Source organism: Bacillus sp. FSL W8-1127 (assembly GCF_038006725.1).
Lineage (GTDB): Bacteria > Bacillota > Bacilli > Bacillales > DSM-4216 > Bacillus_O > Bacillus_O smithii.
This window is the reverse complement of record NZ_JBBOVU010000001.1, coordinates 2,941,246-3,056,588: the sequence shown is the minus strand read 5'-3', so window position 1 is coordinate 3,056,588 and position 115,343 is coordinate 2,941,246. Positions and strand designations below refer to the sequence as shown.

The following is a 115,343-nucleotide window of genomic DNA, read 5'->3' as shown; positions in this document are numbered from 1 at the left end:
TTATCCAATGAACCACTTAACTTTAACCAAAGTCATTTTTTTAAATGAATTGTCGATTACATTGTCAATAACGGAGTCATGGATAAAAAAGTGCTGCAGGAATAACATTTTAATGTGTAGGAAAAGCATTGTAGACTCATTTAAAGAAAAACAGAATGACGTAAGGAAAATCATTGGCATTATTGACGAGATTAACAAGAACTCTGGGGATATTGTCAGGGCCTAGCTGAATATTTTACGCTTAACTATTAAAGGCGTCTTAAGGGTTTTTATAGCCACTCTTAGATGCCTTTTTCATTAGTAAAATGGAAGATATATGTTTATAAAATAAAGGATATGGAAATGTTAAAGGAACTGGGTGTTTACGATCAAATTTATAAATTTATAGAGAAAATTGAGCAGATCTACTCACGATTTTTAAAGAAAGACTTTTCACTCATAAATTGAACAATTATAAATAGGTGATCTTTTTATGAATTATTGTATTGCCAAATACGGCTGCATCAATATTCCATTATTTGCTGATCGGCTTTAAAGATAGGCTTATTCCTTGTTTTTAAAAGAAAATATAATTAAAGATAAAACAAAAGGGCTGTCCTTAATGAACTGCTCCCTGTCATGTGGAGTGCTTGGAGAGATTGTATTGAGAGAAAATTAAGCAGAGGGAGCCGGAAATCCGTAAAGATTTTCGGAGCTCCCTCTGCTTTTATTCGATTAGCCGATGAAGAAATTCAGGTATTGCCTCTTTAAAGGACAGGAACTTTTAAAATTGTATTTTGATTATTTGTTGGCTAATCCATTCAACCAAATTTTGGTTAGAGATTGGTGTATGGAAAGAGGTTCCGTTCAAACTATATAGGATATTTCTTGATTGATTACGATTACTTTTTTCAATCAAATCGATCAACTCTTCTTTACTTAAATCAGCTTGATGAAAAAGAGAAAGAATTAAGGATTCATAGGACATGAATTGATACAATTGAATAAAGTCAAAAGTATTATCGATATTAATTAATTCCATTAACCTCTCATTGTTTAAAAATGTCCTAAAGGGTCCATAAATTCCCTTTTCATCTTCACTGACGATATAAACAGGACCGAAATACAAGCTCAATAATGCAAGGGAAAAAATAGTGATAAAACGTTCGCCGGCATTTTTTCCATTGGCAATAATACAACCAATTAATGTTTCTAAAGCAGCTTCAGAATGAGAATCGATTTCTTTAATGGAATCACGTATTGTTTGATTTGTTCTTACAGCTTCTAAAGATATGTTTTTCAATATATTGAATGCGGCTTCTTTTGTGCCAATCATATCCCTTAATAATTCAAATATGATTTGTAAATCTGCTACGTATATTTCATGCTCTGTAGATAGAATTCGAAATAATTCATAATAGTATTTTTCAAATGCCTTTTCATCGGGTAAGTTTTTTGAGGCTTCTTCAAGAATGATGTCTGGAATGAGAATGATTTTAGATAGTTGAAATCCCTTTTGTATAATAAAAGGATTACACACAGCGTCCTTCCTTAGCTTTGACAGCATCATATTATCCATAATATACAGTGCTTGATTGGCGTATAAAGATTTTTTTAGGCTATCCAAATGAAATTGGATAAAAGGTTTTATGGGACGGATCTTAGGATTTTCGATAACCTTCATTTTCACTTTCGCCCGCTAACTCTTTTCGCCAATCTAGCACTAATTGATATAATTTTTTATATTTATTGATGATGGATTGATAGTCTTCTTCATTTAGGTTTTTTTCCGCTTTTGATATCAAGTTTTTATAATCGTCAATTTTAATTTTATTGCTAGCTGCAAATAATGTACGGTCTATTTCATCAGGCAGGTTATTTTTATAATCATAATCAATAATATCTTTAGCTTCATCAATGGTAATGAATTGATTTTGAGCCAGTTTTATTACGATTGCCTTATAAGGAACTTCAAAAACAGGAATTAAATGAACTGCAATGTCGGTTAAACTAAGACTGCTATCCTTTTTTAAAGATAGATATTTCCGATTTAAAATATGATCATTAATTAGAATTTCACCTGCAAAAAGATTTGGCAGTCTCTCCTTTTCATCAAAAATACTGTCTATCTGAACAAAATTTTCTTCTTTTTTCTTCACCTTATCTTTATCAAAATAAAAGTGATAGAACTCATGCGCCCACATAAAGTTCTCATAAATTTTAGGTTGTGCTGTGTTGATTTGTATATAAAAATCCTGATTGTAATAAAAAACTAAACCACCATAATCTGAATTTTTAATGGGAAATTCTAATACACGTGCGTTTTCATATAAATAAGTTTTAATGAATTCTAAAGGCTTAGATGCGATAAGAGGATCACCGGAAGACTTTAACATCTCAATTTTTGATTTCACTTCAGGCAAATAATCTCGGTTAAAATTGACTACTTTTTCTATATTCTCTTTATTGATCACGATGTTCTCCTCCAAACATAACTGGTGAATGAGACAAAGGTTTGAGAACATCAATCAATTCTACAAATTCTCTAAAAACTTTCATCCCTTCTTTAAATGCTTCATTCACTTCCCCATTTAAAGACAGTGCAGCAAAATCCATAAAATTTTGTTCTTCCATTTTTTCATTGACACCTTTAGGCAAATCCATTTCTTTACGATGAAAATAAAACGGATCTTTAATTCTAAACAGCTTTAACATTTTCTCCTCAAATTGATCCACATTTCCTTCACCTTTAAGAAATCTATAAAAAGCACCTTTGCTTATTCCTAATCGATCTATAACCCAGTTATGTTTAATACCTTTCGCATCTAAATATTTCCTTATATTTTCTCCAATTATTTTTTTGGCCTCGCTCATCATCACACCTCCAAGTCTTTTGGTATTCATTTTGTATACTTCTATATATTATTATACGCAATAAACGTAAAAAAGTACATTATGTTAGACGAAATAGTGCACGTTTTAAATACTATTATAAGATGAAGATGGGAACCATAAAAAGTCCGTACTTCAGCTAAAGCTTCTCCATTCTGAAGTTATTATTAACTTCTATCGGTAACAATATGAATTGTCTACACTCTCGGCGACGAAACGATCGTTTTATGGGGACGGGATGTCATTTATGACTCGATCGGCGACGTTCAATTTGCCATTTCGGCCAAGTCGTTTTACCAAGTCAACCCAGAACAAACGAAAGTATTGTATGACAAGGCTTTGGAATATGCCGAATTAAAAGGCGATGAAACGGTCATCGACGCTTATTGCGGCATCGGCACCATTTCGTTGTTTTTAGCGAAAAACGCGAAAAAAGTGTACGGCGTCGAAATCGTGCCGGAAGCGATTGAAAAAAAGAAAAACGCCGAACGAAACGGCATCACCAATGCCGAATTTGAGGCAGGAAAAGCAGAAGAAGTCATTCCAGAATGGTACAAAAGAGGAATCAAAGCCGACGTTCTAGTTGTCGATCCCCCTAGAAAAGGATGCGACCCAGTTCTATTAGAAACCATCCTTCAAATAAAACCAAAAAAAGTCGTCTACGTCTCCTGCAACCCCGCCACACTCGCCCGCGACCTCCGAATCCTCGAAGACGGCGGATACAAAACCCTCAAACTCCAACCCGTCGACAAGTTTCCGCAAACAAGGCATGTGGAGGCCGAGGCGGAGATAGTGTTGAGGGGAAATTAAGTAGAAGGAGCCGAAAATCAGTAAAAGATTTTCGGTGTTCCATCTGCTTTTATTTCGATTCGGTCGATGAACCGCGAGCGATAGCACTTTAAAGGATAAGAACTCTTCGAAGTTTTTCTTCAACTCTCAAAAAAGACAGAAGGCTAAGGCATTTCTCTATCTCTATCCATCTTCGACAAATTTTGAGGCGTGACAGGCACAGATCTCAGGACTAGGTTTGACACATTCGCCTTTACAATAAGGGCATTGTCATTTCACTACACGATCTTCCTCTAAGCTATATATCCCGATTTTTCGAGGGCTGTAAGTCGCATTGTAATGATGTTGGTCTTCCTCTGGTATTGGATCACCTTGAAGACAGGATTCGTAATGTGGACGGGTATTTCAAGTCATCAACCAAATTGACCACTACTTTACTCAAAAGGATTTAACAAAAGAATCAGAGAGTATAGTACATGAATCCATATTGAGAGGGAGATGAGCATATTTCAAAAAATGTCCGATTTTACCGGAAAATCTAATAGAATATACCGGTTATTTAAAACTTCAATGCAAACGAAAACCTTCCAACATTTATAAATATATTGCCGCATTAAAGGTATTCTTTGCATTTTTGCTTTCTAGAGGGATCATTAAAGACAATCTGATGGCACGTATCAAAATCGAAAAATTGGAATATGCTAATGGGGCTAATCAAATAAAATGGCTTACAAAAGAAGAACTAGACCGATTCATTGGTTATGTACAATTGGAGCCAAACGAATTCAAACGGCTGTGCAAATGCCATGATCGACTTAATGCTGGATGCAGGACTTCGGGTAAATGAGGTTGCTCCATTAGAAATAAACGACATCATATCTAAAGATAAAGGTGTTCAAGTGTGATCACTCGGGAAAGCAAGGGGAATAAGTTTGCCACTATATTACTGGTTCAAAAGCACGCCAGAAATTTACGTAAATGGCTGAAGTATCGAAAAAATTTAGAAATGTACATACATAAAGAATCCACACGGTTATTTGTATCCGAGCGTTCCCCATTTTTATCCGAGCTAGGAATTCAAAAAATGCTGACTAAATACGCACGTCTTGCCAATATGGAGAACAATACTCCACACCGCTTTCGACATAGCTTCTGTAAGAACTTGGCCAATGCCGGAACGCCGATTGAAACTATTCGGAAATTTGCACGACATGAAAGATTCAAATAACAGTGATATATGTTGACTCATTATAGGAAGAACAGTTGGAGGCGTTGAGGAGGATATATTAATATTTGGTTTCAGTGAATAAAAATAATATATAATACTAAAGGACATAGCATAATAAGGGAATCAAAACTTTGACCCATTTCATTATGCCATGTCCGATATTTGCAATATTATCTTATTCAACATCTTATAAATTTATTCTTCATTTTAATACTATATTTTTTATCTGTATTTGTCAATGTAATTTTTTGTAGAAATTTATGGTATACTTTAAAAAAATCAATTAGGTTGAGGGGAAAGAAGTGTCAGAAGAAAAGTTGTTAGGTGGTCAACGTTATTTTATTAGTAAGATCATGGAGTATTTTAATTATTCTAAATCCCAACAATCTCAAATGTTTACAAAAGCCTTACAGGAAAAGAGATATGATAGCATAACATTAATGTTTAGCGAATTTTTGGAAATTGAGCAAGATATTAGGGAAGGAACTAGTGATAAAACTAAATTAAAACATAGTTTAATCAGTTCAATGAAAAGTATTTTATTTCATTGTAAACAGAATCCTTTATTAATAAAGGGAGAGTTAGCCAGGGATATAAGTTTTCTAGTTAAGAGAATTCAGGAATTTTTAAATGAAGGAGAAAAAGAAAAAGTAGATCAAGAGAAATTAAATACTATACGTATTTCAATTTCTAGTTTAGTAAAAAGATATGATTCTGAAAGTTTAATTGAAGAATATATTGATTTAATTTTAGAGGTTCCATTATCCTACAAAGAGATCGATTTAATAGTCCAGTATTTTATTAGTGAGTTATTAAATTTAGGATATTCGTTTAAATATCTGAGTGAATGGAAACAAAGTTACAAAGAATTATATCAATACATAAAAGATTTGGATAGAGAAGAATTGAGTAAGGCTCTATTAGCGTTTAAAGATTTGATTAAAGAACCTACTAAGTATTCTATAATTATAAATAGTTGGTTACCGGATGAATTAAAAAATGAGTTGGAAACGGAAGGATGTATTAATTTAAAATATAGGTATTGTAGACTGAATGAAAGTGAAGAGTATATCATTCGTGAAAGAAAAGATAAACTCCATTTTCGACAATCTGATAAATATCATAATTTAAAAGTCGAAGTTGTTGCTTATGATAAATATAAGGCTATAGAAAAAGTAGTTAAAAACTTAGAAAGTTATCTTGGAATGTATAAACATTATTATAATTTTGATAAAGTTGCGGTCAATGTACAATGTCTTTTATCAAATGGTTATAATGAATGGGTACAAATGAGAACTGATAATACTGACGCACAAATTTTTAATAATAGTATAAGTGCCAGAGAAAATGAAGACATTAAAGATTTTTTACTTTTAAGAGATAAAGTGAGAAAAGAAAATGGCCGTATTACAACTAGTATTAAGCAATTGAATAATTCACTTGAAATGCTAAAGAAGTCTATTGAAACATCACCAGAAAATCGATTACTCAATAATTGGTCCAGCCTTGAATATCTTTTAAATTCCTATGAGGGGAAAAGTATAATTAGTAAAATAATAGATATAGTGCCTAAAGTGATTAGTTTATATCTTGTAAAAGAGCGGCTTAATATATTTTGGGAGAGACTTTTAGCAAATAAGAGATTTCATGAAATAAATATAGTAAAAGAATTATTTTTTAAATGTTCTAAAGAAGAAGGAAAATACGATAAAAATAAGTTAGTAGATTTTTTAGGAGAAGAAGATAATATTAAAAGTTTATTTGAAAGTTTAGAAAAGGATGTAGTAATGCATAGAGAGATTGCTTTTATAAGAGAGGTTTTAACAGATTTAAGTAAACTTTTGAGAAATATCGAGAATTTACATGAACTGATTGAACATGATTTAACGCGCATATATAGAGTACGTAACAAATTAGTTCATTCTAATAACAACATCTTATTTAATAATATCGATATATTTACAATCCGTTTAAATAAATATATTAATTCTTTAATTGGAACTATTATACATTATCTAAAAAGACGTCCTGATCTACAAATATCTGAAGTATTAAATTCAATACATGAAACTTATGAATGGTATAAGAATTTTCTGAAAAGTGAGAGTGAAAAAACTAAAGCTATTAAGAAAGCAAAAGAGGAAGGCAAAGAAACGGGTAAGATAAGCATAGATATAAAAACAGCATCGTTTCCACCGTATTTATACATGTAGGTTGCAAATATAAAAACTTCAATTGATGGACAGTTCAATAAATTTTTAAACCAATACTATTTAGCGAGGAAGCAAATTATTTTTATGGAAAATGAAGAGTATGTAGCAAGATAAGTAATATAAATGAAAATTATTTGGAATAATTCGGAAAGCAAAGAGGTGAAGTTAATTGAACATGGTTAGAGTATTTGAAGAACAAGTTATTAAGATAACAGAACAAAAATTGAACGAAACATTAGAGAAGTTGAAGGGAGATAAGTTACTTCAGCGGAAATTCAGGGAATTGACTGATATTTCGGCAACATTAAAAAGGCTTGACGTAATTATAAAAGAAAGTTCAAGTTTGGATAGTAGGGGAAAATGGATAGAAAAAAGAGATAAACTTATGGAGAAACGTGATGAAATATACTTTAAGATAGAAAACGAAGGATTTGAACGTGAGTGGATAATAACAATTGTTAAGTATGAAAGTGAAAACTTAGAAAAAGTTCTAAATGATGCAAGGGAAAGTGCAAGAAAGAAATATTTTTGGGATGCAAGTTTTGATGATATTGATATATTTGATAAACGATGGGAGCTTGTAGAACAACAAATAAAACAAGCCAAAATGAATTATTTAGAAGGTGTATAGTAAGCAAAATGCAAGATTAGTCTTCTTACCTCCTAGTCTCTTTTTTTTCTCCTATGTAACCCCAAAATAAACAATTGCTAGTTAAAATAAACTCTTGCTATTCCGACTCTGATTTCGTTAAAAAAATCATTTGCGATTTCGGTTTTTTTCATGCCAATCCCTTGTCCCATCATTCTTTTCTCAATTTTCTCTTCTCTCCAAATATAAGCAAAACTATTTTTTAATGCGAAAAAAGAGGCGAAAAAACGGTCATTTTTGCATCAAAAATTGTCCGAAATTAGGTTTCTATAGCCAAACTGTATTTTAACTCGAACTTAAGAATGCGGGGTTGGGGCGGGGGACAACAACGATTGAAAATTCCCCAATTTCAACAAAATGAAATTCCCCATTTTGAACGTTTAATTCGATAACTAGGAAGGAAAAAGGCCTGCTTTTTTCTTTTCTCGGAGGCGGTAAGAATCGCCTTTGATGTTAAAGGTAATGGGGTGATGTAATAGACGATCTAAAATGGCTGTTGCTAATGATCGTCGCCGAATACTTTTCCCCATTTGAGATAGGATTTATTCGATGTAAGAATCATCGTTCCTTGTTCATATCATTTCGATTATGATTTAAAAAAACACATTCTCCGTTAGTTCATCAAAAGGGGATATCCTACCTCATCTATAAAGTATGTCTGGGCGACTCCAATGATTGACTAAACGTTCGAGAGTCCCTTTTTCGTTTGCCTTTCGGCGTTCTGCCACTAAATCGTCTAAAGCGGTGTATTCTTGAGTAATGGCTTCAATCGAAAAGGAAATGGCTAAATGTGTTTTTCCAACGCCCGGTGGTCCAAGAAAAATAGATTTTCTCCGTGGGCAAAACCGACATTTTGATAGTGTCATTGTGAAGAACGTTTATTTATTCAATGCGTACTATTCCTTTATATAGTTCATGTACACAGAAAAAATTTTTGGTTGTTGCTGCACATATAAAAGAAAACGATTGACGCGCTAGTCAAAAAGTCATATACTTTATTTAACACTGTTGTTAAATATTGAATTTGACATTTAAAAGGAGGTGCAATATGCAGCTCGGTGATATTGCTGACATAAAGACGGGTCTAGTTTTAAGCAGGAAAAAAGCGGAGATCGAATATACGGCAAAGGCCACATATAAACTGCTGTCTCTTAAAAATATAAGCGAAGATGGATTCATCGAAAATGATTCGTTTGAAGAGTTTGTTAGTAATGATGAGTTAGAAGATCATTACTTTACCAAAGAAGGCGATGTATTGATGCGGTTAAGTCAGCCGTATACAGCAGTCTGTATCGATAAAGAGTACAGCGGCTTATTGATTCCATCCTACTTTGCCATTATCAAAGTGGATCAGTCAAAAGTTATGCCCCGATACATAGCATGGTATCTTAACACGTGGAATGTGAAAAAAGAATTGGAGCGTTCTCAAGCGGGCAGTCGGATACCGAGTACGAATCAGCAAGTTTTAAAAACCATTCCTATTATAGCTGCATCACTTTCCAAACAAAAAGCACTAATAGAACTATATCAGCTTCATCAAAAAGAAAAACGATTGTATAAGAAGCTGATTGAAGAAAAAGAGTTGCTCTTTCAAGGCATTGCTCAACAAATTTTAAGTGGTAAGAATCAGGAGGAGAAATAATGGTTGAACAGACAACACAAGAGAAAATTAACAGCGTTTTATGGCAAGCTGCCGATACGTTTAGAGGAAAAATCGATTCATCAACTTATAAAGATTACATTTTAACCATGTTGTTTATTAAGTATCTGAGTGATACGTATAAAGAGAAATTAGAAGAATATACAAAGCGCTACAATGGAGATGAACAACGCATTCAACGTGCATTATCGAGAGAACGTTTTGTATTGGATGAAACATCCACCTTTGACTATTTATATAGTAAAAGAAATGATCCGGAAATTGGAGAGATTATCAACAAAGCGTTGGAACGAATTGAAAATGAAAACTCGGGGAAACTTCGTGGCGTTTTCCGCAATATTGATTTTAATTCAGAGGCGATTCTAGGAAAAGCAAAAGAACGGAATGCCATGCTCCGTTCATTATTAGAGGATTTTAATCAATTATCTCTAAGACCGTCGCAATTAGGAAATGAAGATATTGTCGGAAATGCTTATCAATATATGATCGGGCTTTTTGCTTCAGATGCAGGGAAAAAAGGCGGAGAATTTTATACGCCAGCAGAAGTTTCAGAACTTTTGGCACGATTAGTAAAACCGCAAGAAAACGATCGCATTTATGACCCGACATGTGGTTCAGGTTCATTACTGATTAAGGTTGCAAAACAAGTGCCAAGCAAAAAAGTGGCGATTTACGGTCAGGAACGGAATGGTGCAACACACTCATTAGCGTTAATGAATATGTATTTGCATGGCATTGATGATGCAAAAATTGAATGGGGAGATACATTAGCGAATCCACTGCACTTGGAAGATGGCAAGTTAATGAAGTTCCAAGTCATTGTTGCGAATCCCCCATTTTCATTAGACAAATGGGCAATGGGATTTGCCGGTGAAGGAAACACAGATAAAAAATTTAAAATGGAAGCAAGCCTTGACCCATATAGAAGATTTGAATGGGGAGTTCCACCAAGCTCAAAAGGGGACTACGCTTTCGTTCAACATATGCTGTATTCATTAGCGGAAAACGGAAGAATGGCGACGATCCTGCCTCATGGTGTTCTTTTCAGAGGATCGAGTGAAGGAAAAATCCGTAAACAAATTATTGAGTTGAATCTGTTGGATGCTGTCATCGGGCTTCCGGAAGGTTTATTCTACGGTACCGGAATCCCAGCTTGTATCATGGTATTTCGAAAAGACCGTACACGAAAAGACGTCCTCTTCATTGATGCTTCTGGTGAAGAACATTATGAAAAAGGCAAAAACCAAAACAAATTAAGAGAACAAGACATAGAAAAAATCGTTGAAACGTATGAGAAAAGAGAAACAATTGATAAATACTCCTATGTTGCTACCATTGATGAAATTCGCGAAAACGACTATAACTTAAACATCCCTCGCTACGTCGATACATTTGAAGAAGAAGAACCTGTGGATATGGAAGCGGTGAAAGAAAATATCGCCAATATTAAGAGGGAGCTACAAGAAGTAGAAAAGCAGATGGCGAAATACTTGGAAGAATTGGGATTGTAGGAGGGATTTTTATGGGAGCTGTGCGAAAAGCGGACTTTTATTATGGTTCTATGTTGTCTTGTTTCGTCAATAATGGTCTTGCTCCAGCCATTATTGAACCCGGGGATTCTCGTAGGATATACAAGATGACAACCGACAACGGGGACTATCAAATTTACGCTAAATATGTGTCTTCCCCTTTAAGAAGACAGAAAAAGGATGCTCAGTTATGGCAATTTATTTTCTCACCTGATGAAGTAGAATATTTCAGGAAATATAAGGAGAATGGAACCAAGCTATACTTTGTTTTGATTTGTGGGCGTGATAAGTTGCAAGATAGCGAGATTGCTATATTATCTCTTGATGAAGTGAAAGACTGTTTGGATATTGATTATGATCGAGAAAGCTATCGAATCACGATCAAATGGGAAAAAGGAATACATGGTTTAAAGGCATACGGTACTGGACGGGCAGATATTCTTGATGGTAAGGACAATACGATTCGTATCTCAAGAGATATGCTGTCCTACTTTTAGGGGGATTGAATATGAAACCTGAGATTAAAGAGAGAATTGATAAGATTAAACGTGGGGAAATGCCAGATGGATATAAAACTTCAAAAATAGGTGTAATTCCTGAAGATTGGGATGTGAAACATTTGGAAGACATCTCAAATATAAATCCAAGAAAAGAAGTTTTAGATGAAAATGATACTGTCTCTTTTATTTCAATGTCCGATGTTTCAGACGACGCTAGATTAATAAGCTATCAACCAAGATTATATAAAGAGGTATTCAAAGGTTTTACTTCTTTTAGGGACGGAGATGTTCTTGTTGCTAAAATAACACCTTGTTTCGAAAATGGGAAGGGTGCTTTGGTTGATAACCTGATAAACAAAACAGGTTTTGGAAGTACAGAATTTCATGTATTAAGGTCAAAGAAAAATGGGGATGAACTTTTTATTTATTATCATACTGTAACTGATAGGTTTAGGAAAATTGGCGAAAAAAATATGACAGGGACGGCAGGCCAAAAAAGAATATCTACTGATTTTGTAAAAGGGTTTCTTATTCCATATCCTCGCAATGATATCGAGCGTAAGAAAATCGCCTCCATCCTTTCCACATGGGACAAGGCAATTGAGCTAAAAGAAAAGCTAATCGAGCAGAAAAAACAGCAGAAAAAAGGATTAATGCAGAAGCTGTTGACGGGTGAAGTGAGATTGCCTGGGTTTGAGGGAGAGTGGGAACAAGTAAGGTTAGGTGAACTTGCTAAATTACAAGGTGGATATGCTTTTAAATCATCAATGTTTAAGGAAAAGGGTATACCCATTGTTCGGATTTCAAATATTCTTCCAGAAATAACTGATTATAATCAAGAGTTCGTATACTATGATGAAATTAAAATCTCGGATAATTTTATGGTTCAATATGGGGATATTCTAATAGCAATGTCTGGGGCAACAACCGGTAAAGTGGGTATATACAAAAAAAATGAAATTGCATATTTGAACCAGCGTGTTGGGAAATTTGTTAACCTTGATAAAAGTAAATTAGATTATGGTTATTTGTATTATTTAGTAACGTCTACTAAGTTTAAAACTCAACTAACTGAAGAATTGGCAACGGGTGCACAACCGAATATTAGTAGTAAGCAAATTGAGAATTTCAAATTTAAAATACCATCAATAAATGAGCAGATTAGTATTTCGAAGATCTTAGCCCAATTTGATAAATTTATATCTTTACAAGAAAAAGAATTAATCTATTTAAAACAACAAAAGAAAGGCCTTATGCAATTACTTCTTACGGGAAAAGTCCGAGTAAAGGTATAACCCCCTTTACTCTTCCCTTATTTTTTCAACAGGAGGCGTGAGGATGTCAAGGGAGAAGAGTTATGATGAACGGTTTATAAGCCAGGTTCCGGCGATTGAGGTGTTGCAAAAGTTAGGGTATCAATACCTATTACCGGAAGAAGCAGAAAGAATGCGGGGAAACCTGCATCATGTATTGTTGACAACCGTTTTAGAGGAAAAGCTAAAAGAATTGAATTCCTATGAGTATCAAGGTCAAATTTATCAATTTAGCGAATCCAATATTCGCCAAGCCATTCGTGATTTAGATGAGCCGCTGACCAATGGATTGGTGAAAACAAATGAAGTGATTTATGAGACCATCATGAACGGGAGAAGCTATACGGAGTTTTTGCCGGATGGATCGAAAAAATCGTTTACCATTCAATATATCGACTGGAACAACATCGAAAATAATGTCTTTCATGTAGTGGAAGAGTTTGAAGTGGAACGAATGGATGGGCGTGGAACTGTAAGGCCGGATATTGTGTTGTTTGTGAACGGGATTCCTTTTGCGGTCATTGAATGTAAAAAAGCGTCGATTTCTATGAATCAAGGAATCAGTCAAATGATTCGCAATCAGGGGAAAGATTACGCCCCACAATTATTTAAGTTTATTCAAATTGTGATGTCCACGAATAAAAATGAAACCAAATACGCAACATGCAATACTCCGAAAAAGTTTTGGTCTGTTTGGAAAGAAGAAAAAGAGGAATGGCTGCAGAACTGGCTGGATAAAACAGTGGAAGGCAGACTGCCAACCATGCAAGATAAGAACATCATTTCACTGTTTCACCCCGAGCGTTTGTTAGAGTTAACCCAGTTCTTTACCTTATTTGATAAAGACGTTAAAAAAGTAGCCCGTTATCAACAATACTTTGCCATTAAAGAAATTATAAAAACGATTGAAGAACGAGATGAAAACGGCAATCGTCAAAGCGGCGTGATTTGGCATACACAAGGTTCAGGTAAATCACTAACGATGGTGATGTTAGCCAAGTATATTTTATCTGAGCTGCGCGGTTTCAATCCTAAAGTCATTGTTGTAACAGATCGGGTTGAATTGGATAAACAAATACATAAAACATTCAGCCATACAAGATTAAAAGCAAGTCGTGCAACTTCAGGAAGCCATTTGGTAGATTTAATAAATGATAACCATTCTGATATTGTCACGACTTTAGTTCATAAGTTTGATACAGCGTCTTCCAAACAAAAGCCAATTGAATCAAGGGATATCTTTGTTTTAGTCGACGAATCACATCGTACACAGTATGGCGAGCTTCATCTAAAAATGAAGAAAGTATTCCCAAATGCCTGTTATCTCGGCTTTACAGGGACACCATTAATGAAAAAAGAAAAAAACACATTGATTAAATTTGGCAAACTTATACATAAGTACACAATTGCGGATGGTGTTCGGGATAAAGCGATTGTTCCCCTTTTATATGAAGGAAAAATGGTCGAACAATCGGTGAATCAAAAGGCGATCGATCATCGTTTGGAAATGATTACACGCAATCTGAATGACAAGCAAAAAGAGGAAGTAAAGCAAAGATGGAGTAAATATGAAAAACTTGCTTCTTCGGAACAGAGAATTTATTTAATTGCGGAAGATATTAACAAACATTTTGTAGAAAACTATAAAACACAAGGAAGCCAATTCAAAGCGATGTTGGCCACCAATAGTAAAATTGAAGCGATACGCTATCTTGAGGCTTTTGAGGAACTGGGTGATTTGAACTGTGCCGTTGTCATATCCCCGCCTGATCAACGGGAAGGACATGAAGTAGTCGATCAGGAATCGAAAGATAAAGTCCAGCAGTTTTGGAAACGAATGATGGATCGCTACGGAACGCCTGAAAAATATGAGGATGCGATCAAAGATGAATTCGTAAACGGCGACGAACTGGATTTGCTGATTGTCGTGGACAAATTGCTGACGGGTTTCGATGCGCCAAGAGCAACGGTACTTTATGTCGATAAGCCTATGAAAGAACATACGCTTCTCCAAGCCATAGCCCGGGTCAATCGTCTTTATGAAGGAAAAGATTATGGTTTAATCATCGATTACCGCGGTTTATTGGATAAACTGGATGAAGCCATGCAGATGTATTCCGGCGCAGGTTTGGAAAACTTTGATCCGGAAGATTTAAAAGGTGCTATTTACGATGTCATAAGCGTAATTGGATCATTACGGCAATATTATTCCGATTTATGGCAAATTTTTGCACCAATCAAGAACAAGAACGATAGAGAAGAGTATGAAGTATGGTTGGAGGACGAGGAGCGCAGAGAAGAGTTTTATGGCGTTTTAAGCAATTTTGGCAGAAACCTTGGGATTGCGTTAGAATCGGAGAAAATCTATAATACTTTACCACCTGAAGAACTTCAAAAGTACAAAAAGGATTTCAAGTTTTTCCAAGATTTGCGGAAAAGTGTGAAGCTGCGTTATTCGGATACCATTGACCATAAAGAGTATGAAGCGAAAATGCAGAAATTAATGGATAACTATATCGCTGCCGAGGAAGTTATCCGCATTACGAATCCTGTAGATATTTTAAACGCAAAAGCTTTTGAAGAGGAGTTGGAGCGTTTACAGTCAAAGAGAGCCAAAGCGGATGCGATTCGTACTCGTTTAACGAAGAGCGTTCATGCAAAGTGGGATGAAAATCCATCCTACTATAAAAAGTTTTCTGAGCGCATACAAGAGGCTATTCAAGAATACAAAGATAAACGCATTTCGGAAGCAGAGTATTTAAACCGAATGAAGGACATCATGAATGATTATCGTCGGGGTGAATCATCAGAAAGATATCCTGAAGTAATAAAAGAAAATTGGAATGCACAAGCCTTTTACGGAGTAACAAAAGATATTTTGAGCGAAACAAAGGAAACGGCTGCAAGTTATGACACGAATACTCTTGGTGATTTAGCATTAAAAATAGATGAAATCATTAAAAAACACCAAAAAGTGGATTGGCATGATAATGTAGAAATCCACAATCGCATTGCTCAGGAATTGGATGATCTTCTTTTTGATTTTAAAGAAAAGCAAAATTTGGAAATCGACTTTGATACGATTGATAAAATTATTGAGCAAATTAAAACGGTTGCTCTAAGACGTTACTAAGGGCGGGAACAGCATGGAAAAGCATCAAATCGAGTACGCCAATAAAATCATTGACTTCGTCGTGAAGCGGAAAAAAGTGAAAAATGTTAATCTTAATATCAAACCGGATATGACAATTGAAGTCACTGCCAATGACAGAGTGCCGCTTGACTTTATTTGTGATTTTGTGAAAACAAAGGGTGCATGGATATTAAAGAATGTCAAGACGTTTCAAGATGTTCAGCCATATAGGCAAAGTGAAAGAGAATATGTAAGCGGCGAAACCTTTAAGTATTTAGGAAAGCAATATCGCTTACGGGTCATACAGGCAGAGAAAGAAAAGGTGAAATACTTTCGGGGGTTTATCTATCTTTACGTTAAAAATACAGAAAATGTTAATCGTAAAGCCAAACTAATGGATGAATGGTATCGTGAAAAAGCTCAAAAAACATTCCATGAATCCCTTGATAAAATGTTTCCATTGGTTCAAAAGTATGGAGTCGAAAAACCAAACATGGATTTGCGGTCAATGAAAGCACGATGGGGCTCAGCTTTGACAGAAAAAAACACAATCTTATTAAACACCGAGTTGATAAAAGCTCCAAAATACTGTATCGATTATGTTGTACTGCATGAGTTGATTCATTTTAAATACAACGACCATAGCGACAATTTTTATAAAATGCTGTATTCTCTAATGCCCGATTGGGAAAAGAGAAAGGCAATATTGGATGAAGAAGTAGTTAAAGACTTATAGAAGTGAACTACTCGGTATAAAACAACTAGATAAAACAACAGAAAGCAGTTCCGACGTATATTAACTAATTATGGAACTGCTTTTTTTCCGTCATTTAATCATGAATTTTTAGATTACATTATGAGGAGAGTGTTCTAATTGAAAAAAGTTGTTTTAACTGGTAATGGCTTATCTGTTGGTTTAAATAGAGCATTTGCATTACAAAATATTACTCAGACTTTTTACAATAAATTAACCCCAGAACATCAAAAGTTTATTCAGCATCACATGGAAAGAATTCAAAAGGATGAGTATATTCAAGTTGATTTTGAAGAGGCTATCGCAAGTATAGAGCAAGTTCATGATGCACTAGATAGCTATGTGAATTTTTTAATAAATGAGGAAGAAGGTAAAAAATATCTAGAATCGGAAGGCCTTGACGTTGAAGAATTACAGAGTCATCTAACTAAAATAAAGGAAATAATCATTTCTTATACTTCTTCAATAGTTGAAATTATAGATGGAAATGTACACTGGGAACAAATAGGTGATAGACTATCAGGATTCATCAATTGGTTACAAGCAGAGCTTCAAGGTAATGATGAAATTGATTTATTTACTTTGAATTTTGACTTATTATTAGAAACTATTTTACTAAGAATTGTTGGAACTGATGAATTTACAGATTTTCATGTTAAACGTGGTAAAACTCCAGATGGCCATGATAAGTTTAACTTTGATCCACAGCAGACTTTAAATGATTTTGGTTATAGAAGAATACGGCTTCACCATTTACATGGTTCTCTTTCATCATTTAAACGGCTTTCTGATGGGAGAATTTTTAAACTAAGAACTGAGGATATAAGATTATCTGATTTGTATAAAAAGTTAGATGTAAACGAGCTCTTCCCTTCCATAATTACGGGAGGATTTAAGAGTAAGAAGATTCAAAGTTTACCATTCAGTTTCTACTATGGGAAGTTTAAAGAAAAGATGGTGGACCCAGAAAATCTTTGCGAAGAATTATACATTATTGGTTACAGTTTTAGAGATGAACATATTAATGAGGCAATTAGTGAGCGTTTGAAAATACACAGAAAAAGAGATGGGATCCTACTTAAAAGGTTTGTAATAGTAGATTATAAATTGACTGAGGAAGAACAAGATAAGTTTATAGAAGATGTAAATAAGGCTTTAGAATTAGGTCGAAAAACAAAACTTAAAAAAGAAGATGGTATTTTTATTTTTAATGGTGCGGATGCAATTGATGGAATTCTTCATGCAAGCAATTAACCCTAATACTTTAATACATTTGAAAACGTTACCTAAGGAGAGTTGAAATGGTTGCAAATTTAATTGAAAATCCAAAGGAAATTAAAAGACATGTAGTTATTTTGGGTGCGGGAGCAAGTCTGGCTACAACAATACCAACAAATGGTGATAGAAATGGTAAAAGGCTCCCAATAATGAATAATCTTATTAAGGTAATAGGTATAGAAGACCTTGTACACCAAATTGATATAGATTTTAAAAGTGATAATTTTGAAGATATATATAGTGAACTGTATTCAAAAAGAGATTATACAGAGGTATTAGAGACCATTGAGAAAAGTGTGTACGATTATTTTAGCTCCTTGGAATTGCCTGACGAACCTACAATTTATGATTATCTTGTTCTCTCGCTGAGGAGGAAGGATGTTATTGCAACATTCAATTGGGATCCTCTATTATGTGATGCTTGGCAAAGATGTCATAAAATTACTACAAACTTACCTCATCTATTATTTTTACATGGAAATGTAAGAGTTGCTACTTGTGAAAGGTGTAAATTGATTGGAAAGATAGGTAATAATTGTTCTTATTGTGGTGAACAATTAGTTCCAACTAAATTACTATATCCCATAAGTGAAAAAAACTATAATAGTAACCCTTTTATCAAAGATCAATGGAATATTTTGGGGCAAGCAATTGATCAAGCATATGCGTTAACTATTTTTGGATATGGTGCACCGAAATCAGATATCGAGGCTGTTAATTTAATGAAAAAAGCATGGGGAAAAATTGAAGATAGAAGTATGGAGCAGATTGAGATTATTGATATTAAAGATGATGAGGAATTAGCAAATACGTGGAGTGAGTTTATCTTTTCCCACCATTATGAAACACATAAATCATTCTTGGACTCGCATCTTTGTAAAGTTCCTCGAAGATCTATTGAGGCTTATTATGAAATGTTTTTCAATGCTAATTTCATTGACTTACATGAATATCCTAAAAATGCTTCATTTGAACAACTTACTACTTTCATTCAGAATTTAACTAAATATGAAAATTAAACTGTAGGGCGCTTTTACAAGGAAGTGAAAAAATGAAAAATAAAAACAAATTCAAATCAAAAAGGAGATTTGATTACGGTTTTAGAGACCAATATACTAAACGAAAAATATCTTATTATCGTCGATTACAAAAGGAAAATGAAAAGCGCAGTAAGAGTATAGATATTGATAAATTACTCTCCATGGAAAATATTTCAGTGGTATATGCTAATTCAGAAGGTGTAGTTGAAGTAGACTTAGAAAATCCTGCACATCGTAGGTGGTTGGAAGATTAATGGTAAATACTAAAAAGCGGGAGTTGTCTTAAACTTTATTAAGGGCATCTTTAAAATTTTGCTCTTTAACAATTTTTTGCCCTTTTCTGTTAAAAAGAAATCTGAATTGAGTGCACTGTTATTCATGAGGTAGGGTATTTCCATTCAGTTTTGTTTTGTTGCAAATTTGAAAATACCCTGCCTTTTTCTTTTTATCTAACAAAAAAATTGCTTACACAATATTTTTACTTCGTCTAATACGTCTTTGAAAATTATTGGCTGTTTTTGTTTGGAAAGGTGTTTTTGACAAGTAAAAAATGCATGAAATGGCAATTAAAAATGAAACTTGCCAAATTCCGTTATTGGTTGAGTGAGATTGAATCTTTATAGCGATGACTATCGCCTTTAAAAATGATTAAATGGGAGTGATGTATCAATCTATTAATTACTGCTTTTGTTAATATTAGATCACCAATATATGGTTCATTGTTCAAATTGTAAATTTGTCGTTACGATGGTACTTTTAGCTTCATACACATTGAAATGATTTAAAATAACATATAAGTCCTGTTGCCACAGAATACCATCTCAACATATACCTGTTACACAAAAGTTTATGCTGACTAATGCAGAATGGGAATTATAGGAAAACGTATCTTCATATTTTGCAAAGGACTTATTCATTGCTCTACCGAATAGACATTTCTAAAACGTTTTCTTATTAAAATTTGTTAGATTTCCTTACAATAATATTGAGAATGCTGCATTTTAGAAAGTAATCTGTTTAAAGACATAATGATCTTTTTTTAAAAGAAATGAAATAAAAAATGGTTTGGAGGCAATCAAAGCTCTTTAACTCTCCATAAATTTTATGCTTGGTTTTCTATGATGCAAAAATAGTAATTGCTGGAGACATCAGCATTGGCATAAACATAAGCGTGCGGTGTGCAACAGGAATTTTAAAAAGGTTTATGTAAAAAAATCTTGCAAAAATAAGCGGCAAAGAATTGATCAACCAAAAAGGAAAGGCACGCCTTATTTATGAAATTAAGATCACGGAATTAGCAAAATACATAAATGAAAAAGAAACTATTACTAACTTAACATTCTTAGAGAATGGACTGTATTTACAGCAGCAAATAATATATTGCCTGATTTTTTCTTGAATCGGTGTTTTGACTTACCGTTCAGGAATTCATTTAAAATTTGCCATATTACTCTTTACGTTCATTTTTGGCGATACAAGCTTCTGTTGAAAAAGATTTTAGTACGAATTTTGTTTATGTTCTTCCAATTGTTCGAAAATTTTCTCATTAAAGATAGATGAAGATCATTCAAATAACGAAATGGCGGATTCTTGTTCATTTTGGTTGATCCTTGCTTTAGGAAGTTTTGGGAGAATGCAAAGGGGGAAGCGTTAATGAAGAATTCACTAGACTATCCAGAATTACTTTCGCAACTACACCAAGACAATTCCAATTCCCTAGATCTTTTGGCAGATCGAATTGGTGAAATGCTTGAATGTCCAATTACAATAGAGGATTCCACTCACCAGATTATTTCCTACAGCAGACATAAAGAAAATGTAGATGAAGCAAGAATAGCCACGATCATAAGTAGAAAAGTGCCAGATAAAATCATTAATAGTCTTTGGAAAAATGGTATTATGGCAAAACTGTTTGAAAGCGATGAACCCGTTATTGTCCCTGCAATCGAAGAAGTTGGACTTGGCAACCGTGTTGCCGTCTCGATCCGAAAACATAATGAGGTCTTAGGTTTTATATGGGCACAAATCAATGATAAAACAATGGGCGACGATCAAATGCGTTTGCTCAAGGAAGCCGCAAAATTTGTGAAAAATCATCTCCTTCTTCAGCGAATGAGAAATCGAAAAGAGGAAGAGAGTCATCAAGAATTTCTATGGCAGCTATTAACAGGCCATCTGAACGATGTGTCTAAAATTAAACGCCAGGCTAAACGGGTCGGAGTCAATCTGGATGGAAGGCTTGCTGTTGCCATCATTGAATTTGATGATGATATATCGCAAGCTATTGAAAAACATGCCTATTATTTAGCTGAGACATTGCAGCATGTCCAAGTCGTCGGCCGGCTATTTGATCAAAATCAATTAATATTGCTCACCCGGCTCAGAACAGAACAAGAGTCGAGAAGCGCCCTTTCCAGCTTTATTAAAGATTTTATCCACAAAATAAGTATGCGTTTACAAATTCGGAAAATAACTGGTTCTTTTGGCTCCGTTTATAATTCTCCGGAGCATGTTCAATACAGCTATAAACAAGCATTGAAGGTATTAAGACTTAAAGAAAAATTCCCCGATGAATTACAGCAAACTTATAGTTTTCAGGAGATCGGCATCTATCAGTTTTTAGATGAACTTTATCAAATCCGAGTACGTGATCACTATCAGAGTGAGGCCATTACAAAATTAAGAGAGTATGACCTCAAGCATCGCACCGATTTGTTGCTTACCCTTAAAACTTATTTGGAATGTGACAGCAATGTTTATCAAGCATCGCAATTATTACATATTCATCCGAATACGTTAAATTACCGTTTGAAAAGAGTAGTAGAATTAACAGAAGTAAACCTGAAAGATCCAAACCAGAAGATAATATTATATCTGGATTTAAAACTTGAGAGCATGAAGGTCGAGTAATTTGTGGATTTACACAAATTACTTTTGATATTTTCTGATTTTTTAATAAAGTATGGTTCAAATAAAAGATATATGATAATGGTGCAGATGTTATTTTAAGGAGATGGTAAGGATGATCATCGGGGTACCGAAAGAAATTAAAAATAATGAAAATCGTGTGGCTATCACACCTGCAGGGGTTATTCATTTAGTTAACGCAGGACATAAAGTTCTTATTGAGGCAAACGCTGGAATCGGAAGTGGTTTTACCGATGAAGAGTATAAACAGGCTGGGGCTGAGATTCTGGAAAGAGCTTCAGAGGTTTGGGAAAAAGCAGAAATGATTCTGAAAGTAAAAGAACCACTTCCGTCTGAATATGGTTATTTCCGAAAAGGACTGATTTTATTTACTTATCTCCATTTGGCAAATGAACCTGAATTGACTCAAGCTTTAGTGGAAAATGAAGTAACCGCCATTGCATATGAAACGATTACCGTATATAATTCATTGCCACTGTTGACACCAATGAGCGAAGTGGCCGGTCGAATGGCAGTTCAACTCGGTGCGCAATATCTTGAAAAATCTAAAGGAGGGAAAGGGATTCTGCTAAGCGGTGTTCCTGGTGTCAAACGCGGGAAAGTAACGATTATTGGCGGTGGTGTGGTTGGAACCAATGCGGCAAAAATTGCACAAGGTCTTGGTGCAGATGTAACGATTATAGACTTAAATCCTGCGCGCCTGCGTCAATTGGAAGACATTTTTGGTTCAAATGTGCAGACATTAATGTCGAATCCGTTTAATATTGCAGAATCTGTCCAAGACTCCGATTTAGTGATCGGTTCGGTACTGATCCCTGGCGCAAAAGCGCCTAAACTTGTAACAGAAGAAATGATAAAATCCATGCAGCCTGGTTCGGTTATCATCGATGTTGCTATTGATCAGGGCGGAAATTTTGAAACGGTTGAACATGCAACCACTCATGACAATCCAATTATCGAAAAGCATGGAGTGCTGCATTATGCAGTTGCTAACATTCCCGGTGCGGTTCCAAGAACCTCAACAATAAGTCTTACAAATGTCACGATTCCATATGCTGTGCAAATTGCTTCCAAAGGCGTTGTCAAAGCAATAAAAGAAAGTGAACCGATTAAAACAGGTGTGAATGTAATGAATGGAAAAGTAACATTTAAAGCAGTTGCAGATGACCTTGGCTATGACTATGTTCCAGTCGATGACGTTATCTCCGAACGATTGTATTCAACATCATAAAAACACCCTTCTAGCTTAGCTATGAAGGGTGTTTTAAAATAAAAGGTTCCTTAAACAACCTTCATTGACATTAATAAAAGTTCGAAACCGCAAAAAGTTGAAGATGGAAAAGGTTGATTTAAATAAAGAAATGGCATTCATTGCTCATCTTTCTGAAAAAACCGGAAAAAATAAATATGAAAGCGCCTTGATGAAAATGGGAGTTGAACAATTGAATATCAAATCGTAAACCGAAATAGATTAACAGGAAACGCTGGCTCCGCAGGAGAACCTTTTTGAATAGAGCCAGCAAATACGATTATTTTTCAGAATTTTATATCAATCAAATGGACAATCAAAAGTTTGTTTAAAACAAATTTCCAGATTAACTGAAAAGGCAAGCTTTTATCAGATTTTCTTTCCAAACAAATTTTCCGCTGCCGATAAAGTACTTCAACATTCGTTTGAAGAAAGAGATCTAATCACTCTTTCATCTACAAAATAAGATAAAAATTCCAAAAAGCTTGTTAAAAGTTTGGAAAGAATCTCTTCGTTATTATATTTTGACTGAACTTCCTGAATTTTTAATCTTATTTTTAGAATGATGAAAGTAAATAAATTATTCATTTATTATCTGATGCATACCGCCAACTTACAAAAACCTGAATCTGTTTGTTATGGGGGAGTTTATCATGAAAGTTTTTGATCTGCATTCTGACCTGTTTACTGATATTGCATGGCGGAAAAGCCGTGGCGAAAAGAATATATTTGATCGATTTCATTATCCTAAACTGAAAGAAGGCGGAGTCGATTCTATCATTTGTGTGTTTTGGGTAGAGCCAAAATTCCGTAATCATCCATATGACAGGTTTCAAACATTATTTCAATATGTAATGAGTGATTTAATGGATTCTAAACACGCAATGATTGGTCATCCTTTGTCTGATCAACGGAATAACCCTGATTCGGAAAAAATCAAAATCTTTTTTGGGGTTGAAGGCCTTACTTTTATGAAGGATTGGAAAGGGGAAACAATTGAAGCCAAAATCGAAAATGCATTCAATTTCCTTCATGAAAATAAATTTATTCATTTGATCTTTGCATGGAATGAGCGCAACTTTTTGGCAACCGGTACTGGCGCAGAAGATTCTAAGATCAAAGGTCTCACAGACTATGGGAAAATTGCCGTTCAGATGGCAAATAAGAAAAACTGGATTCTTGATGTTTCTCATTTAGATGAAACATCTTTTTGGGATATGTATAATGCCAGCGAACTTCCAGTTATAGCTTCTCATAGCAATGCAAGAGCTCTTTGTCCCCATGAGAGAAATTTAACAGATGAACAAATAAAAGCGATTGCGGAAAGAGGTGGAATCATCGGTTTAAATACTTATGGTTTGTTTGTAGATCACGAAAATCCAACGATTGATAAATTCATTGATCATGCGATTTATATAGCTGATCTAGTTGGTCCGGAGCATGTCGCCTTTGGGTTTGATTTTGCAAATTACTTAGAATCCTATGATTTAGGTACAGAATTTAATGTATACACAAGAGATCTGGAGGATGCGACAAAAATTCCATATCTTTTGGAGAAAATGAGCAAAAGAGGGTTCACACCTGAAGAGTTAGAATCCATCAGCTTCAACAATGCTGATCATTATATAAAAAAATTATTTTCAAAAGAAAAAGATAGGAGATGATTAAATTGGAGAAGACACTTATTCAAGCGGATGACTATATAACTTTGTGGGGCATTATTGTAGTTTTGGCTTCGATAAGTATTTATCTAGAACAGCGTTACATTTGGGCATCCAAAATAACAGGAGCCATCATTGCACTCATTGGGGCGATCGTTTTATCAAATACTGGAATCATTCCTACAGCATCTCCAGTGTATGATGCAGTTTGGACTGTTATTGTTCCAGTAGCGATACCATTGTTGCTTTTCCATGTTAACATTAAAAAAATATTTAAGGAAACCGGAAGATTGCTTATTATCTTCCTATTAAGCTCGATAGGGACAATTGCCGGCACCATTGTCAGTTTCTTTTTATTAAAAGATTATATTCCAATGCTTGACAGACTAGGTGCTATGTTCAGTGCAAGCTATATTGGCGGCGGAGTGAATTTTGCCGCAATGGCCGCTAAGTTTAAAACACCTGGTGAACTAGTCTCTTCTGCGGTAGTTGCCGATAATTTAATGATGGCCATACTCTTTATTATTCTAATGATTATTCCAACTCTTTCATTTTTCAAGAGACGTTACAGTACTCCCCACATATTGGAAGTAGAGCGTGAGGGTGCAATAGAAGATGGAAAAACATTGGCGGAAAGCTTTTGGAAAAGAAAGGATATTTCTTTAAAAGATATTGCACTTTCTGTTGGGACAGCCTTTTTGTTTGTCATTGTATCATTTAAGATCGCCAAATATTTTGACCAGTTGATTCCATCTGGGGAAGATGTTTCGTTCTTTATGAATTTACTGAATGGACTTTTCGGTGATGGATATATTATGCTGACAACGATGACGTTCATGGCACTGACGTTATTTCCGAAATACTTTGAAAATATTAACGGGAGTCAGGAAGTTGGAACATTTTTGGTTCATATATTTTTCGTTGTTATCGGCATCCCGGCGTCCATACCACTCATTATTCAAAATGCACCATTGTTGTTATTGTTCGCTTTTATTATTGTCATCATTAATTTAATCATTTCTTTAGTTGCCGGAAAAATATTTAAATATGATCTTGAAGATATACTTTTAGCAAGCAACGCTAATATTGGAGGGCCAACAACTGCAGCTGCATTGGCCATTGCGAAAGGTTGGAAAAATTTAATTGGACCGATATTAATAGTCGGAACATTCGGCTATATTATTGGAAACTATGTTGGCACAATTCTCGGCAACTGGTTCTCAACTTTTATGTAAGTGAATCACTTGACCCAGCATTTCAAAAAATGCTGGGTTTATAACAAATACTTGAAATCAGAAACTGTGGTCATAGCAAAATTTTTGATGTGAATACGTTCAATAATCTTTACTCTCATATAGCAGAAACTATTTCTAAATGGAAAAACTAAAGAATCCTTAAATGAAAATGCCTCAAATGACTTTGCCGAAACATTGCATTGTTGTTTCCATGAAGTTTAGAAGGATTAAAGCCTTTTGAAAAATATTTCAAACTATGTGTTCCAAGATTAGAAATTGAGAATCTGCCAAGCTGTCCCCTGCATGAATTCATTTAGAAAAAACCATTTTATCAGGTACTCTTATCGAAGATTTTGTTGTAATCTGGTAATCTTTTCTCCATAGTTGGGACACCAAGGCAATTTTATCATGATTTTTTAGACGGAAAAAACTTGTGTTTATCCATTAGTTAATAAAAATGCATTTTATACAAGAGTAAATCCTGAACTTTGTGTAAAGCGGAATCTAGGTTCGGTTCGTTGGGTTGGATGTGAGATTTTACTTAATAATTAGGATTTGGCCAATAATCAGTGATATTACGCAAACAACTTTTTGCTGTTTGAATTGTATATATCCTAAAAAGCATATTGTTGTTCATTTCACCAAGGGGGAAAACGCAATGAATCATGGAAGTTATCGAGACACATGGGTTGAAGTGGATTTGGGAGCGATCCAGCATAATGTAAAGTCCTTTAAAGAACATATTCATAATGAATGTAAGCTGATGGCTGTCGTGAAAGCGGACGGATATGGACACGGTGCCATCGAAGTGGCAAAAGCTGCAATTGGAGCCGGTGCTGACTATTTAGCGGTTGCCATCCTTGATGAAGCAATTTCCCTAAGGGAGGCAAATATTAAGGCTCCAATTTTAATTTTGGGTTATACCTCCCCAAATGCCGTAAAAACTGCAATACAACATGATATTACACTAACTGTTTTTACGCAGGATGTGTTAGATCAAGTGATACAGACTGCAGAGGAACTGAAAAAAAACACCCATATTCATATCAAAATTGACAGCGGGATGAACCGGATCGGCATTAAAAATAAAGAAGAAGCTCTGAAACTGATTCATTCCAATACTTCTTCTTTTGTAACGGTGGAAGGGATATTCACTCATTTTGCACAAGCGGATGATCCAGATTCATCCTTTACAGAAAAACAATTTTCCCATTTTCAAGCAATTGTTGATTACTTGGAACAACATGATGTACATATCCCAATAAAACATTGCTGCAATAGTGCCGCAACGATCGCATATCCGGAAAAGCATTTGGATATGGTCAGGGTTGGTGTCAGTCTGTATGGGCTTTATCCAAGTGAACATTTGCGAGACAAAATTTCCTTGAGACAAGCGATGAGTTTTAAAACAAAGCCGGTTCTGGTCAAAATGGTGAATGCCGGTGAATCAATCAGCTACGGCTGTACATTTACAACTAACAGAGTATCAACGATTGCAACGATTCCTGTCGGCTATGCAGATGGGTTATCCAGATCCATATCCAATAAGGGCAATGTTACTGTAAAAGGAAAAAGGGCGCCTATTGTGGGCAGAATCTGCATGGACCAGTCGATGATTGATGTAACAGGTGTTGGAGCTGTGAATGAAGATGACATCGTCACTATTTTTGGAGATCCAGATCATGGCTATATTTCATTAGGCGAAGTAGCGGAACAAATGAATACGATCCACTATGAAACAGTCTGCCTCATTGGCAAAAGAGTGCCAAGAGTTTACGTGAACAACGAAAACAAAACCTAAATATCATTGTTTACGAACGGGGTCTCTGCCCCCAAAGTTCAAAAAGAGCGGCACATTCGAAAATATAGTCATGAATCACATTGTTAAAGGCATTTAAGAAATGTAGTGTTTGGCAATAAAAGGTTTGCATATTATATTAATTTTATATAAATAAACTTGTCAACTTATATTTTAGACGAATCCGGTTATTCTGCAAAAGAATTTTTATTTGAATATAAAGATCAGCAAGCTGTTGATTGATCAAAAACGTGAAGATTTTGTATCAGAAAAATAAAAGAGTATCCGGAAAAAGTGAGGAAGATCAGCGTCGTTTGACTATAGGAGAGGGAGGAAGAAGTTTTGTTAATGGGCATGATTTTTCTTAACAATGATCATTTATGTAAAATGCAAGGAACAAATTCATTTTTTTGAAAAGAGATTGAAGGAAACATTCAACCAGTATGATGAATCCAATCATGAGAGCTTCCTGATAAAAACCGACATGCTTGCAGCAAATAGTAAAACTACTCCCATACCGAACTGGGAGTAGTTCAAGCTACTTTCTGAATCTATCATTTCTGCCGCATCCGAGTGTTTTTAATTGCATAAATCGATACATAAGAATGGCATGTCTTCCTTTTTGGGTATGTGGATTCATTTTAGAACGGAGGCAATCCATAAATTCATAATCGCACTGGCAAGCAGGTTTACCACTTCTTAGACACAGGTCGTGCTTCATACAGCAAGCATCTACATCGTTCACGGGCGCACCTGGTCCGCTGCATCCCGGCCCGCACCATCTATATCCCGGGAAAATACAAAATCCTGGTGATCTTTTTCTTCTTGGATCCCTATGCAAAATGACACCCCCTAGAACTCCTTTTTTAATAAAATATGAAAAAATGTGGTTCGTGAAATTCCAAAAGCCTTGATAAATGCCAAATGGGTGCAACAACCTTTAAATCGGCATTAGCAAGCTCTGCAACACAACAAAGAAAGAGTAAGGGGGTTGATGGTGATGTTTCGTTGAATGCAAGCAATGGGTGGAAACTTTTTTGAAGATGTGGGGATAAAAGGGGTTCTGTTAAAAGAGGCAAAATTCAAATGGACAGCGATTTCGGCAATCGAATGGGGCAAGTATGAAGAAATCAATAAAAAGCAGTAAATCGAGTAGGAGGGAGCGATTAACTCCCGTCCTCTCACACCACCGTACGTACGGTTCCGTATACGGCGGTTCAATTAAGATAATTGACGCAAGTCTTTATAACTTCCGTGAATAGCTGTTCTCTTTATGCCAGTGGTCACTCCACCCTCCAAGAGGTCTCCCACGGGATTCACCGCTTCCTCCCTCAAGTGAGGTACTACGTTTTCTGTGTTCATCATGACTCACTGAATACCAAGGGCTATTCTCTCTTAATTGTTCGGTCCTTCTTAGTTGTTCTAGACCAACTAATACTATGACCTCTGCTGACTTCTGACGGTTCAGCTACTTATCACTAAGTAGGTTATGAAGAGTACTTCACATATCCGCCAGACCTCCCCGGGTAAGTACATGCACTTTCACACCATCTATCCGCCTCATTTACTCGATATGACCTTCGACAGAAAGAGCTTTGTTTTGTTATGCAAACTCACTCAATCATACCTAGCCTTATATGAGGTTCGTGTTCCTCGGACCGGTGTTTTGCCTCCAGCTTCCTTCAGATTCCGCGTCACCACGGACACCCTTGCTCTTGGCTAACCTCTACTTCTGTCTTCGGGGTTCGGGACTTACACCCTATAGTTCATGTACATGCCGGGCGCACATAAAAGATCCCCTCAAGTCAACTTGAGGGGATTGGCTTCTTATTTTTGAAGCAAGCGAATGAATTCGCGCATGAAACCAGGGAGGTCTGGCCAAGCATGTGCAGAAACAAGGTTTTGGTCGACATGTACGTTGCTGTCGGATACATACGTTGCTCCTAATGCTTCCACACCTGGTCTGCAAGCGATGTAAGCAGTCAAGCTGCGTCCTTTTAATAAATCTGGCATTGTTTCAAAAATGAGAGACGCATGGCAGATTGCAGCGATTGGTTTATTCGCTTCAAAGAAATGTCTAACAATGCGTTGAAGGTCTGCATCAAGACGGATATACTCCGGTGCTCGTCCTCCTGGAATGACGATTCCGTCGTATTGCGTTGGATCGATGTCAGCAAATGCTGCATGCGCTTCAAGAAGGTAGGCTTGTTTTTCTTCAAATGTATCCCAGCCGGTAAAATCATGCGCAACCGTATGTAATTTCTTTTTCTTCGGCGCGGCAATCGTGACATCATATCCTTCTTCTAATAAGCGATAGTATGGATAATATACCTCAAGAGCTTCTACCGCATCTCCTGTTACAATCAATAGTTTTTTGCTCATGATCTTGCCTCCTTACCTGTTAGACTCAGATTTTATAATACTGAAAGACGGAAAAAATTAAAAGAAATATGCTCGGATTATAGGGGTTTCTTATTTTTAGTAAAAAATACGGGAAGAGCAACATGATGGTTTTATGGTGAGCGTCAATTCGCTATGCTGTCGTCGTCAGAAAGCGAACCTCTCAATTTTCACTCCTTCAATTCTCAACTTTTGGAAGAACAATGAAAAGCGCTCAAATACGCTATTCTCTGCCTGAACTTATTCCACAAACGAAAAACGGAGCTTTTCTTATTTTGCGAAACTGTGGATGTCAATGCGTGAGTCATTCTTTAAATTCTGTTGCTCCTTTCTTCTTGCGGCTATTCTAATATGGACAAGAAATCTTTTGGAAAGGAGCTGCATTTTAGAGGAAATTTGTTTTTATTGTGAAAACCATTGAACCCAAGTCAACTCTCTCTCCGCTTTTAAATTCAGCATCTATATCTTATTGCTTTGTCCTGATTTAAGATAGGACATTCACCTATATTTTCACTCTGAATACAATGTGGTGGAATGCGGAGGTGGAGATATAATGGGATTATTCAAAGACGAAAAAAACAATAGGATTCATTTGCAGTCATGGAAAAGGGATGCGTTGGAGAAATTTGAAGCAAAGATATTGGATAAAGAAAAGCCATTCCCGTGTATCCCTGCGACGCAAGGATATTCCCTCAATCATTTGCGCTACGGGTTTGTAGGAGACCCTCGAAAAAGTTCTTCTATTCAAGAAACGGCTTCATTACTCACAGAATTCACCCGAGCTTCTAGGGAGCTTGGAAAATATACCTCTCTTATTATATTTTTCGAAACGCCTATGGAATGGATTCGTTCTTATAGTGTGGAACAATTTGAACAGCTATTTTGGAACTTGTTGAACGGTTTAAGTGATATGGACCCGTTTGATTGGCCTAGCCATATCCCAAAAGATCCTCATGATTCGTTATGGGAATTCTGTTTTCACAATGAACCGTATTTTATGTACTGTGCCACCCCATCACATATTAGAAGAAAAAGCCGGTATTTTCCTTATTTTATGTTAGCCGTCACACCGAGATGGGTGTTGAAAGAATTCAATGCTTCCCCAACATTGGCCAATAAAATAAGGTCCAAGATTCGTAAAAGACTGGAAAATTATGACTCCATTCCGGCACATCCAAACCTAAACCAATATGGATATGAAGACAATTATGAATGGAAACAATATTTCTTGCACGACGATGACACCTCTTTATCAAAATGCCCCTTTCATTCCATAAAGGGGCCTGACCCCAATGATGCTTTAAAGCATTAAATTTTGACGAGTTGAAGTTTGGCGAATGGAAAGGGTTGGATATGCGGGCATCCGAGCCTGAATGTTTGTGACGGGGGAGCATTCGTGCTATGATTTTGGGTAAACGACAGACAAGGAGGAATGGATGGCATGGTGACGAAAGTAGTGTTGAACGGTGTTGCTATTCAAGCAGAGGAGTTTGAAGAGGAAGTGATCCGTCAAAACGGCGTTCCTTTACATAAAATTCGTTTTGCTTTTAAGGTGAGAAGCGATGAATATCATGACATTGCGACGTTGCTGTATGAGAAAACGTTTGATGTTTCGGTTCCTGAAAAAGATTTGAATTTTAGGGGGACGATTCAAAATTATTCCACCTCAGTGACGAATTTGTATAAAGAAAATGAAGTTGCCGATTATCGATTAGAATTGATCGAGACCAATTAAAAAGGGTTTTGCACCTGCAAGACGTTGTTGGTAGGAACAGAGGGAGGCCGTATGTCGATTCAGGTAGAGCATTTGTACAAGCAATTTCGCGTCCATGTTCGGCAGCCGGGTTGGAAGGATGCGATACGCAGTTTGTTTAAACGGGAATATCGTACAGTGGAGGCGGTACAGGATATTTCCTTTACCATTCCTTCCGGAGAAATTGTCGGATTTTTAGGGCCGAATGGAGCGGGAAAAACAACGACGATTAAAATGCTGGCCGGGTTGCTTTATCCAACCGCCGGGCACGTTCAAGTGGCGGGATATGTTCCGTTTGAGCAGAAGCCGGAATTTAAGAAGATCATTAGTTTAGTGATGGGTCAGAAAAGTCAGCTCATATGGGATATTCCGCCGATGGAGACATTTCTTGTCAATAAAGCGATCTATGAAATAGAAGACCGTGTGTTTCGACAAACGTTGCATGAACTTGTCGAGTTGTTGGAGTTGGAGCCGCTGTTAACGAAGCCGACCAGGAGTTTATCGCTCGGACAACGGATGAAATGCGAATTGGCCGCAGCGCTTTTGCATCGGCCGCAGGTTTTATTTCTCGACGAACCGACCATCGGTTTAGATGTCCATACGCAGGAAAAGGTTCGCCGCTTTATCGGCGAATATAATCGCGAGCACCGCACGACCGTATTGCTGACATCGCATTATATGGGCGATGTGACCGCGCTATGCGACAGGGTGCTGATTATTAATCATGGAAAGCTGTTGTATGATGGCGGACTGGATCGGTTGACGGAAAAATTGACGCCGTATAAATTGCTGGAAGTTCGTCTTGCGTCAATCCCTGATATATCATGGGAGGCGTATGGCGAATTGGTCGAGGCCAAAGAGGGAAAAGTCACGCTTCGTGTAGCGAGGGAGCGCATTCCGGAGGTGTCCTCGCAATTTTTGCAGCGGTTTGACGTCCGCGATTTGAACATAGAAGACCCGCCGATGGAAGAAGTGATAACGCTCGCTTTTCAGGAGGGGTCTCATGTTTCGTAAATACGTCGTTCTTCTTCGGATGAAATATGTGGAGATGTTTGCTTATCGGCTGGCAACAATTGTCTGGATGACGGGAGCCATGGTTCAGCCGTTGATTACGATGATGGTATGGATGAATATCGATCCTCATCAGGAGAATGCGTTTATTTTTTACTTTGCGGCACTCATTTTCGTTGAGCGGATGACAAGCGCTTGGGATGTTTGGGAGATGGAGAGGGAAATTCGGGAGGGAACCTATTCTTATCAAATTGTCCGTCCGTTTCATCCCATTCATTGGGCAATTGCTGAGAATATTGTGTACAAGGCGTTATTTTTCGTTATTTTAGTTCCGGTATGGAGTATCCTGGCGATTTTTGTTCCGGCGCTGCGGCTGGGGCAAATAAGTGGGACGCAATGGCTGCTCTTTTTTTGTGCGCTGTTATTGGGCGCGGTCATTCGATTTTTATTTAGTTATATGTTCGGTCTCTTAGGTTTTTGGATCACTAAAGTGACGGCCGTGTATGGCATGTTCGAAGCGGTGTCTCTCTTTTTATCGGGACGCATTGCACCGCTGTCTCTGCTGCCGCCGTCTGTAAAAACGCTCAGCTTGTATTTGCCGTTTCGATATATGGTCGGGTTTCCGATCGAAATATTGAATGGGGATATCCGAGGGCTGGATATCGTGTTCGGATTCGGATGGGCGGTTGCGTGGAGCCTGATTTTTATGCTCGCAGTAATGTTGCTTTGGAAGGCCGGACTCAGGAAAAACCAAGCGGTGGGGGGATAATGTGCGACGGTATTGGCGCGTTTTTCGCGAATTTTTTCGAACTTGTTTGGTAGAAGAACTTGAATATCGAAGCGAATTTATGGGAAATTTGCTGTCCAGTTTGTTTGGCATCGGGATGGCCATTTTGACAATCCAGGTGTTTTTTTACCAAACAGATCATCTCGGCGGTTGGGGATACGCGGATGTGTTGCTGCTTCTTGGTATCTTCAATGTGCTTCAAGGATTGATCGATTTTGCCTTGCGCCCGAACATGTCCCGTCTGCTGCAGCATATTCGCACAGGCACGTTTGATCATATATTGACAAAGCCGGTGGACAGCATGTTTTATGTCAGCTTCCGCCATTTAGTATTTTGGCGCTTGATCGATGTTTTGCTTGGCATTGGTTTGATGATCTATGCGTTGATAGTGAAACATTATATGCCGTCTGTGTTGGATGCAGCGATGTTTATCACAAGTATCGGGGCTGCTCTCGTCTTGATTTACGCGCTGTGGATGATGTTGATGACCACCTCTTTTTGGGTCATTCGCATCGATGATTTATCTTTTGTTTTTAATTCATTTTTTGAAACAACGAGGTTTCCCATCAGCATGTATCGCAGCTGGCTCCGCATCGTGCTGACATACGTTTTGCCTGCCGCTTTTATTACCAGTACGCCGGCATTGTCTTTATTGGGAAAATGGAACGGGATGACCACCATCGCATCCATTATCCTTGCCGGACTGTTCTTATGGCTGTCTCGCCGGTTTTGGCGATATGCACTCCGGTCGTACACCAGTGCATAAAAGGGGCCTGACCCCTTTTGTGTTTTAAAGGGATAAAGTTTGCTTACGCCTATTGTCAAGAAGAAATAAATGATTTATGAAATCGCTAAGTTTAGAAGCTGGCTGGATGCGGTGTTCCAACAGAAAAGAGCGCATGAAAAAAGAGGTAAAAGAAATGTTATGAAAAATGGTTGTGATGGCGCGGTTAGACCTTTTTTTAATTCGGAAAGTTACGTTCTGCTTGCTCGGCGATGTTTCCACATCATGTATTGATAACGAATAAAGCAGCCAATGCAAAATCCCATTAGTGCAATACCTGCTGCCAAAACCACCATGATATTGAACACATAACCGGCAACATCCCAATGCAAATAATAGAATAAAAGCGATAAACCTAAGCATATCGTTGCAATCCATTGGTTAAAAATTTGCTGATCTTTATCTTCCTGAGGATATTGATTGAGAGGCTTCGATAAAAACCGTTTACAGAATACAATAATGGGATTTTGTTTTGTTGCGAGCGTATAGACTCCGATTAAAAATGGCAACAACAGCCACATATGAAAGAAAATCCCCAAAAGACCTGTCACAACAATAAACGTCTGATTGATTTGGACAAGCGGTTTCGGAATGCTCACCGCAATTCCTCCTTTCATTATAATTTATATTATACATAGTTTATTAGTCGGAATAAAGCCTCAGCCCTTATAGAAGGGGGAGGTCTGAATCCCCCGAAATGTATGAGACTGCAAAAAAGACCGTTAAGGGAAAAAAGAAAATCCGAAAGCGATCGAATAAAACATTGGCTCATTTTGTGTACGTTAAAAATTTTTTCATTTTTTACGTAAGAGCATGAGCAATTTTTGTTGTCCGGCAAGGGTGAGAAACGGTAAAGACTCTGTTAAACGGATTAAAATGATCATATTAAAGCTAACTTATAATATGCATCAAGCTTTTGATTGCTTTGTAGCCAAAATTTATGCCAAAGCCTATTAAAACCAATCCCGCAATGACCGATAGCCATTTTATGAAACGTTGATTCGTAAATTTTCGCCCGAAATGGACGGATGCGGCAACGGTTATATCCCAAAGTGCAATTCCGATAAAAATAGCGCTGCTGTAAAGGAAAGACTGGCCTTGACTTACGGTATTAAGAGTAGTTGTCAGAACAGAACCATAAATGCCTATCCAAAAAATAATATTGAGCGGATTCGAAATAGCGATTAAAAATCCCGATAAAAAAGCCTTCGATATGCTTTCTTTTTGTATTTCGTCGGATATATGGACTTCTTTAAAAGCATCTCTTATGCTTTCGTATCCCAAGTATACCAGTATGATGAATCCGAAAATCCACATGATCAACTGGGCCACCGGGGTAGTCAAATAAGTAGATACACCAAAATAGATGAGAAACATTAATACGATGTCTGCTGACATTCCACCTAGACCAACTGCCCAAGAATGCCAAAATCCGTTTTTAATCCCCCTCTTAATCATTTCTATACTGATGGGACCAACGGGTATAGAAAGCGAAAGACCCAGTACGATGTAGCTGAAAATATTCACAATAAAAACACCTCTCCCTGTCATTAAACGTCTTGCTGCACTTTTTTGGCAGTGTGTATGTATGGATTTCATTTTGCATTTATTTTATCATAATTTTTTTATTATTCTTAAAAATTCTCCTTTCGCTTATCCTTCTAATTTCGTATCCGCTGTAAGATTGCAAGATGGTTGTCAAGTGCACGACGAGGAAGCATCTTTATTTCAAGGCCGAATACTCGGTAATTCTAAGGTCGAATATCTGATTTATGAAATTAAATGTTTTACACCTAAATACTAATCTAGGGAGCGCAACTCTTTCTATTGTAAATAAAGGGGAACATAAAAAGACCACCGAATTAGTGGCCTCATTCTTCAATGATTTAATCCAGAATTAGCATGTCTATGTTCTATCTCATTTTGAATGTTTGGCAATCAAAGTCTCCCAATCTTCAAATGACAATGTTTCAGTAATATGTTTTAAATCATTCGGGACCTCTACGTAACACATTAATTCTAAGCTATTGCCATCGGGGTCATGAAAGTAAACCGAAGCATTCCCTTGATTGGGTCTTATAAAAGGCTCGTTAGTTGTTCGGCCGCCGTGAGGTACCGCTTCAATTTGCAGTGATTTGAGCCATTTTAAAGAATTCTTTAAATCCTCATAAGATACTCGGAAAGCAATATGCCTTAGTGATGGATGGTATGGAGTCCGGTATTCCTTTCCTTCCCACAGACCTAACCAGCTTTTTCCTTCTTCTATCCAAAAGAAAGCAATCTTTTCATAGCGCAAAGCTAATTTCAATCCTAATTTTTGATAAAATTCGATTGAAATGTTTAAATTTTTTACAGGCAAATGCGCTTCATATAACCCTTTTATCATTTCTCCCACGCCTTTGTCATTGAATATACTCCCCATATCATTTTAACTAATAAGTATTCCGCCCCTCAAGAAAATATTTACTTTATTGTATTATACAGGTAATCTGATTAATAAGATGATTGAGAAAATAAATATGAAGGGAGAACAATGAGAAATAAAAAATGGGTTTTCATTATTGGAATGTTGATTCTTATCGGAGGCGGCATTCTTACATACAAATTTTACTTTCAAAAAGCATTGACAGAAAAAGCAATCATGGACCACATAGAGGAAAAAGGATATACCGACAAGATTGAAAATAAAAAAATGGTTTACGACAGCAAACAAGGGGTTTATTACATGGTTGTTTACTACAAAGATGAAAAAGGAATCCGCTACGAATATTTTTGCAATGGCGGCTTGATTCCCGATAAAGTATTCGTATCAGCATACGATCAAACCAATGCAGAAATAACGAAAAGGAAAGAGAAAGGAAAATATTTAGAGGAATGACTCTTGTTGTATCAGGCAAATTCTTCACGCTCTTAAAAAGATGGTTGCTATTTAGTAATCCACTGCATTCATGCATAGCCTCCCTCAAACAAGTAGGAGTTCCCTTTCAAATGCCGTGATTTTTACTGTTTTCAGAACGGATGGTTGGAGACCGCGCTCATTTCATTTTTTAAATTTGGCAATCCAAACCTTTTTAGTAGGTTTTTCCAGCAGAGGTTTGTTATACTGTTTTTAATAAATGAAAAGGAGATGAGGGACTGATGGTGGAAAAGGTTCAATTAGGAAAAACGGATTTATATGTCAATCCGATAGGGTTAGGAACGAATGCGGTTGGTGGCCACAATCTTTATCCGAATTTGAGCGAAGAAACAGGGAAACAAGTCGTTCGCACTGCTTTGGAAAACGGCGTCAACTTTTTGGATACTGCATTTATCTACGGTCCTGAACGTTCTGAAGAATTAATCGGGGAAGTGTTGAAAGAGTTCCGCCGGGAAGATACGGTGATTGCAACGAAGGGAGCACATAAATTTGTAGGCGATAAGATTGAGATTGACAACTCTCCTGCTTTTCTTCGCCAAGCGGTGGAGGACAGCTTAAGACGGCTGCAAACGGATTACATCGATTTGTTTTACATCCATTATCCCGATGAATCCACGCCAAAGTACGAAGCGGTCGGTGAATTAAAGAAACTGAAAGATGAAGGAAAAATTCGAGCCATCGGCGTATCCAATTTTTCGATTGAACAATTAAAAGAAGCGAATCAAGACGGTTATGTGGACGTGCTGCAATCGGAATATAATTTGTTTAAGCGGCAAGCGGAGAATGATTTATTGCCTTATACCGCGGAGCAAGGCATTTCATTTGTACCGTATTTTCCTCTGGCTTCAGGTCTTTTAGCCGGAAAATATACGAAAGAGACGAAATTCGATGATCTGCGCGCCAAAAATCCGTTGTTCCAAGGAGAAGAATTTGTCCGGAATCTGGAAAAAGTTGAGAAGCTGCGACCCATCGCTGAAGCGAAAAATACGGAAATTGCCTATGTGGTGCTAGCTTGGTATTTAACGAGAGATTCCATCGATGCACTCATTCCGGGTGCAAAGAAACCGGAACAAGTCGTGAACAACTTAAAGACACTCGATGTACAGCTGACGAAAGAAGAAATTGAAAGCATTGATCGTATTTTTCAATCATAGCCATAATGGAAACAAAGCCGTGTTGAAGATTGTCAGCACGGCTTTGCTTGCACACAGAAACGGCTGATATATAGGAATGAGTATGTATTAAGAGAATCGATGATAAATAAAGGGGGTGCCATCTTGGAGAATCCTCCATTTATAAAAACTCTTTTATGGTATTCTCAAAGTTGAATGTTTCAAGGATAGGATAATTCTTTTGAGATATGTTAATGCCGTATTCAGGAGTACTTTTTTGACCAGGCTTATCGTAATTCCTGTCTACAAACATTTCATTAGGCATTTCCCATGCTTTCGCAGGTATGAGAAAAATATCGGGCATTTTTCCTTCCTCAAAAATTAATAGAGTTACTCAGCTTTCGCAGTCCAAAATCTTGTTTAAATGCTTGATGTAAATGGTTTTGGGAAGTACAAAATTATCATTTGACATTTTTTAAAACATAAAGAAAGACACCTATTCTTTTGGTAAAATATTGGTGACGAAACCAAATCCAAAAGAAAGGTGTCACCACTATGATAACGAATAAAGACTACTTTGCGCAATTACCAAAAGAAATTAAACAAGGATTTTCCGAATTAAATATTGGATATCATTTAAGAAAAGCGAATATTACGAAACTTTCCGGGTATTCTTGTCTTACTGTTTTCAAACTGATTTTTCTTTTAGTCTTCCAATATAAGAACTGGTTTCGTGCTTTTATGAGTAAACGATCTCAGGATCTGCCCGGAAAGGATACAGTCTATCGCTTTTTAAATACACCAACCTATCATTGGAGAAAGTTTCTGCTTTCATTAAGCAGTGAAATGATCCGTCTGCTTCAACCATTAACTTCAAAAGATCGTGTCACAGCTTTTGTGATTGATGATTCTGTCTTTTCAAGAAACCGTAGTAAGTCGGTTGAACTGTTGGCTAAGGTTTTTGATCACTCTACCCATCAGTACTTGAAAGGGTTTCAAATGCTTACCCTTGGCTGGACCGATAGTTTTACTTTTATTCCCGTTGATTTTGCTCTTCTAAGTTCACCGAAAAAGGAAAATCGCCTGCAAGAAATCAATACCAATATTGATAAACGAACATCTGGCTATAAGCGTCGCCAGGAAGCTCTGAAATCAAAACCGGACGTGGCTTCAGCTTTACTTGATCATGCGCTTGAAAAAGGGATTATAGCTGACTATGTTCTCATGGATTCCTGGTTTACACAAGCGCCTTTAATTGAGAAGATTACGAACAAAGGGTTATTTGTCATTGGCTTGGTGAAGCAATTAAAGCAGCGATACGTTTACAATGGTGAACGTTTCACACTGAATCAACTTTACAAATTGGCAAAACCTCACATGGGTAAAAAAGACATTCGCGGATCCGTTTATGCTACTTTAGACAATGGAATTCCAGTAAAAATTCTATTTGTACGAAACCGTAATAAACGGAGCGAATGGCTTGCCATTCTCAGCACAGATACAACATTAGAAAATGAAGAGATCATTCGTATTTACGGCATGCGTTGGGACATTGAAGTCTTCTTCAAATGCAATAAATCCCTTTTAAATTTAGAGAAAGAATTCCAGGGACGTTCCTACGACATGTTAATTAGCCATACAACCATTGTTTTTACACGATATATTCTCATTGCTTGGCAAATGCGAAAAGAGGAGGATCCTAAGACGATTGGCAACCTTTTTTACATCCTTTGCGAAGATGTAAAAGACATAGATTTTATTACTGCCCTTCAATCACTTATTGACCTTTTCCAAACTTTGGCGGAAGCCGAGGTTTCTTTGAACATGGACATCTTTAAAAATCAAATGAATAAATGGTTGGCCACTATACCTAATTATATCAAGCAATGCTTAAATATTTCTGTGTGCGAAAGTTGAGTCTTTAACAATAAAATCTACACCATGGTCATCCACCTCGGTTGTGTAAACTTCTAATCCATATGATGCAAACTCCATTTTTGCAAAATACTCTGCATATCTCCCTAATTGTAAAGTACTAAGTTTGGTCCAATTGGTATTTGGCACGTATTTTCCTCCTTGGTTACTGCTTTTTCCCTTTACGAGCAATTTTATCCTGCGACTATTTTCCTAATACCAAATCATAGCATAGAATAGTAGTGGATGAGTCCTGAAAATTTCGATTATAAGTGCTTGAATACACACAGCCTAATGCTCATTTTTTGAAAACATGTACGGAATTATCGAAGAATGGATTATACCGTTTGCATGATCGTTCTCTGTTCGCCAAAAGAGAAAATAGATTACTTTGCTAACCTAGATGAGATAATGTTTTTGGACGCATTAATAGAAGACTTTCAAGACAGATGGATTTGTTTTAGTAGAAGCGAGATACCTAGATTTCTTTCCTTTATTTAAAACGAAGAAAAATCAAAAATAAAGATGTCGATCCTATTGGGAAATTTCTTTCTATAAAAGAAGGTTATATTCGCATGACCATAGTCTTTCCTTATTTGAACAAAGAGGGACGCTTAGGAGGGAACATAACATGGAAATAGAAAAATTGAAAAAGGTCATTAAAGGGTTGTCAGAAGGGGAAGCGAAGTCACTACTATTTCATATTTTGCTTAGAGTCAATCTTTTGAAAGAAACAGAATATTCAGAAGAAGGGTTTGTTAATGATGTAAGAAAGATATATAGAACTATTTTTGATTTAACAAATGAACAGTCGGAAAGTAACCAAGAAGGAACTTTTAAGATGGTTCATATTCTTTTTGGTGATTCTCCTGCAGGTAGTTTAAAGGTAGTTTTAAAGGATTTGGGTGTACATAAAGAGGAAAATGTCATTTCTTTTGAGGATATATTTTCCGTTGGTCCAATCCGGCATTTGCACGAAGAGAGTGGGAAAAAAACAAGATTTGATTGGATAAAAAATCATTTCAACTATACATATGATGAATTTTTTGAATATAAACAAAAATCCCAAAGGACGATTCATCAAATAAAATCCATTCCGGAAGGCAAATCGATTGCGATATGGGTTGCGGAAAACTCCCACGAGCAGACAGGATTACGATATGTTCTTCATTTATTAAAAGGGAAAAATAATGAAGTCAAAGTGATTAACACTACAAAGACGTATGCTGAACATTTTAACCGACTTGACACCGAGTATGTTGTACTGCATACAGGGGAAATACCCCCTGAGAAACTCCAAGTGATTTATGGGCAAAGTAAGCAAAAAGCTCCATTGTCACAACTTGAAAGAGAGCGATTTGAACAAGAATGGCTCAGCCTTGCGGAAAACGGTGAATCATTAAGAATATGGCAGAAAGGAAGAATATTGAGCGTCCCAGAAGATTATTACGACCAATATATGATAAACAGTGCTAAAAAGCTGCATGGCAAACAAAAGACAAATGACTTTATGAAATCGGCGAGATTAATTGGTGAGGTTCTTGGTCATTTAGAACAGTATGTAGGGGATGAGTTCTTGGAATATCGGTTAAGGAGGCTAATAGAAAAAGGGGTTTTCGAGATGGAAGGCAGTCTAGAAGCTATGAGATGCTATAGTATTAAATTGAGATCGAAAAAATGAGATAGGGTTCACACTGTTATTTTATTTATTATTCTTACAGGTTGAATGAAATTGGCTGAGATTAATGAGGAAACCAATATTGATACGGAATAGAAGGGACTTAATAAAATGAAACAGGAGAAAAATACCTCCTGAATTTAAGTGGTATGGCCGTCTCCATATTGGATAGACAACCTTAATTTTTAAAGAACAATCTACAAGCTATTCTGGGAGTAGCAAAAGATAAACTTGGACTTTGGAAACGCGCACCAGAAATTCATTTCCCGCTGTCACTGGTGCTATCGCAACTTCAATGAATAGAAGAGGGGACCTCTATTGGAAGATTGTTAAAGAATAGACAAACCTTTTTAGTGGAAGACGATTATAATAGAAGTATATAAAATACTACTTTTATTTCATTCGTGGTCATTGTAAAGTGGACGGGATAAAACAAGAGAGCGGAATAAAAGACGGTGTCTGATTGGTTGGTGGTATGTTTTTCTCGCTTCGACACGTCTATGAACTTTCGCAGGAATCGAACAAGAGGAGTGAGAAGTGATGTCTTCTACTAAAAAATGGCTCATTCCAAAACAACATGGAGCGTGGGCGATGCTGACCATCCCCTTTTTTCTTGGAGCTTATGCGGGAGGGTTTACTTGGCTGCATATTCCGTTATTTATCGGTTGGCTGGCTCTGTATTTAGCCACCTACCCGTTATTAACAGCTATAAAATTAAAACGTAAGGAATACTTGCCGTGGTTTTATCGTTATAGTGTTGTTGCCGTCCTGATGTTTGTCATCCCCATCTATTATCAAGTAAAACTTCTTTATTTCGGTATTGCCATGGTTCCGTTCTTTATTATCAATATTTATTATGCGCGAAAGAAAAAAGAACGCGATTTTGTGAATGATGTTGCGGCCATTACAAGTTTTTGCATCGGCGGTCTTGCCAGTTTTTATATGGGGAATGGCCAATTCACTGTGACTGCGTTGGAATTGTTTATGTTTTGCTTTTTATTTTTTATCGGAAGCACTTTTTACGTAAAAACGATGATCCGTGAAAAAAATAATCCTGTCTATAAATGGCTTTCCTGGGGATATCATTTATTATTGATCTTTGGATTAATCTATGCGCACTACCCGTTATTTGTACTTGCTTACATACCAAGTGTCATTCGAGCCTTTTATTTATATGGAAAGTCATTGCCTATAAAGAAAATAGGACTTTCAGAGTTTGCGAACGCCATTTATTTTTTTGCCGCTATGCTTCTACTGTTTCATGTTTAACGAAAAGCGGATTTCTTTGAATACTGTTCTATTGCCAAGTAAATGAGAAGAGGGATGAAAGAGTCCCTCTTCAGGAAATAAAATCGCCAAAGAACCGGTGCGAACTTTTTGAAATTAGTTCTTTTTGAGACTTTCTCGCAATTGGTCAGCCGCTGATAATGCTTTTGGATCTTGAAGAATATCCCCCGGTTTGTTTCCTTCACCAAGAATATATCCTTTAAAAGCGATTCCCATAAAATCAAAGATATGCTGAAACTGCTGAACGAGCGGGAGTGCCTTCAAAGTTGGATGATCTCCCCCGACCGCAATGACATACGCTTCTTTTTCAGCCATTTTCGCTTTAAAGTCAGGATATTCAGGGTCTCTTAAGGTTTGTGACCAACGATCGATAAAATTTTTCATCGTTCCCGACATGCTGTACCAATAAACGGGGGTAGCAAAAATGAGAATGTCATGTGGTAAAACGCGATCAAGAACCTTGTTGTAATCATCGTTTACTTTTGGAAATCCCCCGTCTGCATGACGGCCATCTACAATCGGCCGAATGTCGTACTCATTTAAATAAATTCGTTCTGCTTCCAACCCTTCAATCGCCCGATTCGTCAGAATTTCGGTGTTGCCATTGGGGCGGGTTCCCCCGTAAATGACGGCGATGGACATGTTTTACACTCTCCTTTTTTTATCTTTAAAAAGCAATTCAATTATTTTGCCCTTATGATCAATGAATAGTGAAGCCTGACAGTCCTAGTATACTATGAGAAATGTATTCCTGTCGCATTTAGACCATTCGCCCAATTTTAAATGAATTTCTTGACATTGCTATTTAGCCGTGGCGCGGCCTTTTTCCAGATTTTTTAGTCTATCGGAAATCAGAAAGCTTTGATATGGTATTGGCAAAACCAAATTCTTCTCCGCACAATGAAATGTTATATTATATAACGCAATAATGTTGCATTATTGACGATTATGTGAAATATGATATATTATATTATAAAAGCATATATGCGAAGCGTTTGAGGAAGTACTAAACGAAGTATTCAGGATATTTTAAATATTGAATAAGGTGGTGGGTTTTGGGGGGCAAACTAGTTCAACGTAATGCCGTTTCATTGATAAAAATACATTCTTTTTATTACAGAAAGCAGATTTTGCTGAAAAACTATTTACGCATAAAGAATAAGCTGTTGACACTTATTCATACTTTTTGGAGAGAGTAATGTTTTATAGGAATGATAGATTAAAAGCGATTAGCGAATAAAGAAAAACAGTCGAGCAGTACAAATTTTTTGTCAAAAATATTCCGAAAAATAATATTTTTTTCAAATGTTTTACTCCCGAAATCCTTGGGAATGATTTCCTTTACTTTATCTTTGACAAGACAAAAGAGGGTGAAAGAATGCAAAAAAAAGTGGAGAATTTGAGACGGGAAATAGGGCTCTTCGCATTAACGTTGACGGGATTGGGCTCTATCATTGGTTCAGGTTGGTTGTTCGGTGCTTGGAAAGCGGCAAAAGTAGCTGGTCCTGCTTCGATCTTTTCATGGATTATCGGATGTCTGATCATCATTTGTATTGCCGTTTCTTATGCTGAGTTAGGAGGTATGTTTCCGGAGTCGGGAGGAATGGTGCGCTATCCTCAATATTCCCACGGCTCGTTTGTAGGGTTTATCGCTGGTTGGGCAAACTGGATAGCGATCGTATCAGTGATTCCAATCGAAGCAGAAGCTTCCGTACAATATATGAGCTCGTGGCCATGGGCGTGGGCGCAAAATATGTATGATGGAACCCATTTGACAACGTCAGGACTAGTCTTAGCGTTCTTTTTGGTTATCGGTTTTTTCTTGCTCAACTATTGGACGGTCGGATTGTTTGCGAAAGCCAACACCATTGTCACAGTGATCAAATTTGTCGTCCCGTTATTGACCGTTATCGGGATTTATGTCGTCGGATTTAAGACAACTAATTTTACGCATGTATCCGGTGGATTTATGCCGAACGGTTGGTCAGGCGTATTGACCGCGATTGCCACATCGGGTATCGTGTTTGCTTTTAATGGCTTTCAGACGCCCATCAATCTTGCGGGAGAAGTGAAGAATCCGGGACGCAACGTTCCTCTTGCCGTCATTTTATCGCTGCTTACGGCGGGAGTACTTTATTTCCTTCTTGAATTCGTGTTCATCGGCAGTGTTCCTTCCAGCATGCTGTCACATGGATGGACCGGATTAGAGATGAAGTCGCCGTTTGCTGATTTGGCGTTGGCTCTTGGAATCGGTTGGCTGGCGGTTGCGATGTTTGCTGATGCTGTGATCTCGCCTTCAGGTACAGGAACCGTCTACACTGCGACTACGGCAAGAATGATTTACGGGATGGAGAAAAACGGCTACTTTCCAAAGATTTTCGGAACCGTCCATCCATTATATAAGGTTCCGCGGCCTGCCATGTGGTTAAACTTGGCTGTGTCCTATTTGTTTATGTTTTTATTCCGCGGATGGGGAGAACTGGTGGAAGTCATATCGGTAGCGACTGTTGTCAGCTATATGGCGGGTCCGGTTACAGTCATGTCTTTGCGCAAGCTGGTTCCTGACTACCACCGTCCTTTGAAAACAAAAGGTTTAGCTGTCATTGCTCCGATTGCTTTTATCGTTTCTTCGCTGATTTTATATTGGTCCAGATGGCCATTAACCGGACAAGTTTTGTTCGTCATGCTCATAGGCCTTCCGATTTACTTTTATTATGAAGCGAAGCGAGGAAAGGAAACGTTTTTGAAAAATTTCAAGGCAGGGTTGTGGCTCGTTTGCTATCTTCTCTATATGATGCTCATTTCCTGTCTCGGCAGTAAACAATTTGGCGGATATAATATCATTCCGTACGGTTGGGATATGGTAGTCGTTGCGGTCAGTGCACTAGTGTTTTATGCGTGGGCGATTCGATCCGCTTACTTCACGGATCAATTGAAAGAAGCTGAAAGCCTCAATCAGCCAGTAGAATACGAAAACGAAAGCATAAAAAAAGTGGCTCAAAATTAAAAGTAGGAATGGCTTAGTTGGCTGAATAGAATCTAGGAATCGAAAAAATACCTTTATGGGATTGCACAAATGGCTTGAAGCGACACAATAAAATAATACAAGGAAAAAACACCTCCTGAATCGAATGGCCACTCCATTCGGTTGATGGGGGTGTTTTTGTTTGGTGTCTATAAGGGCAAGAATGCATTGTTGGAATCCGAAGGTGAATTTTATGTCTGGTCAAAGTTCACGTTCCCTCCATACTTTCTAATGCCAATGAAATGTTTTTGCTGTCTCATCGCTGCTTTTTCAATAAAATAGACTAGCGATCGGGAAAAAATCGGTTCCCCTACATGGTATTTTCTTTTGAGTCAACGTTTACTGACCGAGGGTTGCCTGAAATCCAGCTTACAACCACTGTCGCCACAGCATTCACGATCAACGCAATCATTCCGACGTTTAAATCTTGCATTGTCTGGGGCAAGGACGGGAACAAAGTACCAATGCCGCTGCCTGATAATGTCATATAAGCCGCCGTTGCAACCCCGGCTATAATACCAACAAACGCTCCTTGTTTCGTTACAAAATTGTTTTTCATCAAGCTTAGTACAAACGATGGGAACAGCTGCGTCACCAGACTATATCCCATGAGAAGCAAAGCAACGATCGTATTTCCTCCACGGAACGTAAAGTATAACGAAATCAAGGCAATGACAGGAACAAGATATTTCGCCAGCTTTGCAACTTGTTGGTCAGTGGCAGAAGGAGAAAATACTTTATAGACATTTTTCGATAGCAGCGTGGAAGCCGTCATTAATATCATCGAACCTGGAACCATAGCCGTCAACAGCCCGGCGGCGCCGATCAGCCCGACGACCCAAGGATCAAATGTCTGAATGGACAAACGCAACAGCGCCAAGTCGGTATCCGATCCTTCCAAATGCGGTATTTTTAAAATCGCCGCAAAGCCGACGAAAAAGACGAATAGAAGCAATAACTGATAAATGGGCAAAATAATGGCATTTTTCCGGAAAACATTGGCGCTCTTAGCCGAATAAATCGAACTGAACGTATGAGGCCACATATAAAAACCAAGAACCGTCAACAGTACGGTCGAAATGAACCATGATACGCTCATCCCCTTATTCGGCAAGGAGAGAAAACCTGGATTGGGTTTTTCGATCGCTTCAAACATCGGCCGAATTCCGCCATAGTAATGAAACGGCAGATAAAGACCTAAAAAGGCGATGACAATAAGAATCGTGATGTCTTTCACTAGCGCTGTCCAAGCCGAACCGTGGATTCCTGAAATAATTACATATACTGTAACGGCAACAACGCCGATCCAAATAGCCGCCGTTTCTGAAATCGTACCATATGAAGCTTCAGAAACGATGATGCCTAATCCTTTTAGCTGCAGTACCAAATACGGAATAAGTGCCAGCACCCCAACCAGAGAAACCAGCACTCCTAACGCTTGGCTGTTGTATTTGCTGGCGAAAAAATCAGACTGTGACATAAGCTGATGTTCTTTCGCATATTTCCATACTTTTGGGAGCATCCAATACGACAGAACATACGCCAAGCAACCGTACGCGATAATGTAAAACGCTGGCCCGCCTTTGCTGTATGCCCAGCCGCTGCCGCCTAAAAAGGTAAATGTCGTATAAATTTCGCCCGCCATGAGAAGAAAGACAAAAATGGTGCCAAACCCGCGGCCGCCGACTGTCCACTGTTCCAAATTCATTTCTTTCCCTTTCCGCGCTCGTACTCCTAAGAAAAGGGATAACAGCAGAAAAGCAAAAATCAACACCAACGATGTATTCATGTTTGGTCTTCCTCCTTCACTTTCGGATCAAAGCGATAAACAATCGCCATGATAATGGAAGTGATGATCACCCAGGCAACAATCCAAAAAAGAATAAACGGCAGGCCAAGTATATAGGGAGTCACTCTGTTGGCAAACGGGATACCGCCGAGAATGCCAAGAAAAGGGAGCAACATTAGCCAGCGGATTCCTTTCATTTTTATTTCCTCCTCTATGGAATGATAGAAAACCTTTAGAACGCTTTCCCAACGGAGCTGGCGGATATTTCTATTCCTGATTAAAATTCGAGTATGTTATATAATATAACATAATTATCAGAATATTAAAATTATTTGATCAGATAAAAAATGACAAAGTCGGTTTGTCTTCTTCCAAAGCGCCTTTTTCATCAGCGGTATTCCGGTATTTAGGAGAAATATCAGACAACAACAAGATTCTTTTTGTTATTTAGCTAAAACAACTACAGAGGACATTTTCTATATGCTCTAAATATCGATCTGCTGATGCAAGAAATGGCTAAAAACAGCTTCTAATAAAAGTGCAGCAGCAAGAGTGCTTTTTAAAAAAGCATATTGATTTTTTCATAAAAAAAGAATGGAGAAATGGACATTTCATTTCGACAAAGGACTGTCGAACAAACAAAAGGAAGGGGATGATATAGTGGGGAGGACCTTATCATACGTAGGAAAAGTTCGTGATATTCGAAATGGTCCATCGAAAACAATGGATAAAGGCAGAATTTTACCATTTCCTTCTTTTAAAATCATAAACACCGTTCGCATTTTTGAACGGTGTTTCATAATGGCTCTCTTTTTATTAAGGCTATGTTTTAAAATAGTGTTGAAAATTAAGCGATTTTTAAGGGAAGCCCTTTGACTTTCCTTAATTCGCCTTTTAAGAAGATAGCGAACCAACTTATACTTCGCATTATGCTTAATTTCTACGTTCTTTTTGTGTAGGGTATCTTCTTGAATATGAAATAAAGATATTCAGAATCTCATTCTCATCATGAATAAATAATATAATATACGAGGTAATCCGATAGCAGATAGTATTGTGATTGCAGTATGTACTTTTTTCTCATCTCGTAATATAAACAATAAAAACTTATACCCTGAAATACCAATCAATCCACCCAAACAATTTAGAATTATATCATCAATGTCTGATGCTCCAATGCCTAAAAGCCCCTGAATGATTTCAACAAACAAACTCACTATAAATATAAACAACAAATTGGTTATTACTCTTTTATCATTTTTGAATAATGACAAATATGTACCAAGGGGAATAAAAATAACTATATTGCCAACCACATTACTAAAAGCAAATGCTTTTATATTCGCAGATCTGCCAGATATATATTCCATTATACTATAAAAAGGAATGAGATTGATTGACCTATGCTCCAAATGCGAAATTCTTGATAAGAACAATATTTTAATTAACAAAAGTATGTAACAAATGAAAATACCATATAAAAAGACTGTTTTCATTCTCTCTCGTTTATTCATAATACCTCCATTTTTCATTTTATCCCTGCTTATTCTCTGAAGTTCAGTTTATAAATAATCTTCAGTTCGCACTTATCTTCGATTGTGTAATAAATTATAGTTAACTTACATTCAAATTGTCACGAAATTATATCAAATTTCAACATTGATTTAAAACATAGCCTTTATTAAATAAAGGAGTTGTTTAATCGATTCAATAAATTTTTGAATATTTCGCATTCTTCTTCTGTCCATTCTTCCAACCATTGATTGTATCTGGATAATCGTATTTTTTTGTCCATAGCAAGTTTCTCTTTTCCCGTTGCGGTAAGGTGAAAAAGAGTGGCTCGTCCATCGCTCGGATCTGCTAAACGTTCGATTAGTCCTTTGGATTCAAGTGAGGCCGCTTGTCTGCTGACGGTTGAAATATCAAGTTTCAGCACATCGGCCAGTGTCTTCAGCCGTGCGGATCCTAATTTATCGAGTTCTCTTAGCAGTAAATAAGTGGCACGTTCAAAGATGCCTACTTTTTTAGCTGTCTGGTCCACATAAGTGGCCATACGTATAAAGGTCGTCATTTCGTATTCGATTTGTTCAATGGCACGTTCTTTTTTTGACAATCTCATATTCCTCCTTAAATTGGCGCCGCTTTCAACTTCTAAATTCATTGACAAGGAAAAATATCATTTTATAATAAATATTGTGTATGTAGTTGTATTATACAAGTATTTGAGTATTTTCTATTCCTATCATACATGATTACTACTCAATTTAAAGAGAGTGGGAGAAGGATTTTTGCGGATGAAGTGGATTCAAATTATTATTCAAATTTTTATTCTATACGGGTTTTCGTTTATTGGTGAAATGATTCACCGTGCTTTGCATTTATTGATTCCCGGAAATGTGCTGGGACTTTTATTATTGCTGCTTTGTTTATCTTTAAAACTATTTAAGCTGGATTGGATTGAACAAGGGGCTGGCTTCTTAATAGCGTTTCTGCCTCTTCTTTTCGTTCCGTCCATGGTTGGTATTATGAATTACCCTACTTTGCTTTCCAAACAAGGAATATTATTGTTTATCATTATTGTTATCAGCACCGTTATCACCGTCATTGTGGCGGGCCATGCCAGTCAATTATTAGAAAAAGGGAAACGTAAAAGAAAGGATGAGCAACAAGCATGATGCAACAAGTTCTTGTCTCTATTTTCATGATCCTTATGACGATTGGAATTTATGTCGTGATGAGCCGGATATATTCCCGCTTTTCTTGGCCGCTGTTATTGCCTGTTTTGACCACGACCGTTGTGATCGTTGCCTTGCTGGTGAGTTGGCATATACCGTATAAAACGTATATGGAAGGCGGTAAGTGGATTAATTTTTTGCTTGGACCGAGCGTCGTGGCATTGGCCTATCCTTTGTATAAGCAGCGTTTTGTTTTGAAAAAATATGTTGTTCCTATTCTTGTAGGAGTTAGTGTCGGGTCGATGACCGGAATGTTGAGCGGCCTTTTCTTTGCCGAATTTTTTCATTTTGATCGTACTCTTATGTTATCAATCCTTCCAAAATCCATCACGACGCCGGTGGCCATTCAAATTACATCGAATATCGGCGGAATTTCCTCGATGACGATTGTATGTGTAATGGTGGCCGGTCTTACCGGTGCCATAGCAGGTCCTGCAATCTTAAAATGGATGCGGGTGAAAAGTGTACTTGGAAAAGGAATTGCACTCGGAAGCGCGTCCCATGTATTTGGCATTTCCAAAGCATCGGAATACGGTGAACTAGCCGTTTCCACAGGCTCCGTCGCCATGACCTTAAGTGCTTTAATAGGCTCCATTATCGCTCCGTATATCACCATGTTCTTTCATATTTAAAAGGGGACAGACCCCCATGCTGTTTTAAAGGATTAAAGTGGTAAATTATTGGGAATTAAATGCGATGGATTGTGTTTTTCAATTTGTTGTATGTGAAAAGGGGCAATGAAAGGGAAAAGAGGATCTCAAGTACTACATTTTATGAAACGGAGTCGTTAGTTGTTGGACGTTGGCTAACGGCTCTTATTTTTTTCTCATTAGATGAAAAAAGGGATAATTGTGGATTGACAATTGTTATTTTCTTTATTATTATCATTATCAATAATGATAATAATAAAAAGAGGTGAACGACGATCAAACAGTCAAAGGCAGATTTACTTCTTCATCCGATCCGATTACGTATTGTTCAAACTTTCACTGGGGGGCGGCACCTAACTGCTCAACAATTAATCGAGTTGTTGCCGGATGTTCCGCAGGCTACATTATATCGACACCTTCATAAGTTGCATGAAGGCGGTATTATTCAAATTATTGATCAACGACAAGTCCGTGGAACGACAGAGAAAATTTACACATTGGCAGAACAAGGAGCCAATTTGACAAAAGATGATTTGGCAAACTTCAGCCGAGAAGATCACATGCGGAATTTTTTGGCTTTTTTAGCTTCCATTCAATCTGACTTTCACAGATATTTGCAGCAAGAACACTTTGATCTGGAGGCGGATGGAGTCAGCTATCGTAAGGCTTCATTGTATTTAAGCGATGAGGAGTTTTCCCGATTGTTACAAGCAATTCGTTCTGTTGTTGAGCCGGCTCTTAAAAATCAACCGGCTCCTGGCAGGCGCCTTCGCACACTTTCAACGATCTTCATACCTCAGCCAGAACAAAAACCTTCAAACCATAAAGGAGAGGGGGAATAATCAATGCCGACACCTTTGAAAAACGAAAATACATTATCTGATCCATCCAATCAAAAAATGGCTCGTAGATTTATCCTTGCAATCCCTTTTTATTTAGCAGTTCCTATATCATTTGGGTTGTTTTTTTACCATGGTTTTAGCCCTATTCAATGGAAAGCATTTAGTTTGGGAGCTCTTGGTTGGGTGATTGCCCTTTTTCTACGCGGTCCAGTCACTGTATTGTTTAAGGGATTGTCTAAAGAAAAAGCCACACTTTTTGTTGGTTTATCTTCCGGACCTTTGGAGGAAGGAGTTCGTTTGATTCTCTTGTTGCTTACTGGAACCTCTTTCTCCTGGGCGATTTCAGTTGGTCAAGGGTGGGCTGCGATAGAAGTATTATTTACGATCATCAACGGATTCGTTCTAATCCATATCATACAACGACAAGATGAAAAATCGATTCAAGTAAAAGAATTATTAGAATCAAATGGACAACTTCGTTTAAGTCCATTGTGGGGTGTGGTGGAACGGATCTTTGCAAGTGCCTTTCATATTGGAGTCACACTACTTATAGCGAAAATCCCTTTGCTAACGTTCATTTTTGTTATTGTCCATAGCTTATTTAATTTAGTAGTTGTTTGGCTATCTAGTAAAAATATGTTGGCTGCACAATTATTCGTAGCCGTTGTAGGGACAGCATTATTAGTAACGGGACTTATTGCATGGTAGTAGTAAAGAGTATGTTATCTATAAAGGGAAAAGGAGAAAAACGTATGTCTGCTAAACTATTCTGGAAGCAGTTTTGGGTTTTATTTACATTTAGTCTTTTAGGGGTGTTCATGATTATTCCGACCATTGAAATTACCCTTTCTCAAGTATTAAAAGATATTCCCAATAAACCTGATCTCCCTTTAGCTGTTTTAGCCGGATTATCTTTGATCAATCCGATTATTCTTTTAATCGTTGCGATTGTCATTGGCATTTTCCTCACGCCTCGGCTAGGTTTAAAATCGCATATCGTTGAAAACATGGCGAGAAAAGCGAAATTATGGCCTTCCCTTCGATCAGACATAAATCAAGCTATCATGTTAGGAATGATGGTTACCGTCATCTACTACTTATTTGATTTGATCTTTCAACAGTGGCTTCCAAGCAGTTTTCATCTAAATACACAGTCCCGCAGCTTGGTCGTGACTTTGGGAGGTATTTTTTATGGAGGAATTAGCGAAGAAATAATGATGCGATGGGGACTCATGTCTTTCGTTGCATGGATGGGGTGGCGTTTCTTTCAACACAGAAAAAATCGGCCGAAACCGTGGATCATGTGGCTTTCCATTTTGATAAGTTCCCTTTTGTTTGGAGTAGCTCATTTAGGGGCAAATACAGTTCTTGCACCACTGACATGGTTTATTTTCTTTCGTATGATGTTATTAAACGGAATAGCCGGAATCGCATTTGGCTGGCTTTTCTGGAAGAGGAGTTTGGAAGCGGCCATGATGGCTCACGCAACGGTTCATATTGTAATCACTATGATGGTATGGTTAAAAGCAATGGTTTAACGGGTTCCTCTACCAAAATACTTCAATTTGTATGATATCTGTTTTTGCTTGTCCTTCCTTGAAGCACACTGCTAAAAATAAGTTCAATGATCGGAGTAAAATTAATTTCCATTCTTTTTGTGTTTCGCTGAATACGGCCAGTTGAATCAATCATTTTCTATCGGTATTCCAAAAATGAATGAAATGACTTAAAAAAGGGAACCTAAAAAGGATAAGTCTCCTGCTTACAATCCAGTCTCTTTTCTGCACCAAATTTCCCCATTTTTAATAATGTCAACAATCAAATGGACAAATTTGATTTTTGTATTTATTGAACCTGTCATGAAACCGCTTTATTATGATAGTGCAATCATTATATTTCAATATAGTATGAGAGGAGTTATAAGATGACGACCAATAGTCAGGCCAACTCAGGTGTTAAAGTCAAAGTTCAGCGATTTGGTAGTTATTTAAGCGGCATGGTTATGCCGAATATAGGAGCATTTATCGCTTGGGGAATCATTACTGCTTTATTTATTCCGAAAGGCTGGCTTCCTAATGAAAGTTTAGCGAAGCTAGTGAGTCCAATGATTACTTATTTGCTCCCTATTTTAATTGGATTTACGGGAGGAAGAATCGTTCACGATATACGCGGCGGCGTCGTTGGCGCAACTGCAACGATGGGGGTCATTGTCGGATCGGATATCCCTATGTTTTTAGGAGCTATGATTATGGGGCCTTTAGGTGGATGGGCCATCAAGAAATTTGATCAGGCGGTTGAAGGAAAAGTAAAGTCTGGATTTGAAATGCTGGTAAATAACTTTTCAGCCGGTATCATTGGAGGCCTTCTTACATTACTTGCTTATAAAGGAATTGGCCCGATTGTTTTAGCGCTGGACAAAACGTTGGCAGCTGGTGTTCAAGCTATTATAAATGCGCATTTATTGCCGCTGGCCAGTATATTTATAGAACCTGCTAAAGTGTTGTTCTTAAACAATGCGATCAACCATGGTATCTTAAGCCCGCTTGGAATTGATCAGGCAGCAAAAGCCGGGAAATCAATGTTGTTCTTATTAGAGCCAAACCCAGGTCCTGGGTTGGGAATACTGTTAGCCTACTGTTTATTTGGAAAAGGATCGGCCAAACAATCAGCTCCGGGAGCCGTTATTATTCATTTCTTTGGTGGAATTCATGAGATTTATTTCCCGTATGTATTAATGAAACCGATTCTCATTCTTGCGGCTATTGCAGGAGGAGCAACGGGTGTATTTACTTTCCAATTATTCAATGCTGGTTTAGTGGCGGCACCGTCACCTGGAAGTATTTTTGCACTGATCGCTATGACACCGAAAGGTCATTATTTGGGTGTTATTGCCGGAGTACTTGCAGCAGCTGTTGTATCTTTCTTGATCTCTTCGGTTATCTTAAAAACATCGAAAGAATCCAGTGAAGAGGATTTAGTAAAAGCGACTGAAAAAACTTCTGCGCTGAAAGGAAAAGAAAGCAGAGCTGCCGCTTTAATCAAAACAGGTGAAGCGAATAAGCAAACAGCAGCAGCAGAGCAAACAACGGCAGAAGAGCAAACGGCAGTAAATGAAACAACATCTGTTCAGGATGAACTGCCTGATAAAGTCAACAAAATTATTTTTGCTTGTGATGCAGGGATGGGCTCTAGTGCGATGGGAGCTTCTATCTTAAGAAATAAAGTACAAAAAGCACAATTAAATATCACGGTATCAAATACTTCTATTAATAATCTTCCTGATGATGCCGATATTGTCGTTACGCATAAAGATTTAACGGATCGTGCGAAGGCTAAGCTGCCGAATGCCTATCACATTTCTGTAGAAAACTTTTTAAACAGCCCGAAATATGATGAGCTTGTCGAAAGCTTAAAAAGAAAATAAGCCATTTAATCTTAGCCAGTGAAGAATCTAAACAAGATCTTTAAAAATGGCAACAATACTGCGGACAAAATGATGTTTTTCTATTGTTGTCATCAGTGATGAAATCGTTTTATTTTAATAATGAAAGAAATGGATTGGAATTCACAAAGTTCCTAGTGGAGTGAACATTATGTATGTTTCCGCAAGAGAAAGACTGATACTGGAAATGTTGCTGGAAAAAAAGGAAGAAGTGACGGTCAAGGATCTTGCGAAGGAAATGGATGTAAGCGTGCGCACCATTCATCGAGACTTAAAAGGAGTCGAAGACATTTTAAAGGACTACCATTTGAGTTTAGTTAAAAAATCGGGTGTGGGCATCCAAATTATAGGAGAAGAAGAAAAGATGGAAGAGTTAAAGAGGGCTCTTTTCCATTTAACTAGCCAAGAATATACACCTGATGAACGTCAAACGTTTATTTTATGTACTTTATTAGAATCGCCGGAACCAGTTAAGCTCATTTCTTTGGCCAATGATTTAAATGTGACCATTGCTACCGTCAGCAACGATATTACGAAGCTGGAGGATCGCTTAAGGGCTTTCGACTTGTCCATTCTGAGAAAAAGAGGCTACGGTGTTGAATTGATTGGTACTGAAACCGCCAAAAGAAGAGCAATGAGAAGCATTATTGCGGATAATCTCAATGAAGTAGAATTCTTATCCTTGGTGAGAGAGAACATTCAAAAAAAATCAACTCAACAATCGGATATTATCTCTGAAAGATTATTAGGTCTGGTAGAGAAGAAAAAGCTTCTCATTGTGGAGAAAGTCATTGGAGAAATGAAGGATGAACTGCCGTATCAAGTTGCCGACAGCGCCCATATCGGATTAGTCGTCCATTTAGCATTGGCCATTGAGCGTATTTTACAAGGGCAAAACATTCAGATTGATCAAGAGTATTTAGAACGTTTAAAGGCAACCCAGGAATACCGATTAGCTGAGAAGATCATTCGCAGATTGTCCAAAATTTTTAAAGTTCCCATTCCGGCGGCTGAAGTGGGATATGTCACGATGCATCTGCAAGGAGCAAAATTAAGACATGACAAAGAGTACCCTATAGAAGAGTCCAGTATCAAAGTTGCGATAAAGGCGAAAAGCCTTATACATTTTGTGGAAAATCAATTGCAGGTTGATTTATCGAGTAATGTCTCCCTTTTTCAAGGGCTGGTGATACACTTAAAACCGGCGCTTTATCGAATAAAACAAAATATGGGAATTACCAATCCATTGTTGCAAAAAATTAAAGAAGATTACGAAGATCTATTCATGATCGTTCAAGAAGGAGTAGAGAAAGTTTTTCCGGAATTGTCCGTGCCGGATGAAGAAATCGGTTACTTGGTCATGCATTTTGGCTCAGCCTTATTAGGCAGGAAAGCAAAGGATTTAAGCGCTTTAATTATTTGTTCAAGCGGAATCGGAACATCCAAAATGTTGGCGACAAGGCTTAAACAGGAACTGCCCGAAATCAAAAACTTTCAAATTGCTTCAGTATTTGAATTGAATCAATTGCCAATAGATGATTTTGATTTAGTTATTTCAACGATAGAGCTGCCTAGTTTTCCAAGTGATTATATTGTCGTCAGCCCGATATTGACCAATGAGGAAATGAAAAAGCTTAGGAATTATATCCGTCATCAAATGATGAAGAAGGTTCATAAGGAAACCCCTCAATTGGACAGGCAGTTCCTTGATTCTCAACAGGTGGATAAAACCATTAAAAGAATTGAAAACATATATGAATATACCGCCGCCATTTCGACGATTTTAAGAGGATTTCAAGTGTTGGCAGTCAATGATCCTCAAACGGTTGAACAAGTTCTAAAGGAAGCTTGCCAGTCCTTATATAAACAAGGGGTCATACAGGATGTTGGATTCATCACACAAGCTTTGTTGGAGCGGGAAAAAAGAGGCGGATTAGGCATTCCCAACACAAAGCTCGTATTGTATCACACGAGAAATGAAAGGGTCTTACATCCTTCTTTCACCATCGTCAGTCTGAATAAACCGCTTCGAGTCAAAGCGATGGATCAGTCAGAAATACAAGCAGAGAGCTTCCTTTTGCTGCTGTCGCCTGAGCAGCTGCCAAGCGAAGGGTTAGAGGTCCTAAGCTTTATCAGTACAGTCATTATTGAAAACGAACAAAGTATCAAGATATTTGAATCAAATAATGTTCATTCCATCTCATCCTATTTGGCCGCTAAGTTCGAGCAGTTTCTTGATGAAAAAATCAAAAAATAAAGGAGTGTACAACATGACTTTGCCTATTTTATCACCAGACAATATTTTATTAAACGCAGAAATTGACAACAAGGAAAGTGCCATTCGATTAACAGGAAGTGTGTTAGCGGAAAATGGGTATGTAGATGATGACTATATTGAAAAAATGCTGGAAAGAGAAGAACTAAGTTCCACTTATATGGGAAACTTTGTTGCGATTCCACATGGAACGGATGATGCAAAAGAATCCGTAAAAGAATCCGGAATTGCCATTATTCAAGTGCCGAATGGTGTAGATTTTGGCAACGGCAATATCGTGAAATTATTAGTTGGAATCGCCGGAAAAGGTGGAGAGCATTTAGAAGTGCTGTCCAAAATCGCCATTGTTCTTTCGGAAGAAGAAAATGTGCAAAAGATTGTCAACGCTTCTTCAAAAGAAGAAATCCTAGCGATCTTTGAAGGAGTGAACTAACATGCTAGCTGTTCATTTTGGAGCAGGAAATATCGGCAGAGGTTTCATCGGCAATCTCTTATATCATTCAGGTTATGAAATTTGTTTTGTGGATGTAAACAGTGAAATTGTTGATTTATTAAATGAAAAACGGGAATATCGCGTAGGGATTGCGGACCATTCCCAAGAAGAATTGACTATCAAAAACGTCCGTGCCATTAATAGCCAGAAAAATATGGATCAAGTGGTAGAGGCTATTGCCCAGGCGGATTTGGTTACAGCAGCTGTAGGTCCGAATATTTTGCCGCATATTGCGGGCGCGATTGCGGAAGGGCTTCGAAAAAGAATTCAAACCACCGATAAACCACTCAATATCATTGCGTGTGAAAACATGATCGGAGGCAGCACCTTCCTTAAAGAAAAGGTATATGAAAAATTGAACGAAGAAGAAAAAGAATTGTTTAATCAACGATTCGGATTTCCGGATGCGGCCGTTGATCGAATCGTGCCGAATCAATCCCATGAAGACAAATTGAAAGTGACGGTTGAACCGTTTTATGAGTGGGCGGTAGATCAAACAAAAATCGTGGGAGAAAAACCTCCTGTGGAAGGAATTACGTTTGTAGACGACTTAAATCCTTACATTGAAAGAAAACTATTCACTGTTAACACAGGGCATGCTGTGGCCGCCTATTTAGGCTATTATGCCGGAATTCCGACAATAAATGAAGCAATGGAAAAAGAAGAAATCAGGACTCTTGTTGAGAAAACTCTTCAAGAAACAGGAATGCTGCTTGTAAAAAAATACGGTTTCGACATGAAAAAACACCAAGAATATATATCCAAAATTATGAATCGTTTTTCGAACCCTTATATTTCGGATGAAGTAACAAGGGTAGGACGTTCTCCGATTCGTAAGCTTGGTCCGAATGATCGGCTCGTCAGCCCGGCTAAACAATTTGCAAGTGTTGTAGGAGAACGGCCGGTTTACTTAGCCAAAAGCATTGCAGCTGCCCTAATGTATGACTATCCGCAAGATAAGGAAGCCGTTGAAATTCAAGAAAGCATTCAAAAGAATGGGTTAGAATACACGATCGAACATTATACGAAGATCGACAGAAAATCAGATTTAGCCGCCTTAATCGTGGAACAATACCAGTTATTAAAGAACAAGCAGCTTATATAAAAATTGATTTCTTCAAAAAAATTCCATCGTAAAAAACCATACACTAATAGATTTTTTCTGAACCTCTTTTGCCATCCGGCAAGAGAGGTTTTTTTCCTATTTAGAATTTAATCCCTCAATAGTTCTCATAAAAAATGAGTGAATGAGGCAATACGAGAGATGCAAAAGAGGGAGCGGACTAGAGAAAGGAAAAAATTCTTTCCTCCTCTAACGTTCTGCTGTTTTCAATCAAAACTTAAAGGGAGTGAAGTGAGGTCTTTTTAAGATACTATTTCAATTTGGGCTTTATTAAAGAATAATGTTGATATTGCAAATTGTTTAAAAGGAGCGCTGCAAAAATATCTCGACAATTATCTTGCTTGGTTCTTGTTTGTAGTTAATCGCAGTCATGAAAGTACTGAGCAACATATTAAAGAGCTTCTGTTGACATCATAGTGTTTGAAATGCAGAATATGATCGTTTGAGTTGATTTAAATCTTTAAATCTTTTTTCGACTATGGGAGTAAATTATTAACAGAATAACTACCCTTTTAGGCACCGTAATAATAAAATGTATGGAACAATACAGCAGAGAGTGAAGCCGTTTCTTCCGTTGTTGAGGCAATGTTAATGGTATCAACCGTCGAAATCTTTACCGAAAAAAGATTAGAAACCCTCGCAATTTCCTTATTATCACATTTTAAGTAACCAGTACCTGTATAATCTTTTTCGAAATAATAATCGTGATTGGCTATTTTAAACGAATACGCTGTTTCAATCAATTGAACTCTTTGGCGTGCAATCGGTACTGTCTGTGAGGATAAATGGTCAGTAATTTATAACGAATTCCGGGAAACGCGCAATCAATGCTATACAGAGGTTTTCCGGATAAATTGGTAATTTTATAAGTATAAGGCAAACCAAAACGTAATGTCGCATTGAAGACATTTGCAGGAAATTTATGTGGCTGTTTTTGCAACAAAAAAATGGTTTTACCTTGTTCGTCTATTATTGGCATTTTTGTTGAAAGAAGCACCGATTTAGGTACTTGATAAGTAAAGTGTTGCACCTTGATACTCCTTACCTTTGTTAACTCAATGTTTCGTTCGTTTGCTATGTTGGTCGCAAATTCTTTATTGCACGTTCAAATCTCTCTTGTTCGCTGATGTCGCGGATATTCACTGTAAATCCAACGATACAGGTATTTAGAATAAAAAAGCTATAGGCAATACGCCAATAGCTTTTTTGAGATGATCAAACCTACAAGAGGTAAATTTCTCATTAGAAACAATGAACAGCCCGGTACAGAATCCAAAGCAATCTCTTCTTTGCTGTTATTGGATTCCATCTGTATTAACTCAGATCTTTCGCTGCTTGATAGATCAGTTCAAACAAATCTTCCAGCTGATCTTCTTCTACGCAGGAGAAAGCGATTCTTAAATCGGTTGAATTGATCGAAACCGTACCGACCCCATAGTTTTCCAACAAGTGGATGCGAAGTTTTTCGGCATCGATGTTCTTTAATTTCAGGCACATAAAATAACCGGAATTAAAAGGATAGAAAGACCAAACTTCATTGAATTTCTTGTTATTCAATAAAATTTCTTTAACTTTATTGGCCCGTTTTTTCATAATTTGAAACTTGGCATTTTTTTGCTCAACAAATTGAGGGGATTGGATTGCTTTTAAAATAAAGGTTTGCGAAGGATGCGATGCACTGGAGATCGTCCCGCGAATGATTCCTTTTGTTTTTTCTTCCAGAACTTCCAACACCTTTGGACTGGAGCTTGCATAGGTGATAAAACCTACTCGAAATCCCCATACGAATTCTTCTTTAGTGGCTCCGTCAATTTTGATTGCCAAAACACGATCATGCAAGCCGGCCAGTTTAGCGAAGAGAGATTCTTTAATCGAGTCTTCATAGAACAATTGAAAATACGCATCGTCCGTCATGACGACAAGATTCATTCCTAGGTTAGCGCATTCTTCGATCACCGATACAATTCTTTCTGCTTCTTGCTCGGTAGGAGTATACCCGGTTGGATTATTAGGGAAATTCAACAAAATAACCGCTTTGCCGTGATCTTTTTCTTTCAGAATGGCTTCTCGCAAGGCTTCTGCATGAAAGCGTTGGTTTTCGTCAAATAACGGGTAAGTTTGTATTCTGGCTCCTCTTCTGATGCCAAATACGAATTTGTAATTGCCCCAGTATTTATCCGGTACAATGAGGGGATCATTTTGATCGACAAATAAATCCGCTACAATACTTAATCCATGCGTGAGAGCATTTGTAACGATAGGTTCGCCTATTGATTTCCCTTGTAAAGAAGGGTTTTCGATGATCATTTTGTCTTTCCACGCAGATCGAAGCTCAGGCTTGCCTGCCGGTGGAGCGTATGTATATAAATCTTCAGGTTCATATGCGGAAAGAGTATCTTGAATTACCGGAAGATACATCGGTCTATTGCCTTCCGTTGCGATGCCAATGGTTGCATTATATCGATAAGCCTTTTTTTTGGCTTCAGCAGACTGGCTAAGGATTCCTTTAGGATAATATAAAGATTTGCCCAAGTCAGACAGCATATCGTATACATGTTGATTTTCGGTGATAAGAGCGTTGTTTAACACGTTCGCAGCCTGATCCAATTCAACTCATCCCTTTCTTACTTTTCTCAATATTAACATATCGAACTGCCAAATTCACTACCATTTTACTTGCTGTTTTTCAAAAAATAAAATGGCGATCTTGTTAAAACTTTGCCGGTGAAATCGTTTATTAGGTCGATCACTGTAAGTACAAAACTCTTTATAGCCAAAAAGATTTTATTCGATAGGTTTTAAATATTCTGAATATATTATAAATCCTTATATAAAAGTAAATGAAATTTATCAATTCACAAAAAAGGTAGGTCCCGACTCTTGGATCAAAAAAATGATTGAAAAGAATAACTTTATTAAGGAAGATTCATCATCACATTTTGTGATGTTAGACAAAAAATAAGAAAACACCAACAGATTCCTGGCAATAATGCTAGCGTCACTAAACATAACAGGAGGTTCTGTCAGTGTTTTCCGTATCACTAGAATTGCCAGAATTTGAAGTTGTTAATCAAGAAATTTTGCCCACTCATTATCTTGTTCATGTTGAGAAAAAAGATGAGGAGGAACGATGTCCTCATTGTGGGTTTCTCACATCATTTGTTCATGACAGAAGGACAAGGAAAGTTAGAGATTTATCCGTGTTAAATAAACCATTATATTTACTGGTGCTTGTAAAACGTTATCGTTGCCGAAACTGTAACGAAGTCTTTACGTCTTCCTTTGAATCGATTGGTTCTCATCAACACTATACGAAGCGTTTTTGTCTTTTCCTTTATGAACAGGTTCTCGGCACCACCATTCAAGAGATTCGTCGAAAATACCAGATTCCTTATTCCACGGTGGAGCGAATTTTTTATTCCGTCGCTCATGATAAAGCGAAGGAACATGAATCTGTCATCCAAGAAACTCAAAGCGATCAAGACATGACTTTGAGTATGGACGAAGTCGCTGTTCGAAAAGGACACAGCTATGAAACGGTACTATATGATGCGAACCTCGGTGCTGTCATGGGGATGCATCACAACCGTGATTTCGATTCAACATTGGAACTTTTATCTTTAAAGGTCCTTCATCCTGAAAAGGTGAAAAACGTGGTCGTAGATATGTGGGATCCCTTTCACAAAGCCGTTCGCAAAGCGTTTCCTCATGCCCGTATGATCGTGGATAAATACCATGTTGTTCAAAAAGTGACTCAGGCGTTCGATCAAGTTCGTAAGAAAATCCCCGGATTAAAAAAAGCACGATTTATCCTACTGAAGGGCTATGAAAATCTGAAAGAAGAGAAACGAGAACGACTAAATGAACTATTAGAAAAACATGAAAACCTAGCCTATGGATATTATCTAAAAGAGCTATTTCGAGACTTTTATCGATCACCAAACTATGAGACAGCAAACCAGTATTGAAAAGAATGGCTTCAACTGGCTTGGAGTAGTCCTTTTCCTTCCTTCCATGAAGTGGCAAAAACGATCGAGAATTGGAAAGACCAGATTCTTCAATACTTTAAAACACCTTACACGAATGGACGAACAGAAGGCACCAACCACAAAATTAAGAACATCAAACGACGAGCTTATGGGTATAGAAATCTTGATCGATTTAGAACACGTGTATTTTTGGAGTGTACAGGAAAAACTTATAAAAAACAGGTGTCCTAGCCTCTCCTTCTTCATCACTTTGATAATCATAGTTGGTGGAAAAGAAGCCGTCAAGGAAAGCACTTGACCGCTTCTTTTCCACCAACTGGCTGGTCTGTAAGATGAAGAAGGAGAGGGTTTGAGTGTCCCCCACTCTAGCTAACTGATTGTCAGAATTCTGTGCTAGTCACAAAAAATGGTGAAGGACTTAAGGAAATTGCTGTTCTTGATCCACGTGTTTTCCAAAATCCTGAATTAGAAACGAAATTATTCCCACCTTTAAAAAAAGTAATCTATGGTAATTACAGTTACAAAGATTCGAAAGATACAAAGATATTAATCGGTATGGAGGAAAATAAATTACAAAAATACCATTATATTGAAAAATATAAAAATGAAAAGATTTATAAATTATTCATTAAAACTAAAGATGGACAAGTCATTTATATAGCCCTAGATTATGGAGCTTTAAGCGGACCACTTTACCGCCATTCAATAATTCTTCTTGTTACAGGTGTAATTTCTTTGATAGTTTTATTTCTACTAACGGCACGATTTTTTAATCGTATATATGAAAATATCCAAAAAATAAAACGTCAGATTCAATCACTAGAAAAGGGAGATTTAACGGCTAAAAGCAATGTAAATGATAGAAGCGAGTTGGAAAACTTATCGCAAAGTACAAATCGAATGGTGGACAAGTTAAATCAGCTTGTCAAGGACACACAAGAACAAGCAACCAAAGCGCAAAAACTTTCTGTATTGTTAGAAGCGGAAACCTCTCAAACGATAGAAAAAATCTATGCTATAACTACCGAAACAACGATGAAATCGAGGGAACAGCTGGACGAAATCATTTCGTTTTTAGATGAATTTGTAGAAACATTACAGCCGTATAAAAAGAATGAACAGGTCCTTCATATCATTGAGAAAGTAGAAGATATGAAACAGATTGCCAATGAACGAACTGCCGCTACTACAGACATGACCATTACTTTGTCGGATTTGATTCATTCTTTGCATGGGCAGTCAAGGGAGTTATCTGAAATTTCGAATGCATTGCTTGAATCTATGAAGAAATTCAAATTATAGGAGTGGGAATGCAATGTCCTTAAAAATTAAAAAAAAGTGAATGAAAAAGCTGTGATCCTTCATATAGATGGAATTTTGGATATATCGACCACTCATCTGTTAGAGCTTTATTTAAAAGAGTTGGATGATAATGTGGAAACATTAGTATTTGATTTTACAAATCTGGAGTTTATTGATTCGACCGGCATCGGCTCTATCATGAATGCGATTTATTTATCTCAAGAAAAACATTTTAAACTAAAACTTCAAGGGATTAATGACCTAACGAACCAATTTTTTGAGATGGTTGGATTGTATCAAATATTAGAAGAGATACAGGGGAGTGAGATGGATGTGTAAAAGCGTACAAACTTATACCCATCAACAGCTCCTTGAAGCGAATCCAGAAATGGGGAAAACTTTGCAACGAGAGATCAATTTAGCGAGAAATATTCAAATGCAATTATTAAATGGAAAAACCCCGAAAGTGGAAGGCGGTGAAATTGCCGGCTTTTCCCTTCCCGCACGGCTGATTGGCGGAGATTATTATGACTTTTATCCTTTAAAAAATGGAAAAATCAGAATGGTGATAGGCGATGTCATGGGAAAAGGAATCCCTGCGGCTATGCTGATGATTCTAACAAGAGGCGCTTTTCGAAGTACCGCTGAAAGTACTCGAGGTCCCGCGGAAACACTAACTTCCATAAACCAAGCATTGTATGAAGACTTACGGACATTAAAATCTTTTGTGACGTTGTTTTGCGCTGATTGGGATCCTAAAACAGGAGCTTTTACTTACGCGAATGCGGGTCATCACCTTCCTATTTATATTAGTGGGAAAGATCGAACGGTGAAAGAACTGCCAAAGGTACAGGGAATTATGGTTGGAGGGCTGCCTAAGCAAGTATATAAAGAGGCTTCTGTTCATTTAGTAGACCAGGATACAATATTCTTTTATACGGACGGTATTATCGAAGCCCAAAATAAAGAGGGGGAACAATATAAATTAGAGCGGCTTATTCAAACGTTGATCAAATATCAAGACCAAAACGTCCACGATATTCAGAATAGTGTTTTAGAATCAGTCAATCGATTTATAGAAGGCGTCCCTCAAAAAGATGATATAACAATGGTTCTGCTAAAAGTAAGTCAACCAAAAGTGGATATTTCAAGTTTAAACGCTCCAGTAATCAATTAGGGGGCAGATAGGGCGAAGCGTAGTTTCAAAAGGAAAAAATATAGAAGAAGCCATACAATTAGGAGTGAACTACCCTCCACTTATCAACCTTACGGTTTGATTGAAGTGGGGGCTTCTCGGGTAATCCCGTCTAATGACAGAAAATTGACCGAGCTAACCCTCTCGTTCCGAAAGTTATTATTCTTTATGCTAATAAGCGTAATCCCTCATTTTTGATATTGATTGCTGAATTGTGATCGCAATCTAATACAAAGCCGCAAGAACATTTATATACACGTTCAGATAATGGCATTTCTTTTTCCTTGCCGCAACATGAACACTTCTTAGTGGAGGGAAACCACTTATCAATTTTCACAAGTTGTTTCCCCTGTTCTTTTAGCTTATACGCTAAGAAAGTAGTGAACATCCCCCAGCCGTTATCATGAACGCTTTTTCCAAAGTTGAGGGCTTGAGACATGCCTTTCATGTCTAAGTCCTCAATAATCACAGCGTCATAGTTTGTTGCTAATTCTTTTGACTTATGATGAAGAAAGTTTCTGCGCTGATTCGCTGTCTTTTCATGTAGCTTAGCCACTTTCAGGTGTTGTTTTTCCCATCTTGCAGAACCTTTCTTTCTTCGAGAAAGAATTCGTTGTGCTTTTGCTAATTTATCTAAGGCTTGCCGATAGTAACGTGGGTAATTGGCTTTCTTACCCTGTTCACTCTCGACATATAGACCATCCATAGCAAAATCCAAACCAACAACTTTCTGTATTTTAACTGGACGAATATCTTTCTCATATTCTGTCAAAATTGAAATGTAGTATTTGCCTGTCTTTGTTTTAGAAATAGTGCAAGATTTGATTTTATAATCAGCAGGTATCTCTCTATGCTGTTTCATTTTTATTGGCTTTTTGATTTTTGGCAGTTTGATATGACCATTTTCTAGCTTAATATTTCCGTTGACCATATTAGTTGTATAGGATTGTTTTGCTTTACGATTTTTGAACTTTGGAAAATCCGCATTTCCTTCAAAGAAATTCTTATAAGCAGTCTGTAAGTTCATTTGTGCATTTGCCAAAGCTAAAGAATCCACTTCTTTTAGGAATGGAAATTCACTTTTATATTTTGCAGGGGTCGGAAACTTTTGCTTTTTAAGCAATTCTTTATCATCCTTGAACTTTTCATACGTTTCTTTGCGTTCAGCTAACATCTTATTGTAGACAAAGCGAACACAACCAAATGTCTTAGCTAATAATGCGGATTGTTCTTTGTTTGGTAACAAACGAAACTTGAAAGCTTTGTTTTGCTTGGCCATATCAATTCACCTCACTTTGTGCGGAAAAATTTCGTATATATTGATTATACCGTAAAAAATCCGTACAATCAATATGAGGTGATAATCATGAGAGAAGAGAAAGAACGTGTAGAAATTCGTATGCCTAAGACGATATTAGAAAAATTGGAGCAATATCAAAAAGAAAATGGGATTCCAACTAGAACAGCCGCAATCTTAGAATTGTTGAGAAAAGGATTGGAAAAATAACTTTGGCTAAAGCCAACCGAAATTCATCTCCCACCTACTCATTGGTGCTATTCGCACCTTCACATTCCTAGAGGATGGGAGACTTCTTTCGGAAAGACGTTAAAATTATTGGATACGAAAAAGGAAGAAGTAGATATTGAAATTATTCAGCACGAAACAAAAGGTTTTTTTGGGAATTGGAGCCAGAAAAGCAATTGTCAAACTAACGAAAGTTGACGCTTCCGTTAAAAAATTGAAGGAGAATGATAGGGCGGAAAGGGAAGGAAACGACAAAGAAATAAATTCCGAAATGCTTAATGATATAATCAGTGAAACATCCTCGTCGCAAGAGAAAACGAGAATCATCCTGTTGCCGATGAAATGGATAAAGAGGGAAAAGTATGGGTGAAATCTGGGAAATTATTTTTTACGACAACGCCAACTTTTTATCCAACTCTGACCATTGGCAAAGGGATTAAATTATATAAGAATAATGAACTTGTTAAAGATAAAAACATCGTTCTTTCAGAAACAGATCGGTATGAAGTAAAGTGTGAGAATGACGTACAAGAAACCAAATGGAATATTTCGATCGATAAGCTGAAATTAAAGGCGCTTCTCCATGTTGAACCTGGTTATAAAATGACAAGACGTATACCGGATATAGAGCCTAGCAAACATATTGAATTAATCGCTGAGGAATTGAAAGAAATTCAAAATACATTAAGCTTCGCAGAGGTCATTGAGGAGTTGGCTTCATTAGGAGTAATCTATGGAATCAATGAAGATCAAATTTTGAAAGCGATCGAATCTCGGCAACCAGGTACATTTGAAATTGCCACAGGTAAAAAAGCGACTCATGGTCATGATGGTTGGATAGAACCCAAAGTTCCTTTAACGATGCAAAATGGTCTAAAAGAAGACGAAGACGGGAAAGTAAATTATCGAGAAATAAGGGCTATTCCGACAGCGGAAAGAGGAGAGGTCATTGCCGTCATTCATCCTCCTATTCCTGGACAGCCCGGTATTACCATTACAAATGAACCTCTTCCTCCAAAGCCTTCCTATCCTATCAAGCTTCGAGCTGGTAAAGGAGTTGTCGTAGTGGATGATAAAATCGTGGCGATGGAATCGGGAAGACCGCATATTGAACAAAGAGGACAACTCGTTAAAGTAGATATTCTTCCAAAAATAACCCATAGTGGAAACGTGGATTTATCGTCTGGAAATATTCGTTTTGTAGGAGATGTCGATATTTTAGGCGATGTAGATGTTAGGATGACGGTCGAGGCGGCGGGCGCAATCTTTGTTCAAAAAAATGTCAATATGGCGACTTTAACAGCAGCAGGTGCAATTGTTGTTAACGGTAACGTCATAGGTTCTAAACTTTCAGCTGGAAAACATAACAGGCTCATCGCAGAACTGGGGCAATTACTCGAGGAAATGCATGTTCAAGTGAAAGGCATGATCGAGGTCATTACACAACTCATCCATTCTCCTGCATTTAAATCAAACGACTTTCAACGCGGCGGCATGCAGCCTCTGATTCGCATTTTGTTAGAGAAAAAGTTTAAGAGCCTGCCTCCGCTTGCTAAAAAATATGTGGATCTTGTACAAAAAGAGGAAAAAGACCTTGAAGATGATGACTGGAAAGAAGTAGCTGTCTTCGTAAGAAAGACTTTTTTATCCTTGACGAAGGAAATCACTTCTCTGGAGCAAATTAAACAGTTAGCCCAAAAAATGAAACAGCTTTCCGAATTTAGCAAAATACCTGTGGAACCCGATTCTTATATTATCATATCTAATGTTTTGAATAGTGATATTTATTGTAGTGGCGATATTATCGTAAGTGGACAAGGTTGTTTGAATACTAAAATCCATGCGGGAGGAAAATTGGAAATACGCGGAATAATGCGCGGAGGGGAAGTATATGGTAAATTAGGTGTTGAAATCCATGAAGCAGGCGCGGAAAGTGGGACTGCAACAATCATCGCTGTGCCGGTTGGCCAAACGATCAAAATCAATAAAGCGCTGGAAGGCACTATCTTAAAAATAGGAAACGTGAAGCATACTTTAAAAGAAAATCAAGATTCGATTGTTGCTCGTTTGGACGAGAATAATAGAATGATTTTTGAAAAGAAAGCCTAGGTGAGTGTATCATGATCAAATATTTTTATAACGAAGTAGAGGATCGTTTAGATGTAAAACTAGAAGGAGATTTTGATATTGAAGGAACTGAAGTCGTGGAAGAAGAGTTAATTCCGACTATGCTCAATTATAAAACAGTGAATATTGATTTTGAAAATGTTCCGTTTGTAGACTCATCCGGAATGGGCTTATTGATCGATATAGTGAAAACCCTAAATGATAAAGGAATAAAGGTTACAATTTCAAAAGTAAGACAAGAAGTTTTTGAAGTATTTGAGATCATACAACTACCCGAAATTTTAGGCGAGGAAGTCTTTGTTTAAACCCAATACAACCCGCAAGTTTTCCAATACATCTTCGATTAAACTTTAACGCATTAAAGGGGTCTGGCCCCTTTAATGCGTTATACTTGACAAGGACAATGGTGAGCGTATAGACTACAAAACATCATGAAAAAATGTTGCCTGCTCCGATTCGGCTCTTTTTATAAAGTTGATGTTTGAATCACCTTTATTGTGTTCTGGAATAAATAGACTTGTGCCATAAAGTTTTGCCGGTCTTGACACTTTGTGTGCCGATTTTCTAAAAGAAAACAGACTTTTTGAACTCCCGCTTTTAACTGCGGGAATTTTATTTGGCCGAGACGGCTGTGCTTATATGGCAATGCGTTAACCAATGTTGGTTTTCTTTGTTTCAAATAGATAAAGAAACACGGTTATTAATAGCTGTGTAAAAAATTTTAAGGAGGGGTTGCTGCAGAATGAACGTTGAAAACACATCAGTTCAATCCTATCGGAAAGCTCCTATATTGGGCGTTATGATGATAGGAGCTTTGATCGCGTTTTTAAATCAAACGTTAATTAATGTGGCTGTGCCGCAAATTATGGATCATATGCACGTTTCCGCGGATACCGTAAACTGGTTAATCACGATCTTTATGCTAGTGAATGGGATCATTATTCCAATCACCGCTTTTTTGATGAATCGATTTACGACAAGGCAATTATATATCTCTTCAATGGGGCTTTTTGCCGTTGGAACTCTTATTTGCGGCATTGCTCCTAGTTTCTCCGTGCTGTTGGTCGGCCGGGTAGTACAGGCGGCTGGAGCGGGGATTTTGTTCCCGTTGATCACGAATGTGATTTTTACGTTATTTCCGCCGGAACGCCGTGGTTTTGCGATGGGGATATTTGGCGTAGCCATGAACTTTGCACCGTCAGTGGGACCGACATTATCGGGATGGATTTTGGAACACCATTCGTGGCGGGTTCTGTTTTTCATTATATTCCCCATTGCTCTTGCTGATTTGATCGTTTCTCTGTTTCTCGTAAAAAATGTGACGGAAACGAGCCGACCAAAACTGGATACCATTGGCGTGATACTATCTACTATTGGCTTTGGCGGGATTCTCTATGCTTTTTCAACAGCAGGAACCAAAAGCTGGGAAAGCCCGGATGTCATGGCGCTTTTGATCGTTGGCGGAATCAGCTTGATTTTGTTCGTATGGCGCCAATTGGTGGTGGATGAACCGATATTGGAGTTCCGTATTTTTCGGTATCCGATTTTTACACTTACCACGATTATTAATATTTTAGTGACGATGGCTATGTTCTCAGGGATGATTTTGATGCCGATTTACATGCAAAATATTCGTGGATTTACTCCGTTGGAATCGGGCTTATTGCTTTTGCCGGGTGGTATAGTCATGGGATTGATGTCTCCTATTACGGGCAAGCTTTTTGACAAATTCGGAGCTAAATGGCTGGCCGTTGTCGGATTGGCGATTACGATCGTCACTACCTATATGCTTACCCGGCTTCAAACGAACACGACTTTTGCTTATGTAGTGGCCGTTTATACTGTCCGGATGCTTGGCATTTCCCTAGTGATGATGCCTATTTTTACGGCCGGTTTAAATGAATTGTCGCTAAGTTTGAATAAATATGGAACGGCGATGGTAAACACGCTGCGAATGATCGCAGGCGCTATTGGAATGGCCTTCTTTGTCACGATTATGACGAATGAAGGAAAAGCGCATATACAAAATATTGTCGCTTCTCAACATATTTCTCCTGCCGATAAAGTGCATATGGCGATGGCGATTCACCAAGGAAGTGCGATGGGGATTCAAGATGCCTTCATGGTAGCTACCGGCTTGACCGTCATTGCTTTTGTCTTGTCCTTCTTTATTCGGCGGGTGGAACCAAAAGAAAATAGGATAACGAATCGCATAAGAACGAGAAAAAAAACAATTGCCGATGGAAATTTAGCTAAATAGTTCAGCTATTTATAATGAAAAAAGGCGGGAAATCACTTGCTAAAAGGATTCCCGTCTTTTTTTCGCACATTAATGGACAGCAAATTCTGAAATACAGGGCTGAAAGAAAAGATAAATCTTAAAAGCGCTAGGGATTGAATGGAAGTTTTATACTATTGGCATGAATGAATGGAACAGTAATGGAAGAATAAAAGAGACAGAACGAAAAACTCTCGATTAGTTCCGGAATGTTGATGGTAATTAAGAGATGTAGTGTTTGGTAATTAAGAGTTTGCATAAAATAGTGCATATTCACAGCTTTACATGGAGTGACGGGTCTGATAGGCTAATCTGCCTATAAAAGCCATACGGACCGACACTTTGCGATGAATTATACCCGCAGAGGCTCCATGTCAAGCGACTTCGCTTATGAAAATTTATACAGTGAGATGAATATAATTATTTGCCATTTGATGCATTTTTTAATTGCCAAAAACATCCGTAAAAAATCAGAATTTTCATATTTTATCTAAATGTTAGGAAGAGCGGCACCTAAATCGTTTTCATGATGAAATTCAGGTTACTCTTACCATCATCAAAGAGAAAGGAAATACGATCTTTCTCCACGGTTCTATCATCCTGTGATGAAACATAGTCGAAAATGGGTGGAAAGCGTTTCTCAAATGTTCATACTTAGGAGAAAAATAGAAAAAGCACCTGCAAAATGGCAGATGCTTTAAAAGTAAAATGTCGAGTGAAGGAAGGTTATTGAAAATCTGTATGGAACGATCGGGATGACAGGATTTGAACCTGCGACTCCTAGCACCCCATGCTAGTGCTCTACCAAGCTGAGCTACATCCCGAAAGACACATGATTATTATAGTACGATTTTTTTCGGGTGACAATAGACATTCCTTCATTTCAAAAAGAAAATGTTTATCGATCTGTCGATCAAAGATAAAAGCTCCAACATCTGGTGTTCGCTTATCGAAAAATCTTTCATTCAAAAAAGGAAATTCATGAATTGTTTACACTCTCTCCGTTCAATCTGCCATTTTTTATATTATGATATACGGTAGGGAGGTATAAAAATGAAAAAATTGGGGTTCATCATGATTCTATCTATTTTGGTTGTCATAGCTGCCGCTTGCTCAAACACCAATGATAAAGCGAACAGTCATGATACGTCCAATATGGATAGCAAGAGTACGGAAAACAGTGATCATTCCCAAATGTCCGGTAGTCAAAAAGATTATTCGAATTTGCCTATGACCACTGCCACAAAAGAACTAGCGGGAAATAACATTACCATAACAGCAAAAGAAGCAGTGAATTCATTTGATTCTAAACATAAGTTTCCCGTTTGGACTTTCAACGGTTCTGTACCAGGACCTATTATAAAATTAAAACAAGGTCAAACCGTGAATATCACGCTTAAAAATGAATTGCCACAACCTGTGACCATTCATTGGCATGGGCTTCCGGTTCCTAACAGCCAAGATGGCGTTCCAGGGGTGACCATGAACTCAGTGCAACCCGGCCATTCTTTTACTTATCATTTTACTGCCACTGTACCGGGTACATATTGGTATCATTCCCACCAAGATAGTGTGAATCAAATCGATAAAGGTTTATATGGAGCCATCATCGTGGAGGGAGCAAACGAAGAAAAAGTCGACAAAGACTATACTCTTATGTTGGATGAATGGAATTCATCCGGCATAACGATGGATGAAATGAAGAGCGGCAAGAATCATACGGATATGAACAGCGATAACATGGGAACGTATGATTTGTATACAATCAATGGAAAATCCGGAGATTCCATACCGCCATTAAAAGTTCGCAAAGGAGACAAAGTACGTATTCGATTGATCAACGCCGGATATATCACTCATAATATTCATTTGCATGGCCATGCGTTTAAGGTGGTTGCCACCGATGGAAACCCGATTCATAATCCGCAATTAGTGAAAAATAAGCTCATCCCTGTCGCGCCGGGTGAACGATATGATATTGAATTTACAGCCGATCATCCCGGAACATGGTATATCGATTCTCATGATCACAATAAAGCGGACAAAAACATGGTGGCCAAAATCGTTTATGAAGGGTCAAACCGCCATACAGATAAGCCGGATTATAAGACTTCATTGCCGCAGTTGGATATAACAAAATACGGCGAAAAGGGACCGTCCAGATTTACTTTGAATCAAAAATATGATGTAAACTATACCATGGATTTAGGCGTAAAAGTGGACAAGAAAGGCACCACGCATTATACCATCAACGGAAAATACTATCCGAAGACGGATCCGATTTATGTAAACAAAGGAGATTTAGTCAAAATCACGTTACGAAATATTTCGACTGTTGATCATCCGATGCATTTACATGGCCACTCTTTCCAAGTATTAAGTAAAAACGGAAAACCGCTGACAGGATCGCCTTTGATAAAAGATACACTCAATGTCAAACCGGGAGAAGTATATGTCATCGCTTTTCAAGCGAACAATCCCGGTGATTGGATGTACCATTGCCATGAATTGCATCACGCTGCTGCCGGTATGATGATAGACGTGAAGTATCGAGGATTTAAGCCTTCTTTTAAGGTAGACCCAAATGCCGACAATCGTCCGGAATAAAATGTGAAAATAGATGGCTGATTGGCAAACCCGTTTCCGATTTCAATCGGAAAGCGGGTTTGCTTTTTTGGCTTTATAAGCATCGGATTGCCGTTTCTTTCGTTTAAGAACGCGAAAAACCCTCGATTTTTAACAAATAATGGTTTTCAAATGGATAGTGAATCTTTAATATAAAAAGTAGATAAAACTTCGATAAAAATAGGCTGGTCTGCTTGCTGATTTTCATGAAAATTCAAGCGAATAACACTGCCAAGAAAATGAATCTGATAGGTTAATACGAGTATTGTCCCTTGACTACATATTTTTGCAGCCCCGTACATATTATTGAAGTTGCCAGCAAATTGAGAAAAAGCAAGTTTACAAGGTTTGGGGTTTCATTGTGAAAAGCATATAGAACGGTAGATATCCTATCTTCATAAGCTTAACACTTCCTTGGACGGAAGAAAGGAAGGCTGTTAATACTCATACGGCTTCAAAACGAAACTGAGGCGGCGATTAAAAGGACAATCAAAGGGGGGGAGATTATGGGGGTTCAAGTAAGCGCTTTAGGTGCGATCGTCGCTTTAGCGATGGCGATCGTGCTTATTTTGCGCAGAGTTTCACCTGCTTACGGAATGATGGCAGGGGCTTTCATTGGCGGAATCGCTGGAGGAGCCGATGTGACCAATACGGTGGATGTGATGATGGAAGGAGCAGAAGGGATGGTCCCTGCTGTTCTGCGTATTTTAGCCGCAGGGGTGTTGGCAGGAGTGCTGATTGAGTCCGGAGCCGCAGCGTCGATTGCGGAAACGATCGTACGAAAGCTCGGAGAAGCAAGGGCGTTATTAGCGTTGGCTATTGCGACCATGATTTTGACGATGGTCGGAGTGTTTGTGGATGTCGCTGTGATAACGGTTGCGCCTATTGCGCTGGCGATTGCCAGTCGGGCACAGTTATCCAAACCCGCCATTTTATTGGCGATGATTGGCGGAGGAAAAGCGGGCAACATTATGTCGCCTAACCCGAATGCGATCGCTGCCTCAGATTCCTTCCATGTTCCGTTGACGTCTTTAATGGCTGCCGGGGTGCTTCCGGCTTTTTTCGGAATGGTGGTCACTTATCTTTTGGCGAAGAAATTGATGCGAAAAGGGACAATGATTGCGGAACAAACGGAATCAGCCGGCCATGAACAGAAAGAATTGCCCAGTTTTTTAGCTGCGATTACGGCTCCCATAGTAACCATTGCGTTGCTGGCGCTGCGCCCGACTTTTCATATGGATATTGATCCTATGATCGCACTTCCGGCTGGTGGAATAGTGGGGGCAATGGTGATGAAACAATCCAAGAAGATCAATGCTTATGCCATTTCCGGTTTGTCGAAAATGTCCGGCGTTGCCATTATGTTATTAGGGACAGGAACGTTAGCTGGAGTGATTGCGAACTCGTCGTTAAAAGAGGGGATCATCAGCGGCTTAACTCATTCAGGATTGCCGGCCTATTTATTAGCGCCGATTGCCGGAATCTTTATGTCAGCTGCTACCGCTTCTACAACGGCAGGGACAGCTGTCGCCAGCAGCGTATTTGGAGGCACGATTGTGGGGTTGGGTGTTTCTGCGTTAGCGGGTGCGGCCATGGTTCATGCGGGGGCTACCGTGTTAGACCACTTGCCTCACGGGAGCTTTTTCCATGCTACAGCGGGCAGTGTTCATATGAAAATGAAAGAACGTCTCAAACTGATGCCATATGAATCGCTTGTTGGAATGACATTAGCGGTCGTATCCACTTTGATTTATGGAGTATTTCACCTTTTCGGATCATAAAGAAACGGAGATGAAACGATGAAAATTGTGATTGCACCTGATTCGTTCAAAGAAAGTTTGTCTGCTTTTCAAGCCGCTCGTGCGATCGAAAAAGGATTTCGGGACGTATTTCCGGAAGTGGAGTACGTGTTAATTCCAATGGCAGATGGGGGAGAAGGGACTGTTCAGTCATTAGTGGACGCGACCGGAGGGACCGTCATCGAAAAACGAGTGACAGGACCATTAGGAGAGCCGGTAGATGCGTTTTTTGGTTTGCTTGGTGACGGAAAAACAGCGGTTATCGAAATGGCGGCTGCTTCCGGATTACATCTTGTCCCGAACGAAAAACGAAACCCTCTGCTCACAACGACCAGAGGAACGGGAGAATTAATTCGAGCTGCTCTGGATAAGGGTGTAGAACATTTGATCATTGGAGTTGGCGGAAGTGCTACGAACGACGGAGGTGCCGGAATGATTCAAGCGCTGGGAGGCCGGCTTTTAGATCAAAAGAGACAAGAAATTGCCCCGGGGGGAGGGCATTTGTCGGAATTGGCGGAGATTGACCTGTCATCGCTCGATTCAAGGCTGAAAAAGGTGAAAATCGATGTTGCTTGTGACGTCGATAATCCTTTAACAGGCCCGAACGGAGCTTCAGCTGTGTTTGGCCCGCAAAAAGGCGCCACACCGGAAATGGTTCGACAGCTGGACGAAAATTTAAGCCGCTTTGCTGATGTGGTGGAACAAACATTGGAAAAACCGATTCGCCATGTTCCCGGTGCCGGAGCGGCAGGCGGGCTCGGCGCCGGCTTGCTTGCGTTTCTGGATGCGGAATTAAAGCGAGGGGTCGAGATTGTGCTGGAGGCGGTTCAATTTCAAGAGCGCGTCAAAGATGCTTCTCTTGTGATTACCGGGGAAGGACGCATAGACGGTCAAACGATCTCGGGGAAAACGCCTATCGGTGTCGCCAAAGCCGCAAAACAATATGGTATTCCGGTGATCGGCATCGCCGGTTCGTTATCCGAAGACAGCGACATCGTGTTGCAGCACGGAATCGATACCCTTTATAGCATAGTCCCGGGGATCATCCCGTGGGAAAAAGCCGTTCAACACGCTGAGTTTTACCTTCAACAAACATCCCGCCATATCGCACGGACGATAAAGATGGCTAAGCATATCGATTAGGAAGGATTCATCACATATGGGTATGAAAGAGGTTAAAAATCATCGCGTTAATCATTGATCCATAAAAAAATCAGAGGACTTGGATGACCGTTGTTGATCCAGATCATTGAATAGCACGAAAATGTGAAACCGGCCGGATAATAATGAGTCCAATCCTTCATGTGATGTCTTCAAATACTGAAAAAAGGGATCATTCCCCGCTTGAATGGACGGGAAATGATCCCTTTCGCTTTTTGCGTTAGCATTGTTTCGAAGGGTCTGTTAAGTCTTCCCCGATGATTTTGACTTCTCTTTCGAGGTTGACGTTGAATTTTTCTTTGACGGTTTTTTGTACATGGCGAATCAAGGCGATATAGTCGGCTGCCGTAGCATTGTCGATATTGACGATAAAGCCGGCATGTTTAGTGGAGACTTCTGCGCCGCCGATCCGTGTGCCTTGAAGTCCGCTGTCTTGGATCAGTTTTCCGGCGTAATAACCGGGCGGCCGTTTAAACACGCTGCCGCAAGACGGATATTCCAAAGGCTGTTTGGACTCGCGGCGCTCTGTTAAGTCATCCATTACTGCTTTGATTTCTTCGTAGTCACCGGGCTGCAATGCAAAGGCAGCTTCCAGCACAATATAGCCTTTTTCGGCCACATTACTTGTACGGTAAGAAAGATCGAGGTCAGAAGCCGGCAGTTTTAATAAGTTTCCGTCGCGATCCACGACCATCACATAATCGAGCACATCTTTTATTTCTCCGCCGTAGGCACCGGCATTCATAAAAACAGCTCCTCCAACCGTACCCGGTATTCCGCACGCAAATTCCAGGCCGGTTAACCGGTTTTCCAAGGCGTATTTAGAAGCATCGATAATCGCAGCGCCGCTTTGTGCGCGGAGCTGATTTCCTTCCACAACGATTTTGTTCAAGTTTTTTAAACAAAGAACAATGCCTCGTATTCCACCATCTTTCACGATTAAATTGGACCCATTGCCGATCAAAGTGAAAGGAATTTGTTCTTTTTTCGCAAATTGAACCACTGCTTGAACTTCCTCAAAAGTAGTAGGTGTGACAAAAAGGTCCGCTTTACCACCTAACCGTGTATAGGTGTGTTTTTTTAGACATTCGTCTACTTTGATATTGTCTTTCATGACCACTTCTGCTAATTTATCGTAAAATTGCCGATAGTCAGCCACTTGCATCATTCCTTTATTCGTAATCTTCGGATGTCGAAATCATCGTTTATCCATCTGTCGACAGATCAGGAGTTTCTATATTGCATTATAGCAGTTTTCGTGTCGTTTCAGAATAAAGAATCTCTAATCGCCAAAAAAGTTTCTTGAAATCCTTGACAAAGATAATGATAATCATTATCGTTAAAAACGAAGGAACTAAATGAGAATCATTTTCGTTGAATGGAGTCTTCGATAGTTTAGAAAACTTTCTCGTTCCTGTTTTTAGAAATTTCCCCCTCTTTTTCTGCAACATCCTAGATGAAACTGAATTCAGCGGTCTGCTGTGGAAAACCAGGCAGGCCGCAGCTTTTATTCTATATATTCAAACCGGGCATTAAAAGGAAGCGGACCTAGATCAAGGATAGAGGAAAAACTAATTATACTGTATTTTTCAGAACAAACATTCGCCCACTCCCTTATAAGAGCGATGGGCGAATGTTTCTTTTGGACTGCTTTTTTGTGGGTCAGACACACAAAAGCGAACGGGCATAGCCAATCTTCGAGTACCAATTAAAAGGAACTCCCCTGTTATAATAGAGGAGGCATATGTTGGCTATCATGAGAAACGAAAAGCGATTGGAAAGCAAAGAAGACGGGGACTGAAAGAGGATGGTCGTTATGCAATCAACAAAAAAGATTCTGCAAAACTTATGGTTTATTTTGATTAGCAGTATTGGCGGATTTTTATTGTCGCGGACGGGAGTTTCCATCGGTTGGATGATCGGATCATTGATGTTGGCCGGGGTGCTGGCCCTTTGGAAACCGGCGTTTGTTTCTTTTCAACAAGTGGAAATCAAGCTGATGAAACATTGGATGTGGATCGGCCAATTTATTTTAGGAATTCAATTGGGACAACAAATGAATACCACTGTATGGCATGTCTTTCATGAGGACGGCTTGATTGTGCTGGCCATGCTGCTTTTATCGATCAGTTTTTCGCTATTGTCTGGATTCATTTTATGGCGGTTCAGCTCGACCGATTTCATCACGAGTTTTGTGGGAACGGCTCCCGGAGGGCTTTCTGCCATGCCGGGAATTGCGAGCGAGTTGGGGGCGAATGTAGCGGTTGTCAGCCTTACACAGATGGTTCGGGTGCTTCTTGTAACGGGGACGGTTCCTTTTTTTATTTCGATGTGGGCGCTGCATTCTTCACACTTTGTCGGTAAAGGGACGCGAACGATAGCCGTTCTTCAAACGACCGATCCTCATCTAGCTTGGACGGCAGTTTTGGTGGCTGTGGCGGCGGCTGGAGTTTTTGTCGCAAAATGGATCAGAGTCCCCTCTCCTTGGCTTGTTGGAGGAATGATCTTTGTGGCGATCGCGCAAACGTTAGGCGGAGTGCTGAAAGGGCACGATTTGAATGCATGGTGGCCGAATTGGCTGATGATCGTAGCGCAAATTCTCATGGGAGCAAGCATTGGCTCTTCTTTAAACAAGGAAATGTTTCAAGGTGCACGGCGTATTTTTCTTGTGGGATTGGCCGGATCGGTTGGACTGGTGATGGCTACAACTGTCTGCGCCTATATTGTTTCTCGGTTTACGGATATCGGATTGGCCACTTCGGTTTTGGCATTTGCTCCGGGAGGGATTGCCGAGATGGCCGCGACAGCCGTGATCCTTAACGCGGATTCTACTTTTGTGGTCGCCGTTCAAGTGATCCGCGTCATCATTGTCGTCGCTATCCTGCCATCGTTTTTTAAATGGGTGAACCGCAAATACGCCATGTAAGATCTATCGCTAAGCGAAGAATTCAATAGCAATGATTCAACAGGGAAGGCACTGCCATAGAGCGGGGCGTTCCTTTTTTTTATGACCATGGTTTTTCTTCTGTATCAACCATCATTTGCCCTCATCTTGAAATAGGCGTAAAATTCAGAATAGATGAATATTTTTATCAAGGAGGATTCGACTTGTCGATTAGATGAAATCAATCAGGGGGAAAGCATGCACGGTTCTCAGGTGAAAAAGACGAGTGACATGATTTGGTTTGATCGTTTAAGTCTTATCGGGCCAGAAACAAGGGTAGGAGGGTTCAGGATGAAAACAAAGAAAATAGCCGTGATACCAGGAGATGGGGTCGGCAAAGAAGTAGTTCCGGAAGCATTAAGAGTAATGGAAGCTTTGTCTCAACTGCATGGAGGCCTTTCCTTTTCTTACGATACATATCCTTGGAACTGCGAATATTTTCTGAAGCATGGAAAAATGATGCCGGAAGATGGTTTAAGCCGATTGGCTGACAGCGATGCCATCTTTTTAGGAGCGATTGGCGATCCTCGATTGGTGCCCGACCATGTGTCATTATGGGGGATTCTCATTAAAATCAGGAGAGAGTTTGAGCAGGTGATCAATGTCCGGCCGGCTAAACAATTGAAAGGGATAACATCGCCTCTGGCTCATCCGGCCGGTTTTGATTTTATCGTCGTTCGCGAAAACAGCGAAGGCGAGTACAGCGAAATCGGCGGAAAAATCCACAGCGGGGAAGACGAGATGGCGATTCAAAACGCCGTGTTTACGAGAAAAGGAATCGAACGAGCAGCGACATACGCCTTTGAACTCGCAAGAACAAGAAGAAAGCGAGTGACCAGCGCAACGAAATCGAATGGCATTGTCCATACGATGCCTTTTTGGGATCGCGTCGTTCAAGAAGTTGCGGCGAAATATCCTGATGTCGACATGAAGTCCTATCACATTGATGCGTTGGCTTCCTTTTTTGTGACTCGACCGCAGGAGTTTGATGTCATTGTCGCGAGCAACCTGTTCGGAGATATTTTGACCGATCTTGGAGCGGCCATCATGGGCAGCATTGGCATCGCTCCATCCGGAAATATTCATTTAAACGGAAAATACCCGTCCATGTTTGAACCTGTCCATGGCTCCGCGCCGGATATTGCAGGAAAAGGAATCGCCAATCCAATCGGGCAAATTTGGACGGCGAAAATGATGCTGGACCATTTTGGCGAGCAGGAATCGGCTGATTTGCTATTGGAAGCCATTGAGGCGGTGCTGGAAGCAGGAATCAAAACACCGGATTTAGGCGGAAAGAACACGACGAAAGAAGTAACGGATGCGATTATCCGAAAAATGAAGGAACTTGCGGAATGAAGAGAGGCTGTTTTATTTACGCTTAGGAGTTCAATGAATCTATGTTTTCGAATATCAGGGGTCGACTGTAAAGGGCCATGACTATGGCTTGTCAGTCGGCCCCATTTTTTTATGCCTGTTTTCAAGAATATATGGAGGACTTTTGAACGGTGGGATACATTTCCTCTTTCTTTATTATTCTACCACTTTACTAAACTAAAGAACTTGTTGTAAAATAGTAAAGTCAAATCAAGATCCTGATGAAAACGATCGTTTTTTCTTAATAAAGGAAGAAGGATTGGTTTTAAGATAATGAATCAGAAAGGTGAGCAGAATGAACAATAAAAAATGGGGATTATGGATTTTAACCATGTTTGTTGTTGGAAATATGGTAGGAGGCGGCGTTTTTATGCTTCCGACTAATTTGGCGCAAGTGTCCAGTCCATGGGGGGCCACTCTCGCCTGGATAGCAACCGGGCTGGGGGTTTTTATGATTGCGCTCGTATTTGGAAATTTATCCATTCGAAAACCGGAGCTGAAAGCTGGGCCGCAAAGCTACGCACAGGCGATGTTTTCTTCGCCTAATGCCGGACGGGTTGCCGGCTACAGCATGGCGTGGGGATATTGGGCAGCCAACTGGGCTGCGACCGCTTCGGTCATCATTTCTTTTGCCGGTTATTTAACTACCTTTTTCCCGATCATGCAAAGCAAAAAACTTTTATGGTCAGCCGGATCGTTTCAATTAGAAGTCGGCAAACTGATCACTTTTTTAGTGTGTACGGTGATGCTGTGGGGAATTCAATGGATTCTGACTCGCAGCTTTGACGGTGCCGGGAAAATCAATTTAACGGCGACTGTTGCGAAAGTGCTTGGATTTACCTTATTTGTCGTTTTGACTATTTTTGCTTTTGATCAAAGCAATTTGGGAAATGCCAAACATTTTGTGGATTCGACCGGAAAGGCAGTGTCTTTGGGCGGACAAATCAATGGTGCAGCTATTTCCGCGTTGTGGGCTTTTATCGGCATCGAATCGGCCGTAATGCTTTCCAACCGGGCAAAGTCGCAAGGAGATGTTAAGAAAGCAACCCTTTTAGGATTATTGATTTCGATGCTGATTTATATCGGGATTACACTGCTGACGATGGGGGCTCTCTCTCAAGATGAACTGAGAGAATCGCAAAAACCGCTTGTCGATGCTTTAGGACAAGTGATTGGAAGCGGCGGTACTTATATTATGGCAATTTTAGCGTTAATTTCTTTGTTCGGATCGACTGTAGGCTGGATTGTCGTCAGTTCCGAAGTGCCTTATCAAGCGGCAAAAACGGGACTATTCCCTGCTTTTTTCGCCAAAACCAATGGAAAAGGAAGTCCAATAAACTCTTTAACCCTCACCAATTTGATGACGCAGATTTTCTTGTTTTCGACCATATCCCATACGGTGAACCGAGCTTATAATTTTGTCATTGTAGTGGCGACGTTGGCCTATTTGATTCCGTATCTTGTGTCCGCCGTCTATCAATTAAAGTTGGTGATTACCGGAGAAACTTATGGCTTAGCGCAAGAAGCACGGAGAACAGACGGCGTGATTACCGTTCTCGCATTGGTGTACTCCATTTGGGTCATTAAAACAGGAACGGTTGATATGAGAACTTTCTTGCTAGGCATCGGTTTATTTGTGGTCGGATTGCTGCTGTATCCGTTCATTATGAGAAATCCGCAGCCGATCAACAAAGAAGCAGAAAGCCGGTTATAACATTGTCATGAAAGCCGTATAGGAGAAAAGAATGACCATCAACAGGCGGTCATTCTTTTTAGTGCGATTCCAATTTCTTTATCTTTTTGTTTTCATATGGTTCGAAGCATGTTCAAAGCCAAAGCCGATTTCTTGGAGTGCCTGCTGAAGGTCGGAGCGGGTTTCCAGCCCTTCTCCAATTTCGATGCCGAGTTCGATCATCGTATCGGCGATCTCCGGACTGATTCCGGTTAAGATGGTGGAACATCCCAACAGTTTAATCCCTCTCACAATTTTAAAAAGATGGTTGACGACAGCGGTGTCAACGAATGGAACTCCGGAGACGTCAATGATTAATTTGCGCGCTTTAAACTCTTTCACTTTAAAAAGAGTCTTCTCGCGAATTTTTTTCGCTCGATATGTATCGACAGTGCCCACAATCGGAAGAATACATATTTTATCGGTGATAGGTATAACGGGCACGGACAACTCATCGACGGTCTCGCGCTGGCTTTTCAGCAATTCGTCTTTATATTGAACATAATAAGCTGTGTAGGAGTTAATCATCATATCAATAATATTATTGACTTTCCGTTCGAGTGAAAAAAACTCATCGATGACCAGACTGGTGCCGGTTTGTTGATAAAAGGAATGAATGGCCTCCCAAATCATGCTTCGGGAAGATTGGAAAAATTCCCAAGCCAGATGAATGGGAAAATCGGTTTTGGCCCTTGATGTACCAAGCTCTTTCGACCAGTCCATGATTTCTTCCGCTTTAATTTCCGGAATACTTCTTACGACAAGGCTTATAAAACGCTTACAATGATTGAACTGTTCCTCTTCTGCGTCGCTGCTTGCGTGAAAGTGATTATAATAGCTTTTATGTTCTTGTAAATATTGAACCCATTGTTTCGCATATTGATCGATGTTTTGAATTAAAAATTCAGTTAACTCATTTTCTAAAGAAATTGTTTTCGCCATAATATCCCTCCTGGAGAATGGATCTAAATGCCGGATGCCTTTTGGAAAGTGCAAACAAAAAGCAGTCCCTTTTCCTTCTTCGCTTTCTACTTGAACGAATGCATTATTGTTTTGCATGGCTGAAAACACTTGCGCCACTCCCATTCCCGTTCCGTCTTCTTTTAAACTGAAGAAAGGGGTGCCAAGCATTCGTAATTTATCTTTCGGGATGCCGACGCCGGTATCCACGATTCTAATATGGACTCCCTCATGATCTTCATACTGTTCAATCGTCAAGATTCCGCCTTTGGGCATCGCTTCGATCGCATTTTTCACAATGTTGAAAAGCGCTTTTTTGATTTGGCCCTTTTTCCCCGTAATAACGGCGCTTGGATGTTCCAATTTTTTGACGACTTTAATGTTATAAAGTTGGTTTTGAAACAGCAGCAAAATCGATTCAATTTCAGCGGAGATGGAAAACGTGGTTCGTTTTTCTTGATCAAATTCCGGTTTGGAAACGCTCATGAGCTCATTTAAAATGGTAATCGCCCGTTCCAGTTCGCTTTGAGCAATTTCGATGTACTCTGGTTTATAGGATTGATTCAATAATTGCAAAAATCCTTTTACAGCTGTTAAAGGGTTTCTTACTTCATGAGCGATGCCGGCTGACATCTCACCGATGGAAGTTAATAAGCTCTCATTCCAATTATTGTGATTTTCTACATTCTTCAGCTGATCAAGGCTGAAGATATACAAATAATGACTTGAGGGCGGATGACCAATGCCTTTATGGAACAAAAAAAGATGAGGTCTTGAGTGAACATGAGCGACAAATTGTTCGCAAGTCCCATCCATACAGTCTTGAAGCTTTTTATTGATGTCCGGATGAGCAAAGCACTGAAAAATATTTTTCGGTTCGGACTGGCTTTTATGCCCTATTAATTTCTGGGCCTTATTGTTCATATATTCAATTTGGCCGTCCGGCTTAAGCAGAATCAAACCATAGTGTACTTCTCTAAATTTCAATTGTTTATAAATGATGGTTCCCCTGCCTTTCATTTAACCATTTCACGGCGCGGATTCTCGTTCCAAAGTCTTCTTTGCTGGTTATCTCAAATTCATCCATTAACCGCTGAACTCCTGATAAACCGAGTCCAAGCCCTTTTTTGGAACGAATCTCACTTTTCAGAACTTTTTCGATCTCTTTGATGCCCGGCCCATGGTCGATAGCCAAAATTTCAATTCCGTAGTCAGGAAAGGGAGTAATAAAAATTTCCCCCTTTACTGCGTAATAGATGATATTGCGTGCCAATTCCATGATCGAAACAACCAGCTTGGTTTGTTGAATTTTGTCCAGTCCAAATTCTTCCGCCACTTTTTTTCCGATGGAACTGGCCATGTACACATCTCTTTCATCATCAATCGCTATTCTGTACACATTTTCTTCGTCCTTTACTCTTACTAGTAATCGATCAAAGTGTAAGCGGAAGTCCTCACTACCGCTTGCTGGAAATTACAGATCAAGATTAATTCTATCAAAATAACTGGTTTTATCTAGTATTTTTTTTGAAAAAATCAAAAAATAAAATCATGATCGTGCAGTTTAAATGTGTAGCCATCTATAGATGGTTTTTTTGCTTCATAAATGATAGCTAGAAGAATGGAGCAAGGTGGAAGCTGTAGTTTGATTCCAAAAAGAAAAAGCCCCTTTCGAAGGTTAGGGGCTTTTGGCTATTTCTTGAAATGGTAAGGAACAGTGGAGACGACAACGTTTTTTGTACGAAGCAAATAGGCTCTAAGCAGCAAACTCGACTGGTTATGCAAAATATGGTGCCATCTTTTGCGCGGCAAAAACTGCGGTATCAAAACGGTTACTTGATAATTGTGATCTTCTGCTTTGTCTTCGATAAAATCAACGAGCCTTCCTATCGGATGAACCAAACTTCGATATTGAGACACAAAGGTTAAAAGCCGCACATCAGGCTGCCATTCTTTCCATTTTTCTTGCATGGCTTCTTCGCTTTCGCGGTCGAACGCCACATAGACAGCAATGACATAATCGCCGATCGATTGGGCATATTTTAATGAGTTTTCCACTACTTTCGTGATTCCGGCGACCGGAACGATGACGACATTGCCCGCAATAGGCGGAGTTTGTTCATCAGGGTTGATCCGCAATTGTTCTCCCACGTTGATATAATGATGCTTAATTTTATAAAACATGGTAATGATTACAGGCAAAAAGACGAAAACAACCCAAACATGAGTAAATTTTGTAATGAACAACGTCAGAACGACCGTAAAGGTTATAAACGCTCCGACAAAGTTAGTCACAAGCTTCCATTGCCATCCTTTTGGTTTTTCCCGAATCCATTTCACAATCATCCCGGTTTGAGAGAGGGTGAAAGGAATGAAAACGCCAACCGCATATAAAGGAATTAAGTTTTCCGTTTTTCCTTTAAACGCGATAATCAGAATCATGGAAGCAATGCTTAAAAACAAAATGCCATTTGAATATCCAAGTCGGTCGCCACGAATGGTAAACATACGCGGCAAATATTTATCTGTCGCCAAGTTGACCGCGAGAAGAGGAAAAGCAGAAAAACCGGTATTCGCTGCCAACACGAGAATTAAGGCGGTCGTTCCTTGTACAAAGTAATACAACGGCGTTCGGCCGAATGTTTCATCCGCAATTTGAGAAACGACGGTTTCGTCCGCTTTCGGACTGATACCGTACCAATAAGCTAAAAAGGTAATGCCGGAAAACAAAATTCCGAGCAAAACGCCCATCATCATAAGCGTGCGGGCCGCATTTTTTTCGGCGGGATCTTTAAAATTCGGAATCGCGTTCGAAACGGCTTCGACGCCTGTTAACGCAGAACATCCGGATGTAAAAGCTTTTAACAATAAAAACATGCTGACGCCATCCACCCAATGTCCCATCGGTTCATGGGCAGTAGCCGGGATTTGGCCGGTGGCGACTTTCTGAATTCCGACCGCAATTAATACAAGCAAGGCCAATACGAACAAATAGACCGGATAGGACAACACGGTTGCCGACTCAGACAGCCCACGCAAGTTTAAAATGGTAATAAAGAGCACAAGAAGAATAGAAATCAGAACGCTGTGGGCATGCAGGGAAGGAAATGCCGAAGTGATGGCGTCCGTCCCTGCGGAAATGCTGACGGCAACGGTTAAAATATAGTCGACCAAGAGCGATCCGCCGGCGACGAGACCAGTTGTTTCGCCCAAGTTGTTTCGAGATACGATATACGCTCCACCGCCGTGAGGGTAGGCGTAAATAATTTGCCGATAGGAGAGGATGAGCGCTATGAGCAGTATCAAAATCCCTACTGCGATTGGAATGGAGTACCAGTAAGCCGCTGCTCCGACAGTAGCTAAGACGATCAGCACTTGTTCGGGACCGTATGCAACGGAAGATAAAGCATCGGATGATAAAATGGCCAGCGCTTTCCTTTTGCTTAATTTATGCTCGCTAAGGGCATTGGTTTTCAGTGGCTTTCCTATCAGCAATCGTTTTAATGTCATATACATAATGGTTTTGCACCTCTTGTTTGAAAATATTGATAAAAGTGGAGATTTCATTTTGCGCAAACAAAAACCGCAGAGGGGAAAATGACTCTGCGGCACTAAAGAGCATAGGCAAAGAGACATCTCCTCTTTTCAAACGCCTACGAGGTTAGCTGTCGGATTAGGGTGGAAAGAGTCACCCCTCCTAAATATTAGGATTCACCCCATGCAGCCCATAAGGCCGCGATTGGTTTCCCCCGCTTCATCATCATGAATTAAGCGATAAAAGATGCTTGGATTAACTTTATTATTTTTAGAATGTTCATATCTTAATCCTGGAAGAGTGAGAATGTAAAGGGAAAAAAATGAAGAAAAACAATCATTTATCATTGTTAAAGCGCTTACAATATGTGTTATCTTTCGCATTCGCTTTTTCTTAAGGACTATCTGGTTCAATGTAAAAAAATAGCCTCTCCAAACTTTACAGTATAGAAAAAACGGACCGTTTTTCCATATATTGCAAGAAAGTTTGAAGGGGCCATTCTTTTCCGGAAGCGAGTCTCAGCTGCTTCGATAAGGTGTCTTCTATTTTATTGAAAAAAGTTCCGTATTCCATTGAGAAAATTTGGCTCGCCTTGAAGAAGGAATCAAAGAAAGAACCACACAATCTTCTTGATTGGAAGAATCTGTCGGACAAGGATAAGCATAAGCACTAGTGCAACAGAACACATACATCATTATTGTCGAGGGCTGGATAAATGGCTATGCTTTCTGGCGTAGATAAAGTAAACAATCGTTCCGAACGCCAGCCAAATGAGAAAAGAAATCCAAGTGACTTTTGGCAAGCTAAGTGACAAGTAAATACAGATCAGAGCACTGATAGCCGGAAGCACAGGAACAAATGGAACGCTGAATGAAGGTTTTAAGTCAGGATATTTTTTCCGTAATACGATAATCGAAATGGAAATTAACGAAAAGGCGGCAAGCGTTCCCATATTGACAAGATGGGCAAGAGTAGTTAAATCCACGAATCCTGCAATAAAGGCAGCGATAATTCCTGTGATCCAAGTGTTGACAAACGGCGTTTTGTAAGTTGGGTGAACACGACCAAGCACTTTTGGAAGCAGACCGTCACGGCTCATCGCATAAGAAAGCCGGACTTGTGCGTAAATCAAAGCGAGCAGAACAGTAGTGATTCCGGCAACGGCGCCTACAGATATAATCCCGGCCAACCGGTCTTGACCGACAAATTTAAGAGCAAAGGCAACCGGGTCGGCGACATTCAGTTTTGTATAAGGGATCATTCCCGTTAGAACAAGAGAAACACCAATATATAAGATCGTACAAATGGCTAAGGAAGCGATAATTCCAATAGGCATATCCCGCTGCGGACGTTTCACTTCCTCGGAAGCAGTGGCAATCACATCAAAACCGATATAAGCAAAGAAAACCGTCGCTGCACTCGTGACGACTCCGCTAAAACCGAATGGCATAAACGGTGTCCAATTATCCGGCTTTACATAGCCAGCGCCCGCAACGATAAAAGCGAGGATCACGGCAAGCTTCACAAGCACCATAATATTGTTGAAACGAGTGCTTTCTTTTACTCCTTTACTGACTAAAGCTGTAATTAACAAAATAATCAGAATTGCCGGTAAATTTACTGCTCCGCCATGTCCGGAACCGGGAGCTGAAGAAAGAATGGCGGGTATTTTTATACCAAATCCCTCAATAAGCGATTGAAAATAAGCCGACCAGCCTGTTGCGACTGCTGAAATGGCCAGCACGTACTCCAACATTAAGTCCCAGCCGATCAAAAAGGCGAAAATTTCGCCAAGTGTCGCATATGTGTACGTATAAACACTTCCGGAAATCGGCACAGCCGATGAAAATTCGGCATAGCAAAAGGCAGCCAACGCGCAGGCGATTCCGGCAAGGATAAAGGAAAGGATAATAGCGGGACCTGCGCTTTGAGCTGCCACAACTCCCGTTACTACAAAAATGCCTGTTCCAATTACACAGCCGACGCCGAGAAAGATCAAGTCCAGCAATCCAAGCGATCTCTTCAACTCTTTCTTCCGGCTCTGCATAAGCATCTCATCGATCGATTTTTTTCGAAATAGTGTACTCATGATGTCCTCCTATTAAAAAATAGTTGAATTTTCAGAAATCTCAATATTGCTACTTTTTGAGTATAATGTCGTACGATGTCGAAGTCAAGATGGAAGCATTAATGAAAGCGATTGAAAAACAAAAAAAGAAAAATTTAATGAAAAATTATTTTATTTAAAAAAGGATGCCGCGTGGATCGACATCCGAAAAGCTGGGAGATCATCAGTTGTAAAAGATGAATTTGGTCAGCTTAACTCTTTTTTCTTTGAGTGTAGAGGGCGCTAAAGAATTCTTTCACCATTTCCGGCGTTTGCTTCGCCGCTGTTGCAGCAGTTTCCAATGAATTCCTGGTGTCTTCGATCTTTTCCAGCATTTGACGCTGATATTCAGAAAGTTTGATGGCTTCCTCTTTGATAAGATCGGTTTGCTCTTGCATACGTTTGATCGTCCCTTGAATGTGTTCGACTTTCGGCCGGGCGGAGCGGTATGTTTTAACGGCAACGCGGTCCAAAAAGATCAGAACTCCGATAAAAAGAATAAGGCTTGCATATAAAATGAAAATCATGAACTTGTTTCCTCCTTCTTTCTTTGCGTCCACTGCATTTATGAAAAGTGTATCGGATTTTGGCGAATGAGGAAAGATCCACATGAAATTCTGTTACGCTTAGGCTAATGGAACTCGTTATATTCCATTGGAAAAATGGATTTTTGGCGATTTTCATCATTGATAATAGCTAAAAAATGAACGGAAAGAAAAAAGGGATAAGTACGGACAATCCATCATAAGAATAGTAAAAAACGTAAGGCCGGATTCTTTTTCAAGCGGAAAGGGAATTCGGCTTTTTCGCTTTAACGGATGGCTATAATGTTGGAGTCAAGGCGCCATTCGAAGGCAGGTTTGTCTTTCGGGATTTTGGGAAAAAGAAGAGAAGAAGTGGTTGAAGTAAAAGAAACATGGACATCGTGAATATGATCGGGGAGTGATGGGATGGCAGAACAAGACTCATTCATGCAGCAGCTGCAATCGCTGTTTTGGAAGCACATGGGAAGAGCCATAGGGCAAACGGAACGTCCCCATGATATTCTCTACCACTACACCAATTTGGATAGTTTCATGGGAATGATTGACAACAGAAGCATCTGGATGTCCAAAGGAAATTTCTTAAACGATTCGGGCGAGCTGGTCTATATTCATCATATTGCCCGCCATGTGCTTGAATTATTTGAACAACACATCAACCAAAAGTACGGAAATGACGTGGAACTTTTGAAATGCCGGAATCGATTTGTGGGAAAAATGAGATGGGCTCTTTCTAAATTTTTGCATGAGATTCATTTGGATCATTTGGAAGTGTACGTATTGTCTTTGACCCCCAATCAAGATTCGTTAACCCTCTGGTACAACTACTCGGGGGGAGACGGCTACAACATCGGCTTTTCTTACGACAAATTGCTGTCTGAAATCAACCGCCTTTCGGAAAACATGGGACAGGAATTCAGCGTTGTCTATGGAAATGTTCTGTACGAAAAAGAAAAGCAAGAACAGACTCTCCTTCATTCATTGATCCGATCGTTTGAATTCCTCCTGCAGCACCGCAGGCAGTTAGACGATGATGAAATGGTTGCCAAATTGCCGGCTTATTTTACGGAAATCATTACATCCTGTTCGATTTTTTTCAAACATGAAGCTTTCAAAAACGAAGAAGAATACCGCATCGCTTTTACACGCAGAAGAAAAGCAAATACCGGCGATGGCAAAGTCTTATTTCGTTCGGCAAACGGCATTATCATTCCTTATATTTCGATTGAATTGAAAGAAAAGCTGCCGGTGAGGCATGTCACCATCGGCCCTAAAAATAATATCGATATTGCCAAAAACGGCGTGGAATACTATTTGCGGAGCAGAGGGTATCCATTGGAGAACATCACCGTCAGCAAATCGGTCGTCTCGCTTCGATACTAAAACGGGAATGAGAATGTACCGGTCGGCCATTTTTACATTTCAGACGGGTGCTCCTATCTTTCTTTATTCACATTCGACGGCAAAAATCCAGCCAATTAAAAACCTCTCCGACAAACGTGTGTGAATGTCGGAGAAGGACGGTTTTAATCAGAAGACTGGGGTTGTTTTTTCAGGCGCAAAGAGGAAAGCATAACGCCGATTAAGCAAATCGCAAACGCCGCCCAGAAGACGGTATGAAGTGCTTGCATCATCAAAGCAGGGTCGCTTTCGTGAGCGGAAACTTGCCCTGAATGGCCGCTCAGCTGATTCATGCGGAACGTCAGCAAAGTGACGGAGAACGAAACGCCTAAAACCATTCCGACATTGCGGACAAGCGCATTCAGCCCTCCCGCCGTTCCCAGCTGCGGACGCGGAACGGCGCCCATCACGCTGGAATTGTTCGGCGACTGGAAGAAACCGTGGCCAAGCCCGAAAATCGCTAAGTGCAAAGCCACGATCCACATGCTTTCTTTCATTGACAACGTATTTAACAGTGCGAACCCAATCGCATTCAAAAGCAATCCTCCGGTCGTTAAATATGACGACCCGATTTTATCGGAAAGCCAGCCCGCAAACGGAGCGACAACCGCCATCACCATCGGGTAAACCATCATCGCATAACCGGTTTTTTCCGGAGAGAATCCGAGAATGTTTTGCAAGTAAAATGGCATCATTACGTTCGAGCAGAAAAGGGCAACAAACGACAATAACGCCGTGATATTGCCGATACGGAACGCGCGAATCCGGTACAGAGAAAAGTCAAGCATCGGAAAGCGAGTTTTTCGTTCCCAAATGAAAAACGCAAATAAGAAAATGATCGCCAAAAGCCCGAGCGAAAGCGTTCTGTTGGACCCCCAGCCCCATTCTTCGCCTTTAGAGGCCGTGTACAAGAAGGCGACCATTCCGATCATAAACAAAACCGAGCCCGTATAATCGAAAGGTTCTTGATGGCTGTTTCTTTTTGAGCGGGGCAAAATAAACCAGCCGGCAATAAAGCCGATGATCCCAATGGGAATGTTCACGAAAAAGATCGCCGGCCAGCCAAAATGGCCGATTAAAATCCCGCCGATCCCCGGACCCGTCAGCGATCCGATCGACACCATCGCTCCTGTAATCCCCATTGCCCGGCCGCGTCCTCCGCTGGCAAATGTCACCGATACAATCGCTTGGTTGTTCGCCATCATACAGGCCGCACCGATCGCTTGAACGATCCGGGCCAGTATCAATCCGGTTAGCGAATGAGAAAGTCCGCACCATAACGACCCCAGCGTAAAGATCAAAAACCCGTAATTATAAATCCGCGTACGTCCCACCATGTCGGAAATTTTCCCCACAACGGGCAAAAGGGCGCAAATCGTCAGCAGATACGCGTTTAACACCCACTGCACATCTCCCATGGACGTATGAGTGTCGCGGGCAATCGACGGCAGCGCCACATTGGCGATGCTGCCATCCAATGTGGCCATAAACGTCCCGACCGACACCGTCGCCAAAATCCACCAGCGCCTTTTCGACGAAGCCGCTTGCCCTGCTGCCGGACTGCCGTGTCTGTTTTCTTCCATATAAAAACCCTCTCCACCTGAGAATGAAAAACGGAATCAAGCATTTTTATGAAAAAATCGTCCTTAATTTTATGTAAAAATATCACAAATGGAAAGGAAATATCAACTGATGGGCATAGAAGATACAGAAAAGATGATATTAAAAAATCCGGCAGCTCGGCTGTCGGATTTTTTAAGTTAAATACTTACATCAATCTTATGTCCGGATGTCGGATGGGGAGCGGGAACGGCTGATTGCTGAATCATGTTGATCATTTCTTGGCTTTGAATCTGAACCGTATCCATCGCTTTCCGTGTCAGGGCAATCCCGACGCTTTGCTACAGCTGGATTTGATGTAAGCCAACCGATAACGCGGCAATATCCATAGAATATCCTCCTCTCATACAAATTTTGCTCATTTTACCATAACACCCAAAAAATTTTTTCAAATCTATTAAAACAATTTCCTCCCTTGCCGATATAAAACATGAACGAGGAAATAGGGCGGCCGACCTATTGTCCTCAACTTCACACGGATGTGAACCAAAACCAATTCAAGGAGGAAAAGAACGTGATTATCAACCACAATATCGCAGCGTTAAATACGTTGAACAGATTGAACATTGCAACGAATGCACAAAGCAAATCCATGGAAAAATTATCTTCCGGTCTTCGTATCAACCGTGCAGGAGACGACGCCGCTGGTCTGGCCATCTCTGAGAAAATGCGTGCGCAAATTCGTGGGTTAGACCAAGCATCTCGTAACGCTCAAGACGGTATTTCTTTAATTCAAACCGCTGAAGGTGCATTAAACGAAACTCATAGCATTTTACAACGTATGCGTGAATTGGCCGTTCAAGCTGCTAACGATACGAACACTGACACAGACCGTCAAGAACTTCAAAAAGAGGTAAACCAGCTTGCTAATGAAATTACTCGTATCGGAAATAACACAGAATTTAACACGAAAAAATTATTAGATGGAAATTTCACAGGTACTTTCCAAATCGGTGCTAACTCAGGTCAAAACCTTTCTATTTCTATTAATGATATGCGTGCAGAGGCTCTTAAAGTAGGTACTGAATATACAGTGAAAAATTCCGGTGCTGCGAATTTACTGATGTCAGGTACAAGTGTAATTGCTCAATGGGTAAGTGGTGGAGATGCTAGTACGGGAGTAGCTGGATTCTATACAAGTGGAGATTCCAGTTCTTTGTCTAAACTTGTCTTTGCTAGCGATAATAAATTATCTTCTGGTTCAAGTGTTGAAGTGGGTATCAAAATCTCTTCCCAATCTGAAGCTGATGATGCTATTACAATAATTGACAAAGCGATAGAAAAAGTTTCTGCGGAACGTTCTAAACTTGGTGCTACTCAAAACCGTTTAGAACATACCATTAATAACTTAAGTACATCTTCTGAAAACTTAACAGCTGCTGAATCTCGTATTCGTGACGTTGATATGGCAAAAGAAATGATGGAACAAACAAAAGCGTCCATTCTTGCTCAAGCTGCACAAGCTATGTTGGCTCAAGCGAATCAACAACCGCAAGGAGTGCTTCAACTTCTTCGTTAATTGGAATGAATAAGTGGTCTTCTCTTTGGGGAAGATCACTTTTTATCTTTCATTTCTCACTTCTACCCTCTTTTGATAAATCTTCAATCTTATTTTCACAAAAACTATCACTCAATTTTCCTTTTTAATGTCCGATAATATTAAGTAGGAAAGTTCTTTTTATGATAGTAAGTCGGAGGACAATTATGATTATAAAAATAAATAATAAAACGTGGGAATTGGATCAACCAAGTGTTAATGATGTGATAGAAAAAATCAATGCCGAAACGAATGATCACTACTTTTTTAGCCATTTCATTGCGGATGGAAAAGAAATCTATGAGAATCATGAATTATTTTTAGAAGATCATCTTACGGGCATCAGTGAGTTGGAGATTGTTCTGAAAACAGTGAAACAGTTTATTAATGACATTCTCCTTTCTGCAAGTGAGTATATCCAAAGAGCAAAACCGGAACTACCACCTTTAGTTGATGATTTTTACAACCATGCAGATAAATTTACATGGAATCGATTCGTCGCTTTTCTCGAAGGCCTGGAGTGGCTGAATCAAATGATTGCAGTAATTGATGGAACAAAGCAGCGTCCTATAAATTGGGATCAATATTTAATCATAGCGGGGGCGATGAAGGAACATTTAGAAACTTTGCAAGAAGCGTTGGAAAATCAAGATGAAGTGTTAATTGCCGATACGATTCAATACGAACTGCTTCCACTATTGGAAAAACTGGAAAAAGAAATTGGAATAACGATAGATCAAGAGGGATATCGCTATGATATTAGTTGATAATCGTACGTATTTAAATTTGTACCATCGAGAATTGTTTCAGAAATTGTTGCCGCTGGAATCGCAAGTGAGCGATCAAGTTATAGTGGAGCCGACCAAAAAAGGCTCTTTGACGATGAAAATAAAATGGAATGACAAAATTCGTTATCTTCACAGCAAATACGATCCGGAACATGAAGCAGCAAGGCTGATTGAAAAATGGACAAATGTTGAGCAATATGAACAAGTTCTTTTTGTAGGAATTGGGCTAGGGTACCATATAAAACAATTCGCCAATCAATATCCAGCTATGAAATTTTCTATTTATGAACCAAATCCAGAAGTGTTGGTTCAATTTTTTACGCACATCAACATAAAGGATTGGCCTTTAAAAAATGTACAGTCTATTTTTACTGGAACTGACAAGCAGCAATTAACAATCGAGATTCAAAAATTGTTGAATAACGGGAAAAATATACTCGTGATTCCTCTAACGGCTTATGAAACAATTTACGTGAATGAATTAACGTTTATTATGAAGGCATTGAAAGAACAATTGTTACATGAAAGAACTAATGTAGCAACGAATGCAGCGTTTCAAAAGCGATGGACGATCAACTCAATTAAAAATTTTCCATACGTGATGAAAACACCCAATATTTTACATGATGTCAATCCATCGATTTTTAAAGACAAACCAGCTATTATTGTGTCAGCAGGTCCTTCTCTTTCGGAGGAATTTGAAAACTTAAGATATATTAAAGAACATGGATTAGCCTACATTTTTTCAGTTGGGTCGGCTATTAACGCTTTGATCAGTCATGATATTTATCCAGATGCGGCGTGTACGTATGACCCGCAGGCTCACAATTATCGCGTTATCCAAATCATAAAAGATAAAGGAATTACGGAAATTCCGCTAATATTCGGAAGTACAGTCGGATATGAAACGTTAGAAAACTATCCCGGTCCCATGCTGCATATGTTGATTAATCAAGATACCATTTCTTCTTATTTTTTACACAGTAATGAGAGTAAAAATTTAGAAATATTGCATGATGCCCCTTCTATAGCAGTTGTAACTTTTGAACTGTTATGTAGACTAAGAGCAAGTCCTATCATTTTAGTTGGGCAAAATTTAGCTTATTTACAAAATCGCCATTATGCTGAAGGAATCAGTTATGGAAATGGTTCAGAATTTATTTCAGATGATAAACTAAAGAATTTACCAACTGTGAAAAATGTTTATGGGGAAGAAGTACCTACAAACGAAGGATTTAATCAAATGCGCCGTCAACTAGAACTATTTATTCAGTCTCATCCACGAGTAAAGGTCATTAACACAACAAAAGGAGGAGCACATATAGAAGGGACAGAATTTATCGAATTGGATCAAGTGATGCAGCAATACTTAACGAGTAAGTCGGTAAAAAACGACTGGTATAAAACTACCAATCAATATGAAAAAAAAGATCTATCCATTCACATTAAAAAAGCGGAACAAGAATTCCTTAATTTGGAAAAAAATTTCTCAAACCTTTATGAAGTATTGAACAATTTAGATCGATTAACAAAATTGAATTCTCAAAAGAACTTGGAAAATGAGTTCAAAAAATTTGATAAAGCCTTTGGAAAATTAACTAAAAATGTATTTTATAAAATCTTTATTCACCCGATGATGAAAGTCCAAAATAAACGGCTCGAAGAAACATTTCAAATGATTCGTTTTCACAAAAATGCGGTGGAAAAGGCTAAAATTATTGTTCAACAAACCAACAGGTTTATTGCGGATTGCCAGGCGCATGTTCAATTTGTGAAACCATACTATAAAGAGCTAAAAGATTTTATTGAAAGTGAAATTTAAAATATTACAATGTCCAGTTTTGAAGTTTTCTCCTTTTCTATAATGGTTTAATCTATGTTTTTTGATCAACCAAAATATGAGATTATGTACATTGAATTTTATATTATGTGAAATATCTTCCATAGTTTTTTACAGCGATGGACTATTCGATACTTTTAAAGCAAAACAAGACTACTTAGAGAGGGTACAGTATCATGTTTAGTTTGAATGGAAAAAACGTTCTTGTTACGGGTGGAACAGGTTCTTTTGGCAAAAAGTTTGTCAAAAAAGTATTAGAGTATAATGTGAAGAAAGTCATCGTCTTCAGCAGAGATGAATTAAAGCAATTTGAAATGTCTCAGGAGTATAAAGATCCAAGAATCCGATTTTTTATTGGAGATGTTCGGGACAAAGACCGCCTATACCGCGCTTTTGACGGAGTGGATGTTGTGGTTCACGCGGCGGCAATGAAACAAGTACCGGCCTGTGAATACAACCCGTTTGAAGCGGTAAAAACAAACATTTACGGAGCTGAAAATATTATTGAAGCCGCTATCGACCGCGGTGTTAAACGGGTGATTGCTTTGAGTACTGATAAAGCAGCTGCCCCCATTAATTTGTATGGTGCCACCAAATTAGCTTCAGACAAATTATTTGTAGCGGCCAACTCTTATGTGGGAGACAAAGATACCCGCTTTGCGGTCGTCCGCTACGGGAATGTGGTCGGCAGCCGAGGCAGCGTCATTCCGTTTTTTAAGAAGATGGCAAAAACGGGGAAACTACCGGTGACAGATGAACGCATGACCCGATTCTGGATTTCCCTTGATCAAGGTGTTCAGTTTGTCATTGATTCCCTTGCACGAATGAAGGGCGGGGAAATTTTTGTTCCGAAAATCCCCAGCATGAAAATTGTCGATCTGGCCAAAGCGATCGCACCGGATGCTGAAATCGAGATCGTCGGCATCCGTCCGGGAGAAAAACTGCATGAAACGATGATTACGGAAGACGACTCAAGACATACTGTCGAGTTTGATCGTTATTATGTCATTGTCCCTGAATTTTCTTGGTGCCCGCAAGAATATGTGAAACAGGGTAAAAATTTACCAGAAGGATTTAAATATACGAGTGATACGAACACGGAATGGTTGACGGTTGAGGAATTACGGACATTAGTTGAGGAATTTTAATTTTTTCATTTAAAAATAAGAAAATACGTCTTTATTCTTAATATATATTGATTGTTTTTGAGCACACCACGAATTTTAAAAAACTATATTAACTTTGAAAGGAAAAAAAAGATGAATAATGACGTAAGTATTTCAGATTTAGAAAAAGCTGTTCCTTTTGACAGTAAAATTAGGCGTCTAAATCAAGAAATAATTATTTTTGGAGCTAGTCAAGGAGGACTTATAGCTAAAAAATTTCTAGAGGAAAAGGGCAAGAAAATAATTCTATATTGTGATAACGATGAAAATAAATGGGGAAAATTTATTGACGATATCCCAATAATTTCACCAATGGAATTAAAGAATTTAAGAATCAAATCTTTTTTGATTGGTATTGCTAGTAAATGGTATGGACAAATAATGGAACAATTGAATAAAATGGGGTTCCAGAATTATTTTTATATTCCTGTTGATATTATTAAACTAGATGCTGAACGTCCATACAATGTTTTAAATGAAATAATAGATAACAAAAATAAAATTGAAGAAGTTTATTCAATGTTATCAGATGAAGAATCTAAAAAAATCTTTATGAGCATGTTATTACATAGAATTACAGGAGATTTTAACGTTATAAAAACGTCTTTATATAGACAGTATCTTTGTCCTCTAATTTCTAGTCAAAGGTATAAGTATATCATTGATTGTGGAGCTTTTGACGGTGATACTATCACGCTATTCTCTAATTTTTTAGCTGAAAGTGAATCTTTAATTTATGGATTTGAACCCTCTCCGTCAGTTTTTAGAAAGTTAGATAAAAATGTCAAAAAAATTTATCAAAAAAATATTGTAATAGAAAAAATGGGTGTATGGTCAGATAGTACAGAATTATATTTTTCAAATACTAGAGAGAAAGGATTAGATAAAATAGAAAATAATGGTAATATCTCTATTAAAGTTATTTCTTTAGATGAATATTTTTCTTCAATACCTTTACATAATCCTACTTTTATTAAAATGGATATTGAAGGAGCTGAATTACAGGCGTTAAAGGGTTCAAAACATATTATAAGCGAGTATAACCCTTATTTAGCCATATGTATTTATCATGATATTACTCATTTCTGGGAAGTACCTTTATTAATTAAAGAATTTAATGCAAATTATGAGTTTTATGTAGGTCACCATAGTAAAGATGTTACTGAAACAGTATTATATGCAATTCCTATAGGGAAAAAATAACACTATTTTAGAACTATATTTGTTAAAAAAACACTATAAAAATATCTAATGGTGATAAAGAATGACGTCTATTTGCGCGGTTATTCCATCTTTTAACTCAGAATTATATATTGAACAAACGATTAATAGTCTTTTAAATCAGACAAGACCACTTGATAAAATAATTATTGTTGATGATTGTAGTCAAGATAGTACAGTACAGGTAGTTAATAAAATGATAAAGAAAAACAAAAAATTAAAACTTATTCAATTAGAGGAAAATTTTGGTGCTGCGCATGCACGGAATGTTGGAGTTGAGCAATCAAACTGCGAATGGATTTTGTTTATGGATTCTGATGATATTGCCCATCCAACGTTAGTGGAAGAACTCGAAACATATTTGGATGATTTAAATAAAAAAAGCAATGAAAAAGAATATTTTCTTGTTCATCCGAACTATCGTCATATCGATGAGAATGGAGTAGTTGTTGATGAGTTACAATTCGGTCGTCAGTATAAAAAAGAAGAAGCTCTCGGTTTTCTGCTATTGAGAAATACGATTGCTACCACAAGTGGTGTGCTAGCTAGTCGAGAATTGCTTCGACGAGTCGGTGGTTTTAATACAAATTATCGTTATTCTGAAGATTGGGATTTATGGCTGCGTATAAGTGAACATAGTGGAATAGCACATATCGATAAATACTTAGTTGACATTAGAAGACATTCTAATAATTTATCTGCTAGTCTGTCGAAGATGAAATAAAAGTTCTATCTTCTTATTCTTTAGAAAAGATGAGAGATGCTATATTTAGAAGATCTTTATCTTATACTCAAAATGCATGTGATTATGTTTCTCTTCTTTTCCGCTTAGAAAAATGGCAAGAGGGATATAGAATTTTAATAAAATTAGAAGATGATAAAGATAATGAGATGATTTCATTTTTAAAAGGAATTTATTTTTTAAAAATGAAAGACCTTCTAGAGGCTGAACGCTCTTTTATAAATGTCATTAATATTAGTCCGAATGATGGGGCTTCATTGAATAACTTAGGAGCAATAAATTTAATTAATGGAAAAATAAAGGATGGAAAAATGTTCTTACTGAAAGCTATTGAGTTATATCCTAATTATTTTGATGCAAATTACAATTTACAGATGAAAGCTCCTTATACTTTGGAGTCTGTGAGGTTTACATGGAGAAAGCTGCGTTCTAAATTAATTTCTTATAGTCAACAATAAAGGATTAAATGATAAATAGTAAGCAAAAACTGTACGGTTGGAACGACGATTAAATATCTTGATAAAAATAAAATGAGGGTTTTTCATGAACGTTCTTATCACTAGTATTTCCGGAAAAGTGCCATTAATTCTGTTAGTTAAAGATGCTATGAATCGTCTAAATAAAGAAGGGAAATTGTTTGGGGGGGATGTAAATAAGCAGTGTATCGGCCGATATTTTGTAGACTATTTTTGGCATATGCCCTTGCTTCAAGAGCTGTCAATCAATGAAATTGTGGAATACTGTCATTCTCATAATATCTTTGCTATTATTCCTACGCGTAACGATGAACTTTTGTATTTTGCTCGAAATGAACATTTTTTTAAAAATAACGGTATCAAAATTATGGTTTCTAACCTTTCTTCTTTAGAAAAAACTTTAAATAAATTAATATTTTTTAAAGAAGGAAAAAAGCTAGGCTTCCCAATGATTTACACTTCTGAAAGTATAGATGCTATTTGTGCAGATTCTTTTGTTGTAAAAGAATGTTTTGGATCAGGCTCTAAAAATATTGCTGTTAATGTTTCCAAGGAAGAGGCAGTTTGTCGTTCAAAATTGCTAAATTCACCAATTTATCAACCTTTTATTGATGGGAAAGAATATAGTATTGATGTTTATGTTGACAAAAATGGAAAAAGCAAAGGAGTAATTGCAAGGAAGCGTGTTCTTGTTGTTGGAGGAGAGTCTCAAATTACACAAACGGTAAGAAATCTTGAACTTGAAGAGCTTGGTAAGAAAGTAGCTGAATCTTTTGAGCTCTATGGACATGTGATGTTTCAAGTCATAGTCGATAAAAAGGGAACCCCTAACATAGTGGAATGTAATCCTCGCTTTGGCGGTGCGTCTACATTAAGTGTTGCAGCTGGTTTGGATAGTTTTTATTGGTTTCTTCTTGAATCATTAGGGGAGAATCTTGATGCTTATCCGTTTAATAGGAGTGTTCGAGAGTTAACATTAATTCGGTATGCTAAGGATATGATAATATGAAAGTAGTTGTATTCGATCTTGATGATACACTATATGATGAACTAACGTTTGTGAGAAGCGGTTTTTGAGCAGTAGCCGCTTTTTTGCGTAATATAATTAACATAGGTGAAGAAGAATTATTCGAATGGATGTGGACGCGCTTACAAACAAATGGTCGCGGAGCCATTTTTGATGATTTATTACATCACTTTGGTGCTTACTCTAAAACAATGGTGCGAAAATGTATATCTGTCTATCGAATGCATAAACCGAATATTGTGCTTCCTGAAACAACGATAGCATGTCTTGAACAACTTAAAGATCGTCCCCTATATATTGTGACAGACGGAAACAAAATCGTTCAGCACAATAAACTGGAAGCACTTCATCTATATGAAAAAATGAAACACTGCTATGTGACTCATCGATATGGTATTCATAATGCTAAACCTTCTCCATATTGTTTTATGCATATAGTAAAGAGGGAAAGGGTTAACCCACATGACGTTGTCTATATTGGAGATAACCCTAAAAAAGATTTTGTAGGTATCAAGCCTCTTGGGTTTAAAACGATTCGGGTAATGACAGGGCAGTATCGATCTATAGAAATGCCAAAAGAATACGAAGCAGATATCCGTATTGAATCTTTAATACAACTAAAAGATGTGTTAAATGAATAAAAATGGTATTTTTAATAATCTGAGATCATATTACAAGAAATATTTGGAAGTGGTTGTATGAAAAATATTATCATCATTCAAGCACGAATGGGTTCTTCCCGTTTGCCTGGAAAAATTTTAAAACCATTGGGCGAGCATGATGTTCTTACATATGTAGTAGAACGTTGCAAAAAAATAAAAGGCGTGAGTGATGTCATTGTTGCGACTTCTACTTTGCCTCAAGACGGGAGAGTAGAAGATTGGTGTAAGCGTCATGGAGTTTCATTTTTTCGAGGTTCAGAAGAAGATGTGTTAGACCGTTACGTCCAATGTGCTAAAGTTTATGAACCTGACTATGTGATGCGTGTTACGGCAGATTGTCCATTTGTTGATTTTGAAATGGCTAATGAGATTGTCAAACTAATGGAGCAGGAAAAAGTCGATATTATTGATTTAGATGGGGAATTACCAAGGGGACTGGCTGTTGAATTGATCTCTTATCAGGCTTTGCAGTATATTCATCGACATGGTCATGAACCTCGCCACCGCGAACACGTAACCTATTATGCTTATGAATTTAAAGAAGAGTTTCAACGTGCTTCTTATTCAGTACCGGTTAATCGCCGGCATCCAGAGTTAAGAATTACTCTAGATACAGAGGAAGATTACGCTCTTTGCAAAGCGGTTGCTGATTATTTTAAAGACCCACTGGTTTCTAGTGTTGATGTCATTAATTTCTTATTAAAGCATCCTGAAATCGCAAATTTAAATAAACATGTCCAACAAAAACCTGTTGTTTGAGGGAAGAGATGAATATTTTAATACGAACAGATGCGTCTGTGCAAATAGGTACAGGTCATGTGATGAGATGTTTGACGGTTGCCCATGAAATGCGAAAGCGTGGTCATCAAACTACTTTTGCCATGAGAAACCTTCAAGGCCACTTAGCGGCTGTTGTTGAAAAACAAGGCTTTCACGTTGAAATGTTGCAGTACGAAGGTGATTTTCAATTCGAGAAAGATGTAATGGAAATTCGGCAATTGTTTTTGAGGCAAGATTACGATATTTGTATCATTGATCACTATAGGATTGATGAAAAATGGGAAAAAATGATTCGCCCTTTTGTTAAAAAACTGGTTGTCATTGATGATTTAGCAAACCGCTCTCATGATTGCGACATATTACTTGACCAAAATGTCGTAAATAATTATAAACATCGGTACGATCACCTTGTCCCGAAGCATTGTAAAAAGCTGCTCGGACCTAAATATTTAATTTTACGAGAAGAGTTTACAAAAATTCGTGAAAAGATACGCCACAGAGAAGGTGTTGTACGGAATTTGCTTATTTTTATGGGTGGAAGCGATCCAACTGGAGAAACGTTAAAAGTGATGAAGGCTTTCGAAAATTTTGATGGTTCTTTTCATCATGTGGATGTTGTTGTGGGACAAGCGAATCCCGATAAAGAAGCTGTGCATACATATTGTGAAAAGTTCGGTTTTGCGTACCATTGTCAAATCGATTATTTGGCATCATTGATGGCGAAAGCGGATTTTTCCATTGGAGCTGGCGGAAGTACTACATGGGAGCGTTGTTATGTTGGTTTGCCTTCTTCAAGCACAATTGTTGCGGATAACCAAATGGAAACAACGAAAATGGCTGCACAGCTTGGAGTCGTTATTAATCTCGGCTGGCATGAAGAAGTAACAAGCAAAACATACGAAAAACTGCTCTACCAGATAATTGAACAAAAAGAAACCATCCAAAAAATGAGTATAAAAGGTTTGCAGTTGACAGAAAATCCTGATGGACCGAATCCATGGGTGACTCCAATGTTAGAAATGTGGTGATAAGATGAAAACAATTCAAATAGGCAGTAGAAAAATTGGAAAAGGTGAAAAACCTTTTATCATTGCGGAAATGTCAGGAAACCATAATCAATCTTTAGAAAGGGCTTTGAAAATCGTTGACCTTGCCGCGGAAGCAGGTGTCGACGCAGTTAAACTGCAAACGTATACCCCTGATACGATGACTTTGGATATTCATACAGGGGAATTTTTTATTAAGAGCGATACAAATCTTTGGAAAGGTCAATCATTATATAACTTATATAAAGAAGCGTACACTCCATGGGAATGGCATGAAGCGATTTTTGAACGCTGCCAACAACATGGATTACTTGCTTTCAGTTCTCCTTTTGATGAAACGGCAGTTGATTTTTTAGAAACATTAAATGTGCCGGCTTATAAAATTGCTTCGTTTGAAAATATCGATATACCGCTGATCCAAAAAGTCGCGGGGACCGGAAAACCCGTGATTATTTCGACGGGAATGGCGACAGTCGCGGAACTGGATGAAGCGGTTCAAGCTGTTCGTTCACAAGGAAATGATCAAATTGTTTTGTTAAAATGTACGAGTACCTATCCCGCCACCCCGGAAAATTCTAATATCGCCACGATTCCTCATATGCGCGAATTATTTGGCGTTGAAGTGGGGCTGTCCGACCATACGATGGGCGTTGGCACTTCCGTTGCCGCTGTAGCGCTTGGAGCAACCGTTATCGAAAAACATTTTACCACTTCCCGCGCTGAAGGCGGTGTCGATTCGGCATTTTCATTAGAGCCTCAAGAAATGAAAATGCTCGTGGAAGAAACAGAACGGGCTTGGCTGAGCCTCGGTAAGGTTTCTTACGGTCCCACTGAAGTAGAAAAGCCTTCGTTGGAACATCGTCGTTCTCTTTACGTTGCGAAAGATATAAAAGCGGGGGAAATTATTACGAAAGAAAATGTTCGAGCCATCCGTCCAGGACACGGCTTATCGCCCAAATATTATGAGTTGGTTCTAGGAAGAACAGTAAAAAAAGATGTAAAAAAAGGAACACCATTAAGCTGGGACATATTATTGTAATGAAGGTGAAGAGATAAAAATGAGGAAAACTTTCTTATCGTACGGGCGTCAATGGATTACGGATGAAGATATTGAAGCGGTCGTTGAAGTGCTGAAGTCTTCATTTTTAACACAAGGGCCTAAAATCCAAGAATTTGAACGAAAAGTGGCCGACTATGTCGGTGCGAAATATGCCGTTGCATTTTCCAATGGAACGGCAGCTCTTCACGGAGCTTGTTTTGCGGCCGGCATCGGCAAGGGAGATGAAGTGATTACCACTCCGATCACTTTTGCCGCTACATCCAATGCGGTTCTTTATTGTGGCGGGAAGCCTGTTTTTGCCGATATTGATAAAAGGACATACAACATTGATCCTCAAGAAATACGAACACATATTACACCAAATACGAAGGCGATTATTCCTGTTGATTTTACCGGGCAACCTGTTGATATGGATGCCATCATGGAGATTGCCCGAGAGCACGACTTAATTGTCATTGAAGATGGAGCACACGCTCTTGGTGCGGAGTATAAAGGACAGAAAGTCGGAACTCGAGCCCATATGACGATGTTCAGCTTTCATCCCGTTAAACCCGTTACAACAGCAGAAGGCGGTATCATCGTCACTGATTCAAAAGAGTATTATGAAAAGCTAAAACGATTCCGTTCTCATGGAATCATAAAAGAAAATCTATCACGAGATGAAGGTCCCTGGTACTACGAAATGGTCGATTTAGGATACAACTATCGCATGACGGATCTTCAAGCGGCACTAGGTATTTCGCAAATGGATAAATTAGATCGCTTTATTGAAAGACGCCGGGAAATTGTCAACATGTATAATGAAGCATTTAAAACAATGGATGCCGTTATACTTCCGCACCAGCTCGAAGAAACCAAATCCGGATGGCACCTATATATACTTCAATTAAAATTGGATAAGTTAAAGCGTAGTCGCAGAGAAATATTTGAAAGATTGCGTGCGGACAACATTGGTGTCCATGTTCATTATATTCCGGTTTATTGGCATCCATATTATCAAAAATTAGGATATAAGAAAGGCCTTTGTCCAACAGCGGAACAATGGTATGAACAAGCGTTAACGCTGCCGATCTTTCCGAAAATGACGGATGAAGATGTTCATGATGTAGTGGAAGCGGTGAAGAAACATATCAAATAATTTGAGTTACTAACTTTTTAGTTAAATCATTATCGTATGAACTTCATTTTAGGAAAATGGACAATTTCTTAAGAGAATTTGACAAAAGAGACAAGTTCTTTTAGGACTTGTCCATCCATTATATTTGATGGTTGAAAAGAGATTCCAGACTCTAATGAGTTGGATAAATACTTTTGATAAAAAAACTTGGTTAAAAAATATTTATGGCGGTCTGCAAGGTGTTTTGTTTCAAAACAGATATTCTTTACTTTAAGGTTTTGGGAGTCGGTGTTCTGACAAAACTTTTTTATATCAAAATAATCAAATGAAGTTTTAAATTAAGAGTTTTAAAATGGTTGAAAGAGGTTATGAATTTAATGAAAAAAAAAGTCTTATTATGTTTTATAGATGACATAAAAAGTAAGGATGAATTTGATAAATTCATAAAAAGGTTTGACGACAATCAGTTTGAAGTGCATATTTTAAATGGAATAGTAGAAAACAATATTCAACCACATGACGTTATACATATTATTGAGACGATTTTCATGGATAAATTGGAAAACCATAGCTATTATTTTCTTTCGAATATCGAGGAATTTTTAATTTTAGTTTATAGAATATATCATCAAGTTTTCCAGCAGTTTATTTTCTTTGCGAATGATCAAATTCATTACAACGTTCATTTGGAAAAGATATATAACGAGCTTTTAAGGCATGAGTTCACTATAGATGAAAGTATTATTAAGCCAATTTATATTAATGACAGTTTTTACAAGGAAAAATTTAACAAATTAATCAAGGACTTTTGTGTTCCATTAACAAATTTTGAGGATTTGTCTAAATCAATACATGTTAAACCCATTCAAAAATTGTATTTTTTTAATAATAATTATTATTTGTTTGAACCAACAAGTGGGGAAGAAGTGATAATCTCTCTTAAAGGAACTAAAAATAAAGAGAAAATAAGTTATTTTAACACAAAAATATATAGTAAAAATTTATCTATTAATGATGCTCTACAATTAATAAATCAATTACATGAGTCTAAAAATAGTTATTTAAGGTCCTTTAAATTTTTCCGGGATTATTTTGAATCTTTAAAAAATTTCATAGTGAGTAGCAACTATTTTACAAAAAATTTTTATATAAAATCGTTTGAACTTTTAAGTCGATCATTTGATATATATGTAGAAATATTCATTCTATCATTTTTAGTGAATATTTTACCTAATTCTAAATATTATAATAGAATCCATTCAGTTTTGTTAGAAAGTCATAAAATAGGAAAATATGAAAAGTATTTTTATTTATATCAATGTATACGGTTAGGTTTTGTTAATCAAGATTTATGGGATTATCAAACCGCTATTTTGCAAAGAAAACTTTATAGGGACATTTACTACAGTTTTCGAAAAGAAATAAAAAATCGATATAAGTTTATCCCTAAAGAAGAACGGGACAAAAATTTTATTGTTGTTTTAACATCCCAATTTTTGAATTTAAATCATGCACCTACAAAAACCGCACTTGATAGATGTTACAGTTTAATAACGCATTTAGGTAAAAAGGTAATGTTGATAAATACAAAAGAGTTGTTAACATCGAAAGGTTTTTCTCCTTTTCATAATGTTATTATTGGGAATGAAGTGAAAGAATTAGAAAACTATAGAAATATAAAATATAAAGATATCGAAATTCCGTTTTATCAAACATCTTACCAAATGCCCGATATGGATGAAATTATTAATATAATGGAATTTATAGAAAAACGGAAACCGTATTTTGTTCTTCAAATTGGTGGAGGCAGTATCAATTCGGATTTATGTAGCCAAATAGTTCCTGTTGTTACTATTTCCACAGTTTTTAGTGGTTTACCTTTAAGCGAAGGAAATATGTATGTTATTGGTAGAAAAGTAAATGAAAATGATGTCAAGCTACTAAAAGAATTTGATTTTAATAAAGAAAAGGTAATAGAGAGTGTATTTACTTTTGATTTTAAGCCGCAGCAAAGAAAATATACAAAAACTCAATTAAACTTGCCAAAAAATAAATTCTTGATTGCAATTGTAGGAACAAGGTTAGATGAAGAGATAACGGAAACTTTTATAAAACTGCTTACTGAGATGATAAAACAATTAAACATTCATATTGTGTTTATTGGTGAGTTTAAAAAATACACTGATTTTGTAAGGGCAAATAATTATCTAAAAAAGAATTCAACGTGTCTAGGATTTCAAGAAGATGTATTGGCTATTTTAGAGTTGTGTGATCTGTATGTTAATCCGAAAAGGACGGGAGGAGGGAGTTCAGTGGCAGAGGCTATGTTTAAAGGATTGCCTGTTGTAACATTAAACAGCGGAGATGTTTTTATTGCTGCAGGAAGTGATTTTGGCGTTGATTCCTATGAAGAAATGAAACAAATGATAGTTAAGTATGTAAAGAATAAAGATTTCTACTCGGAAATGTCTAAAAAGGCATTGCAAAGGGCGCAATTGTTATTATCGACACATGAACAGATGAAAGATATTTTTTGTAAAATTGAGAAAAACAGATACTTCAAATAACACGAAATAGATATTTTGTCAGATAAAATGTGAGATGTTATTCGGCTGGATTTTTCCAAGGTTTTTGTAGAAATAGACATAAGCAGAGAAAAGTAAAATAGTCCTCATTTTTACTAAAAGGTGGGGGCTCTTCTTTTTAACTCTTAAAGAATAATAATATTCTCTTTTTATCAACAAAGTAGCCTTTTGTCAGAGTTCAGCACGTTTTCGAGTTAAAAATTGATTTAAACAAAAGGTGCAAGTTTCTAACGCTTTGAAGATGGGAATGCGGCTTGTTTAAACCTTCTTTGTTAGACTGGACCTCAGCTTCTTATAATCTTTCATAGCTCAAGCTTTTTTCTTTACCTTTACCTCCCGTTAAAGTGGCTCAACTAGGAATAAATGGAAAGAGATGGTATCAAGAATAGCGGCAATAAAAAATGTTTAGCAGTATTTAAATGCCGCTGCTCATGACGGGAGTGGTGATATGTTTATTTTACAATTATTTTCATTTACTTTTTCAAGAAACTGTCCGAAGAAGCCGCATGTAAATGTTTTTGGCAAGTAAAAAATGCATGAAATGGAAATTAAAAATGTCACTTGCCAAATTCCGTTATTGGTTGAGTGAGATTGAATCTTTATAGCGATGACTATCGCCTTTAAAAATGATTAAATGGGAGTGATGTATCAATCTATCAATCACTGCTTGTTAAATTTCTTAATAGTTTGCCTTAAACAGCAAGGAAACTTTAGTTGGAAAAAAATTTATAACATTTTTTTAGAAAAGAAAGAAAATAGTAAAATAGAATCGGTACATATTACTTATAGTTTGATTGGAGGATCATCAATGGAAGAGAAAAATTACGTTACGATTGGAAAAATTAGTCACATGAAATTTGACGGGAAAAAAATCCAAATCCGCGTAGCTTCTTTAAGTGAATATTCCATTAACACTAATACGATTAGTGATAAAGGAATTTATAATGTATGGATATTGACAAAAGATGAAGAAAATCAAAAAGATAATCAAAAAGTTGATCAAAATAAAAAAGATGATCTATGTTGTAAAGTTAAAAGGCAAAATAAGTGGTATAAAGTAAGTAATGAGGGTATGGAAAATTACCTGGCAGATCTGATATACAATCTTTACAAGAATCAAAATATTGTAAAGCTGGCACTAAGTAATGAAGATGATGGTAAAGTGATTGCCATTGAATTAGGTGGAGATTATGTACAATAAGTATGAACCTTATTGACCTGAAAATGTCATTTTTTGGGGATCTGGAGCAACGGCGCCTCTTGGTATGCAGACAACACTCCAAATAGGGAGCACACTTTTTTGTTTATCGAAGGACCATGAAATGAGTTTAAATGAACGGTTGAATCATGTTTTTCCTAATATAAATTATACAATTAAAAAACAATTCGGTGCCATGTTGACTCTTCTGTCAAACCGGGAAGATTCGGAAAGACAGGAAGCGGCTGAACAGCTTGGTTTTTCTGCGGAAAGAGTAAGCGAAATTCGCAATTTATATGATTGGGATACGCTGAAATTGGTCATTAAAAGATGTCCTCAAGAAAACGGACAACTTCAATTGCAAGATGTTTATAATTTATTGGATATGCATATACAATCGGGCAATGGGTTTTATGGGATGGACCAAACATTTATTCGCCCGGAAAAATTGATAATGGCGAGAAGAACATTGGATATGTTGGTCATTACTTTTCATAAAATCGGCTATCAGCAATTATTGTCGGATACGAAAAAGAAAAAAGTATATAGTCAATATTATGAATTTGCAAAAGTTTTGACCGAATTCATGATTGAAGAGGGGTTAATGAAAGAAAAACAATTTCGTTATAGTGATCGGAATTTTTACTTATTCAGTTATGCAGTTGTTTCTATGAACTGGGACCCACTGCTTCTATGGCTCATTTTTAATGCGCATAGAGAAATGAATAAATCGGAAATGAAACCTTACATTGGTATTCCGCCGCAGCCTATGAAGCTTTTTAATGATTTTGCCCATTTTATGGCCGTGAGAAAGATAGATTCAGATACACCCGGACCTTGGTTCCCGATGAATGAAACGGCTGTCCAACGGTTGAATGACCCCGAATATGATTCTAGAAGAGTACGGATTGGTAAATTTTATTTTCCGCACGGATCTCATGGATTTCGTCAATGTCCTAACTGTGGAAAATTGACGTTTTATTTAGGCAATCAGTGGAAGGTTGATTCGGACGATTTGTTTCCTCCATTGCTTTTGCCTTCTTTATCTCCAAGAAAACCGCGATCAGAAGAAGAGAAGAAGGCGTTAGAAGAAGGAAAATATGATGTCGTGCAATGTACACACTGTGGCTCTATCACAGAACTCCATCATACTTCGATTGTGATGCAGACTAATTTTAAAAACAGCTTTCCTCCGTTTATTGAGGAAATACAGAGAGATATGAAAGTGGCAATTGAAAAAGCAGAACATTTAATTTTTGCTGGATACTCATTGCCATCGGACGATTTTGTTTACCGGAGTATTTTCACGGCAAAAAGAAATATAAAAGAGAGCGGTACTAAATGTTCGATCATTGGTTATTTGGGCGAAGAAGGAAAAGACGAATGGTTTGAAGGAGATGCGCTTGAGGAGTTCATGAAACAGCACCCCGATACTTCTTTTACAAACACTTGCCAAAGAATTATAGATATTTTTGGAAAGGAAAATGTAAGAGGCTATTCAGCGGGATTTCCCCAAGTTTTTATAGAAAATGGCCGCGTGAGCAAAAGAAAGGTTAAAGAAATGTTATGGTGGCCATCTGAAAGCTAGTATTAGAGCTTACATTGTGATTTTTTATAGCATATTATCAAGAATAGTAGCCTATAATTCTTAGCAGCTTATAGGATATAAATGAGGATGGTTATTTTAAGGTTAATCAAATAATAAATAAGTATACATCTATCTTTTGAAGTATACATGTACATAATGTATAATCAACATTTTGGATTTCTCTCTTTGGAGCGAAATCCTTTTTGTTTAAAGCAAAATAAAATTTTCCTGAGTTTCATTATGGGACTCTTTTTTTCATATTCAAATACAAATTTTGGATGGGCATGTTTAAAGTGCTGAGCAAAATCTTTTCTTATTACACAAGACCAGACTTTTACATAAAAAGATCGTAATTCAAAAATTTTTTGTGCTATTATAGAATTTTTTAGAAATTCTTGAAAATAAGCAGTATAAGTAAGGAAAGAGATAAAAGATCTACTGAAAATTGATGTTAATCATTGTATATCTTTCTACATATTTAATGACGAAAGTGGCGCAAAACTAAAGGGTTTATTAAAATTAAATCAAAAAATTAAGAAAGCAGTGATTAAAATGTAACGACTAAAAAATTGATATAAGATGATTGAATTGCGTTTGAGCATGATTAAAATAAGTGGCTTGGATATCTACATCAGCTAAAACGTAAGTAGAAGAAACCTAAATGATTTATTAAAAAAAGATGTGAGGATAAAAAATTGGTGCCATTTGTAAAAATTATAAGTAATACAGATTTAACTATCCGGAATCAAAATTATTCAAAATATGAATCTCAAATAATAGAGTTAGCGACCAAAGTGTTTGGCTACCAAAATAAATTTGAAACTGGTTACGGATGGTTGCTGAATGCTGCTAAGCTTCGTAATCATGGAATTATTTCTGCGACATTTTTTGATGAACTTTCCAAATGGTTTTATACAGAATTCAAACAAGGTCAACAAGTATCTATAGAAGTCTGGGAAGATTATTGCAATCTTGATACTAAAATACGAAAACATCTATCGTATTTACTTTCATCAATAAGCAAATGTAAAAAGTGATATAACTTTCTAAATCACTAAGAGTATTACAATTTTTCGTTAGTCACAATAAAGTAGTTTACTCTTTTAGAACACCTTATGTGATCTCTTCTTATTTTCCTCATCAAAATAGATTATGTAAAGTAATCATTTTTCGTTGGATTTGTATAAAGTTAATCGCATTGTTGGATTGAGACTGTTTTAATGGTCGCTGAAGCTGGTACGTTAGTGTTGAAATTCTCGAAATAATTCATTCTGATGATAACCATAAATTAAATTCTAATACGTATCTAACTAAACATGTTTTCTATAATTTTTTAAGCGTATCAGAGGTGAAAAAATTATTAACGATAAAAGTTTTAAGGGAAATTCAAATCACAATACTAATGTATCCTCATAAAAGTTATGAAAGGGTTTGTTAATATGGAACAGTATAATATCCTCAATATTAATTATCAAAATAGATACGGTAAGGACATTAAATTAAGTTGTTTCTCCTTAGAAATAAAGCTTATGGATAATACTAATGAATATAAAGGGTATTGGGAAGTTAACATAAGAAAGATTAAAGACTTCTCATTGAATGAAGGTGATAGAACAACTTTTATTTTTGAAACGGATAAACGTATTCGGTTAATTGGTGAGGGAAAAGTACAGGGGTATTGTTTGATTGGGGACAATCTAAGGTTAGGATGATAGTTGGGTATTTTCTGAACCTGTAAAAGAAAAGGATTCGCATTAGTATTCACTTTTTTCTCATGATTGAAAGTGTTATCCGTAGAGTCCATTATTTATCGAATGTTATCTAAAGGAGTAGTTCATGCTAATTTCAGTGACGATGAATACTTTGAAGAAGGGGCCCAGACCCATTATTTTGTAACGACTTTCAGTATTATAAAATTCAAAAAAGAAATTAATATGAATTTTTAAGAAAAAGCAATAAAATTATCGAATCTAAATTTTGCACATGGGGGCGGGGAAAGTGAAATGGCAAAAAGTACGTGAAATTTATCCTGATCAATACGTTTTAATGTCAGTTATAGATGCCCATATAGTTGAAAATAAAAAGATTGTCGATGATGTCGCGTTGATTCGTCCAATCAAGGATTCACAAGAAGCAACGAAGGAATTATTAAAATCAAATAAAAATACCATTGTTTATCACACAAAGAATGATGAGCTTTTTATTGAACTAAGACAACCATCTGTACTAAGAGGATTCAACTGATGAAGTTGAGGTATGAACGTTTTGACGACATGAATCAATATGAGGACTTCATTCAAAAGAAGCCCTCAACAATTGGCACGTTCATTTATGTTTTATTCCTCTTATTATGAAAGCTTTCAGAAATGATTATCCCTTCGGTTTGTAAATTCGGCTTCATTTACGAGCTCCTCTTCTAACACGTTTTTCATATAAACTACTTCATTTC

The 115,343-nt window shown here is 38.0% G+C and carries 98 protein-coding genes, 1 tRNA gene, 6 pseudogenes and 1 riboswitch; of the genes and pseudogenes, 75 read left to right on the top strand and 30 right to left on the bottom strand.

All coding sequences use genetic code 11. The features are described 5' to 3' along the window. Positions 1-763: 763 nt before the first annotated feature. From NST12_RS14325 to NST12_RS14315, 3 genes are read right to left on the bottom strand one after another with little or no spacing between them, the layout of a single operon-like run. The gene (locus tag NST12_RS14325; RefSeq protein WP_341030196.1) at positions 764-1,663 is read right to left on the bottom strand and encodes a hypothetical protein; all 900 of its coding nucleotides are present in this window, start codon (positions 1,661-1,663) and stop codon (positions 764-766) included. Continuing rightward, entirely contained in the window at positions 1,641-2,453 is an 813-nt protein-coding gene (locus tag NST12_RS14320) for an ImmA/IrrE family metallo-endopeptidase (protein WP_341030195.1), read from the bottom strand. Before NST12_RS14320 ends, NST12_RS14325 begins: the two co-directional genes overlap by 23 nt. Next, positions 2,443-2,853, bottom strand: coding sequence for a hypothetical protein (locus NST12_RS14315; protein WP_328200868.1), 411 nt, complete (start codon positions 2,851-2,853; stop codon positions 2,443-2,445). Before NST12_RS14315 ends, NST12_RS14320 begins: the two co-directional genes overlap by 11 nt. 225 nt (positions 2,854-3,078) lie before the next feature. Between NST12_RS14315 and rlmD the strand changes: the two are divergent. The 4 genes and pseudogenes from rlmD to NST12_RS14295 all read left to right on the top strand — a co-directional run. Next, positions 3,079-3,681: pseudogene (gene rlmD / locus NST12_RS14310) on the top strand (23S rRNA (uracil(1939)-C(5))-methyltransferase RlmD); the annotation flags it as partial. 880 nt (positions 3,682-4,561) lie between these two features. Further along, complete coding sequence (locus NST12_RS14305) at positions 4,562-4,888, top strand: tyrosine-type recombinase/integrase (protein WP_244878017.1); 327 nt, start codon at positions 4,562-4,564, stop codon at positions 4,886-4,888. Between the two features lie 302 nt (positions 4,889-5,190). Next, positions 5,191-7,101 carry a hypothetical protein gene (locus NST12_RS14300; RefSeq protein ID WP_048624082.1) on the top strand — a complete coding sequence of 637 codons (1,911 nt, stop codon included), beginning with the start codon at positions 5,191-5,193 and terminating at the stop codon, positions 7,099-7,101. 175 nt (positions 7,102-7,276) lie between these two features. Next, positions 7,277-7,732, top strand: a complete 456-nt coding sequence (locus NST12_RS14295) for a hypothetical protein (RefSeq protein ID WP_156179265.1) — start codon at positions 7,277-7,279, stop codon at positions 7,730-7,732. Positions 7,733-8,142: 410 nt separating this feature from the next. Here NST12_RS14295 and NST12_RS17185 read toward each other — a convergent pair. Next, positions 8,143-8,616 (bottom strand): annotated as a pseudogene (locus tag NST12_RS17185) (ATP-binding protein). Between the two features lie 182 nt (positions 8,617-8,798). Between NST12_RS17185 and NST12_RS14290 the strand changes: the two are divergent. The 9 genes from NST12_RS14290 (at position 8,799) to NST12_RS14250 (ending at position 19,211) form a co-directional block, all read left to right on the top strand. Next, positions 8,799-9,392 carry a restriction endonuclease subunit S gene (locus tag NST12_RS14290; RefSeq protein WP_341030194.1) on the top strand — a complete coding sequence of 198 codons (594 nt, stop codon included), beginning with the start codon at positions 8,799-8,801 and terminating at the stop codon, positions 9,390-9,392. Continuing rightward, entirely contained in the window at positions 9,392-10,921 is a 1,530-nt protein-coding gene (locus NST12_RS14285) for a type I restriction-modification system subunit M (protein ID WP_341030193.1), read from the top strand. Before NST12_RS14290 ends, NST12_RS14285 begins: the two co-directional genes overlap by 1 nt. An 11-nt stretch (positions 10,922-10,932) precedes the next feature. Then, entirely contained in the window at positions 10,933-11,436 is a 504-nt protein-coding gene (locus NST12_RS14280; RefSeq protein WP_021837190.1) for a hypothetical protein, read from the top strand. Between the two features lie 11 nt (positions 11,437-11,447). Further along, positions 11,448-12,734, top strand: a complete 1,287-nt coding sequence (locus NST12_RS14275; protein ID WP_341030192.1) for a restriction endonuclease subunit S — start codon at positions 11,448-11,450, stop codon at positions 12,732-12,734. 43 nt (positions 12,735-12,777) lie between these two features. Next, complete coding sequence (locus NST12_RS14270; protein ID WP_341030191.1) at positions 12,778-15,885, top strand: type I restriction endonuclease subunit R; 3,108 nt, start codon at positions 12,778-12,780, stop codon at positions 15,883-15,885. A 13-nt stretch (positions 15,886-15,898) separates the two neighbouring features. Further along, positions 15,899-16,621, top strand: coding sequence for a YgjP family zinc-dependent metalloprotease (locus NST12_RS14265; RefSeq protein WP_341030190.1), 723 nt, complete (start codon positions 15,899-15,901; stop codon positions 16,619-16,621). Between the two features lie 138 nt (positions 16,622-16,759). Beyond that, positions 16,760-17,893 (top strand): SIR2 family protein, encoded by a 1,134-nt coding sequence (locus tag NST12_RS14260; RefSeq protein WP_341030189.1) that lies wholly within the window; start codon positions 16,760-16,762, stop codon positions 17,891-17,893. A gap of 47 nt (positions 17,894-17,940) precedes the next feature. After that, the gene (locus NST12_RS14255) at positions 17,941-18,936 is read left to right on the top strand and encodes a hypothetical protein (protein WP_341030188.1); all 996 of its coding nucleotides are present in this window, start codon (positions 17,941-17,943) and stop codon (positions 18,934-18,936) included. Positions 18,937-18,968: 32 nt separating this feature from the next. Next, on the top strand, positions 18,969-19,211 hold the full coding sequence (locus NST12_RS14250) for a hypothetical protein (protein WP_270584527.1): 243 nt from the start codon (positions 18,969-18,971) through the stop codon (positions 19,209-19,211). A gap of 338 nt (positions 19,212-19,549) precedes the next feature. Here the strand turns inward: NST12_RS14250 and NST12_RS17180 are convergent. Next, a pseudogene (locus NST12_RS17180) lies at positions 19,550-19,724 on the bottom strand (ATP-binding protein); the annotation flags it as partial. A gap of 886 nt (positions 19,725-20,610) precedes the next feature. On the opposite strand from NST12_RS17180, the gene NST12_RS14240 reads away from it, so the two are divergent. The 6 genes from NST12_RS14240 to NST12_RS14215 all read left to right on the top strand — a co-directional run bounded on the left by NST12_RS14240 (position 20,611) and on the right by NST12_RS14215 (position 28,975). Then, positions 20,611-21,867, top strand: a complete 1,257-nt coding sequence (locus NST12_RS14240; RefSeq protein WP_341030187.1) for a PucR family transcriptional regulator — start codon at positions 20,611-20,613, stop codon at positions 21,865-21,867. A gap of 112 nt (positions 21,868-21,979) precedes the next feature. Then, positions 21,980-23,116 (top strand): alanine dehydrogenase, encoded by a 1,137-nt coding sequence (ald, locus tag NST12_RS14235; RefSeq protein ID WP_341030186.1) that lies wholly within the window; start codon positions 21,980-21,982, stop codon positions 23,114-23,116. 671 nt (positions 23,117-23,787) lie between these two features. Further along, on the top strand, positions 23,788-24,798 hold the full coding sequence (locus tag NST12_RS14230; RefSeq protein ID WP_341101647.1) for a dipeptidase: 1,011 nt from the start codon (positions 23,788-23,790) through the stop codon (positions 24,796-24,798). A 5-nt stretch (positions 24,799-24,803) separates the two neighbouring features. Further along, a complete protein-coding gene (locus NST12_RS14225) occupies positions 24,804-26,030 on the top strand; it encodes a DUF819 family protein (RefSeq protein WP_340734257.1) in 1,227 nt (408 codons plus the stop codon). A gap of 658 nt (positions 26,031-26,688) precedes the next feature. Continuing rightward, positions 26,689-27,831 (top strand): alanine racemase, encoded by a 1,143-nt coding sequence (gene alr, locus NST12_RS14220; RefSeq protein ID WP_339193399.1) that lies wholly within the window; start codon positions 26,689-26,691, stop codon positions 27,829-27,831. A 1,009-nt stretch (positions 27,832-28,840) separates the two neighbouring features. Then, positions 28,841-28,975 carry a hypothetical protein gene (locus tag NST12_RS14215; protein WP_328203822.1) on the top strand — a complete coding sequence of 45 codons (135 nt, stop codon included), beginning with the start codon at positions 28,841-28,843 and terminating at the stop codon, positions 28,973-28,975. A gap of 680 nt (positions 28,976-29,655) precedes the next feature. On the opposite strand, the gene NST12_RS14210 is transcribed toward NST12_RS14215, so the two are convergent. Further along, positions 29,656-30,210: a DJ-1/PfpI family protein gene (locus tag NST12_RS14210; RefSeq protein ID WP_003354172.1), complete on the bottom strand. Its 555-nt coding sequence runs from the start codon at positions 30,208-30,210 to the stop codon at positions 29,656-29,658. 571 nt (positions 30,211-30,781) lie between these two features. Here NST12_RS14210 and NST12_RS14205 point away from each other — a divergent pair. The 5 genes from NST12_RS14205 (at position 30,782) to NST12_RS14185 (ending at position 34,545) form a co-directional block, all read left to right on the top strand. Continuing rightward, entirely contained in the window at positions 30,782-31,540 is a 759-nt protein-coding gene (locus NST12_RS14205; RefSeq protein WP_341030184.1) for a YqcI/YcgG family protein, read from the top strand. A 129-nt stretch (positions 31,541-31,669) separates the two neighbouring features. Next, the gene (locus NST12_RS14200; protein WP_327804677.1) at positions 31,670-31,963 is read left to right on the top strand and encodes a DUF3219 family protein; all 294 of its coding nucleotides are present in this window, start codon (positions 31,670-31,672) and stop codon (positions 31,961-31,963) included. Positions 31,964-32,014: 51 nt separating this feature from the next. Further along, complete coding sequence (locus NST12_RS14195; RefSeq protein WP_327797125.1) at positions 32,015-32,995, top strand: ABC transporter ATP-binding protein; 981 nt, start codon at positions 32,015-32,017, stop codon at positions 32,993-32,995. Next, a complete protein-coding gene (locus NST12_RS14190; protein WP_341101644.1) occupies positions 32,985-33,761 on the top strand; it encodes an ABC transporter permease in 777 nt (258 codons plus the stop codon). The genes NST12_RS14195 and NST12_RS14190 overlap by 11 nt, the downstream gene beginning before the upstream one ends. A 1-nt stretch (position 33,762) precedes the next feature. After that, positions 33,763-34,545 carry an ABC transporter permease gene (locus NST12_RS14185; RefSeq protein ID WP_341101642.1) on the top strand — a complete coding sequence of 261 codons (783 nt, stop codon included), beginning with the start codon at positions 33,763-33,765 and terminating at the stop codon, positions 34,543-34,545. 209 nt (positions 34,546-34,754) lie between these two features. On the opposite strand, the gene NST12_RS14180 is transcribed toward NST12_RS14185, so the two are convergent. The 3 genes from NST12_RS14180 to NST12_RS14170 form a co-directional block, all read right to left on the bottom strand. Continuing rightward, positions 34,755-35,162 carry a DUF4395 domain-containing protein gene (locus NST12_RS14180; RefSeq protein ID WP_003354179.1) on the bottom strand — a complete coding sequence of 136 codons (408 nt, stop codon included), beginning with the start codon at positions 35,160-35,162 and terminating at the stop codon, positions 34,755-34,757. A 292-nt stretch (positions 35,163-35,454) separates the two neighbouring features. Beyond that, on the bottom strand, positions 35,455-36,090 hold the full coding sequence (locus NST12_RS14175) for a LysE family translocator (RefSeq protein ID WP_341101640.1): 636 nt from the start codon (positions 36,088-36,090) through the stop codon (positions 35,455-35,457). A 391-nt stretch (positions 36,091-36,481) separates the two neighbouring features. Then, positions 36,482-36,949: a VOC family protein gene (locus NST12_RS14170; RefSeq protein WP_328204162.1), complete on the bottom strand. Its 468-nt coding sequence runs from the start codon at positions 36,947-36,949 to the stop codon at positions 36,482-36,484. Between the two features lie 147 nt (positions 36,950-37,096). Between NST12_RS14170 and NST12_RS14165 the strand changes: the two genes are divergently transcribed. Both NST12_RS14165 and NST12_RS14160 read left to right on the top strand, forming a co-directional pair. Continuing rightward, the gene (locus NST12_RS14165) at positions 37,097-37,441 is read left to right on the top strand and encodes a DUF3139 domain-containing protein (protein WP_048624079.1); all 345 of its coding nucleotides are present in this window, start codon (positions 37,097-37,099) and stop codon (positions 37,439-37,441) included. Between the two features lie 260 nt (positions 37,442-37,701). Further along, a complete protein-coding gene (locus tag NST12_RS14160; protein ID WP_341101637.1) occupies positions 37,702-38,634 on the top strand; it encodes an aldo/keto reductase in 933 nt (310 codons plus the stop codon). Between the two features lie 139 nt (positions 38,635-38,773). Here the strand turns inward: NST12_RS14160 and NST12_RS14155 are convergent, their stop codons facing one another. Then, positions 38,774-38,956, bottom strand: a complete 183-nt coding sequence (locus tag NST12_RS14155) for a hypothetical protein (protein ID WP_328204158.1) — start codon at positions 38,954-38,956, stop codon at positions 38,774-38,776. A gap of 191 nt (positions 38,957-39,147) precedes the next feature. On the opposite strand from NST12_RS14155, the gene NST12_RS14150 reads away from it, so the two are divergent. Beyond that, positions 39,148-40,509, top strand: a complete 1,362-nt coding sequence (locus tag NST12_RS14150; RefSeq protein WP_087960047.1) for an IS4 family transposase — start codon at positions 39,148-39,150, stop codon at positions 40,507-40,509. Here the strand turns inward: NST12_RS14150 and NST12_RS14145 are convergent. Next, on the bottom strand, positions 40,483-40,656 hold the full coding sequence (locus tag NST12_RS14145; RefSeq protein WP_328205079.1) for a hypothetical protein: 174 nt from the start codon (positions 40,654-40,656) through the stop codon (positions 40,483-40,485). The genes NST12_RS14150 and NST12_RS14145 overlap by 27 nt on opposite strands. Before the next feature lie 574 nt (positions 40,657-41,230). Between NST12_RS14145 and NST12_RS14140 the strand changes: the two genes are divergently transcribed. Next, on the top strand, positions 41,231-42,187 hold the full coding sequence (locus NST12_RS14140; protein ID WP_341101633.1) for a DUF1835 domain-containing protein: 957 nt from the start codon (positions 41,231-41,233) through the stop codon (positions 42,185-42,187). 537 nt (positions 42,188-42,724) lie between these two features. Further along, positions 42,725-43,453, top strand: coding sequence for a YwiC-like family protein (locus NST12_RS14135; protein WP_341101631.1), 729 nt, complete (start codon positions 42,725-42,727; stop codon positions 43,451-43,453). A 114-nt stretch (positions 43,454-43,567) separates the two neighbouring features. On the opposite strand, the gene NST12_RS14130 is transcribed toward NST12_RS14135, so the two are convergent. Beyond that, a complete protein-coding gene (locus tag NST12_RS14130) occupies positions 43,568-44,113 on the bottom strand; it encodes a flavodoxin family protein (RefSeq protein WP_048624076.1) in 546 nt (181 codons plus the stop codon). 748 nt (positions 44,114-44,861) lie between these two features. Here NST12_RS14130 and NST12_RS14125 point away from each other — a divergent pair. Further along, positions 44,862-46,478: an APC family permease gene (locus NST12_RS14125; RefSeq protein ID WP_156179295.1), complete on the top strand. Its 1,617-nt coding sequence runs from the start codon at positions 44,862-44,864 to the stop codon at positions 46,476-46,478. Between the two features lie 328 nt (positions 46,479-46,806). Here NST12_RS14125 and NST12_RS14120 read toward each other — a convergent pair whose 3' ends face one another. The 4 genes from NST12_RS14120 to NST12_RS14105 form a co-directional block, all read right to left on the bottom strand. Further along, positions 46,807-48,285: a sodium:solute symporter family protein gene (locus tag NST12_RS14120; protein WP_048624074.1), complete on the bottom strand. Its 1,479-nt coding sequence runs from the start codon at positions 48,283-48,285 to the stop codon at positions 46,807-46,809. Continuing rightward, positions 48,282-48,482 (bottom strand): DUF3311 domain-containing protein, encoded by a 201-nt coding sequence (locus NST12_RS14115; protein ID WP_048624073.1) that lies wholly within the window; start codon positions 48,480-48,482, stop codon positions 48,282-48,284. Before NST12_RS14115 ends, NST12_RS14120 begins: the two co-directional genes overlap by 4 nt. A 792-nt stretch (positions 48,483-49,274) precedes the next feature. Further along, positions 49,275-49,817 (bottom strand): VanZ family protein, encoded by a 543-nt coding sequence (locus tag NST12_RS14110; protein WP_218016363.1) that lies wholly within the window; start codon positions 49,815-49,817, stop codon positions 49,275-49,277. Between the two features lie 149 nt (positions 49,818-49,966). Further along, entirely contained in the window at positions 49,967-50,404 is a 438-nt protein-coding gene (locus NST12_RS14105; protein WP_341030175.1) for a MarR family winged helix-turn-helix transcriptional regulator, read from the bottom strand. 175 nt (positions 50,405-50,579) lie between these two features. Here NST12_RS14105 and NST12_RS14100 point away from each other — a divergent pair, with 175 nt between their 5' ends. From NST12_RS14100 to NST12_RS17175, 10 genes and pseudogenes are all read left to right on the top strand, one after another. Next, a complete protein-coding gene (locus tag NST12_RS14100) occupies positions 50,580-50,960 on the top strand; it encodes a CidA/LrgA family holin-like protein (RefSeq protein WP_341030174.1) in 381 nt (126 codons plus the stop codon). Beyond that, positions 50,960-51,652 (top strand): LrgB family protein, encoded by a 693-nt coding sequence (locus NST12_RS14095; protein ID WP_040340866.1) that lies wholly within the window; start codon positions 50,960-50,962, stop codon positions 51,650-51,652. Before NST12_RS14100 ends, NST12_RS14095 begins: the two co-directional genes overlap by 1 nt. Before the next feature lie 293 nt (positions 51,653-51,945). Next, the gene (locus NST12_RS14090) at positions 51,946-52,512 is read left to right on the top strand and encodes a helix-turn-helix domain-containing protein (RefSeq protein WP_040340828.1); all 567 of its coding nucleotides are present in this window, start codon (positions 51,946-51,948) and stop codon (positions 52,510-52,512) included. A gap of 3 nt (positions 52,513-52,515) precedes the next feature. Further along, positions 52,516-53,220, top strand: a complete 705-nt coding sequence (locus tag NST12_RS14085) for a hypothetical protein (protein WP_048624069.1) — start codon at positions 52,516-52,518, stop codon at positions 53,218-53,220. 44 nt (positions 53,221-53,264) lie between these two features. Beyond that, entirely contained in the window at positions 53,265-54,050 is a 786-nt protein-coding gene (locus NST12_RS14080; protein WP_048624068.1) for a CPBP family intramembrane glutamic endopeptidase, read from the top strand. Positions 54,051-54,436: 386 nt separating this feature from the next. After that, positions 54,437-55,936, top strand: a complete 1,500-nt coding sequence (locus tag NST12_RS14075) for a PTS mannitol transporter subunit IICB (protein WP_048624067.1) — start codon at positions 54,437-54,439, stop codon at positions 55,934-55,936. Between the two features lie 169 nt (positions 55,937-56,105). Beyond that, the gene (locus NST12_RS14070) at positions 56,106-58,211 is read left to right on the top strand and encodes a BglG family transcription antiterminator (RefSeq protein WP_341101621.1); all 2,106 of its coding nucleotides are present in this window, start codon (positions 56,106-56,108) and stop codon (positions 58,209-58,211) included. Between the two features lie 13 nt (positions 58,212-58,224). Then, complete coding sequence (locus tag NST12_RS14065; protein ID WP_048624536.1) at positions 58,225-58,662, top strand: PTS sugar transporter subunit IIA; 438 nt, start codon at positions 58,225-58,227, stop codon at positions 58,660-58,662. Position 58,663: 1 nt separating this feature from the next. Then, entirely contained in the window at positions 58,664-59,827 is a 1,164-nt protein-coding gene (locus NST12_RS14060) for a mannitol-1-phosphate 5-dehydrogenase (protein WP_341101620.1), read from the top strand. Positions 59,828-60,148: 321 nt separating this feature from the next. Continuing rightward, positions 60,149-60,262, top strand: a pseudogene (locus NST12_RS17175) (IS1595 family transposase); the annotation flags it as partial. A 95-nt stretch (positions 60,263-60,357) separates the two neighbouring features. Here the strand turns inward: NST12_RS17175 and NST12_RS17170 are convergent. From NST12_RS17170 to NST12_RS14050, 3 genes are all read right to left on the bottom strand, one after another. Continuing rightward, on the bottom strand, positions 60,358-60,588 hold the full coding sequence (locus NST12_RS17170; protein WP_445662333.1) for a tubby C-terminal domain-like protein: 231 nt from the start codon (positions 60,586-60,588) through the stop codon (positions 60,358-60,360). Continuing rightward, positions 60,585-60,875 carry a tubby C-terminal domain-like protein gene (locus NST12_RS14055; RefSeq protein WP_048624063.1) on the bottom strand — a complete coding sequence of 97 codons (291 nt, stop codon included), beginning with the start codon at positions 60,873-60,875 and terminating at the stop codon, positions 60,585-60,587. Before NST12_RS14055 ends, NST12_RS17170 begins: the two co-directional genes overlap by 4 nt. A gap of 284 nt (positions 60,876-61,159) precedes the next feature. Next, the gene (locus NST12_RS14050) at positions 61,160-62,452 is read right to left on the bottom strand and encodes an aminotransferase class I/II-fold pyridoxal phosphate-dependent enzyme (protein WP_341101619.1); all 1,293 of its coding nucleotides are present in this window, start codon (positions 62,450-62,452) and stop codon (positions 61,160-61,162) included. 419 nt (positions 62,453-62,871) lie between these two features. Between NST12_RS14050 and NST12_RS14045 the strand changes: the two are divergent. The 4 genes and pseudogenes from NST12_RS14045 (at position 62,872) to NST12_RS14030 (ending at position 66,313) form a co-directional block, all read left to right on the top strand. Further along, a pseudogene (locus NST12_RS14045) lies at positions 62,872-64,065 on the top strand (ISL3 family transposase). Positions 64,066-64,224: 159 nt separating this feature from the next. Then, positions 64,225-65,136: a methyl-accepting chemotaxis protein gene (locus tag NST12_RS14040; RefSeq protein WP_341030171.1), complete on the top strand. Its 912-nt coding sequence runs from the start codon at positions 64,225-64,227 to the stop codon at positions 65,134-65,136. A gap of 36 nt (positions 65,137-65,172) precedes the next feature. Further along, the gene (locus tag NST12_RS14035; RefSeq protein ID WP_341030170.1) at positions 65,173-65,475 is read left to right on the top strand and encodes an STAS domain-containing protein; all 303 of its coding nucleotides are present in this window, start codon (positions 65,173-65,175) and stop codon (positions 65,473-65,475) included. Continuing rightward, the gene (locus NST12_RS14030; RefSeq protein ID WP_341030169.1) at positions 65,468-66,313 is read left to right on the top strand and encodes a PP2C family protein-serine/threonine phosphatase; all 846 of its coding nucleotides are present in this window, start codon (positions 65,468-65,470) and stop codon (positions 66,311-66,313) included. The genes NST12_RS14035 and NST12_RS14030 overlap by 8 nt, the downstream gene beginning before the upstream one ends. A gap of 184 nt (positions 66,314-66,497) precedes the next feature. On the opposite strand, the gene NST12_RS14025 is transcribed toward NST12_RS14030, so the two are convergent. Further along, complete coding sequence (locus tag NST12_RS14025; protein ID WP_341030168.1) at positions 66,498-67,610, bottom strand: RNA-guided endonuclease InsQ/TnpB family protein; 1,113 nt, start codon at positions 67,608-67,610, stop codon at positions 66,498-66,500. Between the two features lie 87 nt (positions 67,611-67,697). Between NST12_RS14025 and NST12_RS14020 the strand changes: the two genes are divergently transcribed. The 5 genes from NST12_RS14020 (at position 67,698) to NST12_RS14005 (ending at position 72,243) form a co-directional block, all read left to right on the top strand. Next, positions 67,698-67,838: a ribbon-helix-helix protein, CopG family gene (locus NST12_RS14020; protein WP_003352379.1), complete on the top strand. Its 141-nt coding sequence runs from the start codon at positions 67,698-67,700 to the stop codon at positions 67,836-67,838. 21 nt (positions 67,839-67,859) lie between these two features. Then, positions 67,860-68,054: a Jag N-terminal domain-containing protein gene (locus NST12_RS17165; RefSeq protein ID WP_445662349.1), complete on the top strand. Its 195-nt coding sequence runs from the start codon at positions 67,860-67,862 to the stop codon at positions 68,052-68,054. A gap of 168 nt (positions 68,055-68,222) precedes the next feature. Next, positions 68,223-69,965 (top strand): DUF342 domain-containing protein, encoded by a 1,743-nt coding sequence (locus tag NST12_RS14015; RefSeq protein ID WP_341101616.1) that lies wholly within the window; start codon positions 68,223-68,225, stop codon positions 69,963-69,965. Between the two features lie 11 nt (positions 69,966-69,976). Further along, on the top strand, positions 69,977-70,288 hold the full coding sequence (locus tag NST12_RS14010; RefSeq protein ID WP_048624058.1) for an STAS domain-containing protein: 312 nt from the start codon (positions 69,977-69,979) through the stop codon (positions 70,286-70,288). Between the two features lie 437 nt (positions 70,289-70,725). Beyond that, positions 70,726-72,243, top strand: a complete 1,518-nt coding sequence (locus tag NST12_RS14005; protein ID WP_341030165.1) for a DHA2 family efflux MFS transporter permease subunit — start codon at positions 70,726-70,728, stop codon at positions 72,241-72,243. Positions 72,244-73,011: 768 nt separating this feature from the next. On the opposite strand, the gene NST12_RS14000 is transcribed toward NST12_RS14005, so the two are convergent. Then, positions 73,012-73,085: transfer RNA gene (locus NST12_RS14000), tRNA-Pro, on the bottom strand. Positions 73,086-73,314: 229 nt separating this feature from the next. On the opposite strand from NST12_RS14000, the gene NST12_RS13995 reads away from it, so the two are divergent. The 3 genes from NST12_RS13995 (at position 73,315) to NST12_RS13985 (ending at position 77,828) form a co-directional block, all read left to right on the top strand. Next, positions 73,315-74,868 (top strand): multicopper oxidase family protein, encoded by a 1,554-nt coding sequence (locus tag NST12_RS13995; RefSeq protein ID WP_341101614.1) that lies wholly within the window; start codon positions 73,315-73,317, stop codon positions 74,866-74,868. A gap of 524 nt (positions 74,869-75,392) precedes the next feature. Beyond that, positions 75,393-76,667 (top strand): GntP family permease, encoded by a 1,275-nt coding sequence (locus NST12_RS13990; protein WP_341101612.1) that lies wholly within the window; start codon positions 75,393-75,395, stop codon positions 76,665-76,667. Between the two features lie 18 nt (positions 76,668-76,685). Continuing rightward, positions 76,686-77,828, top strand: a complete 1,143-nt coding sequence (locus NST12_RS13985; RefSeq protein WP_341101610.1) for a glycerate kinase — start codon at positions 76,686-76,688, stop codon at positions 77,826-77,828. Between the two features lie 238 nt (positions 77,829-78,066). Here the strand turns inward: NST12_RS13985 and murB are convergent, their stop codons facing one another. Then, the gene (gene murB, locus NST12_RS13980; RefSeq protein ID WP_341102247.1) at positions 78,067-79,011 is read right to left on the bottom strand and encodes a UDP-N-acetylmuramate dehydrogenase; all 945 of its coding nucleotides are present in this window, start codon (positions 79,009-79,011) and stop codon (positions 78,067-78,069) included. A gap of 651 nt (positions 79,012-79,662) precedes the next feature. On the opposite strand from murB, the gene NST12_RS13975 reads away from it, so the two are divergent. From NST12_RS13975 to NST12_RS13965, 3 genes are all read left to right on the top strand, one after another. Next, a complete protein-coding gene (locus tag NST12_RS13975) occupies positions 79,663-80,772 on the top strand; it encodes an AbrB family transcriptional regulator (protein WP_341101609.1) in 1,110 nt (369 codons plus the stop codon). Positions 80,773-81,081: 309 nt separating this feature from the next. After that, the gene (locus tag NST12_RS13970) at positions 81,082-82,146 is read left to right on the top strand and encodes a tartrate dehydrogenase (RefSeq protein ID WP_341101607.1); all 1,065 of its coding nucleotides are present in this window, start codon (positions 81,082-81,084) and stop codon (positions 82,144-82,146) included. A 313-nt stretch (positions 82,147-82,459) separates the two neighbouring features. Further along, positions 82,460-83,878 (top strand): amino acid permease, encoded by a 1,419-nt coding sequence (locus tag NST12_RS13965; RefSeq protein WP_341101605.1) that lies wholly within the window; start codon positions 82,460-82,462, stop codon positions 83,876-83,878. Between the two features lie 78 nt (positions 83,879-83,956). Here the strand turns inward: NST12_RS13965 and NST12_RS13960 are convergent, their stop codons facing one another. The 5 genes from NST12_RS13960 to NST12_RS13940 form a co-directional block, all read right to left on the bottom strand. After that, complete coding sequence (locus NST12_RS13960) at positions 83,957-85,816, bottom strand: ATP-binding protein (RefSeq protein WP_341101603.1); 1,860 nt, start codon at positions 85,814-85,816, stop codon at positions 83,957-83,959. A gap of 31 nt (positions 85,817-85,847) precedes the next feature. Beyond that, entirely contained in the window at positions 85,848-86,255 is a 408-nt protein-coding gene (locus NST12_RS13955; RefSeq protein ID WP_048624048.1) for an anti-sigma regulatory factor, read from the bottom strand. A 293-nt stretch (positions 86,256-86,548) separates the two neighbouring features. After that, positions 86,549-88,372, bottom strand: coding sequence for an APC family permease (locus tag NST12_RS13950; protein WP_048624047.1), 1,824 nt, complete (start codon positions 88,370-88,372; stop codon positions 86,549-86,551). 118 nt (positions 88,373-88,490) lie between these two features. Then, positions 88,491-88,640: riboswitch (cyclic di-AMP (ydaO/yuaA leader) on the bottom strand. 445 nt (positions 88,641-89,085) lie between these two features. Then, positions 89,086-90,480 carry an amino acid permease gene (locus NST12_RS13945; protein ID WP_341101601.1) on the bottom strand — a complete coding sequence of 465 codons (1,395 nt, stop codon included), beginning with the start codon at positions 90,478-90,480 and terminating at the stop codon, positions 89,086-89,088. A 230-nt stretch (positions 90,481-90,710) separates the two neighbouring features. Then, entirely contained in the window at positions 90,711-91,025 is a 315-nt protein-coding gene (locus tag NST12_RS13940) for a hypothetical protein (protein WP_327824801.1), read from the bottom strand. Between the two features lie 423 nt (positions 91,026-91,448). Here NST12_RS13940 and NST12_RS13935 point away from each other — a divergent pair, with 423 nt between their 5' ends. Continuing rightward, complete coding sequence (locus tag NST12_RS13935; RefSeq protein ID WP_341101599.1) at positions 91,449-92,423, top strand: DUF2971 domain-containing protein; 975 nt, start codon at positions 91,449-91,451, stop codon at positions 92,421-92,423. A gap of 143 nt (positions 92,424-92,566) precedes the next feature. Here NST12_RS13935 and NST12_RS13930 read toward each other — a convergent pair whose 3' ends face one another. Continuing rightward, a complete protein-coding gene (locus NST12_RS13930) occupies positions 92,567-94,024 on the bottom strand; it encodes an MFS transporter (protein ID WP_341101597.1) in 1,458 nt (485 codons plus the stop codon). 177 nt (positions 94,025-94,201) lie between these two features. Then, a complete protein-coding gene (locus NST12_RS13925; RefSeq protein WP_341102243.1) occupies positions 94,202-94,330 on the bottom strand; it encodes a putative motility protein in 129 nt (42 codons plus the stop codon). Between the two features lie 245 nt (positions 94,331-94,575). Between NST12_RS13925 and NST12_RS13920 the strand changes: the two genes are divergently transcribed. The 14 genes from NST12_RS13920 (at position 94,576) to NST12_RS13855 (ending at position 110,090) form a co-directional block, all read left to right on the top strand. After that, positions 94,576-95,580 (top strand): flagellin N-terminal helical domain-containing protein, encoded by a 1,005-nt coding sequence (locus tag NST12_RS13920; protein WP_340396699.1) that lies wholly within the window; start codon positions 94,576-94,578, stop codon positions 95,578-95,580. A 185-nt stretch (positions 95,581-95,765) separates the two neighbouring features. Beyond that, positions 95,766-96,365, top strand: a complete 600-nt coding sequence (locus tag NST12_RS13915; protein ID WP_341101595.1) for a hypothetical protein — start codon at positions 95,766-95,768, stop codon at positions 96,363-96,365. Further along, complete coding sequence (locus NST12_RS13910) at positions 96,352-98,208, top strand: motility associated factor glycosyltransferase family protein (protein ID WP_341101591.1); 1,857 nt, start codon at positions 96,352-96,354, stop codon at positions 98,206-98,208. The genes NST12_RS13915 and NST12_RS13910 overlap by 14 nt, the downstream gene beginning before the upstream one ends. Before the next feature lie 194 nt (positions 98,209-98,402). Then, positions 98,403-99,374 (top strand): UDP-N-acetylglucosamine 4,6-dehydratase (inverting), encoded by a 972-nt coding sequence (pseB, locus tag NST12_RS13905; protein ID WP_341101589.1) that lies wholly within the window; start codon positions 98,403-98,405, stop codon positions 99,372-99,374. A 111-nt stretch (positions 99,375-99,485) separates the two neighbouring features. After that, on the top strand, positions 99,486-100,595 hold the full coding sequence (locus tag NST12_RS13900) for an FkbM family methyltransferase (protein ID WP_341101587.1): 1,110 nt from the start codon (positions 99,486-99,488) through the stop codon (positions 100,593-100,595). Between the two features lie 61 nt (positions 100,596-100,656). Then, the gene (locus NST12_RS13895) at positions 100,657-101,337 is read left to right on the top strand and encodes a glycosyltransferase family 2 protein (protein WP_341101585.1); all 681 of its coding nucleotides are present in this window, start codon (positions 100,657-100,659) and stop codon (positions 101,335-101,337) included. Between the two features lie 29 nt (positions 101,338-101,366). Continuing rightward, positions 101,367-101,813, top strand: coding sequence for a tetratricopeptide repeat protein (locus tag NST12_RS13890; protein WP_341101584.1), 447 nt, complete (start codon positions 101,367-101,369; stop codon positions 101,811-101,813). Between the two features lie 85 nt (positions 101,814-101,898). Then, positions 101,899-102,840, top strand: coding sequence for an ATP-grasp domain-containing protein (locus NST12_RS13885; protein WP_341101582.1), 942 nt, complete (start codon positions 101,899-101,901; stop codon positions 102,838-102,840). A gap of 83 nt (positions 102,841-102,923) precedes the next feature. After that, the gene (locus NST12_RS13880; RefSeq protein WP_341101580.1) at positions 102,924-103,499 is read left to right on the top strand and encodes an HAD family hydrolase; all 576 of its coding nucleotides are present in this window, start codon (positions 102,924-102,926) and stop codon (positions 103,497-103,499) included. Between the two features lie 57 nt (positions 103,500-103,556). Then, a complete protein-coding gene (locus NST12_RS13875; RefSeq protein ID WP_341101578.1) occupies positions 103,557-104,279 on the top strand; it encodes a glycosyltransferase family protein in 723 nt (240 codons plus the stop codon). An 8-nt stretch (positions 104,280-104,287) separates the two neighbouring features. Continuing rightward, the gene (gene pseG / locus NST12_RS13870; protein ID WP_340396719.1) at positions 104,288-105,328 is read left to right on the top strand and encodes a UDP-2,4-diacetamido-2,4,6-trideoxy-beta-L-altropyranose hydrolase; all 1,041 of its coding nucleotides are present in this window, start codon (positions 104,288-104,290) and stop codon (positions 105,326-105,328) included. Positions 105,329-105,332: 4 nt separating this feature from the next. Next, positions 105,333-106,385, top strand: a complete 1,053-nt coding sequence (gene pseI, locus NST12_RS13865) for a pseudaminic acid synthase (RefSeq protein ID WP_340396721.1) — start codon at positions 105,333-105,335, stop codon at positions 106,383-106,385. Positions 106,386-106,398: 13 nt separating this feature from the next. Next, positions 106,399-107,544, top strand: a complete 1,146-nt coding sequence (gene pseC, locus NST12_RS13860) for a UDP-4-amino-4,6-dideoxy-N-acetyl-beta-L-altrosamine transaminase (RefSeq protein ID WP_340396726.1) — start codon at positions 106,399-106,401, stop codon at positions 107,542-107,544. A gap of 356 nt (positions 107,545-107,900) precedes the next feature. Beyond that, positions 107,901-110,090 (top strand): glycosyltransferase, encoded by a 2,190-nt coding sequence (locus tag NST12_RS13855; RefSeq protein ID WP_341101575.1) that lies wholly within the window; start codon positions 107,901-107,903, stop codon positions 110,088-110,090. A 592-nt stretch (positions 110,091-110,682) separates the two neighbouring features. Here NST12_RS13855 and NST12_RS17160 read toward each other — a convergent pair. Then, a pseudogene (locus NST12_RS17160) lies at positions 110,683-110,778 on the bottom strand (ATP-binding protein); the annotation flags it as partial. 138 nt (positions 110,779-110,916) lie between these two features. Between NST12_RS17160 and NST12_RS13850 the strand changes: the two are divergent. From NST12_RS13850 to NST12_RS13830, 5 genes are all read left to right on the top strand, one after another. Next, positions 110,917-111,309, top strand: coding sequence for a hypothetical protein (locus NST12_RS13850; protein WP_341101573.1), 393 nt, complete (start codon positions 110,917-110,919; stop codon positions 111,307-111,309). A gap of 121 nt (positions 111,310-111,430) precedes the next feature. Then, the gene (locus NST12_RS13845; protein WP_341101571.1) at positions 111,431-112,894 is read left to right on the top strand and encodes a hypothetical protein; all 1,464 of its coding nucleotides are present in this window, start codon (positions 111,431-111,433) and stop codon (positions 112,892-112,894) included. A gap of 698 nt (positions 112,895-113,592) precedes the next feature. After that, on the top strand, positions 113,593-113,931 hold the full coding sequence (locus NST12_RS13840) for a hypothetical protein (RefSeq protein WP_341101569.1): 339 nt from the start codon (positions 113,593-113,595) through the stop codon (positions 113,929-113,931). 402 nt (positions 113,932-114,333) lie between these two features. Then, positions 114,334-114,606, top strand: coding sequence for a hypothetical protein (locus NST12_RS13835; protein ID WP_341101567.1), 273 nt, complete (start codon positions 114,334-114,336; stop codon positions 114,604-114,606). 286 nt (positions 114,607-114,892) lie between these two features. Continuing rightward, complete coding sequence (locus tag NST12_RS13830) at positions 114,893-115,138, top strand: hypothetical protein (protein WP_341101565.1); 246 nt, start codon at positions 114,893-114,895, stop codon at positions 115,136-115,138. The last annotated feature ends 205 nt before the right edge of the window (positions 115,139-115,343 follow it).

Excerpts from the sequence above, each read along its gene's own strand:
- NST12_RS14325 (WP_341030196.1), bottom strand. The coding sequence starts at position 1,663 with ATGAAGGTTATCGAAAATCCTAAGATCCGTCCCATAAAACCTTTTATC.
- NST12_RS14315 (WP_328200868.1), bottom strand. The coding sequence starts at position 2,853 with ATGAGCGAGGCCAAAAAAATAATTGGAGAAAATATAAGGAAATATTTA.
- NST12_RS14295 (WP_156179265.1), top strand. The coding sequence starts at position 7,277 with ATGGTTAGAGTATTTGAAGAACAAGTTATTAAGATAACAGAACAAAAA.
- NST12_RS14290 (WP_341030194.1), top strand. The coding sequence starts at position 8,799 with ATGCAGCTCGGTGATATTGCTGACATAAAGACGGGTCTAGTTTTAAGC.
- NST12_RS14285 (WP_341030193.1), top strand. The coding sequence starts at position 9,392 with ATGGTTGAACAGACAACACAAGAGAAAATTAACAGCGTTTTATGGCAA.
- NST12_RS14280 (WP_021837190.1), top strand. The coding sequence starts at position 10,933 with ATGGGAGCTGTGCGAAAAGCGGACTTTTATTATGGTTCTATGTTGTCT.
- NST12_RS14275 (WP_341030192.1), top strand. The coding sequence starts at position 11,448 with ATGAAACCTGAGATTAAAGAGAGAATTGATAAGATTAAACGTGGGGAA.
- NST12_RS14270 (WP_341030191.1), top strand. The coding sequence starts at position 12,778 with ATGTCAAGGGAGAAGAGTTATGATGAACGGTTTATAAGCCAGGTTCCG.
- NST12_RS14265 (WP_341030190.1), top strand. The coding sequence starts at position 15,899 with ATGGAAAAGCATCAAATCGAGTACGCCAATAAAATCATTGACTTCGTC.
- NST12_RS14255 (WP_341030188.1), top strand. The coding sequence starts at position 17,941 with ATGGTTGCAAATTTAATTGAAAATCCAAAGGAAATTAAAAGACATGTA.
- NST12_RS14250 (WP_270584527.1), top strand. The coding sequence starts at position 18,969 with ATGAAAAATAAAAACAAATTCAAATCAAAAAGGAGATTTGATTACGGT.
- NST12_RS14240 (WP_341030187.1), top strand. The coding sequence starts at position 20,611 with ATGAAGAATTCACTAGACTATCCAGAATTACTTTCGCAACTACACCAA.
- ald (WP_341030186.1), top strand. The coding sequence starts at position 21,980 with ATGATCATCGGGGTACCGAAAGAAATTAAAAATAATGAAAATCGTGTG.
- NST12_RS14230 (WP_341101647.1), top strand. The coding sequence starts at position 23,788 with ATGAAAGTTTTTGATCTGCATTCTGACCTGTTTACTGATATTGCATGG.
- alr (WP_339193399.1), top strand. The coding sequence starts at position 26,689 with ATGAATCATGGAAGTTATCGAGACACATGGGTTGAAGTGGATTTGGGA.
- NST12_RS14215 (WP_328203822.1), top strand. The coding sequence starts at position 28,841 with ATGCAAGCAATGGGTGGAAACTTTTTTGAAGATGTGGGGATAAAAGGG.
- NST12_RS14210 (WP_003354172.1), bottom strand. The coding sequence starts at position 30,210 with ATGAGCAAAAAACTATTGATTGTAACAGGAGATGCGGTAGAAGCTCTT.
- NST12_RS14205 (WP_341030184.1), top strand. The coding sequence starts at position 30,782 with ATGGGATTATTCAAAGACGAAAAAAACAATAGGATTCATTTGCAGTCA.
- NST12_RS14200 (WP_327804677.1), top strand. The coding sequence starts at position 31,670 with ATGGTGACGAAAGTAGTGTTGAACGGTGTTGCTATTCAAGCAGAGGAG.
- NST12_RS14195 (WP_327797125.1), top strand. The coding sequence starts at position 32,015 with ATGTCGATTCAGGTAGAGCATTTGTACAAGCAATTTCGCGTCCATGTT.
- NST12_RS14190 (WP_341101644.1), top strand. The coding sequence starts at position 32,985 with ATGTTTCGTAAATACGTCGTTCTTCTTCGGATGAAATATGTGGAGATG.
- NST12_RS14170 (WP_328204162.1), bottom strand. The coding sequence starts at position 36,949 with ATGATAAAAGGGTTATATGAAGCGCATTTGCCTGTAAAAAATTTAAAC.
- NST12_RS14165 (WP_048624079.1), top strand. The coding sequence starts at position 37,097 with ATGAGAAATAAAAAATGGGTTTTCATTATTGGAATGTTGATTCTTATC.
- NST12_RS14160 (WP_341101637.1), top strand. The coding sequence starts at position 37,702 with ATGGTGGAAAAGGTTCAATTAGGAAAAACGGATTTATATGTCAATCCG.
- NST12_RS14155 (WP_328204158.1), bottom strand. The coding sequence starts at position 38,956 with ATGCCCGATATTTTTCTCATACCTGCGAAAGCATGGGAAATGCCTAAT.
- NST12_RS14150 (WP_087960047.1), top strand. The coding sequence starts at position 39,148 with ATGATAACGAATAAAGACTACTTTGCGCAATTACCAAAAGAAATTAAA.
- NST12_RS14135 (WP_341101631.1), top strand. The coding sequence starts at position 42,725 with ATGTCTTCTACTAAAAAATGGCTCATTCCAAAACAACATGGAGCGTGG.
- NST12_RS14130 (WP_048624076.1), bottom strand. The coding sequence starts at position 44,113 with ATGTCCATCGCCGTCATTTACGGGGGAACCCGCCCCAATGGCAACACC.
- NST12_RS14120 (WP_048624074.1), bottom strand. The coding sequence starts at position 48,285 with ATGAATACATCGTTGGTGTTGATTTTTGCTTTTCTGCTGTTATCCCTT.
- NST12_RS14115 (WP_048624073.1), bottom strand. The coding sequence starts at position 48,482 with ATGAAAGGAATCCGCTGGCTAATGTTGCTCCCTTTTCTTGGCATTCTC.
- NST12_RS14110 (WP_218016363.1), bottom strand. The coding sequence starts at position 49,817 with ATGAAAAATGGAGGTATTATGAATAAACGAGAGAGAATGAAAACAGTC.
- NST12_RS14105 (WP_341030175.1), bottom strand. The coding sequence starts at position 50,404 with ATGAGATTGTCAAAAAAAGAACGTGCCATTGAACAAATCGAATACGAA.
- NST12_RS14100 (WP_341030174.1), top strand. The coding sequence starts at position 50,580 with ATGAAGTGGATTCAAATTATTATTCAAATTTTTATTCTATACGGGTTT.
- NST12_RS14095 (WP_040340866.1), top strand. The coding sequence starts at position 50,960 with ATGCAACAAGTTCTTGTCTCTATTTTCATGATCCTTATGACGATTGGA.
- NST12_RS14085 (WP_048624069.1), top strand. The coding sequence starts at position 52,516 with ATGCCGACACCTTTGAAAAACGAAAATACATTATCTGATCCATCCAAT.
- NST12_RS14080 (WP_048624068.1), top strand. The coding sequence starts at position 53,265 with ATGTCTGCTAAACTATTCTGGAAGCAGTTTTGGGTTTTATTTACATTT.
- NST12_RS14075 (WP_048624067.1), top strand. The coding sequence starts at position 54,437 with ATGACGACCAATAGTCAGGCCAACTCAGGTGTTAAAGTCAAAGTTCAG.
- NST12_RS14070 (WP_341101621.1), top strand. The coding sequence starts at position 56,106 with ATGTATGTTTCCGCAAGAGAAAGACTGATACTGGAAATGTTGCTGGAA.
- NST12_RS14065 (WP_048624536.1), top strand. The coding sequence starts at position 58,225 with ATGACTTTGCCTATTTTATCACCAGACAATATTTTATTAAACGCAGAA.
- NST12_RS14060 (WP_341101620.1), top strand. The coding sequence starts at position 58,664 with ATGCTAGCTGTTCATTTTGGAGCAGGAAATATCGGCAGAGGTTTCATC.
- NST12_RS14030 (WP_341030169.1), top strand. The coding sequence starts at position 65,468 with ATGTGTAAAAGCGTACAAACTTATACCCATCAACAGCTCCTTGAAGCG.
- NST12_RS14025 (WP_341030168.1), bottom strand. The coding sequence starts at position 67,610 with ATGGCCAAGCAAAACAAAGCTTTCAAGTTTCGTTTGTTACCAAACAAA.
- NST12_RS14020 (WP_003352379.1), top strand. The coding sequence starts at position 67,698 with ATGAGAGAAGAGAAAGAACGTGTAGAAATTCGTATGCCTAAGACGATA.
- NST12_RS14010 (WP_048624058.1), top strand. The coding sequence starts at position 69,977 with ATGATCAAATATTTTTATAACGAAGTAGAGGATCGTTTAGATGTAAAA.
- NST12_RS14005 (WP_341030165.1), top strand. The coding sequence starts at position 70,726 with ATGAACGTTGAAAACACATCAGTTCAATCCTATCGGAAAGCTCCTATA.
- NST12_RS13995 (WP_341101614.1), top strand. The coding sequence starts at position 73,315 with ATGAAAAAATTGGGGTTCATCATGATTCTATCTATTTTGGTTGTCATA.
- NST12_RS13990 (WP_341101612.1), top strand. The coding sequence starts at position 75,393 with ATGGGGGTTCAAGTAAGCGCTTTAGGTGCGATCGTCGCTTTAGCGATG.
- NST12_RS13985 (WP_341101610.1), top strand. The coding sequence starts at position 76,686 with ATGAAAATTGTGATTGCACCTGATTCGTTCAAAGAAAGTTTGTCTGCT.
- murB (WP_341102247.1), bottom strand. The coding sequence starts at position 79,011 with ATGCAAGTGGCTGACTATCGGCAATTTTACGATAAATTAGCAGAAGTG.
- NST12_RS13975 (WP_341101609.1), top strand. The coding sequence starts at position 79,663 with ATGCAATCAACAAAAAAGATTCTGCAAAACTTATGGTTTATTTTGATT.
- NST12_RS13970 (WP_341101607.1), top strand. The coding sequence starts at position 81,082 with ATGAAAACAAAGAAAATAGCCGTGATACCAGGAGATGGGGTCGGCAAA.
- NST12_RS13965 (WP_341101605.1), top strand. The coding sequence starts at position 82,460 with ATGAACAATAAAAAATGGGGATTATGGATTTTAACCATGTTTGTTGTT.
- NST12_RS13950 (WP_048624047.1), bottom strand. The coding sequence starts at position 88,372 with ATGTATATGACATTAAAACGATTGCTGATAGGAAAGCCACTGAAAACC.
- NST12_RS13945 (WP_341101601.1), bottom strand. The coding sequence starts at position 90,480 with ATGAGTACACTATTTCGAAAAAAATCGATCGATGAGATGCTTATGCAG.
- NST12_RS13940 (WP_327824801.1), bottom strand. The coding sequence starts at position 91,025 with ATGATTTTCATTTTATATGCAAGCCTTATTCTTTTTATCGGAGTTCTG.
- NST12_RS13935 (WP_341101599.1), top strand. The coding sequence starts at position 91,449 with ATGGCAGAACAAGACTCATTCATGCAGCAGCTGCAATCGCTGTTTTGG.
- NST12_RS13930 (WP_341101597.1), bottom strand. The coding sequence starts at position 94,024 with ATGGAAGAAAACAGACACGGCAGTCCGGCAGCAGGGCAAGCGGCTTCG.
- NST12_RS13915 (WP_341101595.1), top strand. The coding sequence starts at position 95,766 with ATGATTATAAAAATAAATAATAAAACGTGGGAATTGGATCAACCAAGT.
- NST12_RS13910 (WP_341101591.1), top strand. The coding sequence starts at position 96,352 with ATGATATTAGTTGATAATCGTACGTATTTAAATTTGTACCATCGAGAA.
- pseB (WP_341101589.1), top strand. The coding sequence starts at position 98,403 with ATGTTTAGTTTGAATGGAAAAAACGTTCTTGTTACGGGTGGAACAGGT.
- NST12_RS13900 (WP_341101587.1), top strand. The coding sequence starts at position 99,486 with ATGAATAATGACGTAAGTATTTCAGATTTAGAAAAAGCTGTTCCTTTT.
- NST12_RS13895 (WP_341101585.1), top strand. The coding sequence starts at position 100,657 with ATGACGTCTATTTGCGCGGTTATTCCATCTTTTAACTCAGAATTATAT.
- NST12_RS13890 (WP_341101584.1), top strand. The coding sequence starts at position 101,367 with ATGAGAGATGCTATATTTAGAAGATCTTTATCTTATACTCAAAATGCA.
- NST12_RS13885 (WP_341101582.1), top strand. The coding sequence starts at position 101,899 with ATGAACGTTCTTATCACTAGTATTTCCGGAAAAGTGCCATTAATTCTG.
- NST12_RS13875 (WP_341101578.1), top strand. The coding sequence starts at position 103,557 with ATGAAAAATATTATCATCATTCAAGCACGAATGGGTTCTTCCCGTTTG.
- pseG (WP_340396719.1), top strand. The coding sequence starts at position 104,288 with ATGAATATTTTAATACGAACAGATGCGTCTGTGCAAATAGGTACAGGT.
- pseI (WP_340396721.1), top strand. The coding sequence starts at position 105,333 with ATGAAAACAATTCAAATAGGCAGTAGAAAAATTGGAAAAGGTGAAAAA.
- NST12_RS13855 (WP_341101575.1), top strand. The coding sequence starts at position 107,901 with ATGAAAAAAAAAGTCTTATTATGTTTTATAGATGACATAAAAAGTAAG.
- NST12_RS13850 (WP_341101573.1), top strand. The coding sequence starts at position 110,917 with ATGGAAGAGAAAAATTACGTTACGATTGGAAAAATTAGTCACATGAAA.
- NST12_RS13845 (WP_341101571.1), top strand. The coding sequence starts at position 111,431 with ATGAGTTTAAATGAACGGTTGAATCATGTTTTTCCTAATATAAATTAT.
- NST12_RS13835 (WP_341101567.1), top strand. The coding sequence starts at position 114,334 with ATGGAACAGTATAATATCCTCAATATTAATTATCAAAATAGATACGGT.